The sequence below is a fragment of the Kitasatospora albolonga genome, from assembly GCF_039535905.1.
Lineage (GTDB): Bacteria > Actinomycetota > Actinomycetes > Streptomycetales > Streptomycetaceae > Kitasatospora > Kitasatospora albolonga.
In genome coordinates, this window is sequence record NZ_BAAAYB010000151.1 from 1 (window position 1) to 113,251 (window position 113,251).

The following is a 113,251-nucleotide window of genomic DNA, read 5'->3' on the forward strand; positions in this document are numbered from 1 at the left end:
AGGTGGCCCGGCTGACCGGGGCGACGTCGGACGCGGGCGAGCCGGTGCTGCTGGCGGGCGACTTCAACGCGACCCCGCAGGACGCCGGCCCTGGACGCGCTGTACAACCACTCCGGGCGGCAGCGGGAAGTACCAGGAGGCGGACGAGAACGACGCCGACTTCTGCGCGCTGCCGGGTGGCCCGCTGCGCACGGCGCGCCGACCGTGGAGCCGCTTCTGCTCGCCGAAGGCCACCACCGCGACGAAGGATCGACTACCTCTTCCTGAGCGCCCGGGACTTCCGCAACGTCAAGGGTGGACGCGGCGCCCTGCACCCGGCTGTCGGACCACCACCTGCTGCGCGGGGCGGCCGAGTTCGAGGGCTGAGCACCCCGGAGGGCGCTCAGTGCAGCCGGTCGCGGCCCCTCGGGCAGGCGGAGGACGCTTGCAGGGCGATGTAGAGCTCGCCGAGTCCAGCGGGCGCTCGAAGGAGCGTCCGCTGAGCTGCTCGATCCGGCGCAGGCGGTAGCGATGGTGTTGGGGTGGCGAAACAGCAGTTTGCCCGCCTTGTCGGCCGAGGCCGCCACCGCGAAGTAGGTGGACATGGTGGTGAGCAGCTGCTCGCGCTGGCTCTCCGGGAGGTCCATCAGCGGGCCGAGCACTGGTGCCGATCCGGGAGGCGGTGGAGGGGAGCTGACCACCAGCATCGGCAGCGGGGGAGGCGTCGAAGACCCGAGACGGTCTCGGAGCGGGGGGCCGCGCTGGCCAGCGCGACCTGGGCCAGTGGAGGGCCTGCGGGGTCTGGTCGAGTCTGGAGTAGCAGGGGCTCACCCGGCCCGACGACCGTCTGGAGCCGTAGCGTCTCACCAGTTGCTCCATCGCCGCGCCGTCCTGCATGGGACGATGCACCGACTGTGGGCGTCGGGTGTGAGGCGCTCTAGGCGGAGCCATCTGGTGCTGCGCAGGCGGTTCGAGTGTCCGGCAAGGGCCTGCCGGGCCAGGCGGGGGCGGGGTGCGACGACCACACGGCGTCAGAGGTGCGCGTCGTAGGGCAGGGTGAGCATGTCGGCGGGCTCCACGACCCGCCCGGGTTGCCATGCCGCCGCGCAGCACCACGTCCAACCAGGGCCGAAGCGCTCCTGGATCCCACTGTGCATCTTGAGGCGGCGGTGCGCTCGTTTGAAGCGTCCCCATGGCGCCCGAACCACTCACTGTCGTTGTACCCAGACCTCGCTGGCCATCGTGCGACCAGGTCGGCGCTGCTGGCCGCGCCTGACCGCGTCGCGCCTCGGCGACCATCCGCTCCCACAGGCAGCGGAAGCCCAGCCGGTAGGCGGTCTGGCACACATGGCCAGCGGCACGCCCTGCTCGGCCCGGCGGCGCCCGGTGACCCGGGGGGCCTCCAGGGTGATCTCCTCGCCGGTGAGGCCGCGCAGGGAGTAGGCCAGGTTGTCCCGGACCGCCTCGTGCAGCTGGCCGGACGGCAGCGGGCCGGCGTCCTGGTAGACCTTCAGCTCCTCGCGGATCCGGCGGACCGTCTCCTCGGTCAGCTCCGGCAGAGGCCGTCGAGCAGGATCCGGGCCAGCCGCTGGTCGATTCCCCCAGCACCGTGGTCGGTTGAGCGTCCATAGCGGTCAGGGTAGGAAGCGGCGGCCCGGCCGCTCCGGGGCCGTTCGTGCCCGGCCGGGCGCGGCCGCACGGTGGGGTGGCGGGACGGGTGGGGCGGACGGCGGGCGTTCGGGGGGTGAGGCGGTGTCGCGGAGTTGACGCGGTGTCATCCGGAAGGCTGTCCGGCGCTTTTGTCGCCACCGACAGAACCGGCCGGGCCACCGCTGTTTGCCCCTACAGGGTTGCGGATCCGCGGGTACCGACCCGTTCCGGCGTCGTTCTCAGTGCGCCGGACCGGGACGAGCGGAGGAGAGCGCGAGATGGGAGAGCCGCGAGATGGAGAGCACCGTGCTGGAGCGCGACCTGACCATGGACCTGTTGGTGTCGCCCCAGGACAGCATCCCGGTCCGGGCCGGCTGGGCTACCGGGCCGACGACCGTACGCCCGTGCACGTCACCTTCCACGTCCACTCGGCCTCCCCGGTCAGCTGGTACTTCGCCGGGAGCTGCTGGCCGAGGGCGTCTACCGGGCCACGGGCAGCGGGGACGTGCGGATCTGGCCGAGCACCGTCGGCGGCCGCGGCCTGCTCACCGTGATGCTCCGCTCGCTGGAGGGGCGACGTGCTGCTCCAGGCCGACGCCTCCACCGTGGCGGAGTGGGTCCGCCGCACCGAGGAGCTGGTGCCGCCCGGCACCGAGCTCGTGCACCACCAGGTCGACCGGGTGCTGCGCGAGCTGCTGGCGGACGGCTCGACCCCCGGGGGCCTGAGCGCCGGCGGCGGCGGGTACCGTTCCTGGGTGAGCACGCACATCGTCTGGGACTGGAACGGCACCCTGCTGCACGACATGGCGGCCGTGGTGGCCTCCAGCAACGCGGCCTTCGCCACGCTCGGCATGGCGCCGATCACGCTGGAGCAGTACCGGGAGCTGTACACCTTCCCGATCCCGAAGTTTCTACGAGCTGCTGCTCGGCCGCGAGCCCAGCCGGGACGAGTGGACGGTGCTGGACGCCGCCTTCCAGGACCGCTACCAGGAGCTCAGCGACGCCTGCGGCTGACCGAGGGGCGCGGCCGGGCTGCTGGCCGGCTGGCGGGCGGCCGGGCGCAGCCAGTCGCTGCTGTCGATGCACGAGCACCACCGGCTGGTGCCGCAGGTGCGGGCCCGCGGGATCGAGGAGCACTTCGTCCGGGTGGACGGCCGGGTCGGCGAGTCGTACGGGACGGGCAAGCGCGACTACCTGAAGCGGCACCTGGAGCGGCTCGGCCAGGACCCGGCGCGCACCGTGGTGATCGGGGACGCGGCGGACGACGCGGCGGCCGCCCACTGGATGGCGCGCGTGCGGTGCTGTACACCGGGGGTTCGCACACCCGGGAGAAGCTGGCGGGGCTCGGGGCCCCGGTGGTGGACTCGCTGGCGGAGGCGGTCGAACTGGTCCTGGCCGACGAGGTCTGACCGGCGCGTCATGTGACCGGCCGGTTTGGACAACGTGTCCAGGACGGTGTGATCTTCGTCCGGCTTTCTGCCTCCATGTCCCCTGACACCCTGCTGGGCTTTGGTTAGGGGTGAGTGACGTCGTCGGGTGCCGAATCCGTCACCATTACCCGGACGAAGGTCGCTTCATGCGTGCCATGGGCCACTTTCCTCCGGTGCTGGTGGAGGATTGCGGGTAGACCCGGCGGTGTACCCGGACCCATCACCGAGTCACGCAACGGCGCGCGACAGGAGCCATACAGCCATGCAGACCAAGCTGGACGCAGCCAAGGCCGAGCTGCTCACCAAGGCAGCGGCAGCCGCTGAGAACAGCCAGGTGGGGGGAGCGGCACCCGGGGAGGGCCTGAGCAACGGTGCTCTTGCCTCGTACCTGCGGTACTACTACCTCCACACCGCCCCCGAGGACCTCGTCGACCGCGACCCGGTGGACGTCTACGGCGCGGCGGCCTCGCACTACCGCCTCGGCCTGAAGCGCCCGCAGGGCACCGCCGAGGTCCGGGTGTACACCCCCACGGTGGAGGAGAACGGCTGGTCCTGCGGCCACACCGTGGTCGAGGGTCGTCACCGACGACATGCCCTTCCTGGTCGACTCGGTCACCAACGAGCTGACCCGCCAGGACCGCGGCATCCACGTGGTGATCCACCCCCAGCTGGTGGTGCGCCGTGACCTGACCGGCAAGCTGCTGGAGATCCTCGACCTGGACGCCTGCTCGCGCAGCCAGGCGGCCGGCACCGAGTGGCCCGCCGACGCCACGGTCGAGTCCTGGATGCACATCGAGATCGACCGCGCAGACCGACCGCGAGGACCTGCACGCGATCGAGCCAACCTGCGCCGGGTGCTCGGCGACGTCCGCGAGGTCGTCGAGGACTGGGGCAAGATGCGCGACTCCGCGCTGCGCCTGGCCGACGAGCTGGCCGAGGAGCCCCCGGCCCACCATGGCTCGAGCAGGAGGTCGGCGAGGCCTGGGAGCTGATGCGCTGGCCTGGCCGACGACCACTTCACCTTCCTCGGCTACCGCGAGTACGACCTGGCCGAGCACGAGGGCGAGGAGGTGCTGCGGGCCGTCCCCGGCACCGCCTCGGCATCCTGCGCTCCGACCCGCTCAGCCACGACACCGACCACCACCCGGTCTCCGAGGCCTTCGGCCGGATGTCCGCCCCGGTCCGGGCCAAGGCGCACGAGAAGAAGCTGCTGGTCCTCACCAAGGCCAACAGCAAGTCCACCGTGCACCGCCCGGCCTACCTGGACTACGTCGGCGTGAAGCGCTTCGACGCCCAGGGCACGTGATCGGCGAGCGCCGCTTCCTCGGCCTGTTCTCCTCGGCCGCGTACACCGAGTCGGTCACCCGGATCCCGGTGGTCCGCCGCAAGGTGGCAGGAGGTGCTGGCCGGCTCCGGCTTCGCCAACGAGAGCACGACGCGGCCGCGACCTGCTCCAGATCCTGGAGACCTTCCCCCGGGACGAGATCTTCCAGACCCCGGCCGAGCAGCCTGCCTCTCCCATCGCCACCAGCGTGCTCTACCTGCAGGAGCGCCGCCGGCTGCGCTGTTCCTCCGTCAGGACGAGTACGGGCGCTACTTCTCCGCGCTGATCTACCTGCCGCGCGACCGCTACAACCACGCGGATCCGGCTGCGCCTGATGGACCTGCTGCTGCAGGGAGCTGAACGGCGAGAACATCGAGTACACCGTACTGGTCCACCGAGTCGGTGCTGACCCGACTGCACTTCGTCGTCCGGGTCGCCAAGGGCAGCGAGCTGCCCTCGCTGACCGACGCCGAGGTGGAGCGGATCGAGGCCAAGCTGGCGAGGCCGCGCGCTTCTGGATGGACGGCTTCCACGACCAGCTGCACGTCGAGCTGGGCGAGGAGCGCGCCGCCGAACTCGGCATCGCACGCTACGCCAACGCTTCCCGACGGCCTACCCGCGCCGACTTCCCCGCCGCGCACCGCCGTGGGCCGACCTCAAGCAGATCCGAGGCGCTGAGCGGCGAGGGCGACTTCCGGGCTCAACCTCTACCAGCCGGTCGGCGCGGGCGACGACGAGCGCCGCTTCAAAGATGCTACCGGGTCGGCGGCCCGATCTCGCTGACCCGAGGTCCTGCCGGTGCTCCAGCGCCTGGGCGTCGAGGTGCTCGACGAGCGCCCGTACGCGCTCACCCGCGAGGACGGCTCCAAGGCCTGGGTCTACGACTTCGGCCTGCGCCTGCGCGTAGGCCTCCGCCCTCACCGACGAGGCGCGCGAGCGCTTCCAGGACGCCTTCTCGGCGACCTGGACCGGCGAAGGCGGAGAACGACGCTTCAACGAGCTGGTCCCTCACCGCCGGTCTGACCTGGCGTCAGGCCGTGGTGCTGCGCGCCTACGCCAAGTACCTCGCCAGCGGGAGCACCTTCTCCCAGGACTACATGGAGGACGCGCTCCGCAAAACATCACACCACCCGGTTGCTGGTGACCTCTTCGAGGCCCGGCTCAGCCCCGGCCACCAGCAGGGTGCGTCCGAGCTGACCGAGGGCATCTGGAGGAGCTCTCGGGCGCCCTGGACGAGGTCGTCTCGCTGGACGAGGACCGCATCCTGCGCTCCTTCTGCAACCTCATCAAGGCACCCTGCGGACCAACTTCTTCCAGCACGCCTCGGACGGCGAGCGGCACTCCTACGTGTCGATGAAGTTCGACCCCAAGGCCATCCCGGACCTGCACGGCCCGCCGCCCGGCCTTCGAGATCTGCGGTCTACTCGCCCCGGGTCGAGGGCGTGCACCTGCGCTTCGGCAAGGTCGCCGCGGCGGTCTGCGCTGGTCCGACCGGCGCGAGGACTTCCGCACCGAGATCCTCGGCCTGGTCAAGGCCCAGATGGTCAAGAACACCGTCATCGTCCCGGTCGGCGCCAAGGGCGGCTTCGTCGCCAAGCAGCTGCCGGACCCGTCGGTGGACCGCGACGCCTGGCTGGCCGAGGGCATCGCCTCGTACAAGACCTTCATCTCGGCGCTGCTGGACATCACCGACAACCTGGTGGCCGGCGAGGTCGTGCAACCGTCCGAGGTGGTCCGCCACGACGAGGACGACACCTACCTGGTGGTCGCCGCCGACAAGGGCACCGCGACCTTCTCGGACATCGCCAACGGCGTGGCCGAGAGCTACGGCTTCTGGCTGGGCGACGCCTTCGCCTCCGGCGGCTCCGCCGGGTACGACCACAAGGGCATGGGCATCACGGCGCGCGGCGCCTGGGAGTCCGTCAAGCGCAACTTCCGCGAGCTGGGCCACGACACCCAGACCGAGGACTTCACCGTGGTCGGCATCGGCGACATGTCCGGTGACGTGTTCGGCAACGGCATGCTGCTCAGCGAGCACATCCGGCTGGTGGCCGCCTTCGACCACCGCCACATCTTCCTGGACCCGAACCCGGACGCGACGGTCTCCTTCGCCGAGCGGCGCCGGCTCTTCGACGTCCCGCGCAGCTCCTGGGACGACTACGACAAGAGCCTGATCTCGGCCGGCGGCGGCGTCTTCCCGCGCTCCGCCAAGTCGATCCAGCTCTCCGCCCAGGTGCGCGAGCGGCTCGGATCGAGGAGTCCAAGCTCACCCGGCCGAGCTGATGAAGGCGATCCTGCAGTCCCCGTGGACCTGTTCTGGAACGGCGGCATCGGCACCTACATCAAGTCCTCCGCCGAGACCAACGCCGAGGTGGGCGACAAGTCCAACGACGCGATCCGGGTCAACGGCGGCCAGGTCCGGGCCCGGGTGGTCGGCGAGGGCGGCAACCTCGGCTGCACCCAGCTCGGCCGCATCGAGTACGCCTCGACCGCGGCCCCGAGGGCACCGGCGGCTGGATCAACACCGACGCCATCGACAACTCGGCCGGGCCGTGGACACCTCGGACCACGAGGTCAACATCAAGATCCTGCTCAACCAGGTCGTCGCCGACGGCGACATGACGGTCAAGCAGCGCACAAGCTGCTCGCCGAGATGACCGACGAGGTCGGCCACCTGGTGCTGCGCAACAACTACGCGCAGAACGTGGTGCTGGCCAACGCCGTCGCCCAGGCCCTCTCGATGGTCGACGTGCACGCCCGCATGATCAACCGCCTGGAGGGCAACGGCCAGCTGGACCGGGCCATCGAGTTCCTGCCGACGGACCGTCAGATCAAGGAGCGGGCGGCCGGCGGGCGCGGGCTCTCCCAGCCCGAGCTCTCGGTGCTGCTCGCCTACACCAAGATCACCCTGGCCGACGAGCTGCTCGCCACCGAGCTCCCCGACGACCCGTACTTCCGCACCGCGCTGCACGAGTACTTCCCGAGCGCGCTGCGGGCCCGGTTCGCCGAGGCGATCGACCAGCACCCGCTGCGCCGCGAGATCATCACCACCCTGATCGTCAACGACACGATCAACCGCGGCGGCTGCACCTTCGCCTTCCGGCTCCGCGAGGAGACCGGCGCCACCATGGAGGAGATCGCCCGCACCCACGCGGCGGCGCGCGCGGTCTTCGGCCTGGAGCGGATCTGGTCGGACGTCCGAGGGCCTCGACAACGCCGTCCCGGCGCGGGTGCAGACCAAGATGCGCCTGCACACCCGCCGGCTGGTCGAGCGGGCCACCCGCTGGATGCTCAACAACCGGCGCCAGCCGCTGGACATCCAGGGCACCATCGAGTTCTTCCAGTCCCGGGTCGACCAGGTCTGGGACAGCCTGCCCAAGCCGCTGCGCGGCGAGGACCTCACCTGGTTCGAGGGCGTCCACCGGGAGCTGGCCGAGGCCGGCGTGCCGGAGGAGCTGGCGCTGCGGATCGCGGGTCTGTCCTCCGCCTTCCCGACCCTGGACATCGTCGGCGTCGCGGACCGCAGCGGCAGCGAGGGTGACCGACGTCGCCGAGCTCTACTACGACCTGGCCGACCGCCTGCAGATCACCCACCTGCTGGACCGGATCATCGAGCTGCCGCGCGACGACCGCTGGTCCTCGATGGCCCGCGCGCGATCCGCGAGGACTGTTCGCCGCGCACTCCGCGCTCACCGCGGACATCCTGTCCTGCGGCACCGAGGGCTCCACGCCCGAGGAGCGGTACGCGGCCTGGCCGAGCTCAACTCGACCCTGCTGAGCCGGGCCAAGACCACCCTCGACGACATAAGGGGTTCGGACAACTACGAGCTGTCCAGCCTCTCGGTCGCCATGCGGGTGATCCGCACCCTGCTCCGCACGGGCGTCTGACGGTCCGACAGTTCACCGCGAGGGCGGTACCGGCTTCCCTGCCGGTACCGCCCTCGCGGCATCCTGGTCGGAACCGGGGGCGCGAGCGGACAGGTAGGGGCGTGGAACTGTCACTACGGGCCCGGCTGCGCGCCGGGGACCAGAGCGCCTTCGGGCAGCTCTCGACGAACACGCACAGGGGGTGTACGGGTATGCCGTACGGACGCTGGGGGACTGGGCCGCCGCCGAGGACGCCGTCTCGCTGACCTTCCTGGAGGCCTGGCGGCTGCGCGGGAAGCTGGAGGAGGACGGCGGGTCGGTGCGGCCCTGGCTGTTCGGCATCGCCACCAACGTGCTGCGCAACACCACCCGGGCCGTCCGCCGCCACCGGGCCGCGCTGGCCCGGCTGCCCGGACCGGAGGTGGTGCCCGACTTCGCCGACGAGCTGGTCGGCCGATGGACGACGGCGCCCGGCTGCCGCCGCCAAGCGCGCGCTGGAGCGGCTGCGCCGCCGCGAGCGCGAGGTCTTCCAGCTCTGCGTGCTGGCCGGGCTGGACTACGCCTCGGCCGCCGAGCGCTCGGCGTGCCGGTCGGGCACCGTCCGCTCCCGGCTCTCCCGGGCCCGGGCCCGGCTGCGCGACCTGGCGGCGGAGGAACTGACGGAACCTCACCGCGGCCGCGGACAGGTAGGGAGTGACCGCGTCGAAGCGGTCCGGTCAGAGGGGAAGAACTGATGAACCACGAGCACGAGCCGGTTCTCCCCGCCGACCGCCACCAGCTGTTGAGCGGGACACCTGATGAGCGAGATCAGCCGGAAGCCCAGGAGCACCACCCGCCGTTACGGATGGGCCGCAGTGCCTGTGCTGGCGGGCGCGCTGGCGCTGACGTGGTGCTGAACACCGGGGGCGCCGCCCCGACCGCCTCGGCGGCCTCGGTGGTGCTGGACCGGGCGGCCGCGGCGGCGGCGGCCAAGCCGCGGCAGGAGGTGAAGGACAGTCAGTACGTCTACGTGCAGCGGCAGGACCCGGAGGTGAAGGCGAGCTCTGGCTGCCGGTGGACGGCAAGCGGCCGCCCTGCTGGACGACAGTCGGTACGGGCGGCGGGAGCTGACCCCGCTGGACGAGCCGGCCAGCGTCAACACCCGAACTACCGCTACGTGGCCACCCTGCCGACCGACCCGGCGGCGCTGCTCGCGCTGATCAAGGCTCAGACCGCAGGGGCAGGGCCAGAGCCCCGAGCACGCCGCCTTCAAGGCGATCAACCGGCTGGTCGCCGAGCAGATCGCGACACCGGAGGTGAGCGCGGCGCTGTTCCGGGCGGCCGGGCTGATCCCCGGGGCGGTGGTGCACGAGGACGTCACGGACGGGCTCGGCCGGCACGGTGTCGGGGTGGCGCTGCGGACGGCAAGGCCACCGTGGAGTGGGTCTTCGACCGCGACAGCTACGAGTACCTCGGCGCCCGCTGGGGCCAGGCGCGACGCGGTGGCCGCCGCGGTCGTCGACAAGGGCGGCGACCGCCTGAGACACCGTCAGGACCCGGCCCACAGGAGGGTGGCGGGCCGCTGGACGGCTGCTGGCCAGCAGGTGCGAGGTGCGGTCGTCGGCCGGTGCTTTTTGCCGCAGCTCGCGGACTGCGTGCGAAGCGGGTCGGCGCGCGCCGAGGCTGGGCCGGGTCGGACGGCAGACCACGGTGGGGCGCAGGTGCGGTGCGGGCGGATGCGGCCGACGGACCATTGGCGGCGGGAGGCCCAGTCTCCCGCGAGTCGGGAGGCGCAGGTAGCGCGGCCCGGGTGTGCCCATCGAGGGAGGGCGGCCGGGGTCGTCGTCGTGGGTGGATACAGCAGGTCGAGTCGACCAGCGTCGGCGGTCGCGCCATGACGATCCGCAGCTGAGGCGTTCTCGTCCAGCGCGGCACCGCCAGCTCGGGCGCCCCGGCTTGGCTGGCCACCAGTGGACGCCGAGCCGGCCGCCGCGCTCGGCCACGGCGGACAGCGCCCGGCTGAGCGGGCGGCCGGCCGGGGAGGTGGGGGAGAGCAGCGCGTCCAGGTCGTCCACCCACCACGACCAGCCGCAGGCGCCGGGTGAGCACGTCGGCGGCTTGCGCTGCTTGGCGACCCGGTGGGCGCCGTCGTCGGGGCAGGTGCCGCCGCCGGCTCCGTCACCAGGGCGCGGCGCGGGCTGCACGGCGGCCGGGCGTGACTGTGCCAGGCGTGTGAACGAGCGGCCGTCGAGAACAGCGACCTCGCGCCGTGGGCGTAGTTCGCTCCAGCAGGGTCTCGGCTGGCGAGCCGCGCGCGGCGACGGGTCCTTGACCCACGGCGTCCACGTGCTCGGTGACGCTGCGGCCGGTCCGTGGGCAGTCGGCCAGCCCGGCGGGAGCCTCGGGAGTCTTTGCTAGTGCCGCCGCCGCGAGCCGTCGACCACCGTGATCACGCGCAGCCAGCCGGGCTGCTCGGAGACGCGCGAGGAGGCGAACAGCGTGCGCAGCAGCTACGAGTCTTGCGGTGACCGCGGCAGCGCCAGATTCAGCAGGTGCGAGTACGCACACGTTGGGCTCGTCCGGGTCCTGGCGAGGCCGTCACGCTCGACCAGCAGGGGATCTCGTCACTGGGCCTGGATGCCGAGCAGGGCAAGGTGGCTTGGTGCCGGGCCGCGGGCAGCGTCTGGACCAGCGGGCGGCCAGCTTATGGCGTTGACAGTGATTTCGTGTCGAGGCTGCGAGAGCAGGTCCAGCCGCGCAGCTCGCTCGGGCAGCGGGCCGCGAGCGAGACCGCGGGACAGCGCTCGCGCAGCGGGGCCAGCACCCGGGCCAGCGGCTCGGCCCAGGCGGGAGACGGCGTCCAGGGCCAGGTCGCGGACCAGTTCGCGCGCGCCGCCGCCCAGCGGGCGGTCCAGGGTGAGCTGGGTGGCGACCTCGCCGGTGACCACGGCGGTGGCGCCGAGACCGGCGGGCAGCGCCTGCGGGGTCTCGGCCAGGCAGACCGGGAAGACGCCGAGGGCCGGGCCCTGCTCCAGCAGGACGGCGAGCGCCTCGCGGGCGGGCGCGGTGGTGGGGGCGCCGTCGAGCAGCAGCACGTGGTGCCGGACGGTCCGTCAGCCGCGCCGGCCCGCCCGCGCAGGCCGGCCTCCGCGCGCAGGCCCGCACCGGCGGCCAGCTCGGTGAGCCGGGCCTCGGTCTGCTCGGGGCCGAACCCACCAGCAGGCGGCAGTCCTGACGTGCCGTCGGCTCCAGGTGCGGCACAGAAGGCCCAGGACCAGTCGGCGGAGTGGGCTCGTCGGCCGCGGCCCACCAGGTGAGCGAGCTCGGCGGGTGCAGCACGGCGAGCTGGGCGAGCACCGCGCGGGCCAGGCCGGCCAGCCGGGGGCCCGCCCGGAGCGGCGAGCCCCAAGGCTGCGGCGGTCTGCAGGTCCACGGTGACGGGACGGCGGGCAGCACGGTGCCGGGGCGGTGCCGGGGCCGCCGGGAGGTCGGCGGTGCCGAGCCGGAGGGTGAGCGCGTCCGGGTGGTGCGGGCCGCGCTCACAGAGCCGGGGGCCGGCGCCGAGCGCGGTGAGCAGCAGGGCGGCCGGGTCGGGCCAGCAGAAGCGCTCGCGCTGGGCGGCGTGCCGGCATGGCGGACTGCGGACGGCGGCGTGCTGCTGGCGGGCGCGCTGGAGCCCGGCGGGCTCGGCCGGGCGTCCGCGGGGATGAGACAGCGAGCGGCGGCCGCCGACCGCTCGGTGGGCGGGCGGTTCGGCCGCGGGCGCGCGGCCGGGGCACGGACGGTGGCGACGGCGCGTGGCGCCAGCTGGAGCCGCCGAGGCCGTCGGGCGTGGTGCGGTTGCGTCCCTGGTCTCGGGGCGGGTGACCAGCAGGGTGGACTCGCCGATCCGGACCAGGCCGTCCTCGGCCAGCTCGCCGCTCGTCGGCAGGAAGCGGCCGTCCAGCACGGTGCCGTGGTGGAGGCCAGGGTCCCGGACGGTCACGGCTGCCGTCGGGGGAAGAGTGGAGCGAAGAGGTGCAGCGGAGACGTCCGGGTCGTCCAGCGGGACGTCGGCGGCGCTGGAGCGGCCGATGGTGACCCGGTCCCCGTGCAGGCGGTGCACGCCGCCCGCGTCGGGCGCCGACCGGTGACGCGCAGCTCGGCCGGGCCCCCAGGGCGTCGTCCTGGTCGGCGTCCGGGTCGGGCTCGTGAGCGAGGCACGCGCCGTCGAGCAGCGGGGGGTGCGAGCGGAGGTCTGCTCGCGATCCGACGATTCCCGGCGTACAGGTGCCACATGGGTCGCGGAGCGGGGCGCAGCAACGCCCACCGCACCGGCGAGCGCCCCCGCGACCGCCGCCGAGCGCCGTACCGACCGGGCCGTGACCAGGACGTCACGGTGGCCGTTCGGCGGCTGCCGCAGTCGTGCGCGCTCGGAGGACAGTGAGCCGCGATCTGCATCGCCCCCGCAACCCCTTCAGTGACGCCGTTGGGCCACAAGAGTGGTGCCTGTCACTTCCTGCCACTACGATCACGGCGCGCTCGCAGGCACACAGAATCGGACGATCTGCGATCGATACGACATGGTGGAGCCGACGCCCCTGTCAGGTCAATCCCGACGCAGGGACGCGGTCCGTCGACGCCTCAGCGACAACTGGACGAGCGCCGTTATGAGGTGCCGAAACCACGCAGCGCATATCAGTACCGCCAGTAGTCACGAGGAGACAGCGTAACCTCCCAGTTGCGGCCAGTCAGGTGCCAGCAAGTACGCTGCTGACGGATGGCACCTCGCGACGCGTGCCTACCGGCACTCGTCTGGCGTGCACCGGGCGTGCGCGAGGACGTGGAAGTCGGCACGGGGCATCACGAGCCGCCAGGCAGGCCGGGGGTGGCGATCAAGATACTGCGCGTCAGGAGCTTGGCCGCCGACCCGGACGTGTGCATGCGCCTTCCTGCGCTGGAGCGCTCCGTCCTGACTCCGGCCTGACACACTCCGCAACATCGTCCCTGGTGTCCGCTGTACACTGGTGGTGCGACGCGACGAGTATGCTGGCTCCTGGTGATGGCACCTGTGTTGCAGGGCTCGACTCCTGTTACACTACCTGCGCGCGGATACGCGGTCCGTTCAGCCCGATCAGCCTTGGCACGCCTGCTGCATGGCCCAGATTCACGACGCGGCTGGCGGCTAGCACGCCACAGCCGACGAGCGGGGTGCGCACCGCGACCTCAAGCCATGTCGCACACGTGACTGCTCGCCTACCATCGCACGTGGGACGGTGGCGTACCGAGCAGAGCACCGCATGCTCACCGAACTCTCGGCATCACGACCCGGCTCGCCGCGACTCAACCCTGGGCCATACCACCCGCATTCAGCCTTACGAGTTCGCCGGCAACTGCCTACGTCGCACACCGAGCCGAGTCCCTCGCCGACGGCCGCCCGGCGATCCATCCTGGTCCGGGTGGTGGACGGAAAGTCTCACGGCGACGGGCAGCACGACGCTGTACGAGCTGACCACCGCCGCGCCCCGTTCCAGGGACGACACACCGGCTGCGATAGACCCTCACAGTGCGCACCCCATGCGCCCAGGACCACTCTGAGCGCCGCCGCACCATTCGCTCCGAGCCGCTCTGGACGGTGATCGAGCGCTAGCTCTGCGCAGAGATCGGCCCCGAGCCGGCAGCGCACGTGGCGCTCGAAACATGAGCGATCGAATTCACACGCTGCGGGTGCGTGGCCGCGGGATCGCATCGGCAGTGCACGCCTCGCCCGGACCAGCCGAGGCTCAGCACACCTTCTGCGGCGGGCGGACAGACGTCTGCTCACGAACACAGCGTACACCGCAAGCGCCCACCCCGGCCACCGGCCGCGCCCCGACCGAGACCCGGCTGTCGGTGTGCGGACCCACAGTCCTTTCCCGCCGACTCTAACTCACGTGACGACCAGACCTTCGGCTGTAGCAGACCAGGTGCTACGACCTCGGGGCAGTCTACGACGCTCGCGCCGACCCGCACCGCTGATGAGCCTCAGGGCGCCGGCGCCCGCGTCGCATCGGCGGCCCAGCCGACCGTCACCGACCGCTGATGCCCGCAGACCCCGGAGCGATGCCGCCGGCTGCACGGCGCCCCGGCCGCGCCCGCCGGCGCCGCCCTGTGCGAACAGCAGCACCTCACGTGTCCGCGCCAGACCACAGCTCCGGGCTCGCCCCGGGACACGCAACAGCAGACCGAGGTCTTCGCCCAACCGGCGACGTACGGCGCCAGGACGACTGGCCCGCCCCGCGCAGCAGTGGACGCGCCTGCACCAGCCCTACCAGTCCCACCACGCAGCCGCCCCGGCCCCCGCAGGGCTACCAGCCGCCGCAGCCGTACTTCGCCGTACCGCCCGGACCAGCCGCAGCCCCACCAGCCGCAGCCCCACCGGCAGCCGGGGCCCGCCGCAGGGCGGCCCCCGCCCCGCAGCCGCCCGGTGGCTACAACCAGCGCCCGCCGGTTGGCCCCGCCGCCGTACCAGGACGCCAGCAGCCCCAGCCGGGGTACGGGTACCCGCAGCAGCAGGCGCAGCCCGGTTACGGCCACCCCCAGCAGCAGCCCCAGCCGCCCGCCCTACCAGCAGGCGCCGCCGCCCGCCCCGGCCCCCGGTCCGCCGCCCGAGCCTGGCCCCGCCGCGCCGCCAGGAGCCCCCGGCCCCGCAGCAGCGCGAGCCCGAGCCCCCGCGCGGAGCGGGGAGCGCGAGCCGCGCCGGCGCAGCCGGAACCGGATGTACATCCCGGGCCTGGGCTGCCTGAAGGGCTGTCTGATGGTCATCGTGGTGCTGGCCCTGGCCGCCGTGGCGCTGTGGAACTTCACCGACCTGCCCGTCTGGTGGGAGAACGTGAAGGGCTGGTTCGCCGACGCGAGCGACTGGGTCAGCAGCCTGACGAGCAGTTAGCCGCCGGGCCGTCAGCCCGGAGGCCGTGATGGCGACTTGTCGACAATTCACGATTTTTCCTGCCCCCTGAGGGCTGTTCCGGGCCGATCGGCGTCCCCCGAACGGCCCTCGGGCGCGTAGGTTGGGTGGCTGAAGCACCGACCTACCGAGCGCGCAGAAGGGCAGCGCGCTCCCGCCGCCTACGGAGCAGCAGCATTGGCACGCAAGATCGGCAGCCGGTACACCGTCCAGCAGGTGATCGGCCGGGGGTCCGCCGGGACCGTGTGGCTCGGTGAGGGCCCGGACGGACCGGTGGCAGTCAAGCTGCTGCGCGAGGACCTGGCATCCGATCAGGTGCTGGTCGGCCGCTTCGTCCAGGAGCGCGCCGCGCTGACCAGCCTCGACCACCCCAACGTGCGTCGAGGTCCGCGACATGGTGGTGGACGGCGACGACCTCGCCCTGGTGATGGAGCTGGTCCAGGGCACCGACCTGCGCTCCCGGCTGGAGCGCGAGGGCGCGCTGGCCCCTGCCGTCGCCGTCTCGGTGATCGCCGACGTGGCCGACGGCCTGGCCGCCGCGCACGCCGCCGGGATCGTCCACCGCGACGTCAAGCCGGAGAACGTGCTGCTGGGACCTGGCCGCTCCCGGCCGGCCCCGGCGGCGCCCCGCGCGCCAAGCTCACCGACTTCGGCATCGCCCGCCCTGGTGGACGCCCCCCGGCGCACCCGGGCCACCCGGATCATCGGCACCCCCGACTACCTCGCCCCCGAGATCATCGAGGGCCTGGAGCCGCGCGCCGCGCGGTCGACATCTACGCCCTGGCCACCGTGCTCTACGAGCTGCTCACCGGCTTCACCCCGTTCGGCGGCGGCCACACCGGGCGCGGTGCTCCGACGGCACGTCCACCGAGCAGGTGCCGGCCGTCCCCGGCCTGCCCGAGGGCCTGTCCCGGATCATCACCGAGTGCCTGGCCAAGGCCCCGGCCTCCCGGCTGCGCGCGGCCGAGCTGGCCACCCGGCTGCGCGAGCAGCTCCCGTACCTGGTCGGCCTGCCCCCGCAGCTGCCCCCCGAGCGCGCCGAGGCCGAGCCCCCGCTCACCCCGGGCGAGGCGGTCTACACCGAAGTGGACGCCGGCCCCGGCACCCACCGCCGCCGGCGCGGCCCGGCCGTCCCGCTGGTCCAGGCCCCGCTGGCCGGACTCCACCCGCGACACCCACACCAGCCTGCGCCGCCCCTCCGACCGCGAACTCGCCTCCTACGCCGCCGAATCGCAGGCCCAGCGCCGCGAGGCCGCTCCGGCCGGACACCGCAAGGGCCGCCGGGCGCTGGTGCGCCGCCGCCGGCTCTACGCGGTGCTGATCGCGGCGGTGCTGCTGCTGGCCGGCGCGGCCGCCGCGTACTCCGCCTTCGCCCGGGAACGGCACACCTCCGGCGCCCGACCGGCGGGAATCCACTGGGTGACGGATACCCATGCGCAGCCGGGCCCGCCGAACCATTAGTCTGGTGGCGTGGCAGCCGTCGATCCTTCCGAAGAGCTCAAGTCCCTCGAAACGACCATGGGGTCGATCGAGGCCGTCCTCGACCTGGACAAGATCCGGGCCGACATCGCCGTTCTGGAGGAGGAGGGCAGCCGCCCCGGCCCTCTGGGACGACGTCGCGAACGCCCAGAAGGTGACCAGCCGGCTCTCCTTCCTCCAGGGCGAGGTCCGCAAGTTCGAGACCCTGCGCGGCCGGGTCGAGGACCTCGGCGTGCTGTTCGAGCTCGCCGAGGCCGAGGACGACGCGGACACCCGCGCCGAGGCCGAGGCAGAGCTGACGTCGGTGCAGAAGGCGGTCGAGGAGCTCGAGGTCCGCACCCTGCTCTCGGGCGAGTACGACGCCCGCGAGGCCCTGGTCAACATCCGGGCCGAGGCCGGCGGCGTGGACGCCGCCGACTTCGCCGAGCAGCTGATGCGCATGTACCTGCGCTGGGCCGAGCGGCACGGCTACCCGACCGAGGTCTACGACACCTCGTACGCCGAAGAGGCCGGCATCAAGTCCGCGACCTTCACCGTCAAGGCGCCCTACGCCTACGGCACCCTCTCGGTCGAGCAGGGCACCCACCGCCTGGTCCGCATCTCGCCCTTCGACAACCAGGGCCGCCGGCAGACCTCCTTCGCCGGCGTCGAGGTGCTCCCGGTCGTCGAGACCTCCGACCACGTCGACATCGACGAGGGCGAGCTGCGCGTCGACGTCTACCGCGCCTCCGGCCCCGGCGGCCAGGGCGTCAACACCACCGACTCCGCGGTCCGGATCACCCACCTGCCGACCGGCATCGTGGTCTCCTGCCAGAACGAGCGCTCGCAGATCCAGAACAAGGCCTCGGCGATGAACGTCCTCCAGGCCAAGCTGCTGGAGCGGCGCCGTCAGGAGGAGCGCGCCGCGATGGACGCGCTCAAGGACGGCGGCTCGTCCTGGGGCAACCAGATGCGGTCGTACGTGCTGCACCCGTACCAGATGGTCAAGGACCTGCGGACGGAGTTCGAGGTCGGCAACCCGCAGTCGGTGCTGGACGGCGACATCGACGGGTTCATCGAGGCCGGCATCCGCTGGCGGAAGCAGCGCGAAGCCGCCGCGTGATCGGAAGGATGCCGGCCTCGATGAAGATCAAGCACAGCATCGAGGCCGGCATCCGCTGGCGGAAGCAGCGCGAGGCCGCCGCGTAAGGACGCACCGAAAAGGGCCCCGGGAGTTCCCGGGGCCCTTTCGCGTGCGGGGTCGGTCAGGCCAGGGCCTGACGGGCGATCAGCGCCACCGCCAGCAGGCCGACGATCAGCGCGAGCAGCGCCGTGGGCGACAGCGCGGCGAACGGGCCCTGCTGGTCCTGCAGCCGGGCCCGGTTGGCGCGGCAGACCGGGCAGCGGCCGTCACTCACGCGGCCGTTGCAGTTGGCGCACACCAGATGGTCGCAAGTCATGCGATCTCCTCCTTGCTGGTTACTGCAACGCGCCGGACGGGCCTCCGGTTCCTCGGACGGCCCTGGACGGGCGCTCTCAGCTACCACTGTGCCAGGTTCCGCCCGTTCCGGCCCGTCCTCCCCGTTCGCCGACCGCTCAACCGCATGCCGGGCTGTGACATGGGTCGCACTTATCCGGGCAGAACGGGATATTTCTCGCCAAATCCCAGGTGAACCCCCGGACAGTGCCTGCGGGCCCGGAGGGGCTTCGCGTAGGGTCCGAGTCCTGACCCACCTAGGATGGCCCCCGTGATGCAGCCGTGATCAGATTCGACAACGTCTCCAAGACCTATCCCAAGCAGAACCGTCCGGCCCTGGACAACGTCTCGCTGGAGATCGAGAAGGGCGAGTTCGTCTTCCTGGTCGGTTCGTCCGGCTCCGGCAAGTCGACCTTCCTGAGGCTCTGCCTGCGCGAGGAGCGCCCGAGCACCGGCGCGGTCCACGTGCTGGGCAAGGACCTCGGCAAGCTGTCCAACTGGAAGGTGCCGCACATGCGGCGTCAGCTGGGCACCGTCTTCCAGGACTTCCGCCTGCTGCCGAACAAGACCGTCGCGCAGAACGTCGCGTTCGCGCTGGAGGTCATCGGCAAGCCGAAGAGCGCCATCAACAAGGTGGTGCCCGAGGTGCTCGACCTGGTCGGCCTCGGCGGCAAGGAGGACCGGATGCCCGGTGAGCTCTCCGGTGGTGAGCAGCAGCGCGTGGCGATCGCCCGGGCCTTCGTGAACCGGCCGATGCTGCTGATCGCGGACGAGCCCACCGGAAACCTCGACCCGCAGAACTCGGTCGGCATCATGAAGCTGCTCGACCGGATCAACCGCACCGGTACCACGGTCCTGATGGCCACGCACGACCAGGCCATCGTCGACCAGATGCGCAAGCGGGTGATCGAGCTCGACAAGGGGCTGCTGGTCCGCGACCAGGCCCGCGGCGTCTACGGCTACCAGAACTGAGCCACCCGACGCCCCGTCCGCCTGCCCGTTCCACCTGCCTGCCCCTGGAGTAACGCCATGCGCGCCCAGTTCGTCCTGTCGGAGATCGGCGTCGGTCTCCGCCGCAACCTGACCATGACCATCGCGGTCGTGGTCAGCGTCGCGCTATCGCTCGCCCTCGCCGGCGCCTCGCTGCTCGTCCGCGACCAGGTCAACTCCATGAAGGGGTACTGGTACGACAAGGTCGAGGTGAGCATCTACTTCTGCACCAAGTCGGACGCCAAGACCTCCGCCCAGTGCTCGGCGGGTGCCGCCACCGACCAGCAGATCGCCGAGGTCAAGGGGCCAGCTGGACAAGATGACCCAGCTGGTGCAGAGCTCCACCTTCGAGAGCTCGCAGGACGCGTACAAGCGCTGGAAGGAGACAACCCGGACAACCCGCTGCTCGCCGCGGTGGGTGCGGAGGCGATGCCGCAGTCCTGGCGGGTCAAGCTGAACGACCCGACCAAGTACGACGTGGTGGCAGAGCGCCTTCGCCGGAAGCCGGGCGTCAAGTCGGTCGAGGACCAGCGGAAGATCCTGGAGAACCTGTTCGGCCTGCTGAACGGGTCTGCAGACCGCCGCGTTCGTGATCATGGTGCTGATGCTCTTCGTCGCCCTGCTGCTGATCGTGAACACCGTCCGGGTGTCCGCGTTCAGCCGACGGCGCGAGACCGGATCATGCGCCTGGTCGGTGCCTCGAACTTCTACGTGCAGATGCCGTTCATCGCGGAGGCGGCCTTCGCCGCGCTGCTCGGTGCGGTGCTGGCCTCCGGGCTGCTGCTCGGCGGGCACTTCTTCGTGCAGGAGTTCCTGGCCCAGCGGGTGCAGTTCATCCACTTCATCGGGCTCTCCTCGGTGCTCACCGTCATCCCGCTGCTGGTCGTGGTCGGCATGGGGATGGCCGGCATCGCGGCGTTTCATCACCCTCCGGAAGTACCTGAAGGGTCTGACGCCCCCTCAGGCAGTGCGCCTAGACTCCCTTGCCATGCCGGTGACTCTGCGTGCGGGAGTGCGCCAGGGAGCTGTGCTCTCCCTGGCGTTCGGCGCCGTGCTGTTCACCGGGGCGGTCACCGGGGCCTGGAGCGGGGCTCCGGCCGACGGGCGCCCGCCCACGCTCCTCCTCCCGATGCCCTGGCCGGGCGTGACCTGGCCGGGGCGTCGCTGTCCCGGCAGCAGGCCGAGCGGCTGGTCGCCGAGGGGGGCGACCCGTGGGCCGCGTACTACACGCCCGAGGAGTACACCGACCTGACCAAGGGGCGCTACCGCGGCGTCGGGCTCTCGGTGCGGCGGGCGGCGGACGGGGCCACCACGGTGGACCGGGTGCACCCCGACGGGCCCGCCCGGCAGGCCGGGATCGCGGCCGGGGACGTGCTGCTCGGCATCGACGGCACCCCGGCCGACCGGCTCCCGGTCACCGAGGTGGTGGCCGGGCTGCGCGGCGAGGTCGGCACGGCGGTGGAGCTGACGGTCCGCCGACCGGGCGGGCCGGCCCGTGAGCTGACGCTGCGCCGGGCCGAGCTGGCCGCCCGGGACGTGACGGTGGGAGCAGCTGCGGCCCGGGGTGGTGAAGGTCGCGGTGCGCGGCTTCACGGCCGGTGTGGCCGCCGAGGTGGCGCAGGCCGTCCGGGGCGCCCGGGGTGTCCTGCTGGACCTGCGGGGCAACTCCGGCGGGCTGGTGGACCAGGCCGTGGGGACCGCCTCGCTCTTCCTGGACGGCGGCCCGGTGGCCTCGTACCAGGAGCGCGGCGAGCGGCGCGAGCTGACCGCAGCGCGCGGCGGAGACACCACCGTGCCCCTGGTGGTGCTGGTGGACGGCGGCACCATGAGCGCCGCCGAACTGCTCGCCGGGGCGCTCCAGGACCGCAGCCGCGCCGTCCTGGTCGGCTCCCGCACCTTCGGCAAGGGCACCGTCCAGCAGCCCAGCCGCCTCGCCGACGGCGCCGTCCTGGAACTCACCGTCGGCCGCTACGCCACCCCGGCCGGCCGCTCGCCGGACGGCACCGGCCTCACCCCGGACGTCCCCCAGCCGCCGGGCGGCGACCCGGAGGCGGTGACCCGGCTCGCCGACACCGTGCTCTCCGGGCTGGGCCGCGGCCAAATGGGCTGACCACCGGGCGGGCGAGGTGCGAGAATGGCCGGTGCTATGGCTAAGGAAACGGGAAAGAAGCTGATCGCGCAGAACAAGAAGGCGCGACACGAGTACACCATCCTCGACACGTACGAATGCGGCATGGTGCTGACCGGCACGGAGGTGAAGTCGCTCCGCGAGGGGCGGGCCAACCTGGTGGACGGTTACGCCTACGTGCAGGGCCACGAAGCGTGGGTCGACAACGTGTTCATCCCCGAGTACACCCAGGGGACCTGGACGAACCACGCCTCGCGGCGCAAGCGCAAGCTGCTGCTGCACAAGCTCGAGATCCGCAAGATCGAGTCGAAGGTCAAGGAGACCGGCCACACCCTGGTGCCGCTCTCCCTGTACTTCAAGGACGGCCGGGTGAAGCTGGAGCTGGCGCTCGCGGTCGGCAAGAAGCTGTACGACAAGCGGCAGACCCTGCGCGAGAAGCAGGACCGCCGCGAGTCCGACCGGGCCGTCGCGGCGGCACGGAAGCGCCAGCGGGGTTAATCGCTTGGCCCTGGCCGGTGCCTGCGCGTACTATGGCCCGAGCAACATCACCGGAGGGCCCGCCCGCCGGAGCTGTTTGTCAATTCAACATGGGGATGATCGGTTTCGACAGGGGACGTCGAAACAGGAGAAGCGAGCCGAGGAACGCGCAATGATCTCGTTAACCATCTGTCGCAAAAAAATAATCGCCAACTCTAAGCGCGATTCCCAGCAGTTCGCTCTCGCTGCCTAAGCAAGAGTGAATGGGTGTCAGCCCGGGGAGTTCCCGACCCGGATCCTGGCATAATCTAGGGAACTCATCCGCCACCCCGGCCACGGGGGTCGGCGGAAAAATAAAACAGTGGCTGGGCCTGTTGGCGGCTTGTCCGCGTGACTGCCAGGGCCGAGAAACTCACAGCGGACTGCGCTCGGAGAAGTCCTGAATCCACTCCACTGGACCCGGGTTCGATTCCCGGCATCTCCACAGACCCATGTCGCTCGAAGGCCGCACTCCGCGAGGAGGCGGCCTTCTTGCGTTTCGGCGGTCTCACACCGCGCCGGGCGGCCCGGTGAGAGGACCGTACCGGCGGGTTCACAACCCACAACTCCCCGGAAATCCCGGCCCGTTAGGGTCGTCCAGGTCAGGGCGCCGAACTTGCACAAGGGGAGTTGCGATGAGTGGAGACACGGCGGTGCGACGGGGCTGGATCCAGGAGTGGGATCCGGAGGACCGGGCGTTCTGGGAGCGGACCGGGCGCCGGACCGCCAACCGCAACCTGGTCTTCTCGGTGCTCTCGGAGCACATCGGCTTCTCGATCTGGAGCCTCTGGTCGGTGATGGTCCTCTTCATGGGGCCCAAGTACGGGATCGACCCGGCCGGTAAGTTCTTCCTGGTCGCGATGCCCACCCTGGTCGGCGCCTTCGTCCGGATCCCCTACACCGTGGCGGTGGCCCGCTTCGGCGGGCGGAAACTGGACGGTGGTCTCGGCGCTGCTCCTGCTGCTGCCCGCACTGGCCGCCGCGTACGTGATGGAGCCGGGGACCTCCTACACCACCTTCATGGTGGTCGCCGCGCTCACCGGGCTCGGCGGGGGGAACTTCGCCTCCTCGATGACCAACATCAACGCCTTCTTCCCGCAGCACCGCAAGGGCTGGGCGCTCGGGCTGAACGCCGGCGGCGGCAACATCGGGGGTGCCGGTGATCCAGCTGGTCGCGCTCGCGGTGATCACCTGGGCCGGGGCCACCTCACCCCGGCTGGTGCTCGGCATCTACCTGCCGCTGATCGTGATCGCGGCCACCCTCGCCGCGCTCTTCATGGACAACCTGGCGCCGATGAAGAACGACACCGGCGCGCTGGCCGAGGTGCTGAGGGAGCGTCACACCTGGCTGATGTCGGTGCTCTACATCGGCACCTTCGGCTCCTTCATCGGCTTCAGCTTCGCCTTCGGCCTGGTGCTGCAGACCCAGTTCGGCCGCACCCCGCTGCAGGCCGCCCAGCTCACCTTCGTCGGCCCGCTGCTCGGCTCGCTGATCCGCCCGGTCGGCGGCTGGCTGGCCGACCGCTGGGGCGGCGCCCGGATCACCCTGTGGAACTTCGCCGGGATGGCCGCCGCCACCCTGGTGGTGCTGTACGCCTCCTCGGAGCGCTCGCTGCCGGTCTTCCTGGCCGGGTTCACCACGCTCTTCGTGCTGGCCGGGCTGGGCAACGGCTCCACCTACAAGATGATCCCGGTGATCTTCGAGGCCAAGGCGCAGAACCGGATCGCCGAGCTCGGCGCCACCGCCGAGCAGGCCGCCGCCTGGTCCCGCCGGATGTCCGGCGCGGCCGTCGGGGTGATCGGCGCGGTCGGCGCGCTCGGCGGCCTCTTCATCAACCTGGCCTTCCGGCAGTCCTTCCTGGTCGCCAAGACCGGGACCCCCGCCTTCGCCTCCTTCCTGGCGGCGTACGCCGTCTGCGCCGCCCTCACCTGGGCCGTCTACCTGCGCCGCCCCCACCGGCAGCGCGGTGACCGCCCCGGTGAAGGAGCGGGTCGCGGCCTGACCCCGGGGCCGGACCGGCCGTCCATCCCCTGGACGGCCGGTCCGGCCCGTGGAAACACCCCGGAAATCCGGCCGACCCCGCAGCGACACCGCCCCGGGGGAGGATGCCCGTCCACCCACCCTCCCGGCCCGCCGCAGCCGGGGTGCGCACCACCGAAGGACCCACAGCCATGGACGAACTGACGGCCCCTCACGCCGCCGAGCCGGTGCCTCCGCTGGCCGGATTCACCGTCGGCATCACCGCCGCCCGCCGCTCCGAGGAGCTGGCCACGCTGCTCCAACGCCGGGGCGCCGCCGTGCAGCGGGCCGCCGCACTGCGGATCGTGCCGCTGCCCGACGACACACCGAACTCCTCGCCGCCACCCGGGCGCTGGTGGCCGGGCCGCCGGACGTCGCGGTGGCCACCACCGGGACTCGGCTTCCGGGGCTGGATCGAGGCCGCCGAGGGCTGGGGCCTCGGCGACGAGCTGATCGAACGGCTCGGCAAGGCCTCCGTGCTGGCCCGCGGCCCCAAGGCCAAGGGCGCCATCCGGGCCGCCGGGCTGCGGGAGGAGTGGTCGGCGAGGTCGGAGTCCTCGGTGGAGGTGCTGGAGAAGCTGCTGGAGGACGGCGTCGAGGGCAAGCGGATCGCCGTCCAGCTGCACGGCGCCCCGCAGCGCGACTTCGTCGACTCGCTCACACGCGGCGGGCGCCGAGGTGGTCGAGGTGCCGGTCTACCGCTGGCTGCCGCCCGCCGACATCGCCCCGCTGGACCGGCTGCTGGACGCCTGCTGCACCGGCGCGCTGGACGCGATCACCTTCACCTCCGCCCCGGCGGTGCTCAGCCTGCTCGACCGGGCAGCGGAGCGCGGCCTGACCGACCAGCTGCTGCACGCGCTGCGCCGCGACGTCCTGCCGGTCTGCGTCGGGCCCGTGACGGCCGCCCCGCTGGAGGAACTGGACATCGCCACCGTCTGGCCCGAACGGATGCGGCTGGGCGCGATGGTGCAGCTGCTCACCGCCCGGCTCCCCGAGCGCGGGCGGCGGCTCTCGGTGGCCGGGCACCAGCTGGAGCTGCGCGGCCAGGCCGCCCTGGTGGACGGCGAGCTGCGGCCCGTCCCGCCCGCCGGGATGGCCCTGCTGCGCGCCCTGGCCCGCCGCCCCGGCTGGGTGGTGGCCCGCGCCGAGCTGCTCCGCGCCCTGCCCGGCAGCGGGCAACGACGAGCACGCCGTGGAGACCGCGATGGCCCGCCTGCGCGCGGCCCTCGGCACGCCGAACCTGGTCGCCACCGTGGTCAAGCGCGGCTACCGCCTGGCGGTCGACCCGACGGCGGAGCCGGGGGAGAAGTACGGCGCCGTCTGACGGGCCGCCCCGGGCCGAAGGCCCCAGGGGCGCGGGGAACTGCGCGAGTACGGAAGGCGGACCGGTGTGAGGTCGGGGCAGTCGAGCCAGTTGCAGGTGCTGCCGTTCCCCCGCGCGCAGTTCCTCGCGCCCCCGGGGTGACCACTACGAGTGGTGGTGCGGTGCAGGTGATGTGTGCGGGTGTCTGCCGCTGGGCGGGGTCCTGGGCGTAGGATCTTCCGTCCGTCTCTTTTTTCCCGCAGGTTCACAGCCGCCACTGAACGAGGCCATGCACAGCAGCACAGACTCAGACACCGTCCGAGACCGCGAGATCGCCGAGGAGCAGCGCCACCTCGACACCGTCTACCGCCGGTTGGAGGAGAAGCTCGCCGAGGCCGAGTACATCCTCGAGGACGCCGCCAAGCGCGTCCACGTGGGCACGCCCGGCGCGCTCGCGGAGCGGGACGCCCAGGTGTACCGCGCCGGGGCGCACCTGCACCGGCTGAACACCGAGGTTCGAGGACTTCCTGTTCGGCCGGATCGACCTCCAGCAGGCCGACGCCCCGGAGGAGCACGGGATCCCGTCGCAGACCCCGCTCGACCCGGCCGACCCGGCCGTGGCCGAGACCCTGCACATCGGCCGGCTCGGCGTGCTGGACGCCGAGTTCGGTCCGCTGGTGATCGACTGGCGGGCCCCGGCCGCCGCGCCGTTCTACCGCTCGACCCCGGTCGAGCCGGGCCCGGGTGATCCGGCGCCGGGTGATCCGGTCCAAGGGCCGCCGGGTGATCGGCGTCGAGGACGACCTGCTCCGTCCGGACCTGACGCCGACCCTGGGCGGTCAGGAGCTGGCGGTGGTCGGCGACGGCGCGCTGATGGCGACGCTGGGCCGGGCCCGCAGCCACCACCATGCGCGACATCGTCTCCTCGATCCAGAAGGAGCAGGACGAGGTGATCCGGGCCCCCGCGCCCGGGTGCCACCCTGGTCACCGGCGGCCCGGGCACCGGCAAGACCGCCGTCGCGCTGCACCGCGCCGCCTTCCTGCTCTACCAGGACCGCCGCCGGTACGCGGGCGGCATCCTGGTGGTCAGCCCGACCGCGCTGCTGGTCTCGTACACCGAGGGCGTGCTGCCCGCGCTGGGCGAGGAGGGCCAGGTGGCGATCCGCGCGGTCGGCAGCCTGGTCGACGGCATCGAGGCGGGCCGGTACGACACCCCGGAGACCGCCCACGTGAAGGGCTCGGCCCGGATGGTGACGCTGCTGCGCCGGGCGGCCAAGGCCGCCCTGGAGCTGGGTGCCCCGACCGAGCTGAAGGTCTTCGCCCGCGGCGAGGCGCTGCGCCTGGACGCCGGCCGCCTGAAGGCGGTGCGCGGCAACGTGATCGGCAGCGGCGGCACCCCGCTCAACCTGCTCCGCCCGCGGGCCCGCCGGCTGCTGCTGGACGCGCTCTGGCAGCAGGCCACCCGGCACCTGCCGCGCCCCGCCGACCACTACGCGCGCGAGCAGCGCCAGGAGGAGAAGGAGGCCTTCGACGAGTACGTCTCGGACGAGGCGGCGTTCCTGGACTTCCTGGAGGCCTGGTGGCCCGCGCTGACGCCCCGTCGGGTGCTGGCGACCCTCAAGCAGTCCCGGCACACCAACCGGATCGCCCGACGCGCCGTCACCCCGGAGGAGGCCCGGCTGCTGGCCGACTCCTGGCGGCACCTGACGTCCCGCGGGGAGGGCGAGCTGTCGGCGCACGACGTGGCGCTGGTGGACGAGCTGCAGTTGCTGCTCGGCGAGGCGGCGGTCCGCAAGGTCCGTGAGGTGGACGCGGTCGACATGCTGACCGGCCTGGACGAGGTGACCACCTACGCCGACCGGATGTCCCGCCAGCGGGAGCGCGTCCCGGTGGAGCGCACCGAGTACGCCCACGTGATCGTGGACGAGGCGCAGGACCTGACGCCGATGCAGTGGCGGATGGTCGGCCGCCGGGCCCGGATGGCGACCTGGACCATCGTCGGCGACCCGGCGCAGTCCTCCTGGCCGTTCCCGCAGGAGGCGCAGGCCGCGATGGACGAGGTGCTGGCCGGCAAGCCGCGCCGTCGGCACACCCTGACCGTCAACTACCGCAACCCCTCGGAGATCGCGGAGGTGGCGGCCAAGGTGCTGGAGCTGGCCGCTCCCGGCACCCCTTCGCCGACCGCCGTCCGCTCCACCGGCCTGGAGCCCCGCTTCGCGGCGGTCGGCTCGACCGAGCCGGCCGCGGTCGCGGCGGCGGCCCGGGCCGAGCTGGAGCGGCTGCTGGCCGAGGTGGACGGCACCGTCGCGGTGGTGGTCCCGATGGACCGCCGGGCCGAGGCGGCCGGCTGGGTGGCCGGGCTGGGCGAGCGGGCGGTCGCGCTGGGCTCGCTGGAGGCCAAGGGCCTGGAGTACGACGCCACGGTGGTGGCCGACCCGGTCGGCATCGCGGGCGAGTCCGAGGCGGGCCTGCGGGTGCTGTACGTGGCTCTGACCCGGGCCACCCAGCGGCTCACCGTGCTCTCCGGCCCGGACGACCTGCCGGACGCGGACGGGGTGCCGGCGCTGCTGCGCTGACGGACCGCCAGCTGACGCGGGGACAGCGGAAGGCCCCCTCACCGGACTTGGTGAGGGGGCCTTCGAAGCTGTGACACCGACCCGCCATGCTCGCCTCGCGGCAAGTGGTCCCTCTAAGGGACGAAGGTTGGGCCCGGGGGCTTGGATCGAGCCGGTGCCTTGTCCAATGTAACGCATCGTCCGCCGAGGGCAAGAAGCCTTGTCGACTCCGCACACTCAATGAACGTTATTTCTATCGAACCCTTGGTGAGTGCGACGATCGAGGTCTAGCATGCCGACTGCGCAGGCATTCAACAAAGTGTTGATTTCAGGAAGAAGGACGTCGATGGCGACGGTGCCCAGTGTCTCGAACTCGATCACGGTCCGGTTGGAGGTGCCCGCCACCGGCAACGCGGTGAGCTCGATCACCACCGCCGTCGAGTCCTCCGGCGGCTCGGTCACCGGCCTGGACGTCACCGCCTCCGGCCTCGAGGCGCTGCGGATCGACGTCACCGTGGCCGCCGCCTCGGTCGCCCACGGCGAGGAGATCGTCGAGAAGCTCCGCGCGATCGACGGCGTGGCGATCGGCAAGGTCTCGGACCGCACCTTCCTGATGCACCTCGGCGGCAAGATCGAGATGTCCTCGAAGCTGCCGATCCGCAACCGCGACGACCTCTCGATGATCTACACCCCCGGCGTGGCCCGGGTCTGCATGGCGATCGCGGAGAACCCCGAGGACGCCCGCCGCCTGACCATCAAGCGCAACAGCGTCGCCGTGGTCACCGACGGCTCGGCCGTGCTGGGCCTGGGCAACATCGGCCCGAAGGCCGCCCTGCCGGTGATGGAGGGCAAGGCCGCGCTGTTCAAGCGCTTCGCCGGCATCGACGCCTGGCCGATCTGCCTGGACACCCAGGACGCCGACGAGATCGTCGCCATCGTCAAGGCGATCGCCCCCGGCTTCGCCGGCATCAACCTGGAGGACATCTCCGCGCCGCGCTGCTTCGAGATCGAGGCCCGGCTGCGCGAGGCCCTGGACATCCCGGTCTTCCACGACGACCAGCACGGCACCGCGATCGTGGTGCTGGCCGCGCTCACCAACGCGCTCAAGGTGGTCGGCAAGCCCATCGACGAGATCCGCGTGGTGATGTCCGGCGCGGGCGCGGCCGGCACCGCGATCCTCAAGCTGCTGCTGGCGGCCGGCGTGCGGCACGCCACCGTGGCGGACGTGCGCGGCGTGGTCCACGAGGGCCGCGACGACCTGAACGACAGCCTGCGCTGGATCGCCGAGCACACCAACCGCTCGGGCCGCACCGGCAGCCTCAAGGAGGCGGTGGCCGGGGCCGACGTCTTCATCGGCGTCTCCGCCCCGAACGTGCTGGACGGCGACGACCTGGCCACCATGGCCGAGAACGCGATCGTCTTCGCGCTGGCCAACCCGGACCCGGAGGTGGACCCGGCGGTGGCCCGCCAGACCGCCGCCGTGGTGGCGACCGGCCGCAGCGACTTCCCGAACCAGATCAACAACGTGCTGGTCTTCCCCGGCGTCTTCCGCGGCCTGCTGGACGCCCAGAGCCGCACCGTCAACACCGAGATGATGCTGGCCGCCGCCCGGGCGCTGGCCACCACCGTGGCCGACGACCAGCTGAACCCGAACTACATCATCCCCAGCGTCTTCCACCCCGACGTGGCCAAGACCGTCGCGGCCGCCGTCCGGGAGGCCGCGCTGGCCGCCCGCGGCGAGACCGAGCCGGCCCCGGCCCCGCCCACCCCGGGCATCGTCGGCACCCTGGACACCACGTCGTTCCCGGCCGTTCAGCTCTGATCCAGCCGCAGCTCGGGCGGGGTGGCGGGCCCGGTCCGGACCTCCCGCGCGGAGGGTCCGGCGGTCGGCCGGCCACCCTACCCGAGCCCGCTCGCCCCGAACCCTTGCGACACAAGGGGAAGGGGCGTGTTTGGGCTTGTCGGTGGCAGGGCGTACGGTAGCCCTGCACGGGGCAGGCGTGTCCGACAAGTACGGAACGTCCCCCTGGGCCCTCGGCGTGTCGTCCCGGCCCGCCGCCCGCCCCGGTCCACCGGAGCGGACGGAGCGTCACAACTCCGTCCGGCGGGCGCTGTTCGGGTCAACCGCGGCGGGGACCGATTGGCTTTCTCAGTGCCGGTCGGGGCAGGATTCGTACCCAGGCAGTGCGGTTTGAGGCGCTTCGGGGTGCAAGCCCGACCCCTGACCAACCCTCGCCTGAACGAGCACAGTGTGCGGACCAGCGGCCCTGCCGTCGCCAGTGATGGCGGCCCGGCGGGACGACCGACGGGCCCCGCACACCGCAACGCGAACAGACCACAGGAGTACACATGAACCGCAGTGAGCTGGTGGCCGCTCTGTCGGAGCGCGCCGAGGTGACCCGCAAGGACGCCGACGCCGTTCTGGCCGCCTTCGCCGAGGTCGTCGGCGAGGTCGTCGCCAAGGGTGACGAGAAGGTCACCATCCCCGGCTTCCTGACCTTCGAGCGCACCCACCGTGCCGCCCGCACCGCTCGTAACCCGCAGACCGGCGACCCGATCCAGATCCCGGCCGGCTACAGCGCCAAGGTCAGCGCCGGTTCGAAGCTGAAGGAGGCCGCCAAGGGCAAGTGACGCCCCTGGTAGCCCCTACGACCGTGGCCGGTCTCCCCTCGGGGAGACCGGCCACGGTCGTTTCGCGTGCCGTCCGGATCAGACGGCGACCAGCTCCTCGTCGGCCGGCTCCTCGTTCTTCAGCTCGACCTGGGCGCCCAGGTCGCGGAGCTTCTCCATGAAGTTCTCGTAGCCGCGGTTGATCAGGTCGATGCCGTGCACCGTGGAGGTGCCCTCGGCCGCCAGCGCCGCGATCAGGTACGAGAAGCCGCCGCGCAGGTCCGGGATGACCAGCTCGGCGCCGATCAGCTTGGACGGGCCGGAGACCACCGCGGAGTGCTGGAAGTTGCGCGCGCCGAAGCGGCAGGGGGTGCCGCCGAGGCACTCGCTGTAGAGCTGGATGTGGGCGCCCATCTGGTTCAGCGCGCCGGTGAAGCCGAGCCGGGACTCGTACACCGTCTCGTGGACGATGGAGAGGCCGTCGGCCTGGGTCAGGGCGACCACCAGCGGCTGCTGCCAGTCGGTCTGGAAGCCGGGGTGCACGTCGGTCTCCAGGGCGATCGCCTTGAGCTCGCCGCCCGGGTGCCAGAACCGGATGCCCTCGTCGTCGATCTCGAAGGCGCCGCCGACCTTCCGGAAGGTGTTCAGGAAGGTCATCATCGGGATCTGGTCCGCGCCGCGGACGTAGATGTCGCCCTTGGTGGCCAGCGCCGCGCAGGCCCAGGAGGCCGCCTCCAGGCGGTCCGGCAGGGCGCGGTGGTTGTAGCCCGAGAGCTCCTCCACGCCGGTGATCAGGATGGTGCGGTCGGTGCCCATCGAGATGATCGCGCCCATCTTCTGCAGGACGCAGATCAGGTCGACGATCTCCGGCTCGACGGCCGCGTTGCGCAGCTCCGTGACGCCCTCGGCGAGCACCGCGGTGAGCAGCACCTGCTCGGTCGCGCCGACCGAGGGGTAGGGCAGCTCGATCTTGGTGCCCTGGAGCCGCTGCTGGGCCACCAGGTAGGTGCCCTGCGGGTGCTTCTCGATGGTGGCGCCGAACTGGCGGAGCACCTCGAAGTGGAAGTCCACCGGCCGGCCGCCGATGTCGCAGCCGCCCAGGCCCGGGATGAAGGCGTGGCCGAGGCGGTGCAGCAGCGGGCCGCAGAACAGGATCGGGATCCGGGAGGAGCCCGCGTGCGCGTCGATGTCGGCGACGTTGGCGCTCTCCACGTGCGAGGGGTCGAGGATCAGCTCGCCCTCCTCGTCGCCGGTGCGCACGGTCACGCCGTGCAGCTGCAGCAGGCCGCGCACGACCTTGACGTCGCGGATGTCCGGGACGTTGCGCAGTCTGCTGGGGCCCGTGCCGAGCAGGGCGGCGACCATGGCCTTGGGGACCAGGTTCTTCGCACCACGGACGCGGATCTCGCCTTCGAGCGGGTTTCCGCCGTGGACCAGCAGGACGTCGTCGGTCATCGTTCTCGCAATCCGGGGTGACTGGGGGAGGAAGCGGCTGCGGAGCAGGGCAAACGCGAGTGGAAGGAACTTCCGCCGTTCGGCGAATGCCCTTCCACCACCTGTAGATGGTAATGGGCGGGCGGGTGGTTCCCTTGCGCCCTACTGGTGATGGTCGCCTCCCCGGAACCTCCACGGCGGCGACACGGCGGTGCGGTACGGCCGTACGGGTGTTCGCCCACGGCGTGTCGGGGCATCCCGTGTTGTCCGCCCCGGGCGGGCCGGACTGGGGGATCATGTGGGCATGACCCCGGCCTCCTCGCACACCGGCCGACTGCTGGTCGCGACACCGCTGCTCACCGACCCGAACTTCTCCCGGGCGGTGGTGCTGCTGCTGGACCACGACGCCCAGGGCGCGCTCGGCGTGGTGCTCAACCACCCCACCCCGATCGAGGTCGCCGCCGTGCTGGACGGCTGGTCCGCGCTGGCCGGGGCGATGCCGGTGGTCTTCCAGGGCGGCCCGGTCGGCCTGGACTCGGCGCTCGCGGTGGCCGTCGTCCCCGGCGAACCGGGCTCGGTCGAGCCGCTCGGCTGGCGGCGGGTGCACGGCGCGATCGGCCTGGTCGACCTGGAGGCCCCGCCCGAGGTGCTGGCCGGGGAGCTCGGCGGCCTGCGGGTCTTCGCCGGCTACGCGGGCTGGTCGCCCGGCCAGCTGGAGTCCGAACTCGCCGAGGGCGCCTGGTACCTGGTCGACTGCGAGCCCGGCGACATCTTCTCCCCGGAGCCCGAACGCCTCTGGCGCTCCGTCCTGCGCCGTCAGCGGGGCCCGCTGGCGGTGCTGGCGACGTACCCGGACGACCCGACGCTGAACTGAGGCGGCCCCGGCGGCGCGGGCTGCGGGCGTGTGCCTTCTGTTCGGTTCGGCGGGCCCATAGACTTGAGCGTCATGAGCACTCTTGAGCCCGAGCGCGGCCTCGGTACCGGCACCCTGGTCGAGCCCGTCCCCCAGGTCTCCAACGGGGACGGCGACCACGAGCGCTTCGCGCACTACGTCCAGAAGGACAAGATCATGGAGAGCGCGCTCTCCGGATCCCCCGTGGTCGCGCTCTGCGGCAAGGTCTGGGTGCCCGGGCGGGACCCGAAGAAGTACCCGGTCTGCCCGATGTGCAAGGAGATCTACGACGGCATCGGCGGCCCGCAGGGCGGCGGGGACGACGACAAGAAGTAGCGCGTCGCGCTCTGCAGAACACTTCCCGATTGGTCTATGCCACTCGGGCCCCGGCGGGGCAGGATGCAGGTCATGGACCTCATCCCTGCCCCGCTGAGTGTCATCTCCCCCGAGACTTCCGGCACCTACCCCCTCGACGCGAGCACCGGACTGACCGCCGACCCCGCGCTCGCCCCGGTCGCCGACTGGCTGCGCGTCACGCTCGGCGCCTCCACCGGACTCCCGTTTCCCGCCGCCCCCGGCGGCATCGAGCTGCGGCTCGACGAGGCCGCCGCCCCCGAGGCGTACCGGCTCGCCGTCGGCCCCGAGGGCGTGCTGCTCTCCGCGAGCACCACGGCCGGCGCCTTCGCCGGCGCCCAGACGCTCCGTCAGCTGCTCGGCGCCGACGCCTTCCGCACCGCCCCGCTGCGCCGCGCCGGCTGGGAGCTGCCGTACGCGGAGATCGAGGACGCGCCGCGGTTCGGCTGGCGCGGCGTGCTGCTGGACGTCTCGCGGCACTTCATGCCGAAGGCGGGCGTGTTCCGCTTCATCGACCTGATGGCGGCGCACAAGCTGAACGTCCTGCACTTCCACCTGACCGACGACCAGGGCTGGCGGATCGAGATCAAGCGCTACCCGCGCCTGACCGAGACCGCGTCCTGGCGGGAGCGGTCGATGGTCGGCTTCCGGGCGGCGGACCGCCGGGACGACCGGCCGCACGGCGGCTTCTACACCCAGGACGACCTGCGCGAGATCGTCGCGTACGCCGACGCCCGGCAGATCACCGTGGTGCCGGAGATCGACCTGCCCGGCCACTCGCAGGCCGCCATCACCGCCTACCCGGAGCTGGGCAACACCGACGTGGTGGACACCGCCGCGCTCGGGGTCTGGACGGACTGGGGCGTCAGCGAGAACGTGCTGAACGTCTCCGAGGCCACCCTGCGGTTCTTCGAGGGCGTGCTGGAGGAGGTGCTGGAGATCTTCCCGTCGCAGTTCGTGCACCTGGGCGGGGACGAGTGCGACAAGGACCAGTGGCGGAAGAGCCCGGCCGCGCAGGAGCGGATCCGCGAGCTGGGGCTGGCCGACGAGGACGAGCTGCAGAGCTTCTTCATCCGGCACTTCGACAGCTGGCTCGCCGAGCGCGGCCGCCGGCTGATCGGCTGGGACGAGATCCTGGAGGGCGGGCTGGCGCCCGGCGCCGCGGTCTCCTCCTGGCGGGGCTTCGAGGCCGGGATCGCCGCCGCCACCGCCGGGCACGACGTGGTGATGTGCCCGGAGACGTACGTCTACCTGGACCACCGGCAGGGGGCGGGGGAGGAGGAGCCGATCCCGGTCGGCTTCGTCCGCACCCTGGAGGACGTGTACCGCTTCGAGCCCGTCCCGGCCGAGCTGGACGAGGAGGCCGCGGCGCACGTGCTCGGCACCCAGGCCAACATCTGGACCGAGTTCATGGACGACGCCCGGGACGTGGACTTCCGGGCCTTCCCGCGGCTGGCCGCCTTCGCCGAGGTGGCCTGGTCGGCGCTGCCCGCGCCGGCCGAGCGGGACTGGGAGGGATTCGAGCGGAGGATGACGGCGCACTACGCGCGCCTCGACGCGCTCGGCGTGGAGTACCGCCCCCCGGGCGGTCCGCACCCCTGGCAGAAGCGCCCCGGCGTGCTCGGGCGTCCACTCGACGGGCCGAAGGACTCCTGACGGAGTGTCGGAAGCCTCCGGGAACTCCTGGTGGAGGCCCGGACGTCAACAACAGATGAAGATCCGATCCGGTGGCCGCCGGATCGGATCGTTCTGTGCCTGGATTCGTCCGGGATTGACACAGCTTGTTCGCGGGCCAGGAAATGATCACCAAGCTTTGTGTGCCAGAGTTGCCCAACCCGCACCGATCGCCCGTACCCTACGGGCCAGGCCACACACCGCCGGGGGACGGCGGGGCAGTTGATGAGCAAGTGGAGCACGGTGGATTCCTGGTGAACCGGACGATCATGCTGCCGGCCTCGCTCGACGAGGCCGTCGAGGCGCTCGCCGCCACACCCGGCGCGGTGCCGGTGGCCGGGGCCACCGACCTGATGGAGGCGGTCAACGCCGGACGGCTCCGCCCGGCCGCGCTGATCGGCCTCGGCCGGATCACCGAACTCCGGGGCTGGCGCTACGAGGACGGCGGCACCGCCGTCCTGGGCGCGGGCCTCACCTTCGCCCGGATGGACCGGCCCGACTTCGCCGCGCTGATTCCCGCGCTGGCCGACGCGGCCCGCACCGCCGGGCCCCCGCAGATCCGCAACGTCGGCACCCTGGGCGGCAACGTCGCCACCGCCGCCCCCGGCGGCGACACCCTGCCGGTGCTCGCCGCGCTGGAGGCCGCCGTCACCCTGGCCCGCCCCGGCGGCAGCCGCGAGGTGCCCGTCAGCCACCTGCTCACCGGCCTGGACCCGGTCCGCCCGGGCGAGCTGCTCACCTGGGTGCGCGTCCCGCTGCTGCACGCCCCCCAGGTCTTCCTCAAGGCCACCGGCCGCAGCGGCCCGTCCCGCGCCAGCGCCTCCGTCGCCCTGGTGCTCGACCCGGCCCGCCGGGCCGTCCGCTGCGCCGTCGGCGCCGTCGCCCCCGTACCGCTGCGCCCGCTGGAGGCCGAGGCCTGGGTGGCCGGCTGCATCGACTGGGACGCCCGCGGCGACCAGGCCGCCGACGCCATCGGCCCGGCCGCCGCGGCCGCCTTCGGCGAGTACGTGGCCGCCGCCTGCGTCCCCGACGGGGCGCTGGAGGGGGAGGGGGCCCCGGCCGCCGCCGCCCGGCTGCGGCGTACGGTATCCGTGCTGGCCCGACGGGCGCTGGGAAGGGCACTGAAGTGACGGATCTGGTGAGCGACGGCCTCGGCGCCGCGGTCGGCGGTGCGGCGGCCGGCGGTGCGCTCGGCGGAGATGCGGTCGGAGACGCGGCCGGCGGCCCACTCGGCGGTGACCTGCGCCCGACCGCCTCGTACACGCTGCGGGTCAACGGCTTCGACCGGCCCGTGGCCGACGCCTGGATCGGCGAGAGCCTGCTCTACGTGCTGCGCGAGCGGCTCGGCCTGGCCGGGGCCAAGGACGGCTGCGAGCAGGGCGAGTGCGGGGCCTGCTCGGTGCAGGTGGACGGCCAGTTGGTGGCCGGCTGCCTGGTGCCCGCGGCGCTCGCCTCGGAGAGCGAGATCGCCACCGTCGAAGGACTGAGCGCGGACGGCTCCGCCAGCGACGTGCAGCAGGCGCTGGCCGACTCGGGCGCGGTGCAGTGCGGCTACTGCACCCCCGGCATGGCGATGGCCGTGCACGACCTGCTCCAGCGCAACCACCGGCCCAGCGAGGTCGAGGCGCGGCAGGCGCTCTGCGGCAACCTCTGCCGCTGCACCGGCTACCAGGGCGTGCTGGCCGCCGTACAGACCGTGGCGGAGGCGCGCGGGCTGGCCGAGGAGGAGGCGCTGGCCGCCGCCGAGGCGGCCGCGACGGGGGCGTCGGCCGCCGGGACCGCTGCCGGGACCGCCGACGCCGGGACCGCCGACGTCGCCGGGGCTGCTGCCGAGGGCGGCGCCGCCGCGGTGGCCGCGGCCGTCGCGGACCTGCCCCCGGTCGGTGAACTCCCGCTCTACGCCGACTCCGACGCCTGGGTCGAGGCCGAGCCGGCCCTCACCGAGTACGGCCTGACCACCCATCAGACCGGCGTCTACGAGCCGGGCTTCCCGGCCGGCGCCTCCTACGGAGCCAGCTTCGACCCGGCCCCGTACGACCCGGGCCACGACGCCGTCTACGAGCCGGTGCAGGGCGAGGCCACCCCCGCGCACGGCACCGCCTACGACGGCCCGGCCGCCACCGGCACCCCCGCGCACGGCACCCCGTACGTGCCGACCCCGGCGCACGGCACCGCGTACGACCCCGGCTACGCCCCGGGCCCGGCGCCCGCCCCGGCCCCTGCCCCTGCCCCGGGCTTCGGTCAGGGTCCGGACCACGGCCTCGATCACGGCACGGTCTACGAGGGCGGTTACGAGCAGACCTACCAGGCCTTCGAGGGCGGCTACCAGACCGGTTACGACCCGGCCGCCGCCCAGGCCCAGGCCCACGACGGCAGCACCCCGCCGCACGGCATCCGGCACCCCGAGGACGATCGCGCATGAGCTCGCCCACCGACCTCACCGCCCCGGCGGCGCCCACCGCCTCGGAGGCCGAACTCCCCGACGGCGCGGAGCCGTTCGGCCTCGGCACCTCCGCCCGGCGCAGCGACGCGCTGCCCAAGGCGCTCGGCATCTACCCCTACGCCTCCGACCTCTGGGCCGAGGGCCTGCTCTGGGGCGCCGTGCTGCGCTCGCCGCACCCGCACGCCCGGATCGTCTCGGTCGACACCAGCGCCGCCCTGGCCGTCCCCGGCGTGCACGCCGTGGTGACCGCCGCCGACCTGCCGTCCGCCTCCGTCGAGGGCCTGACCGACCGCCGGGGCGTCGCCGACCGCCCGGTGCTCGCCGACGGCCTGGTCCGCCACCACGGCGAACCCGTGGCCGCCGTCGCCGCCGACCACCCCGACACCGCCCGGCTGGCCGCCGCCTCGATCGTGGTCGAGTACGAGCTCCTGGAGCCCGTCACCGACCCCGAGCAGTCCTTCACCTGCCCGCCGCTGCACCCCGACGGCAACCTGTTCCGCCACCTCCCGCTGCGCACCGGCGACCCGGAGGCGGTCGGCGAGGTCGTGGTCGAGGGCCTCTACCAGGTCGGCCGCCAGGACCCGGCCCCGATCGGCGCCGAGGCGGGCCTGGCCGTGCCCCGCCCCGACGGCGGCGTCGAACTCCACCTCTCCTCCACCGACCCGCACGGCGACCGCGACCGCACCGCCGCCTGCCTCGGCCTGGAGCCCGACCGGGTCCGCCTGGTCGCCACCGGCGTGCCCGGCGCCACCGCCGACCGCGAGGACCTCTCCTTCCAGGTCGTGCTGGCCCTGCTCGCGCTGCGCACCGGCCGCCCGGTGAAGATGACCCTCACCCGCGAGGAGTCCTTCCACAGCCACACCAGCCGGCACCCCGCTCTGCTGCGCTACCGCCACCACGCCGACGCCGAGGGCCGGTTGGTCAAGGTCGAGGCGCAGATCCTGCTGGACGGCGGCGCCTACGCCGAGGTGTCGGCCGAGGCGCTGGCCGCCGCCACCGCCTTCTCGGTCGGCCCCTACACATGCCCCAACGTCTTCGTCGACGCCTGGGCCGTGCGCACCAACAACCCGCCCGCGGGCCGGATGCGCGGCGAGGGCGCCCTGCAGACCTGCTTCGCGTACGAGTCCCAGCTCGACCGGCTCGCGGCCCTCGTCGGCGTCGACCCCGTGGAGATCCGGCGGCGCAACGCGATGACCACCGGCGACCCGCTGCCCACCGGACAGGCCGTCACCTGCCCCGCCCCGGTGGCCGCCCTGCTCGACGCCGTCTCCACCGCCCCGCTGCCCGCACTGCCGGTCGACGACCCCGACAGCGAGTGGCTGCTCCCCGGCGGCCCGGGCGGCGCCGGCGACCCGGCCGCCGTCCGGCGCGGCATCGGCTACGCCCTCGGCATGGTCCACATGCTCGGCGCCGAGGGCGAGGACGAGGTCTCCACCGCCACGGTCCGGGTCAGCGGCGACCACGCCACCGTCATCTGCGCCGCCGTCGACGTCGGCCAGGGCTTCGCCACCCTCGCCCGGCAGATCGTCCAGTCCGTGCTCGGCGTTTCCGAGGTCTACATCGCGCCGGTCGACAGCGACCAGTCGGTGGCCGGCCCGTCGGCGCGCGGGCGGCACACCTGGGTCAGCGGCGGTGCGGTGGAGCGGGCCGCGGTGATGGTCCGTCACCAGCTGCTCCAGCCGATCGCCGCCAACTTCGGCATGTCGGTGGAGCTCCTCACCATCGCCGACGGCAAGATCTCCTCCTACGACGGTGTGCTCGGCATGCCGGTCACCGAAGCCCTGGAGGGCAAGGAGCTCTGGGCCACCGCCCAGTGCCGCCCGCACCCCACCGAGCCGCTGGACGAGAACGGGCAGGGGGACGCCTTCGTCTCCATCGCCTTCTGCGCGATGCGGGCCGTCGTGGACGTGGACATCGAGCTCGGCGCGGTGCGGGTGGTCGACGTGACCGTCGCCCAGGACGTCGGCCGGGCCCTGAACCCGCGTCAGATCGAGGAGCGCATCGAGGCGGGCGTCGCCCAGGGCGTCGGCCTGGCCCTGCTGGAGGACCTGCGCACCGAGGGCGGCCGCCTCCTCAACCCCTCCCTCACCGGCTACCGCCTCCCCACCGCCCTCGACACCCCCGAGGTCCGCATCGCCGCTCTCCTCGAGGAGCGCGACGTGGTCGCCACCTTCGGCGCCAAGGCCGTCAGCGCCGTCCCCGCCGTCGCCGCCCCCGCCGCCGTCGCCGCAGCCGTCCGCGCCGCCACCGGCCTCCCCGTCGCCCGCCTCCCCATCCTCCCCGAGGACGCCATCACCGCCTGACGCAACCGCGCCCGCTAGGGTGACGTCCCGTAGACAGTCAGTCAGTCAGTACCGGCCGGGGGGCTCCGTGGTTCGCGCGCGCCCCGCGCCCGCCGGACCGAACGGAACGAGGACCGAACCCATGCCCCGACCCACCGCCGCCCTCGCGGCTGTTGCCGCCCTGTCGCTGGCCCTGACGGGCTGTTCGATGCTGAACGGGAAGGAATCGGCCTCGTCCGAGGTGGCCGTGAAGCCGCCGGTGGTGGACGAGACGCCCGACCCGGGGAACGGCCCGCCGGTGACCCAGCAGAAGAAGACCAAGTCGGTGGAGATCTGCACCCTCTTCAACGCCTCGGACGTCAACCAGGCCACCAACGACGAGATGGAGGGAACGCTGGCCGGCGGCGGCAGCTACTGCGTGGTCTCCACGAAGAAGTCCCAGCTCGCCGTCGACGTCATGGAGATCCGCTACGAGCAGGGCCTCCAGGACCAGGGCGGTGACGGCACCAAGCTCCGGATCGGCGGCAACCGGGCCTCCCAGAAGCTGGGCAAGGCGAAGGACGGGCGCGCCGAGTGCTACATCGTCGTGCAGCTGAACAGCATCAACGAGTTCGGCCCCAACGCGGTGCGGATCGAGATCGTCGACTACACCAAGGGCGCCAAGGGCCCCAAGTCGGACCTCTGCGGAGTCGCCCGGAGCGTCACGGAGATGGTCTTCAACAAGATCCCGGCGGCGACCGGACGTCCCGGCACCGGCGGCGTCAGTGCGGAATTCGTGTAGCCGTGCGGCCTCCTGCCCGGGGCAGGTTGTCGGGCGATACGATCGAGCGGTCCGTGCCCTGACGGTGCGGCCGTGGTGTCCAACTGACGGGGTACGGGGTAGGGATGACGCTCAATAGGACTTGGCGCGCGCTCGGTGCCACGGCATTGGCGAGTGGGCTGGTACTGGCCGGTGCGCCGTTGGCCTCGGCGGATGCGGTGCGGGACGGTCAGTGGCCGATCCAGCAGCTCGACCTCCAGAAGGCGTGGTCGGTGACCAAGGGCGACGGCGTCGTCGTCGCGGTGATCGACGACGGCGTCGACGTCAACCATCCGGATTTGGTGGGGCAGACGCTCCCAGGGTTCGACCCGGGAAACCTGGGCCGGGAGAAGGTCCAGACGGCGTCCGGTCACGGGACCTCGATGGCCGCGATCATCGCGGCGAAGGGACACGGCAGCAACGAGGGCGTGATCGGTGTGGCGCCCGGCGCCAAGATCGTGCCGATCTACAAGAACACCGCCGACAACCTCGACGGTATCCCCGAGGGCATCCGCTGGGCGGCTGACCGCGGAGCAAAGGTCATCAACCTCTCGCAGGGGAGCAATCTGCCCGCTGCCGAGAAGCTCAAGGATGCTGTTGCGTACGCCGTGTCGAAGGACGCATTGGTCGTCGTCGGCTCCGGCAATGACGGGAGTACCCCTCTCGGTGGACTTGCCACCACGGCCGGTGTGCTCACCGTCGGCGCCACCGGCAAGGACGGGAAGATCTGGGCGAAGTCCAACTACGGCCCCGAGGTCCTGCTTGCCGCTCCCGGCGAGGAGATCGTTTCGGCTGGGACCTGCGGGAGTAGCAAGTACTGCCTGGGCAACGGTACTTCTCCCGCGACTGCATTCGTCTCAGGCACCGCGGCGCTGCTCCGCGCCAAGTACCCGCAGTTGACGGCCGGTCAGATCGCCAACAGGTTGGTCAAGTCGGCGAAGGCGCCGGCGGGCGTCACGGTGCCGGATCAGCACTACGGCTACGGTGTCGTCCGTCCGTACGAGGCGCTGACCCAGGACATCCCGGCGGGCCCGGCTCAGGGGCCGCTCAAGGGGGATACCGGGTCGGCGGCGTCGAACCGCCCCTCCGGTGCGGCCTCGCCCGCTCCCACTCTGGGCGGAGGCGGGACCTCCGATACCACTGGCGGCTCGTCTGCCGATGTGAAGGGTTCGGAGAGCTTCTCCTTCCTGGGCAAGGGGCTGGCCATTGGCGGCGCCGTGCTCCTGGGTCTGCTGCTGGTGTTCATCCTGATCGTGGTGTTGATCGTGCGGGCGTCGAAGCGCCGCCGTTCCGCGGCTGCGCCGCAGTTCACGCCGCCGCCCGGCCAGGCGCCGTACGGTTACCCGCCCGCCCAGCCGCCGTACCCGAACCAGCCGTACGGGCAGCAGCCTCCGCCGCCCGGCTACCCGCAGCAGGGAAACCAGCCGCCGTACCAGAATCCTTATGGATCCGGTGGCAACCAGTGACGCTGAGGGTGTGTCAGGCCCCTCCGTGCAAGCGATACGATCGAACGTCCTGACCGCGTGACAACAACCGGTCGACCGGGCGACAGCAGCGCCCGTGCCAGCACTAACGGGGAAGCAGATACTCCAGGGGGAGGAGCCGGATGTCGGACGGATACCGGGTCAACACCGATGAGTTGGAGGCGGTGGTCAGGCGACTGCGCACGCTCCAGCAGAACCTCGGCCAGACCGCCAACAGCACCAAGTACAACACCGTGGTCGAGCCGGGCGACTTCGGCGGCGCGGGCTTCAAGGAGGCCAAGGCGCTCGCCGATTCGCACGGCAACATGCAGGCGTTCCTCACCCGGACCATCGCGCAGCTGAACTCGCTGATCAACGAGTTCGGTGACAAGACCCAGACGGTCAACGAGAACTACCGCGGGACCGAGTACGACCAGAAGTCCGTGATGAACTCCCAGAAGGCAGAGTGACATGGGAAGCCGTTCGTACTTCGAGGACCACGCGCTGATCCCGCTCCAGCGGATGCTGAGCGGCTCAAACCCGGGGCGCCTCAAGGAGGTCTCCGACCACTGGAAGAACGTCGACGCCGAACTCCGTGCTGCTGCGGACGACCTGCAGAAGGCCGTCCAGCACGCACTGCAGAGCTGGGAAGGCAAGGCGTCCGAGGGGTTCACCCAGGCAGCCACCCGCATCCAGACCAGCCTGACCAACACCGCGACCTACGCCGTCCGCACGTCCAGCGCGATGGACTTCGCCGGAAAGGTGCTGGAGCAGAGCAAGTCCAAGATGGAGGACATCGAGGTCCCCAGCCGCCTCGAGAGTGGACTCAAGCTGGTCGGTGACCTCGGCCAGCGCTCCGACGCCCAGTTCAAGGCGGACCTTGCGTCCAACATGGATCGGGCTGCCGCCGTCAACAAGAACTATGACGAGCTGTCGGCCACGGAGATCGCCCACCAGCGTGCGATCGTGGTGATGGAGCACCTGGCGCCGCAGTATCAGAGCGCAGTGGACTACCTGGGGTCGCCGCCTCAGGACAACTTCGGTGAGGACCCCCGGCAAGCCCTTCCCGCCGGAGCCGCGCGAGAAGCTGACGCCTCCGCCGGTGAAGCCGCAGCCGCACATCGCCCCGCCCACCCCGAACAACCCGGGCGGCAACGACAAGCCCGGTTGGACGCCGCCCGGCGGCACGCCTGGCATGCCGAAGCCGGACGGGCCGACCTCGCCGACCCTCCCGACGGGCCCGACCGGGCCCGGGGTGCCGGATGGTCGGGTGCCGACGCCGGTGCACCCGTTGCCGGGTGGGCCGCGGCTGGACAGTGTGGTTCCGCCGGTGTCGACCTTGCCGGCGCCGGGGCACAACGTGCCGACGGTGCCGACGGGGCCGGGGCTCGGCGGTGGTGGCGGTGGTGGTGGCGGTGGGCTGCCGCCGATGGGGCTGCCGGGTATCGGTGGTGGCGGCGGTGGCCGTGGTGTCGGTGGCGGTGGTGCCGGTGGTGGTCGTGGGATCGCCGGTGGTGCGGGCCGTGGTGGCGCCGGGGCCGGTGCAGGTGGTGCGGGCCGCGGCGGTGCCGGGGCCGGTGCGGGTGCCGGGGCCGGTGGTGCTGGTTCGGGCCGTACGGGTCAGCCCGGGATGGGTGGCATGCCGGGGGCCGGTGCCGGTGGTGGCGCCGGTGGCAAGGCCGGTGGCGGCAAGCCGAGTCTGGTCCGCAAGGAGGGCGGGACGGTCGGCGGTGCCAAGGCCGGCGGGGCCAGTGGGCGTTCGTTCACTCAGGGCGGTTCGGGCCTCGGCCAGGGCGGTCAGGGGCGCGGTGGCGCGGCCGGTGCGGGTGGCATGCCCGGGATGGGTGCTGCCGGCGGCAAGAAGAAGGACAAGAACGGCAACCGTCCGGACTACCTGGTCGAGGACGAGGACACCTGGCGTACCGGCGGGAAGGCCAACCCGCCGGTGATCGACTGACCGGCGGTACGCCGAACGACGACCGGGGCCCGGCCGCAGGGGAGATCCTGCGGCCGGGCCCCGGCGTTTTCGGGGTTACCGGAAATGCGGTACGCGGAAAAGCGGAAACGCGGAAAAGGGCATGCCGAATTCACCCTCCCGCATCGGGAGGGTGAATTCGGCATTCGGAGGCCATGACGGGAATCGAACCCGTGTACACCGCTTTGCAGGCGGTTCCCTCAACCACTCGGGCACACGGCCAAGAAGGGGTGACGGCAGGTCAGCGACGGCTGCCGGCAAGGGGGAGAGAGGTCAGCGACAGGAGCGACAACAGGGAGCGGCACAGGTGCGGGGCGCTGCGATCGCCACCGTCTTCCTGCTCATGGCCTGCTCCTGTCGTCCGGCCCCGGAATCCCCGGGGGCGCTGTGTGAATTCATGGTGGCGGATAAACCGAGCCCGCGTCAATCCCCGAACGTGAATTCCGTGTGTCGCGGCCCGGAGGGTCGGAACGCGGCCGCGTGCTAGCCTCGGGGCAGGTGAGTGATCACCCCGGACGAGGCGCGTCGTACCCGGAACGACAAGACGGCGCAGTAGTGAAGTCGAGACCTACTGCGAGGAGTGCCCGTCATGGCTTGGGTCGTGTTGATCGTTGCCGGTGTGCTGGAGACGGTGTGGGCGGTGGCCCTGGAGGCGTCGAAGGGGTTCTCCCGGCTGGTGCCGAGCGTGGTGTTCGGGGTGGCCCTGCTGCTGAGCATGGGCGGGCTGGCGTACGCGATGAAGAGCATCCCGTTGGGGACGGGCTACGCGGTCTGGGTCGGGATCGGGGCGATCGGGACGGCGCTGTACGGGATGGCCGTGATGGGGGACGCGGTGACGGCGGCCCGGGTGACCTGTCTGGTGCTGATCCTCGGCGGTGTGGTGGGGCTGAAGGTACTGCACTGACCGCGACCGGGAGGGCCGGCCGGGCCTAGGACCTGCGGGGTAGCGAGAACGGGCCTGCAGGTCAGGGGTCATTTCGACGGACGGCACTTACGATGTCGGGCATGACCACAGCAGCCGGCAGCGCCACCCAGACCGTGCACGAACCGCCCTCCGAGGGAGAGGGCGGTGTGCTCAGCGGCCCGTACCGGGCGTTGACGCTGGGGATCGTCTCGGTGGTGCTGCTGCTGGCCTTCGAGGCGACGGCGGTGAACACCGCGATGCCGGTGGCGGCGGAGCACCTGCACGGGCTGGGGCTGTACGCCTTCGCGTTCTCGGGGTACTTCACCTCGACGCTGTTCGCGCTGGTGATATCCGGGCAGTGGGCGGACCGGCGGGGGCCGATCGGGCCGCTGTTCGCGGGGATCGCGGTGTTCGGGGCGGGGCTGGTGCTGGCCGGGGCGGCCGTGAACATGTGGATGTTCGTGGCGGGCCGGGCGGTGCAGGGGCTCGGCGGCGGGCTGGTGATCGTGGCGCTCTACGTGGTGGTGGGGCGGGCGTTCCCGGAGCGGCTGCGGCCGTCGGTGTTCGCGGCCTTCTCGGCGGCCTGGGTGCTGCCCTCGATCGTCGGGCCGGTGGTCTCGGGGGCGGTGACCGAGCACCTGGGCTGGCGCTGGGTGTTCCTGGCGGTGCCGGTGCTGATCCTGTTGCCGCTGGCGGTGATGGGCCCGGCGCTGCGGCGCTCCGAGCGGGCCCAACCGCCCGCCGAGGCCAAGGAGTTCGACCGGGCCAGGACGCTGCGGGCGGCGATGGCAGCGCTCGGTGCGGGGCTGCTCCAGTACGCGGGCCAGCGGCTCGACCTGCTCGGGCTGCTGCCTGCCGCGGCGGGCGTGGCCCTGCTGGGGCCGGCGGTGGTGCGGCTGCTGCCGGCGGGGGCGCTGCGGGCGGCCCGGGGGCTGCCGACGGTGATCCTGCTGCGCGGGATCGCGGCGGGGGCGTTCTTCGCCGCCGAGGCCTTCATCCCGCTGATGATGGTGACCCAGCGCGGGCTGTCGCCGACGATGGCCGGGCTGACCCTGACCAGCGGCGGGCTCTCCTGGGCGCTGGGCTCCTTCCTGCAGGGGCTGCCGGCGGCGCAGGCGCACCGGGAGACGATGATCCGGGCCGGGTTCCTGCTGACGGCGGTGTCGATCGCGGGGGCGGCGCTGGTGCTCGTACCGGCGGTGCCGGTCTGGGTGGCGGCCGCGGCCTGGGCGGTCGGCGGGGTCGGGATGGGGCTGGCGGTGGCCAGCATCAGCGTGCTGATGATGAAGCTCTCGGCGCCGGAGGAGGCCGGGGTGAACTCCTCCTCGCTCCAGCTCAGCGACGCGCTGGGCAACGTGCTGCTGATCGGCCTGGCCGGAGTCCTGTTCGCGGGCCTGGGCGGCGGTTCGTTGGCGGCGGCGGAAGGGGCGGCCTCGGTGCCGGTGGCCCCGTTCACGGCGATCTTCCTGGTGATGACGGGCGTGGCGCTGGTCGGCGCCCTGCTCTCCGGCCGGGTCCGGCCGACCGCGGACCGGCCGGCTGAGAACCGGGCGGCCGAGGACCGGGCGGCGCGGCCGGCCGGAGAGCTGACGGCGCGTTAGGGGGTGCCGAGGAAGGTCTCCCAGCCGCCGGTGGGGGCCTGGCCGGGGGTGAGGGTCTGGAGCTTGCGCAGCACGGCGGGGTCCTGGACCTCCAGCCACTCCACCAGCTGACGGAACGACACCATCCGGACCTCGGGCTTGGCGGCGATGGTCCTGATGGTCTGTTCGACGGCGTCCATGTAGATGCCGCCGTTCCACTGCTCGAAGTGGTTGCCGATGTAGAGCGGGGCCCGGTTGCTGGTGTAGGCGCGTTCGAAGCCGGCCAGCAGGGAGCCGGTGGCCTGGGTGCGCCAGGCGTCGTACGAGCCCGGGTTGCCCTTGGTGTTGTTGCCGGACTGGTTGTACATGATGTTGTAGTCCATCGAGAGCACCTGGAAGCTGTGCCCGGGGAAGGGGACGGACTGCAGCGGCATGTCCCACAGCGCGCCGCCCTGGAACTTCTGCGGCCAGACCTGGGTACCGCCGGGGCCGCTGGAGTCGTACTTCCAGTTCCGCTTGACGGCGGTGGGCAGCAGGCCGCGCTGGCCCTCCAGGCAGGGGGTGCGGGCGCCGATCAGCTCCTTGCGGTAGTCGAAGGGCAGCGCGGGCAGGTCGGTGAAGCCGGTGTTGGTCTTCCAGTTCATCACGAAGTCCATCGCCTGCTGGATCTCGCTGTCCCACTCCTCGGGGGACCAGCGGCCGCCGCCGTTGGAGCCGCAGAAGTGGCCGTTGAAGTGGGTGCCGATCTCGTGGCCCTCAAGCCAGGCGGCGCCCAACTGCTCGATGGTGTCGTGGATGTGCTGGTCCGACAGGTAGCCGATGTCGCTGGCGCCGACCCGGTGCTGGGGCGGGTGGTAGAGGTCCTTCTTGCCCTCGGGCAGCAGGTAGATGCCGGAGAGGAAGAAGGTCATCGAGGCCTTGTGCTCCTTGGCGAGGGCACGGAAGCGGGTGAAGAGGCGGTTGTCCAGCTCGCCGGCGCCGTCCCAGGAGAAGACCACGAACTGCGGGGGCCGCTCGCCGGGCTTGAGCTTCTCGGGGGTGGGCTGGTTGGGCTGGGGGCCGGTGTCCGAGGTGGAGCCGTCGCCGATCGAGACGGCGGGGGGTTTGGCGGGGGCGGCCTGTTCGCCGGGGCCGGCGGGCGCGTTGGCGGGTGGGGCGGCCTGTTCGCCCTCGTTGGTGATGCCGCTGCCGCAGCCTGCCGCCAGGGTGGCGGCGGTGGCTGCTCCGGCGGCCAGCAGGCTGCGGCGGGAGATTGCGTCCATGGGCACGTCCGTTCCGGTGGCTCGTCGGAGCAGGAGCAGCGTGGGCTGTTTGTCCGATAAGTGCATGGATGTCGGTGATCGGGCCAAAGCTTCCCATGCGGACCGGCGCGAAACGGGGAAGGCGGGGCGGGCACCACGGGTGATCCTGCGGGCGTGCACGGCGTGCTCACCCGCGCGGAGTACCCGGGTGGCGCGCCCCGCTGACCGGCCGTCAGATGGGGGTGACCCCGCCCGGCCGGAGGGAGGAGCAGCAGCCGATGTGGCAGTCGCTGCTCGACGCCTACCGGGAGCGGATCGTCGACACCGGCCGGGAGCCGCTCTTCCTGCTGCTGCTCGGTCTGATCGGCTCGTTCCTGTTCATCCGGTTCAGCGTCCGCATGATCCGCCGGGGCACCAGCTGGTGGCCCGGCAACGTCACGCCCGGCGGCCTGCACATCCACCACGTGGTCTTCGGCCAGGGCCTGATGGTGGTCTGCGGGGTCGGCGCCTTCGCGGTCCGCGGCGACGGCGGTCAGCTGTGGAACGTGCTCGCGGTCGGCTTCGGGATCGGCTGCGGACTGGTGCTCGACGAGTTCGCGCTGGTCCTCCACCTCCAGGACGTGTACTGGAGCGAGCAGGGCCGGGCCTCGGTGGACGCGGTGATCCTGGTGGTCTCGCTGATCGGGCTGCTGCTGCTCGGCGAGCTGCCGCTCGGCGGCTTCTCCGGGAAGCTGACCGTCGGTCAGGTCGGGGTGGCCGGGCTGCTGCTGGTGCCGGTGCTGGTCTGCCTGTTCAAGGGGAAGATCTGGACCGGCCTGATCGGGGTGATGGTGCCGCCACTGGCGGTGGTCGGGATGCTCCGGCTGGCCCGCCCGGCCAGCCCGTGGGCACGCTGGCGCTACCACGCCAGGCCGCGGCGGCTGGCCCGGGCGGAGCGGCGGGAGGAGCGCTTCCACCGCCGGGTGGTGGCGGCCAAGACCTCCTTCTACGACGTGCTGGCGGGCGCTCCGGACCCCAGCCCGGCGGTGACGGAGGTCGCAGCCGTGCCCGCGCCCGCCCCCGGACCGCCGTCCCCCGCAGCGGAGGTGACGGCCCGTGAGCCGGTGTCCCGGCCGCTGCCCCGGCCGCTGCCCCGCTGGCGGCGGCGCTGCGCGACCGCCGTCGAGTGGTACCTGCGGGTGGCCACCCTGCTGAACCTGGTGGCCGGCCTGATCGCCCCGTTCCGGGACCGGGTCCAGCGGGCCAACAGCGGTGAGTACTTCACCCCGGTGCTGCTGACCGCCGGCTTCACCGCCGCGCTCTTCGCCGGCCTGCTCGCGGTGATGGTCCGCCGCCGCAAGCGGGCCGCCTGGCTGGTCACCACCGTGGTGGTGGCCGGGTACGCGGCCCTCTGCGCGCTGGCCCTGGCCGCGCTGCCGGAGGACCGCGCCCACCCCTTCAACTGGGTCTCGGCCGGTCTCACCACCGCCCTGCTGCTCGCTCTGCTGGCCGCCCGCCCGGCCTTCCGGGCCCGGGGCGACCGGGGCAACCTGGCCGCCGGGCTCACCGTGCTGCTCGGCGGCGGCGCCCTGATGACGGGCCTGGGCACGGTGCTGCTGCGGCTGGCGGACGAGGGCGAGCACCCCGGCTGGGGCGACTGCGCCCAGTACGTCGCGCTGCGGCTGGTCACCATGGCCGGGCTGGTCGAGTACACCGACCTGACCGTGCCCGGCTGGCTGGACCTGCTGCTCAACGTGCTCGGCGCCGGTGTGCTGCTGTTCGCGGTGCGGATGCTGTTCCGCTCCCCGCGCGGCACCGAGCGGCTGGAGCCGCCGGACGAGGAGCGGCTGCGCGCCCTGCTGGCCCGGTACGGGGAGCGGGACCCGCTCGGCTACCTGGCGCTCCGTCGGGACCGCGCCGTCTGCTGGGCGCCGGACGGGCGGGCCGCGGTGGTCCACCGGGTGCTCAACGGGGTCTCCTTCGCCGCCGGGGATCCGGTCGGCGACCCCGGGGCCTGGGGCGGGGCGGTGTCGGCCTGGCGTGAACGGGTCCGGGAGGCCGGCTGGGTGCCCGCCGTGATCGGGCCGGGCGGGCGGGGGAGCGAGGCGTACCGGGCGGAGGGGCTGCGGGCCCTGGAGTACGGCGACGAGGGCGTGGTCACGGCGGCCGGCTTCGCGCCCGGGCCCGAGCTGCGGGCGGTCCGGGCCCGGGTCACCGCCGCCGGGTACCGGGCGGTGATCCGGCGTCACCGGGACGTCCCCGAGGAGGAGGTGGCCGAACTGGTGCGGCTGGCCGACGCCTGGCGGCACGGCCGGGACGTCCGGGACTTCGTGCTGACCCTCGGGCGGTTCGGCGACCCGGCGGACGGGGACTGCCTGCTGGCCCAGGCGCTGGACGAGCGGGGGCGGGTCTGCGCGCTGGTCAGCCTGGTGCCCTGGGGCGCGGACGGGCTGGCGCTGGACCTGATCCGCCGCGACCGCGAGTCGGACGACGGGCTGGTCTCCCACCTGCTCACCGAAGTGCTGCTGCGGGCCGGTGAGTTCGGCCTGCGGCGGCTCTCGCTGAACTTCACCATGGCCCCGGGGGCCCGGTTGGCGGTGCTCCGCCTGCTCGGCCGCTGGTGGCGCCTGGACGAGCGGCACCGGGCCGCCGCGCGCTTCCGGCCCGCCCGGCGGGCGCGCTTCCTGCTGTACGAGAAGTCCTCCGAACTCCCCGCGATCCTGGCCGCCGGCCTGGCCGGGGAGGGCCTGCTGACCCGCCGTCGCCTCCGGGGCGCCCGGGCCGGTGGACGCGGCCGAACGTGACGCCGGGGCGCGCAGAACGTGACCCTGGGGCGCGCAGAACGTGACGCCGGGGCGCGCGGAACGTACGGGGTGATGCCGGGGGCGCGAGGAACTGCGCGGGTCGGAAGGCGGCTCACCTGCAACTGAATCACCGTCAGCCAGTTGCAGGTGCTGCCGTTCCCCTGCGCGCAGTTCCTCGCGCCCCTGCGGGGCGCAGCCCCCTGCGGAGCGTCGCGCGGTCACCCGTTCAGTAGCTCACAGCGGGTGGGCGGGGCGGATGGCCGGTTGACTGGCGGGGTCGTGAGTCGGGCGGAGCGAGGGAGTGCGGGTGGCGCGCCAGCTGGTGTCGGGACCGTGGCCCGGGGCGGTGGCGGCCGGGGGTGCGCTGGTGGTGGGGGCGTGGCTGCTGGGCGGCGGGGGGATCGTGCTGCCGCCGGCTCCGGGGGCGGCGCAGGCGATGGACGGGGCGACCTCGGCCGCGCTGCTGGTGCCGCCGAGGGAGCGCGCGGTGCCGACCCGGATCAGGATCCCGGCGATCGGCGTGGACGCCCCGGTGACCGGGCTGGGACTGGACGGCGGCGGAAGGCTGGAGCCCCCGGCGGAGAAGGAACGGAACCTCGCGGGCTGGTACCGCGAGGGAATCACCCCAGGTCAGCGCGGAACCGCCATCGTGGCCGGGCACGTCGACACTGCGGAGGGCCCGGCGGTCTTCTACCGGCTCGGCTCGCTGCACAAGGGCGACCAGGTCGCGGTGGACGGCGAGGACCGCGGCACCGGCTGGTTCGTGGTGGACGCGGTGGAGAGCTTCGCGAAGCGGGACTTCCCGGACACCCGGGTGTACGGCCAGGGCAGGGACTCCCAGCTGCGCCTGATCACCTGCGGGGGCGACTACTCGGCGGCCCGCGGCTGGGAGGCCAACGTGGTGGTCTTCGCCCACCTGGTGCGCAGCGCGCGCGGAGCCGCCGCCTGACCGCGCGTCAGCCGGCGGGCCACCGAGGGACGGAAGGACGGAGGAGAAGAGCGGCATGACGATCGCGGCCTGGAACCCGCTGGACTGGAGCCTGACCACGGGGGTGATCCCCTACCTGGTGCTGGTGGCGGGGTGCGCCGCGCTGCTCGGACTGGCGGTGTCGCGGGGCCGCGGCTGGTGGACCCGGCGCTTCCCGTGCGCGGTGGTGACCGCCGCCGCCCTGACGGTGCTGCTGAAGTACGTGGTGGACGACTGGTGGCAGCCGCTGCCGGACGGCCTGCCGCGGCCGACGCTGGTCTGGACCGGGGTGGGGATCCTGGGCGTCTGCCTGGCCCTGTTCCGGATGCCGCCGTTGCGCTGGCGCGGACGGGCGGTGGCCGCGCTGGCCGCGGCCCTGGTGGTGCTGATGTCCTCCTCGCAGATCAACCGGGAGTTCGACCAGTACCCGACCCTGCGGGTGCTGCTGGCGCCGTGGATCGGCAAGACCGACGCACTGACCACCGGCAGGGTCCGGACCGTGCAGGTGCCACCGGGCAAGGTGCTCTCCGAGGTCTGGCACGCCCCGGCCGGGCTGCCGGCCAAGGGCACCGTCTCCACCGCGCCGGTGCCCGGCACCAAGTCCGGCTTCAAGGGCCGGGACGCGTACGTCTACCTGCCGCCCGCCTACCAGGCCGACCCGCGGCCGCTGCTGCCGGTGCTGGTGCTGATGGCCGGTCAGCCCGGTTCGCCGGGGGACTGGGTGAACTCCGGTCAGCTGCCCGAGCAGATGGACGCCTTCGCCGCCGCGCACCAGGGCCTGGCCCCGATCGTGGTGGTGGTGGACCAGATCGGCTCCCAGTGGGCCAACACGCTCTGCATGAACTCCCGGATCGCCCAGTCCCAGACCTACCTCGCCGAGGACGTTCCGGACTGGATCCACGCGCACCTGCAGACCGCCACCGGCCGCACCGCCACCTCGATCGGCGGGCTCTCGCTGGGCGGCACCTGCGCGCTCCAGCTGGCGGTCAACGCACCCCAGGTCTACGGCTCCTTCCTGGACATCTCGGGCCAGCAGGAGCCGACCCTGGGCAGCCACGACAAGACCGTGGAGGAGGCCTTCGGCGGTGACGAGGCGGCCTTCGACGCGGTCGACCCGCTGCACGTGATGGCCCGTCAGCGCTTCCCCGACACCGACGCCGCCTTCGTGGTCGGCGAGGGCGACGGGGAGTACGGGCCGCAGCAGAAGGTGGTGTACCAGGCGGCGGTCGCGGCCGGGATGCGGGCGCACTTCCAGACCGTCCCGGGCGGCCACGACTGGAACACCTTCCGGGCCGGGCTCGGCGACAACCTGACCTGGCTGGCCCGGACGACGGGACTGATCCGATGACCGATGCGACGACCGATCCCCCGCCCGCCGCCGGGGCGCCCACCACCCCGGCCCCCGAGCGGCACCGCCGGCTGCGGATGGCGGCCGTGCTGGCGGCCCGGGTGCGCACCGCCCCGCTGACCCTGGTGCTGTTCATCGCGCTGTGGGTGGTCGGCGCGGCCACCGGCAGCCTCGGCGCCGGGCCGGACCAGCCGCTGCTGGAGCGGGTCGGGGTCGGCCTGCCGACCCTGGAGGCCGGGCGCTGGTGGACCCCGCTGAGCTCGCTGCTGTGGATGCCGGGCATCGGCGCGTACGTGGTGACCACCCTCGTCCTGCTGCTGGTCGGCCCGGTCGCGGAGCAGCGCCTCGGCGCGGCGCGCAGCGCACTGGCGCTGACGGTCTGCCAGGTGCTGGGCTCGCTGCTCGGGGTGGCCCTGGTGCGGCTCGGGGTGGCGGCGGACCTGAACTGGACGCAGGCGGTCCAGGACCAGATCGCGGTCGGCCCGGCGCCCGGGCTGCTCGGCCTGGCGGCGGTGCTCAGCTACCGGCTGACCGCGCTCTGGCGGCGCCGGCTGCGGCTGCTGGTGGTGCTGATGCCGGTGGTCACCATGCTCTACATCGGGCACCTGGAGGGCGTGCGCCGGGTGGCGGCGGTGCTGGTCGGTCTGCTGCTGGGGGCGCTGCTGTTCCACCGGGGCCCGGCCCGCCCGCGCGGGGTCTCGCACACCGAGGCCCGGGTGCTGGTCGCGCTCTGCCTGGTGGCCACCGCGGTCGGCCCGCTGGTGGCCTCGCTGTACAAGGACGCGATCGGGCCGTTCAACACCATGAGCGAGCTCTACTTCTCGCACGTGCCCTCGGCCGAGGAGGTGGCCGACGCCTGTGACGAGTCGGCCCGGGCCTGCGCCGCCGCGCACTCCACCCTGCGGTTCTTCGACTCGCCCGGGCGCCTGATGGCGGCCCTGGTCCCGGCCCTGCTGCTGGTGCTGGCGGAGGGGCTGCGCCGGGGACTGCGGCTGGCCTGGTGGCTGACGGTGGTGACCGAGCTGGCCTGGGCCGGCCTGCTGGTCTGGCTGCTGGTGGACAACTACGACGAGTTCGCGCGGACCGGCGGCGCGGGCTTCCTGATCCAGCTGATGGGCGAGGCGATGCTGCTCCCGGTGCTGGTCCTGGTACTGCTGCTGATCACCCGTCAGCGCTTCGACCAGCTGCTGCCGGGCCGGGTGGTGCGCCGGCTGGGGGCGGTGGTCGGCGCGACGCTGCTGCTCAGCTGCGGCGCGTACGTCGGGATCGGCTGGCTGGTGCGGGACCAGTACGAGCCGGACGCCACCTTCGGGCAGCTGGTGGCCGGCCTGCCCTCGGAGCTGCTGCCGCCGGCCTACAACGCGCTGGTGCCGGACTACCCGATCGCGGCGGGCGGGACGGCGCAGGCCACCCAGATCTGGTGCGGGGTGCTGTTCTGGGCGGTGGCGCTGACGGCGCTGCTGCTGGCCTTCCGCCGCCCGGTGGTGCACGTGGACGCCGAGGACGCGGCCCGGGCCCGGGAGCTGCTGACCAGGTACGGCGGTTCGACGCTGTCCTTCATCACCACCTGGGACGGCAACCACTACTGGTTCGACGAGCGGGGCGAGGCGGCGGTGGCGTACCGGGTGCTGGCCACCGTGGCGCTGACCACGGGCGACCCGTTCGGGGAGCCGGCGGCCCGGGAGCGGGCGGTGGCCGGGTTCGCCCGGTACTGCGACGAGCGCGGCTGGACCCCGTGCTTCTACAGCGTCACCCCGCAGGTCCAGCAGGAGGCCGAGCGGCTCGGCTGGCGCTCGCTCCAGGTGGCCGAGGACACCGTGGTGCCGCTGCCCGACCTGGCCTTCACCGGCAAGAAGTGGCAGGACATCAGGACCTCGCTGAACAAGGCCGCCAAACAGGGCATCACCGCCGAGTGGTGGAGCTGGGCGGACGCCCCGATCGCGGTGAAGGACCAGATCCGCTCGATCTCCGAGGAGTGGGTCTCGGACAAGGGCCTGCCCGAGATGGGCTTCACCCTCGGCGGGCTGGACGAGCTGGCCGACCCGGCGGTGCGGATCCTGGTCGCGGTGGACGGGGACCGCACCGTGCACGGGCTCACCAGCTGGATGCCGGTGTACCGGGACGGCGTGCCGGTCGGCTGGACGCTGGACTTCATGCGCCGCCGCTCGGAGGGCTTCCGGGGCGTGATGGAGTTCCTGATCGCCTCGGCCGCGCTGGGCTTCAAGGAGGAGGGCGCCGAGTGGCTCAGCCTGTCCGGCGCCCCGCTGGCCCGGGTCGAGCGGGGCGGGCAGCCGACGGCGCTGGACCGGCTGATGGACTGGCTGGGCCGGTCGATGGAGCCGGTGTACGGCTTCCGCTCGCTGCTGGCCTTCAAGGCGAAGTTCCAGCCCGAGTACCGCCCGATGTACATGGTGTACCCCGACCCGGCGGCGCTGGCCAGCATCAGCCGGGCGATCGGCAAGGCGTACCTGCCGCACCTGACGCCCGCTCAGGGGGTGCGCCTGATGCGCAAGCTCTCCTCCTGAGGCCCCGCCGGATCACCGGAGCAGCTCGGCCAGCGCCCGGTCGGCGTCCAGGTGGAGGTGCTCCTGGCCGGCCGCCACCAGGGCGTGGCTGCGCCACAGGAAGCGGCGCAGCTCCGGGGCGGGGAAGCGGACCAGTGCGGTGCCCTCGGGGGAGCGCAGCTCCACCAGGGTGTGCCGGGGGGAGGAGGGGCGGACGTGCACGTCGCCCTGGCCGCAGGGCTGGTCCACCCCGCCCGCGAGCAGCTCCCGGGCGAACACCCAGGTGATCTCCGGGACGCCGTCCGGGACGGGCTCGCCGTCCAGGGCGAACTCGGCGGGGAAGCCCATCCGCACGGCCAGCGGGTCGCAGGCCCGGTAGCGCAGGGTGACCCGGAGCGGGGCCGAGCGGTGCGCGCTGACGATGAGGTGGGCCTGGACGACCTGCTCGACGACGGACATGGGTGCCTCCCGGTGGCGGTGCGTGCGGACCCGTTCGTTCGGGGCCACACCGGTGAGACGGGTGGGGCGCCCGGGGCTTACGCGACTCGGGTGGGGGAAACGGGTGATCCGCGTCACAGGGCGGGGCTCCCCGGGAGGCCCCGGAAGGGGCCCGCGGAAGCCGCTGACCAGGGCCCCGGGGGCACCCGCGCGGCGCCCGTGTCGGGCCGCCCTCCCGGCCGGGCCCCGGTAGGCTAGGCGGGTTGTCCGACCGCCGTCCCACCGTGGATCGGGCCTGCCACAACGGCCCTGACCTGCGACGATCCCCCCTCGGAGACCGTGAGTACTGCCGCCAGCTCCGCCATGACCCCGCTCTTCTCGGACGCCCAGCCGCACACCGCGGCGAAGGCCGCCCACGCGGGCTCGCACCACCTGTCCCCGGCCTTCCCCAGCCGTGCCGCCTACGGCACCGCGGGCAAGCTCCGGGCCTGGCAGCAGGGTGCGCTGGACAAGTACGTCGAGAACCAGCCGCGGGACTTCCTCGCGGTCGCCACCCCCGGCGCCGGCAAGACCACCTTCGCCCTGACCCTGGCCTCGTACCTGCTGCACAACCACCTGGTGCAGCAGATCACCGTGGTCGCGCCGACCGAGCACCTGAAGAAGCAGTGGGCGGAGGCGGCCGGGCGGATAGGGATCAAGCTCGACCCGGCGTACTCCTCTGGCCCGCTGTCGAAGGAGTACCACGGCATCGTGGTCACCTACGCGGGCGTGGGCGTCAACCCGATGCTGCACCGCAACCGGACCGAGGCCCGCAAGACCCTGGTCATCATGGACGAGATCCACCACGCCGGTGACTCCAAGTCCTGGGGCGAGGCCTGCTTCGAGGCCTTCGAACCGGCCACCCGGCGCCTCGCGCTGACCGGGACGCCGTTCCGCTCCGACACCAACCCGATCCCCTTCGTCCAGTACGGCGTGGACACCGACGGCCTGCGCAAGTCGGTGGCCGACTACACCTACGGCTACGGGCACGCGCTGGCCGACCACGTCGTCCGCCCGGTGATCTTCCTGTCCTACAGCGGCAACATGCGCTGGCGGACCAAGTCCGGCGACGAGCTGGAGGCGCGGCTCGGCGAGCCGATGACCAAGGACCTGATCGCCCAGGCCTGGCGGACCGCGCTGGCCCCGCAGGGCGAGTGGATCCCGAGCGTGCTGCAGGCCGCCGACAAGCGCCTCAGCGAGGTCCGCAAGGCCATCCCGGACGCCGGCGGCCTGGTGATCGCCACCGACCAGAACGTGGCCCGGGCCTACGCAAAGATCCTGCGCGAGATCAGCGGGGAGAAGGTCACCCTGGTGCTCTCGGACGAGACCGAGGCCTCCCAGCGGATCTCCGACTACGCGGCCGGCACCTCGCGCTGGATGGTCGCGGTCCGGATGGTGTCCGAGGGCGTCGACGTGCCCCGGCTCTGCGTGGGGGTGTACGCCACCTCGATCTCCACCCCGCTGTTCTTCGCCCAGGCCGTCGGCCGCTTCGTGCGCGCCCGCAAGCGCGGCGAGACCGCCTCGGTCTTCCTCCCCACCGTGCCCACCCTGCTCGGCTTCGCCAACGAGATGGAGCTCCAGCGCGACCACGTGCTGGACCGTCCGAAGAAGGAGGGCGAGGGCCTCTTCGACGAGGAGGACCGGCTGCTCGCCGAGGCCGAGCGGGCCGACGACGGCCCGGACGGCGCGGGCGGCGACGAGTTCAGCTACGAGGCGATCGGCTCGGACGCGGTCTTCGACCGGGTGCTCTACAACTCCATGGAGTTCGGGATGCAGGCGCACCCGGGCAGCGAGGAGGAGGAGGACTACCTCGGCATCCCGGGCCTGCTGGAGCCGGACCAGGTGCAGATGCTGCTGCAGAAGCGCCAGACCCGGCAGATCCAGCGCTCCAAGGGCAAGCCGGCCGAGGAAGCCGACCTGCTCGAACTCCCGGCCGAGCAGCGTCCGGTGGTGACCCATCAGGAGCTGCGCGACCTGCGCAAGGAGCTGAACGGCCTGGTGGCCGCCTGGCACCACCGGACCAACCAGCCGCACGGCACCATCCACAACGAGCTGCGCCGCCAGTGCGGCGGTCCGCTCACCGCCCAGGCCACCGCCAACCAGCTGAAGGCCCGGATCGCCAAGGTCAAGGAGTGGGCCAACTGACGGCCCCCGTCCGGAGTCCGTTCACACCGTCCGTTCACACCGCCCGTGTCCGGACTCCGGAATTCCTTCGAACGCACGACTGATTTGCCCTTGGGAAATGGGCTTGATGTCCGCTTTTGGCGCGCGTTCGATAACGGATGTTGACCGAATTTTGGACAAGGCCTTCCGCTGTGCGGTCTCCGTTCACTACTTTCTCCCCACGCTCTCTCGAACGACCACCCGCGGTCGGGACGGGCGCACCGCAAGGCTGTGCGTTCGTCGAAGGAGCCGACGCACCGCCTCAGCGCGGAAAACCCCCACCTGCGCGCGACACCCCGGTCTCCGGCTCCGGTTCCCCCTGCCCGGAGCCAGGTGACCGCCGCAGAAAGGAATGCGCGTCGTGACTGCCGAGACCTCCCAGACCCTGGACCGTGGTGTCCGGGTCCTCAAGCTGCTCGCCGACTCCGAACGCGGCCTGACCGTGACCGAGTTGGCGGCACGGCTGGCCGTCAACCGGACCGTCGTCTACCGCCTGCTGGCCACCCTGGAGCAGCACGGACTGGTCCGTCGCGACATCGGCGGCCGGGCACGGGTCGGCCTCGGCGTGCTCCGGCTCGCGCACCGGGTCCACCCGCTGCTGCGCGAGGCCGCGCTGCCCGCGCTGCGCAGCCTGGCCGAGGACCTCGGCGCCACCGCCCACCTGACCCTGGTGGACGGCGCGGAGGCGCTCGCGGTCGCCGTGGTCGAGCCCAGCTGGACCGACTTCCACGTCGCCTACCGCACCGGCCTGCGCCACCCGCTGGACGAGAGCGCGGCCGGCCGCGCCATCCTGGAGGCCCGCAACTTCCCCGGCCAGCGCCGCCCCGACCAGGGCTTCGTGATCACCCGCGCCGAGGAGCAGTCCGGCGCCAGCGGCGCCGCCGCCGCGCTGATCGGCCTCAGCGGCATCGAGGGCAGCGTCGGCGTGGTGATGCTCAACGGCCTGGTGCCCGAGCGGGTCGGCCCGCGGGTGGTGGAGGCCGCCACCGAGGTGGCCGACGCCCTGCGCTGAACGCCCTGCGCCGACGGCCCGCCGCCGCTCGCGCCGCCCTGACGCCCCGCCACCGCACGTGCCGCCCTGACACCCCGCCGCCGAACGCCCGGCGGTGGGCCCGGCGGCGGAGGCGACCCCGTACGATCACGGTGTGTCCGATCTCGGTGTGCCCGACCAGAACCCGTCCCCGGCCCCCCGCGCCCGCCGGCTGCCCGGGCCGCGGGCCCGTGCGCTGACCCTGTGCGGGGTGCTGGTCGCGGCGCTGTTCGGGACGGCCGCCTTCGTGCCGCTGCCCTACACGCTCACCATGCCCGGCGACACCGCGGACGTGCTCGGCTCCTACCAGGACCGGCCGGTGCTGACCGTCACCGGGGCGCCGGTGCGGACCACCAGCGGGCAGCTGCGGATGGTGACCATCTCGGCCACCAACCCCGGCGAGCGGCTCAGCCTGGCCGAGGCGCTGAGCGCCTGGCTCGACCCGGACGAGGCCGTGCTGCCCTCCGAGGCCGTCTACCCGGACACGGACCCGGAGAAGGCCGAGCAGGTGACGGCCGAACAGATGACGGACTCCCAGGACAGCGCCACCACCGCCGCCCTGAACTACCTCAAGCTCTCGCCGGCCCAGGTCAAGGTGAAGGTCGACCTGGGCGCGGTCGGCGGGCCGAGCGCCGGGCAGCTGATCGCGCTCGGCATCGTGGACAAGCTGGCCGGTGACGGCAAGGGCGGTGACCTGACCGGGGGCCGCGTGGTCGCCGGCACCGGGACCATCGACGACCAGGGCAACGTCGGCGCGGTCGGCGGGGTGCCGCTGAAGACCCAGGCCGCGGCCCGGGACGGGGCGACCGTCTTCCTGGTCCCCAGGAGCGAGTGCTCCGAGGCCAAGGTGAACCTGCCGGCCGGGCTGCGGCTGGTGCCGGTGGAGACCCTGGCCGGATCCGTCGCCGCGCTCACCGCGCTGAACGAGGGCGGTGCGGTGCCCGCCTGCTGACGCGGGCACCCGTGGGTCCGCCCCGTGGTGTGGTGGAGGGCGGTTCCCGGGGAGGTCTTTTCCCGGGGGCGTCAGAGTCCGAAGGCCGCCGCCGCGAGGTCGTCCGTCAGGCGGGACCGCAGCTGGGCCGCGATCTGCGGTAAACGGTGCGCCTGGGCCATCGGCAGGGTGACGGAGAAGGCGGCCAGCCCGCTGCCCATCACGATCGGCACCGCCGCCCCGGCCGCCCCCAGGGCGAACTCCTGGTACTGCGTGATCGGCGCCGCCCGCTGCGGACCCTGCCGGGGCAGCAGCGGCAGCCGGGACGGGTCGCGCAGCGTGTACGGGGTGAACGGCACCATCGGGTACCGGGCCAGGTGGGCCCGCCGCTCCTCGGCCGACATCAGCGCCAGCAGCGTCTTGCCCGCCGAGGTGGCGTGCGCGCCCGCCCGGAACCCGGAGAGGTCCACCGTCGGCGCCCCGGGCGCGGCGTGCGAGGCGACCAGCACCACCTCGCCGCGCAGGTGGCGGGAGAGGTAGACGGCCGCGCCCAGTTCGTCGCTCAGGCGGCGCAGCATCCGCTCCAGGCGCCGTCGCCCGGCCGCCGGGCCCTCCTCCCGGCAGAGCCCGGCCACCGCGGGGCCGGTCAGGTACCGGCCCTCCAGGCGCTCCAGGTAGCGGTCGTGCACCAGCGTGCGGAGCAGGTGGTACGCGGTGCCGAGGGCCAGCCCGGTGTCCCGGGCCAGCTGCTTGGCGGTGGCGCCGCGCGGGTAGCGGGCCACCGCCTCCAGCAGGCGCAGCGCCCGCTGCGCGGAGGCGATCAGGGTCGGCGGCGGTTGGCGCTCCGGCGAGGAGCGCTCCGGCGACGGGCGGCCGGGCGGCGGGCGGTCGAATGACGGGGCGTCAAGTGACGGCAGGTCAGGTGACGGAAGGTCAGGGTTGCGGCGCTCAGGCGCCGGTGCGGGTGTCATGGAGTCGATCTTGACTCGCCTGCTCCCGGGCGGCCTGCTCGCGGGCGGTCTGTTCGCGTGCCGCCTGGTCGACCAGCGGCAGCACCCGGAACGGTACGGGATTCTCCAGCGCGATCGCGGTGGAGGCCCGGACGATCCCGTCGAAGCCCACCACCCGGTCGATCACCCGTTGGAGGTCGGCGTTCGAGCGGGCCACGATCCGCACCAGCATGTCGCCCTGCCCGGTGATGGTGTGCAGCTCCAGCACCTCCGGGACCGAGGTCAGGTGCGCCCGCACGTCCACCCCCTGGCCCTGGGAGATCTCCAGGGTGGCGAAGGCCGTCACCGGATAGCCGATCGCCGCCGGGTCCACCTGCGGGCCGAAGCCGCCGATCACGCCCCGGGACTGCAGGCGGTCGAGCCGGGCCTGCACGGTGCCGCGGGCCACCTGGAGGCGGCGGGAGCACTCCAGCACCCCGATCCTCGGCTCCTCGCTGAGGAGCCTGATCAGCTTGCCGTCGAGCTGGTCGATGGCGTCGTTCGGCGTCTGCACGGCTGCTGCTCCGTCCGTGGGTGGGGGTGGTGGGGCGGTGCCCGTGGGGGTGGGCAAACTGTCCAGCGGTGACCGCCATTCTCCGGCCCGGGGCGGCAGCTTGCCCAGGACCGGGAGCACCGGTTGCGTAACGTCGCCGCGGACGGGACGCTCCCTGCACCGCCCCGCGGAACGGGCCCCCACACCGGGCCGCGGGGCTCGGACCGGCCCACCGGGGAGGTACTCGTTGACCGACGTCTCCACCGCACCGCACGTCCTCCACCCGGACGGGCCCGGGCCGCTCGCGGCGCTGCGCACCGACGCCGTCTACGCCGTCCGGGACGCCCGCCTCGCCGCCCGCCACTACGCCGTCTCGCTCGCCATGCGCTGCACCGCGTGGGCCGGTCCGGACACCGGCTGCCCCTCGGTGCTCTCCTACGTCCTGGAGTCCGGACCGACCCGGCTGGTCGTCAGCTCCGCGCTGGCACCGGGGAGTTCGCACGCCCGGCGGATCGCCGAGCACGTCGAGCGGCACGGGGACTCGCTGCTGGACCTGGTGATCGAAGTGCCGGACGCCTACGCCGCGTACGACTACGCGGTGGACCGGGGCGCCCGCTCGGTCACCGAGCCGTTCGAACTCGGCGACCGCTACGGCACCGCCGTCCTCGCCGTGCTCGGCACCCCCGGCCCGGCCCGCCACCTGCTCGCCGACCGCACCGCCTACCCGGGCCCGTACCTGCCGGGCTACCGCCCCGCCCCGGCGCACCTGCTGCAGCACTAGCCGACGCGCCGCCCAGGCCGCCCGGAGCGCAGCCAGGGGCGCGAGGAACTGCGCGAATCGGAAGGCACCGACCCGTGTGCCGGGTACGGAGAACCACCTGCAAGTGGGTGCCCGTACCCGGCACACGGGTGTCCTGCTTCCGCCGCGCGCAGTTCCCCGCGCCCCTGGCCGGAGGCCGGCTCAGCGGCGGCGGCGCGCCGGGCGGGGGACGGTCGGCCTGGTCTCCAGGCGCAGGCGCAGTTCGGCTCCGCCGAGGCCGGCCGAGCGGCCCAGCGCCAGATCGCCCCCGGTGGTCTCGGCCAGCTTGCGGACGATGTCCAGTCCGAGCCCGGTCGAGCCCTCGCCGCCCTGCCCCTCGCCGCGGCGCAGCGCCGCCTCCGGGTCGGCGAAGCCGACCCCCGCGTCGCCGACCAGCACGATCACCGAGCCCTCGGTGACCAGCACGTCCACCGAGAAGGCGGTTCCCATCGGGGTGTGCCGGAAGACGTTGCCGAGCAGGGCGTCCACCGCCGCCGCCAGGTCGCCGCGCTGCACCGGCACCGGTGCGGCGCCCTCCGCTCCGGCCAGCTGCCAGCGGCGCCCCTCGTCCTCGGCCAGCGCGGACCAGAAGCCGACCCGTTCGCGGATCACCTCGGCCGCGTCGCAGCCGATCGCCACCTGCGGCACGTCCTCGGGGGAGCGCCGGGCGGCCCGGATGATCTGGTCCACCTCGCGCTCCAGCTGGGCCACCGCGTGCCGGGCCGCGTCCGCCGCGTCGCCGCTGCCCAGCGACGCGGTGTTCAGCCGGAGCACGGTCAGCGGGGTGCGCAGCCGGTGCGACAGGTCGGCCGCCAACTCCCTTTCGGCGGCGAGCAGATGGACCACCCGGTCGGCCATCGCGTTGAACGCGTGGGCCGCCTCCCGGAGCTCGTTCGGCAGGCCCTCGGACTCCCGGCCGTCCACCGGCACCCGGACGGCCAGGTTGCCGCTCCCGAGCGAACGGGCGGCGGCCGCCAGCCGACGGGAGGAGCCGACGATCCGGGAGCCCATCCGGTCCGCCACCAGCACCGAGATCGCCACCAGGCCGACCGCCACCCCCGAGAGCACCAGCCAGGCGGTGACCACCCCGTGCCCGAGCTCCTCCTCGGCCACGAACACCTCGACCACCGCGACCCGACTGCCGCTCACCGCCACCGACTTGAGCAGCACGAAGCCGCCCGGAGCCGCGGCCACGAAGGACCGGCCCTGCCCGGAGCGGCCCTGGCCGGCCGCCTCCGCCACCGAGGACTGCGCGGCCCGGCTGTGGCCGACCACCGTGCCCGGGCCGAACCCGGTGACCGGCAGGTGCACCGCGACCCGCTCCTGGGTGGCCGAGTCGGTGGAGGCCAACGCCCTTGCGATGGCGTCCTGTTCGGTGGTGATGGCCAGGGCCGGGCCGAGCGCGGCGGCCTGCCGCTCGGCGGCGGCGAAGGCGCGGTCCCGCGCGGTCTGCTGGACCATCAGGCCCAGCGGGATCAGGAAGGCCAGCGCGACCATGGTGGTCCCGGCCACCGCTGCCCTGACGAGTGCCCAGCGCAGCGAGTGGCCGCCCCCGCCGACCCGGTCGCGCCGCCTCACGTCGCTTCCCCGCCGTCCGGCGCCGGAGCGGCGGGCGCCTCCAGGCGGACCCCGACGCCGCGCACCGTGTGCAGGTAGCGCGGCTTGGAGGCGGTCTCGCCGAGCTTGCGGCGCAGCCAGGACAGGTGCACGTCGATGGTCTGGTCCCCGCCGTAGGTCTGGCGCCAGACCTCGGCCAGGATCTCCTTGCGCGGCACCACCACCCCGGGCCTGGCCGCCAGGAAGGCCAGCAGGTCGAACTCACGCCGGGTCAGGTCCAGCGGCCGGGCGTCCAGCAGGGCCTCCCGGCGCTGCACGTCGATCGCCAGTCCGCCGACCCGCAGCACCCGCCCGGCCGGGGCGCTGCCACCGCCGAAGCGGCGCAGCACCGCCGCCATCCGGGCCGTCAGGTGCTCGACGGAGAAAGGTTTCACCAGGTAGTCGTCGGCGCCGTCGTTGAGCAGCCGGACGATCTCCGCCTCGTCGTCCCGGGCGGTGGAGATGATCACCGGGACGTCGGTCAGCCCTCTGATCATCTTCAGCGCCTCGGAGCCGTCCAGGTCCGGCAGACCGAGGTCCAGGATCACCAGGTCGCACCCGACCTGGGCCACCTCGCGGAGCGCCTCCAGCGCGGTGCCGACGCTCCTGACCGCGTGGCCGGAATCGGCCAGGTGCCGGATCAGGGCGGAGCGTACGAAGGGGTCGTCCTCGACCACGAGCACTGTTGCCATGGGGCCGCAGGCTAGTCCATCCCGGAGCAGTGGTCTGTACCTCGGTCGGTCTGGCAGGAGTGCCGGACGGCCGCTCCCTGCCACCTCGGTGTCATTTGTGCAACTTCCCTGCCGATTCCCTGACCTGCACGCCAGCCGGTCGCGGCGGTACGGCAGGATGTGGACGCGATGCGGAACGGACTCGTACAACTCGGCGCCTGGACGGCTGCCACCGGGGCGGCGGTGGCGCTGTCCTGGTTCGGCGTGCACGCGGTGCTGGCCGAGACGGCCTTCGAACAGCCCTCCGCCCTCCAGCTCCCCACCTCGGCCGCCCACCCCTCGTCCGACGCACCGTCAACCCCCGCCCCGCCCACCGCCGTCGAACCGTCCCCGAGCGCCTCGCCGACCCCCTCCGCCACCCCGCTCGCCCCCACCAGCCCGGCCCCCGGCCGCACCCCGGCGAAGAAGCCCGCCGCCCCCGGCAGCGCCGCCGCGTCGGCCCCCGGCAGCGCGGCCGCGGTCTCCTCGGTCAAGAGCTACCGCGTCCCCGGCGGCCGGGTCGCGCTCGACATGCAGCCCACCACCGCCGAACTGGTCTCGGCCACACCGGACCAGGACTGGCAGATGCAGATCTGGCAGGGCGACAAGTGGCTCCGCGTCGACTTCACCAAGGACGGCGCCACCAACTCCGTCTTCGCCACCTGGAACGGCCACCACCCGGACGTCCAGACCGTCGTCCGCTGACCCCCTGCCGGGGGCGCGTGCACGGTTCGGCGCGTGGCGTCGGCCGGGGTGATTGCACCAGGGGCGCGGGGAACGCAGGTGGTGATCCCGGGGGCGCGAGGAACTGCGCGAGTCGGAAGGCGGACCAGTGCCAGGTCGGGGCAGGCGAGCCAGTTGCACGTGGTGCCGTTCCCCCGCGCGCAGTTCCTCGCGCCCCCGGGGTGACCACTTTCGCCGCGCCCCCACCGCTCTTCCTTAACGGCGCCGTAAGGGAGGTGTTCGGCTGGCTGAGGGACGGCTTCCGGCCGGTCCGGCCGGGCTAGCGTCTGGCGGGTCCGGAGGCGTGGGGCTTCCGGTGACGCCGGAGGTAGCGAGCAGATGAGCCAGCCCACCCGCCGTTCGGGACACCGCCGCCGCAGCCGCAAGGGGCCGGTGGCCTTCGCGGCCGCCCTGGCCACCGTGCTCGCCGCCGGAGCCGCCGTCACCTTCGCCACCTCGGCCGGCGCGGCCAGCCTCGGCGCCGTCTACAGCCGGACCAGCACCTGGGAGTCCGGTTACACCGGCCAGTACCTGGTGACCAACCCGGGCAGTGCGGCGATCGACGACTGGACGCTCGGCTTCGACCTCCCCGACGGGGCCCGGATCGACTCGCTGTGGAACGCCACCTTCAGCGCCACCGGCCGGCACGTCACCGTGAAGGCCCAGTCCTGGAACAAGCGGATCGAGCCGGGGAAGACCGTCGAGGTCGGCTTCGTGGTCCAGGGCAGCGGCGGGGCCCAGGCCGAGCCGGCCAACTGCACCGTCAACGACTCCCCGTGCAAGGGCGGCAGCACCCCGCCGCCCACCCCCTCCGGCCGCCCGAGCACCACGCCGACCGCCTCCACCTCTCCGTCCGCGTCCGCCTCTGCCTCCGCGTCCGCGTCCGCGACGGCCACGGTCAAGCCGACCCCGACCGTGACGCCCAGTCAGACCCCGTCCCCGACCGGCACCACCGCCCCGCCGGTGACGACGGCTCACTTCGCCCCGTACGTGGACACCTCCCTCTGGCCCCCGTTCGACCTGGTGGCCACCGCCAAGGCCGGCGGCGTGAAGGACTTCAACCTCGCCTTCGTCGTCTCCGGCGGCGGCTGCACCCCCAAGTGGGGCGGCGTCAGTGACCTCGCCGCTGACCCGGTGGCGGCCCAGATCGGTGCGCTGCGCGCGATCGGCGGCGACGTCCGGGCCTCCTTCGGCGGCGCCAACGGCAGTGAGCTCGCCACCGCCTGCACCTCGGTGGCGGACCTCACCGCCGCCTACCAGAAGACCGTGGACGCCTACGCCCTCACCAAGGTCGACTTCGACGTGGAGGGCGGTGCGCTCGGTGACACCGCGGCCAACACCCGCCGTGCCCAGGCCATCGCCCAGCTCCAGAAGAACGCCGCCGCCAAGGGCCGCCCGCTGGACGTCTCCTTCACCCTCCCGGTGCTGCCCAGCGGTCTCACCCAGGACGGCGTGAACCTGGTCGCCAACGCCAAGGCCGCCGGGGTGGCGATCGGCGCGGTGAACGTGATGGCGATGGACTACGGCGCCGGCGCGGCCCCGAACCCGCAGGGCCGGATGGGCAAGTACGCGATCGACGCCGCCACCGCGACCCAGGCCCAGCTGAAGTCGGTGCTCGGCCTGTCCGACGCGGCGGCCTGGTCCAAGGTCGCGGTCACCCCGATGATCGGTGTGAACGACGTCTCCACCGAGGTCTTCACCGTGGCCGACGCCACCGAGCTGGCCGCGTTCGCCAAGGGCAAGCACCTGGCCTGGCTCTCGATGTGGTCCGGCACCCGCGACAAGGCCTGCCCGGGCGGGCCGAAGCAGGCCGCCGACGCGACCTGCAGCAGCATCGCCCAGCAGCCGCTGGACTTCACCCGGGCCCTCGGCGCCTACACCGGCTGACGCTCCGTCCGTCCCGCGCGGCCGGGGGCTCCTGACCTCACGGGGGGTCAGGAGCCCCCGGCCGTGCTCGACGGCCCCGGCCGCTCGCCGGGCCGCCTGCCCGACCGCCTGCCCAACGTCTGCCCGGCCGCTCGCCGGGCCGTGGCCGCGGACCGTCGGGTAAGGTCGCAAGCTGGTCGACCGGCGGACGGAGCGGAACGTGACAACGGCGCAGGAACAGCGCGAGGCCCCGGAACGGGCGCCTTCCCCGTCACCCGCCCGTACCCTCCGGGCCACCCCGCAGGCCGTCCGGGAGGCGGTCAAGGAAGCACCCAGGCGGCTCATGGTGACCGCTTCGGTGGTCGCCGTCCTCTCCCTGCTGGTCTACGCGGTGCTGCGGCACTTCGTCGGCACCTCGATGGTGGACATGATCGTCTACCGGGCCGAGGGGGCCGCCGTGGCCAACGGCACCGACCTCTACGCCCTGCGGGTGACGGAGTGGAACCTGCCGGCCACCTACCCGCCGTTCGCCGCGATGCTCTTCGTGCCGACCACCTGGTTCGGCGTCCCGTTCCTCCGAGTGGCGATCACCCTCGGGAACGTCGCGCTGCTCGGCCTGCTGGCCCACCTCTCCTTCAAGCTGGTCGGCTGGCCGCGCAAGGAGCTGCGCCCGGTCGGCGTGGTGCTGGTGGCCGGGCTCGGCGTCTGGCTGGAGCCGGTCTTCACCACCCTGCGGTACGGCCAGATCAACCTGGCCCTGGCCTGCCTGATCCTCTGGGACCTCACCCGGCCCGACGGCCACCGCTCCAAGGGCCTGGCCATCGGCATCGCCGCCGGGATCAAGCTCACCCCCGGCCTGTTCGCGGTCTACCTGCTGATCACCGGCCGGATCAGGGCCGCCTTCGTGGCGGGCTTCACCTTCCTCGGCACCTTCCTGATCGGCGCCCTGGTGCTGCCGGACGCCACCTGGGGCTTCTGGACCAAGTACCTCTACGACTCCTCCCGGGTCGGCAAGACCGAGATCGTCGACAACCAGTCCGTGCGCGGCGCCGTCGCCCGCCTGCTGCACACCGCCGAACCGGGCACCGTGGCCACCCTGGCCGGGGCCGTGGTCGCGGTGGCGGGTCTGGCCACCGCGGCCTGGGCCTACCGCAGCGCGCGCTGGGCCCCCCGGGCCGAGGCCTGGGGCGTCTGCTGCGCCGCCGTCACGGCCGTGCTGATCTCGCCGATCAGCTGGACCCACCACTGGGTCTGGTGCGTCCCGGTGCTGGTGCTGCTGGCCGCCGAGGCCGCGCACGAGCGCTCCCGCCCGGCCCTGGTCCGGCGGCTGCGGTGGCGGCCGATCTTCGGCGCCACCCTGCTCGCCTTCGTGTCCTTCGGCATGTGGCTCGTCCCGCACAAGGGCGACCTCGACCTGCACCTGTCGCCGATCGCCCAGCTCCCGGCAGCGGTCTACCCGCTGGTCGGCCTCTGCTTCCTGCTGACCGCCGCACTCCGGGTCCGCTCCCGGCGCCGCTTCGCCGGGGCGCCGCTGGTCAGCCTGCCGACCCAGCGCAGGGCACCCGAAGGGGCCGGCGCACCGCGACGGTGAGCTGACGCTCCCTCATCCGGGGGTGGGGGCGGCGCGCTCCGCTGACGGAGCGTCGGCCGGCCCCCACGCCCGGCCGCATGCTCCCCGGCGTGCACCACGAAGGCCCACGCCGCACCACCGGACGCGCGCCCGTGCCCGCGCCCGTTTCTGCTTCCAGCTCTGCTCCTGCTCCTGCTCGGGCTCCCGCCTCCGCCGAGCGGGGGTCCTCCGCCGTCCGGCGGCGTCACGCGAGCAGCTCGGCCAGCGAGTGGTCCAGGTCCAGTGCCGCCAGCTCCGCGCCCGGCGGCACCAGCCGGTGGGCGCGCTCCAGCCAGGCCGCGACGGCCGGCAGCGGCGCCTCCAGCAGCGCGTCCCCGGCCGGGGAGCTGAGCGCCATGCAGAGCACGCTGCGCCGCCCGGAGCGGGTCGGCCAGATCCGCACGTCCCCCTGCCCGCACGGCCTGAACGTGCCCTCCACCAGCAGCTCCCGGGCGAACACCCAGGTCACCGGCGTGCCGGTGTCCAGGTGGAAGGTGATGTGGACGGCGTACGGGTCGTGGCTGCCGTACGACAGCCGGGCCGGGACGGGGACGCTGCGCTCGGGGGAGAGCACCAGGTTCAGTTCGAGCTCGTGCTCGACCACGCTCGTGGACCGTTCCATGACGGGTTCCTCTCGGTGTCCGCGGGGTCCGCTCTCGAACCCCTCCACCGGAGGAGAGCGGGGCGCGGCGAAGGTCTTACACACATTCGGCGCACGTTCCGGGATTCACCAACTGCCCGCCGCGACGGCGCCGAGGCACTACCCTTTGTGACTGCTCGACGACTGTCCGACCGCGACCGGCTGGTGACGGTGCGTCGCCCCACGGTGCTGCCAGGAGAGAAGACCCCATGACGGAACGCCCCTTCGCAACTCACCAGGGCGAACCGGGGGCGCTGGCCGCAGCCGCGCCCGCCCCGCTGCCGGGCTACTACCCGGACCCCTCCGTCCCCGGCTTCGTCCGCTACTGGGGCGGTGCCTCCTGGGTGCCCGGCACCAGCCGTCCGGCCCCGGTGGCCGGCGAACACCTGGCGCCGCCCCGCGGCGTCGCCCAGCGGCCCGCCAACCTGGCCGCCGCCGCCCCGCCGCCACCGGTCCTGCCCTCGCCCTCTCCCGCCCCGGCTCCCGGTTTCGGCGGCGCCTTCGCGGGGGGCGCTCCGCCGGTGCGGGCGGACGAGACCGGCCCGGTGTTCTTCGACGAGACCTCGGGCGGCGCGTCCTTCGTGATGGCGCCGTTCGCCGCCGAGGCCGTCGCACCGCCGGTCCGGCCGCTCCCCCCGACCCCGTCTCCGGCAGTGGCCGCGAACCCCGCCCCGGCCCCGGTGGCGGCCGGGTGGAAGGCCACCCAGTCGCGGCCGGCCGAGCGGATCTCCTGGGGCGCCCCGGCGGTCACCACCCCCGAACCGGTGCCGACCGCGTCCGCCACCGTCGTGACACCCGCGCCCGTGCCCGTGCCCGCACCTGTGCCCGCGCCCGTGCCCGTGTCGGCTCCCGCGCCGGAGCCCGTGGCCCCGGGAGCGGGGGTCGCGGCCCGAGCGGACGGCGGTCGCGGAGCCCGTCGCCCCGAAGGCGGGGGGCGCCGTCCCCGCCGCCCGGCGGAAGCCGGTCACGTCCGCCTCCGGGTCCGCCTCCGGGTCCGCCACCGGGTCCGCCTCCGGATCCACGTCCGGGTCCACCTCCGGCCCCTCGCCCGCCGCTGCCGCCGCGCGCCGCCGGGGCCCGGCAGCCGCCCGCAGGCCCGCCGCGCCCGTCCCGGCCGGTCTCGGCCGCCGCCTGACGGCCCGTCTGGTCGACGGCCTGGTGCTCGTGCTGGTGGCCGTGGCGGCCGGGGTGCCGATGGTCCGCTCGATCTCCGTCCACCTGGACCAGAAGCTCGGCGAGGCCGCGCAGGCCAGCCGGGCCAACAGCGGTGCCCAGGTGCAGGTCTGGCTGGTCGACGGCACCGTGCTCGGCCGGGCCGGGGTGCTGCTGGGCGTGGTGCTGCTGGCCGCACTGCTCTACGAGGTGCTCCCGGTGGCCCGCACCGGCCAGACCTTCGGCAAGCGGCTGGCCGGGATCAGGGTGGTCGACGCGGAACGTCCCGGTGCCGCGCCCTCCTTCGGTCGTTCGGCACTGCGCTGGGTGGTGCGGCAGGCGGCGCTGCTCTCGGTGTTCGGCCTGCTGGCCCCGGTCCTGGACCGGAAGGGCCGACGGGCCTGGCAGGACCGGGCGGCCGGTACCCGGGTGGTCCGGTCCTGACCCTGACCACTCGTCAGGTAGGCAAAACGGACCAAATATCCCAACGCTGCCGTAATCAGGGTGTTCTACTCGGGTCATGAGCACCCATGACCCCTCGTCAGGATCCGAACCGGAGGGGGGCGACCGGCCCTCCTTCGACAAGCAACCCCCGCCGTCCGGTACGCCGTCCGGTGCGCCGGCCGACCCGTACGGCAGCCCGCCGCCCCCGGCCGACCCCTACGGCAGCGGCAGCCCGTACAACGGGGCGCCCGGCGCCCACGGTTCGCCCTACGGGGCGGCGCCGCCCCCGCCGCCGCCCGGCTACGGCCAGGACCCGTACGGCCAGTCCCCGTACGGTCAGGCCCCCTACGGTGGTCAGTACGGTGTGGGCGCCGGCCCGGTGCCCGGGATGCCGCCGCTCGGCGGCTGGGGCGCCCGGATCGGTGCGCGGGTGATCGACTACCTGATCGTCCAGGTGGTGGCCGTGGTGATCGCCGCCCCGTTCGCCGACCTCGGCTCGCGCAACGGCTGGCTCAGCACCTTCTGGGTCACCTACGTCCTCTACCTGATCTACGAGGGCGTCATGCTCAGCCGGGACGGCCAGACCGTCGGGAAGAAGGTGACCAAGGTCCGGGTCGCGATGCTCGTCGACGGCAGCCCCCCGACCGCCGCCGCGGCCTGGAGCCGGGCGGCCACCTTCGCCGCCCCCGCACTGATCTGCTGCGGCCAGCTGTGGTGGGTGGTCGACGGCCTGTTCGGCGTCTTCGACAAGCCCTACCGCCAGGCGATCCACGACAAGGCGGCCAAGACCGTGGTGGTCAGCACCGCCTGACGCACCCTCGGACCCGCACGCTCGGACCCGCGCGCTCGGACCCGCCCCGTACGGCCGCCGCTCCCGCGGCCCTGCCGTACGGGGCGTCCGTACGTCCGGCCCGGATCAGCGGTGGGCGGCGTACTCCCGGGCCGGCGCGCTCTGCGGCGCCCCGACCGACGCGATCCGGCGCCGCCGATCGGCCCCGGTCACCAGCAGAGCGGTCGTCAGGGTGCCGAGCGCGACGGCGAACCCGACCAGCACCGCGATCTCGAACACCCCCCTCGACCCGGAGACGGCGAGCAGGACGGCGGCCGCGACCACCACGGTCAGGACGCCGGTGCTGAGGTGAGCCAGGGTGGGACGAGACATGACGGACCGTCCTTCGCGTACGGGGGAGGGGAGGGTGCGGAGCGGGGGAAGCCTTGCCTTACCTGTCCAAGGTCTACCCACCCCCGGTCCCGGACAAGTACCTTTCCCGTCCCCTTCCCTCCGGGGCCCCGCAGGCTGGATACGGTGGCACCCGACCGCTCGAACACCCCGGGGGAACCGTGCCCGTGCCACCGTCCTCGTCCCACCCGTCCACCACCCCCGAGGGCTGGCCGCGCACCGAGGAGGAGGCCGTCGCGGAACAGCTGCGACTGCGCCCGCTGATCGACCCGACCGGCCCCGAACCGGCCCCCGACGCCCTGGTCGCCGGCGTGGACGTCGCCTACGACGACGAACGCGACCTGGTGGTCGCCGCCGCCGTCCTGCTCTCCCTCCCCACCCTCACCGTGGTCGAGGAGACCACCGCCACCGGCCGGATCTCCTTCCCCTACGTCCCCGGCCTGCTCGCCTTCCGCGAACTCCCCACCGTCCTCGACGCCCTGGCCTCCCTCCGCACCCGCCCCGACCTCGTCGTCTGCGACGGCTACGGCCTCGCCCACCCCCGCCGCCTCGGCCTCGCCACCCACCTCGGCCTCCTCACCGACCTCCCCACCCTCGGCGTCGCCAAGACCCCCTTCACCTTCACCCACACCCCACCCGCCCCCACCCGAGGCGCCACCACCCCTCTCCTCGACCCCACCACCGGCGAACAGGTCGGCGCCGCCCTCCGCACCCGCCCCGACGTCAAACCCGTCTTCGTCTCCACCGGCCACCGCATCGGCCTCCCCGAATCCCTCGCCACCGTCGTCCGCCTCACCCCCACCTACCGCCTCCCCGAAACGACCCGCCGCGCCGACTCCCTCTGCCGCCGCGCCCTCTCCACCGCCCTCGCCCGCCCCGTGTACTGATTCCGTCCCAATCCCCGACGGTGCGTCACGTCACCCTCCGGCCCGGGCATCCCATGTGTTAGACATGAGGGTTGAGGGGGCGGTCGCCACGGACCCGTCGCCCACGAAACACCTGACATCGAGTCACACAAACCAGTCCCAGCACTGGCTCCACGGGGGAGGACAGTCGTGAGTACGGGCAAGGGCTACCGCGTCGAAGTGGACAGCCTGCGGGCCTTCGCTACCCAGGTACGCGGCCTACTGGACGAGTTCCAATCACGAGCGGACGGCACCCGCACCCACGGCCAGACCGGCGTGGCCAACAGTGCGTTCGGCAGCTTCGCCGAGGCGAACGCGCTGCGCGAGAAGTACGAAGCCACGCGTGATGGGTTGCGGGACGTCCTGGGTTTGCTCCAGGACGCCATCGACGATGCGCAGCGCAAGGCGGACCTCACGGCTTCGAACTACGAGGAGCAGGAGTCGGAGACCGCGCGCCATCTGAAGGTGAACTCCGACGGATGGTCGGTCGGTTCGGGCTCCACGACACGGCCTGCGAGCTATCACTCCCCGCAGAGCCCGTCCTCTGGTCCGACGCCGAGGGCGCAGGCTCCTGGGGCGACCCCGACTGGAAGTGGAGGACCCCAGTCGACATGGTGACGAATTCGAAGCTCCGGGGCAGTGATCACCAGCCGACAGGGGGTACCGGCTCATGAACGAACACACCAATTTCGACGGCTACAGCCACTCCGAACTTCGTCGCATGGTTGGCTCCATGGACTCGGGCGGTGTGATGGCCGCGGCAGATCCGTGGCGCCGGGCCACCGTGGCGCTGAAGCAGATCCACAATGCCCTCGTCACCTCGACGGGTGACGCCACCACCTCGTGGGAGGGTGAAACCAGTACCGCCTTCGAGGCCAAGATGACGACGCTGGCCAATCAGGTCAGGTACGTCGCGGCCTACACCAACGATGCCGCCCTCACGCTCGAGATGATGTCCGAGGCAATCGCCGAGGCGAAGAGCACGATGCCGGAGGAGCCGAGCTTCTGGTCCAAGGCGGCTGACGCTGTCGGTGACACCGCTTCCGCTGCGATGGGCAGCGACGACGAGGACACCAAGACCGCCGTTACGGACGAGAAGAAGGCTCAAGCGGTGGCGGTGATGAATCTGCTGGCCACTCGCTATCGGGCCGCCACCAATTACCTCAAGCCGCCTCCCGCGCGTATCGACGACATGGTCGAGACGGTCTCGTCCGACTCGATGGGTACGGCTGCCTTCAGCGCCATGATCATGGGTGGCGGTGTGGGCTTCGCGAGTGGCAAGAGCTCGGGCTCTACCGTGCTCGGGGCCAGGTCCGGCGCACCCGCCACCGGTCAGGCAGGGGTCAAGTCGCCGAAGAGCGTCCAGCCCAGCCGTCCGACTGATCCGGGGATCAAGGGCGGGACCGCGAATCCGATCCCCAAGTCACCGTCTCCCACTCCGTACGGTCCGGGCACCGGAATTGACGGTGTGACGACTGCTCCCAAGCCGGGTACTTCGAGCCCCAGCAGTCCGGTCATCTCAGGGACCGGTACCGGTGGTAGCGGTACCGGCGCCTCGTCCTCCTCCGGGCCCGGTGGTGGCAGCACCCTTGGTGGCGCTCACATTGGTGGCACAAAGAGCGGTGGCGGCCAGTTCGGTGATTCCGCTCGTGGTGTCGGCGGTGGTCTCGGTCGTGGAGCCGGTGGCGCCAGCCGTGGGGGCAGTGCCTTTGGCGCGGGTGGAATGCAGGGCGGAGGCGGGTCTGCCGGCGGCCTGGGTGGCGGCTCCGGTCTCGGCGGCGGACGGGCCGGCCGAGCCGGAGCTGGTGCCGGCCGGATGGGTGGCGGCACGGTCGGCGGTGCGGCAGGCAGCGGTGCCGGTGGCCGTGGCGCGTTCACCGAGGGCGGGTCCGGCCTCGGCCGGAGTCGTGGCGGTCAGGCTGGTGGCCAGGGCGCAGCGGGTCAAGGCGGCGGCGCCGTGCACGGTGCAAACCAGGCGGCCAAGAAGAAGGACCAGAAGGACAAGAGGCGCCCGGACTACCTCGTCGAGGACGAGGAGACATGGGCCACCGGCAAACCGTCCAATCCCAACGTGGTGGACTGACGGAGTTTCACGGGCGGGCGTCATCAGCTTGACGCCCGCCGCGAAGCGCGGCACGGACGATTTCAGCGAGCGGAGTGGCGAGTCTTGAGGTTCAGTCGGAAGGTTCGAGGAGCAGCTGCGCTCGTTGCCGGATCCGTGCTCTGGGGTGCTGCCACGATTCCGGCGGCCGCGGACAACATTCGCGAGGCTCAGTGGCCCATCCTGAAGTTCGGAGCCGCCGACAAGGTGTGGCCGATCAGCCAGGGGGAGAACGTCGTCGTCGCCGTCATCGACACCGGTGTCCTGCCGGATCATGCGGATCTGGTTGGCCAAGTGCTTCCCGGCGCCGACTTCACGGGTAAGCAGGGGGATGGCCGGATCGATGTCGACGGTCACGGCACGGGCATGGCCAGTTTGATCGCGGGCCATGGGCACGGCAATCAGGACGGCATCATCGGCTTGGCTCCGAAGGCGAAGATCCTGCCGGTCAGGATCAACCTGAGCGGTGGCGATCAACTTGTCACGGCGCAGAACGATGAGGTGGCGAAGGCCATCCGATACGCGGTGGACAACGGGGCTAAGGTCATCAACATGTCCTTCACCAGCGCTGCCGGGGAGGAAGGCCGCGAGGCCATCAAGTACGCCATCGACAAGGATGTTGTCCTGGTTGCGGGCAGCGGGAACGCCGGTAACCACGGCGGGACCGTGAGCCAGCCGGCTTCGATTCCAGGAGTCGTGGCGGTGGGTGCGGTGGACCAGGACGGGAACGTCTGGGAGAAGTCCAACCGGGGCCCCGAGCTCACGCTGGTTGCGCCAGGTGTCGACATTTACTCGGCCGGGCCGAAGGCAAAGGCACCCGGTGACTACCGTCGGGCGAACGGTACGTCGGACTCAACTGCCTTCGTGTCGGCCATCGCCGCACTGGTGCGCTCCAAGTACCCGAACCTGTCGGCGGGGCAGGTCATCAATCGGATGATCAAGTCCGCAGTTGTCCCGGACGGTCAGAAGCTCCCGAACGACAGCTACGGGTACGGGATCGCTTCACCGCAGAGGGCTCTTGCCCCTAACCCCGAGGTGGACAACGGGCCGAAGGAGAATCCGCTCCTCGCTCGAGGTAGCGCGAACTCCACCGCAGTCCCCTCGACACCTGCCTCCGCGCCCGCCACCGGTGGGGCGAAGGAGGGCCAGACGGCGGCTCCGGTGGGGGAGAAGAAGGACGACGGTGGGATCCCGGTGTTCGTGTGGGGGGTCGTCGGGGTGTTGGCCGTGGTGGTGGTCGGTGGGGTGATCGTGCTGGCTCGCCGTCGTGGTGGTGGCGGCGGTGGGGGGCAGCCGCCGCAGCCTCCGTACGGGGGTGGGCAGCAGTATCCGCAGCAGTACCCGCCGCAGCAGCAGTACCAGCAGTATCCGCAGCCGCCGCAGCCGGGCCAGGGCTACCCGCCCCCGCCCCCGCCGCAGCAGGGTGGCGGCGGCAACCCGTACCGCTGACACGCCCACGAACGGCGCACAATCCGAGCACGGCGAACGGCCCTTCGGGTACTGATGACCAGTCAAGTCGTCAGTAGACCGAAGGGCCGTTCCATGTTCCGGGTGTTCGCCAGTTCCTCCTCCGCCCCCGCCTCGCGCCGCCGGCTCCCCGCCGTGCTGCTCGCCGCTGGCCTGGCGGCCGCCACCTTCGGGGGTGCCGCCGCCGCGTCCGCGTCGGAGAACCACGGCCCGGCCAACGCCGAGGAGGCGAAGGTCTGTTCGGACCTGTTGGGCTGGGCGCAGGGGATCGTGGGGCTGCCGGCGACTTCGGTGGATGCCAGCTGTACCGTCCGTCAGGGCTGAGCGGCGGAGGGGGTGGTGGCCGCCCGCCATTCGGGGGCGAGGGCGGCCATCAGCAGGATGTCGTGGCGGGTGCCGTCCCAGACGTGGGCGTCGCGGAGGCGGCCTTCGGGGAGGAAGCCGGCCTTGAGGTAGGCGGCCCGGGCGCGGGGGTTGTAGGAGAAGACCTCCAGGTGGACGCGGTGCAGGCCGATGGCGTCGAAGGCGTGGGAGAGCAGGAGCCGGGTGGCTTCGGTGCCGAGGCCGCGGCCGGCGACGGCGGGGTCGAGGGCGATCCGGTAGGAGGCGGATTCGGTGGGGCGGTCGAGTTCGTTGAGGGCGAGTTCGCCGAGGTAGGCGCCGGTGCGGAGGTCTTCGACGGCCAGGTCGAGGCGGTCGGGCTGGTCGGCGCGGGTGGCGCACCAGTCGTCGATCTCGGCGCGGGTGAACTGCTTGGTGGTGCCGGTGAGCCGGAGCAGTTCCGGGTCCTGGAAGGTGCGCCAGGCGTCGTCGGCGTGGGCGGGGGAGAGCGGCACCAGGCGGACGCGTTCGCCGGTGAGGGTGGGCTTGTGGCGGAGGGCCTCGTCGTTGATCACCTCTCAGTTGTAGTCAGCGGGGCCGGGCCCCGCCACGGGATTCCGTCCGCGCGCCGTCGGAGGCCGGTGCCAGGAGGAAAACCGGTGGTCGGGTCCGAACGGCCGGGGCAGACTGGCGGGATGATCATTCGTGAGGCGACGGCCGCGGACTGGCCGGCCATCTGGCGGTTCCTGCACCGGATCGTGGCGGCGGGCGACACCTTCACCTGGCCGCGGGACATCGGCGAGGAGGACGCCCGGGCGATCTGGATGAAGCGGGCCCCTGGCCGGACGGTGGTCGCGGTGGACGGGGACGGCACCGTGCTCGGCAGCGCCGAGACGCACCCCAACCAGATGGGCCCCGGCTCGCACATCGCCAATGCCGGTTTCATGGTCGCCCCGGAGCATGCCGGCAAGGGCGTCGGACGGGCGCTGGCGGAGCACGTGATCGAGCAGGCCGGGGCGGACGGGTACCGGGCGATGCAGTACAACGCCGTGGTGGCCACCAACACCCGGGCGGTGGAGCTGTGGAAGTCGCTCGGCTTCGCGGTGATCGGCACCGTCCCGGAGGGCTTCCGGCACGCCGAGCTCGGTTATGTGGACCTGCTGGTGATGTACCGTCCGCTCGTCTGACCGGCGTTGGGGGCCGTTGGCGGCGTTGGCAGGATCTTGGCGGGTGCTGGCGTCGTGGCCACTGGCCGGGCCCGGGCGGTCCGCGCCATGCTGGAGCCATGATCACGCCTGACACCAAGGACTGGACCTGGGTCCTGGAACGCGCCTGCCCCGACTGCGGCTTCGACACCCCGGAGGTGGACGCCGAGCGGGTCGCCGACCTGGTCCGGGCCAACGCCGCCGCCTGGGTGGCGCTGCTCGCGGAGCGGCCGGAGGCGGCGCTGCGGAGCCGTCCCGTACCGGAGGTCTGGTCGGACCTGGAGTACGCCTGCCACGTGCGGGACGTGTTCCGGCTGTTCCGTGTCCGGCTGGGGCTGATGCTGGACGAGCAGGACCCGCTGTTCGCCAACTGGGACCAGGACGAGACCGCCGTCGCCGAGCGCTACGGCGAGCAGGACCCGGCCCGGGTCTCAGCCGAACTCGCCGAGGCGGCCGAGGAGTTGGCCGCCGCCTTCGACCGGGTCGAGGGCGGGCAGTGGCAGCGGCCGGGGCGTCGCAGCGACGGTGCCCGTTTCACGGTGGCCTCCTTCGCCCGGTACCTGATCCACGACCCGGTGCACCACCTGTACGACGTCACCGAGGGACGCCCCCACGATCTGACCGGTCCGCCGCTCAGCCGGTCCGCCGGTCGCAGCCCCGCAACCCCGCAGCCGAACCGGCCCGTCAGGCGAGGGGCCAGGCCGGAAGGCCGTGCGGGACCGCCTCGGCGAGCACGGACTCGGCGGCCGGCCCGGTGCGGACGGTGAGCAGGAAGCGGTGCTCGCGCCAGTCCGGGGTGCGGCGCGGCTCGAAGGAGACGTGGGCGAACGGGGCCGCAGGGGTGGACTCGGCCGCCAGGCGGTCCAACTCGGCCTCCACCAGCGCCCATTCGGCGGCCGGGACGTACTGGCGCATCACCGAGTGCCAGACGACGGTGAGGGCGCCCTCCGCGAGCGAGACCCCGCGGAGGAACTCGGCCGCACCCACGGGCTCGACGGTGGTGGGCAGCCGTTCCGCCAGCTGGAGGGCTCCGGTGAGCCGGGCGGCCCGCTCGGGCTGGTCGGCCCAGACGTAGGAGCGCAGCGCGAGGGCGCCCTCGGGGGAACGCGGGTCGATGGGGTCGAGGTCGCAGCCGCGCCGTTCGGCGAAGCGCAGCGGCGGGAGTTCCGCCGCCGCGCCGAGCGGGGACGGCGGGGTGCCCCGCCAGGCGTCGGCCAGCAGGACGGGGGAGTCGGCGGGGCCGAAGGCTCCGCTCGCGGAAGCGGCAGTCGCTCCGGCCTCGGGACCGGAAGGAGTGGACCAGGCGCAGCGGAAGTGGTCGGCGAGCAGGTTGAGCCCGGCGCTGGAACCGAGTTCGAACAGCCGGACCGGCAGGTCGGCGCCGTCGAGGGCGTGCAGGACGCCGGCGATCAGCAGGTTGGCCCGGCCGGTCTCGTTGGTCTGCGGGGGCCTGGTCAGCCAGTCCTTCAGCCAGTCGGGGTGGTCCGCCACGGTGGCCCGGAAGTCCTCCCAGACGGCTTCCGGGACGGGGGACGGACAGCTTCCGCCGGCGCTCGGGTAGTGGGCGGCGAGGGCGGGGGCCCGTCCGCTGAGCACCAGGGCGTGCACCCCGCCCATCAGTCGGAGTGCGATGGCGTCGGGTCCGGGGGCGTCCTCGTGACCGCTGACCGCAGCCGCGCACGGGCCGTTCTCCAGCAGGTCCCGCGCGGCCCGGCGGATCAGGAAGGCGTACAGCGGCGAGCCGAGTTCGTCGCAGGCGTCGGCCTGCCGGTCGAACATCGCGGCGGTTCGGGCGAGGGACACTGGCGCCTCCCTGGAGCTCTGCGGTGGGGCTGACCACCCGTCAGTCGGGCGGCCCTCCACATCATTCGCCCGCGAAGCCCGGCCTGAGAAGGACCCGCCGGGGTGATCGTGATCACCGAGCCGCACGCACCCCACCGCACGCACTTCACCGCACGCACCGCACACCGTGCCGAGTTCCGTGCCGCACGCGCCCCCGGTGCCGCGCGGGCCCGGTCACCAGTCGGCGGCCGCGCGCAGGGCGTGGCGGAGCTGGCTGGCCACGTTGGCGTGGTCGGCGCCGACCACGTCGGCGATCTCCGGGGTGGCCAGGCCGACCACGTAGTGGAGGATGGCGAGATCCTCGTCCGGCGTCGCGGTCGGCCGCTGCGGTGGCACCCGGGCCTCGTCGCCGCGTTCGGCCACGGTGGCGCGCAGGATGCGCCAGGCGTCGGCGGTCGGGTTGGGGCTGCCGAGCAGTTCGGGCCAGGCGGCGGCGAGGGCGCCGAAGGCCTCCTCGACCACTGCGGCGGCCTGCGCGGCGTCCCGGAACCAGACCCGGGCGTAGCTCAGGTACCGCGGATGGTGCAGCTCCCGGAAGGCGGCGAACTCCACCGAGGAGACCGGGTCATGACGGTTGGTCACATCAGCCTCTCGATCCGGGTGCGACGACGGGTTCGGCGACGGGGTGGCCGTCCTTCACTCTAGGGCCTCGGATGACTGCTCTGTGTGACAAGTCCCATCAGATACCCGTGCGAGGGATGCGATTGAGCCGTTGTGTGACGGGGTGTCAGTTCCCTTGGTGCGGGCGGCGATCGGTGCGCCGGCGGGCCGGCCGGCAGGGGCGCCGGCGCCGCCGCGCCGGGGACCTCGGCCGTAGGCCGGTCGCACTGGGCCGTACGAGGGGCGCAGGGGCCGCACAGGGGCCGCAGGGGGCCACAGAGGGGGCCGCGCGGCGGTCTCGGGGGCTCGGAGCGGGGCGCTGCGGGTGCCGGTGCGGGGCCGCATGAGGGCACGTGGAGCAGTGCGGGGGCCCGGAGGTGGTGCCGACGTGCGTGGTGGGCGCGCGCGTGCCGGTGGCAGCGCGCCCCGGACCGGTCGCGCTGCTCGGCGGCGCCGGTCCGGCCGCACGGGCGGCAGCCGTGAGGGCCCGGGCCCGGGGCCGGTCGGGGTGCGGTGCCGATCCGGGCGGGGGCCGGACCCCGAGGGAGGGGTTCAGCAGGTGCGGTTGGGTTCGTCGGGTTTGCGGCGGGCCCGCTTGGCAGCGGCTGTGGCGGCCGTTGCTGCGGCGGCTGCGGCGGAGGGAGCGGCGGCGCGGCGGTTCTGCTGCTCGGGGACGCCGGCTGCTTCGAGCGCCTCCCGTGCGGCCAGGTAGGCGTGCACGGCGGCGATGCCGTACACCGGCTGGATCAGCTGGTTGCCCTTGAAGAACGGTCGCGCAGGGGCGAAGCCGGCCGCGACCACCAGGTCGCGGATCTCCGCTATCTCCTCCTCGGTCCGCGCGGTGAAGCGGACCTCCCACCCCTTCTTGTACAAGTGGCCCTCCTCGCCGCTGCGGCGGGCCAGGTCCGGCTGTCGGACGTAGCCGGGCAGTCGGCCTAGGCGCAGCTGGGCAGCGCGCAGGGAGGCGGTTTCGTCACGTGGCATGAGTGTGATGTTAGGCAATCCTGCGCGGGCGGTGTGACCCCCGAGCGGCGGGGATGCGTATGGCGCTCGTCACTCTCGGTCAGGCACCGCAGGTCGCGGCGGGTGCCGGGGCGTCGCGCCGATGGCCGAAACGGTGTGCGAAATGCGGATGGTACAGGCCAACTGCGGTCGATACCGGCAGTCCGATGAACGTCCTTTGGGCCGAATGGGTGAGGGTATGGGGACTTTAGTGCGGGCTAGTCCCGGTTTCGCGACGGTTGGGTAACGGTGCGTCAGGTCGTGGATGCGGAGCGGGGGGTGTTGGGGAGGGTAGGCGGCATGAGCAGCTACCAGATTCCTTCGCCCTCGCCCTCCCTCGAGGAGCTGGCCCGCCGCCAGCAGAACGTGATCACCGCGAACCAGCTCCGGTCCCGCGGCGTGCCCACCCGGCTGGTCAGCGAGCGCTGCCGCCGGGGCGGCCCCTGGCAGCGGCTGCTGCCCAAGGTCTACCTGCTCCAGGGCGGCGAGCCGACCCCGGAGCAGCGGATGTGGGCCGCACTGCTGTACGCCGCCCAGGACGGCCGCGAGGAGGGCCGCCGCGAGGGTGCGGTGATCACCGGTGCGGCCGCGCTGGCGCTGTACGGCTTCGCCTCCGCGCCCCGGCTGCCCGCCGTCACCGGGGTGGAGGTGCTGGTGCCCCGTCAGCGTCGCCTCAAGGACGCGGGTGAGGTCCGGATCCGGCGTACGGAGAGGGAGTTGGAGGCCCGCTCGGTGCACGGCCTGGCCTGTGCCCCGGTCGCCCGGGCGGTCGCCGACACGCTGCGGGAGTGGACCGACTCGGCCGCGTTCGACACGGGGGAGGTGCACCCGGCGCAGCTGCGGGCGGTGCTGCGCGAGTCCGTCTCCCGCGGCGAGACCGGTTGCACGGTGCGGGACTTGCTGGCCGAGCTGGCCGAGGCCGGGCTGCTCACCGAGCCCCGGGTGCGGGCCGCGGTGGACGAACTCCTGGCCGCCGGGCGGGAGTCGGCGCTGGAGCGGCTGAACGAGCTGGTGGACGAGTGGCTGCTGCCGGTGCCGTTGGCCGGACCCGAGCTCCGGATGAAGGGCGGCACCTTCGTGGCCGTGCCGGACCTGTACTGGCCGGGAGCGGCGGTCGCGGTGGAGGTGGACTCGGAGCTGCGCTGCGTCAGCGAGGGCGAGGCGGCCTGGGTCCGGGGCGGGCAGCACCGGATGGAGTACCTCGGGGTCCGGGTGGTCTACGTCTCCACCGACCGCCTGGAGGCCGAACCCGACGTGGTGGGCGGCGAGTTGCGCGAGGCCTTCCTGGCCGGTGGCGAGGACGTGGTCGAGCTGGTGGTCACCTGAACGGGACGTGTGGCGCCCCCTGCGGCGCCCTGCGACGACCGAACCGTGGTGACCGGCCTGCGGAGGCGGGCCCGCCAGGCGCACCACCTCCGCCGCACCAGCCGCACCAGTCGCGCCGCACCCGCCGCTCCTCGACCCTCCGGCCCCGCTCCGGGGCTGCCGCCCCGCGCCGCGCCGGACGTCAGGAACGGACGATCGGCGCTCCGGTCAACTCCACGCCCGCAGCGGTGAGTTCGGCCAGTGCGGCCTCGGTGGTGGGGCCCGAGACCCCGGCCGTCAGATCGAGCAGTACCCGGGTGGTGAAGCCCGCCCGGCGCGCGTCCAGGGCGGTCGCCCGGACGCAGTGGTCGGTGGCGATCCCGACCACGTCCACCTCCGTCACCCCGCGCTCGCGCAGCCACTCGGCCAGCCCCGCGCCGTTCTCGTCCGCGCCCTCGAAGCCGCTGTAGGCGGCCGAGTACGCGCCCTTGTCGAAGACCGCCTCGATCGCGCCGGAGAGCACCACCGGCGACAGGTTGGGGTGGAAGCCCACGCCCTCCGTGCCGGCCAGGCAGTGCACCGGCCAGGAGTCCCGGTAGTCCGGCTCGGCGGAGAAGTGCGCGCCCGGGTCGATGTGGTGGTCCCGGGTGGCGCAGATGTGCGCGTAGCCGGGGGTGGAACCGGCGATCAGGTCGGTGATCGCGGCGGCCACCTCGGCGCCGCCGGCGACGGCCAGGCTGCCGCCCTCGCAGAAGTCGTTCTGCACGTCCACGACGATCAGTGCCCGCTGCATGGCGTTGCTTCCTTCTCCCCCGACGGGGGCGGTGTGGTGGGCCCGGACGTTCGCCACTGTAGGGAGTGACGCGCGTAGGCGAAAGGGGAACGGCCGCCGGCTCAGCGGCCGAGCAGCAGCTCGGTGGGCAGCACCGGCTCGCCGCGCGAGAGCTGGGTGGCGGAGAGCGGCAGGCCGGCCCGCGCCCGTACGTGGCGTTCGCGCGCGGCGGCCAGCGGCTCGCGGCCGACCACCTCGCCGGCCTTGACGAGCGGGACCTGGAGCAGATGCGGCTCCAGCGCGTCCGGGACGGCCCCGGTGCCGGTCACCTCGGCCTCCGCGACGCCCTCCGCGTCGGGCCGCCGGGCGGCCCACTTCCGGCCGCCGACACTGGACTTGGCGCCGGCCGAGCGCTTGGCCACCGAGACCAGCGGGCCCTCGGGGCCGGCCGCCCTGGCGACCAGCTTGTAGACCATCGCGCAGGTCGGGTGGCCACTGCCGGTGACCAGGCTGGTGCCGACCCCGTAGCCGTCCACCGGGGCGGCGGCCAGCGCGGCGATCGCGTACTCGTCCAGGTCGGAGGTGACGATGATCCGGGTGGCGGTGGCGCCGAGCTCGTCCAGTTGGCGGCGGACCCGGTGGGCCAGCAGGGTGAGGTCGCCGGAGTCGATCCGGACGGCGCCGAGCTCGGGACCGGCGACCTCCACGGCGGTGCGGACCGCCTCCTTGAGGTCGTAGGTGTCGACCAGCAGGGTGGTGCCCCGGCCCATCGAGTCGATCTGCGCGGTGAAGGCGTCCCGCTCGCTGTCGTGCAGCAGGGTGAAGGCGTGCGCGGCGGTGCCGGTGGTCGGGATGCCGTAGGTGAAGCCGGCCTCCAGGTCGGAGGTGGCCTTGAACCCGGCGACGTAGGCGGCCCGGGCGGCGGCCACGGCGGCCCGCTCGTGGGCCCGGCGGGCGCCCATCTCGATGCAGGGGCGGTCGCCCGCGGCACTGGTCATCCGGGAGGCGGCGGCGGCCACGGCCGAGTCGAAGTTGAGGATCGACAGGATCAGGGTCTCCAGGATCACCGCCTCGGCGAAGCTGCCCTCGACGGTCATCACGGGGGAGCCGGGGAAGTAGACCTCGCCCTCGGGGTAGCCGTGGATGTCGCCGGTGAAGCGGTAGTCGGCGAGGAAGCGCAGGGTCCGCTCGTCCACCACGCCCTGGTCCGAGAGCCAGTCCAGCTGCGGGGTGGTGAAGCGGAAGTCCTCGACCGCGTCCAGCACCCGGCCGACCCCGGCCAGCACGCCGTAGCGGCGGCCGTCGGGGAGCCGGCGGGTGAACACCTCGAAGACCGAGCGCCGGTGGGCGGCGCCGCTGCGCAGGGCTGCCTGCAGCATGGTCAGTTCGTACCGGTCGGTGAGCAGCGCCGTGGAGTGGCGCGCGGTGGTGGCGTCCATGGGAACGATGCTAGCGGACTTAGCGTCACTTTGACGATTTCTCGTTCGAGTGGGACCGGATTCGCTCGCGGGTCCCCCGGATGGAAGCATGAGCAGTGGAGAACCGAGCCCCGACGAGGAGTGTCAGCCGTGAGTGTCGCGCCCGTGGAGATCGAGCGCCCGGAGGTCGAAGGCATTCCGGCACTGGAGCCGGACACCCCCTGGGTCACCATCGTCCACAACGACCCGGTCAACCTGATGAGTTACGTCCAGTACGTGTTCCAGGCCTACTTCGGCTATCCGAAGGAGAAGGCCAGGACGCTGATGATGGAGGTGCACCAGAAGGGCCGGGCGGTGGTCTCCAGCGGCACCCGCGAGGAGATGGAGCGGGACTGCCAGGCGATGCACGGCTACGGCCTGTGGGCCACCCTCCAGCACGACTGAGCGGGCCGAGGGCCCGGCGGACCATCAACCACCCCACGACGTAGACGGGCTGACGAGGAATCATGGCTGGGCTGTTCGAGAGTGCCGGTGACGGCGGTGCGGCGATCGCGCTGGAGGAGGTCGAGGCGTCCATCCTGCGCTCCTTCGAGGTGCAGATGCTGGAGCTGATCGGCCCCGGCCCGGGCGGCGAGAGCGACGACCCGCTGGCCGCACTGTTCGCCGAGGGCCCCTCCAGCCCGCCCGCCGACCCGGCGCTGGCCCGGCTCTTCCCCGACGCCTACGGCGGTCCTGACGGCCCGTCGGGCCCGGAGGAGGTGGCCGCCGCCGGGGAGTTCCGCCGCTACACCGAGCTGGACCTGCGGGCCCGCAAGCGGGACGACGCGCTCGCGGTGATCCGCTCGCTGGACGGCCTGGGCGGCGTCGGCGGCGTGCTCAAGGCCGATGCCGAGGAGTGCCGGCACTGGCTCGGCGGCCTCAACGACCTGCGGCTCACCCTCGGCACCCGGCTGGAGGTCAGCGAGGACGACGACGAGGGCCTCTACGAGCTGGACGACGAGGACCCGCGCAAGCCGCTGGTGATGGCCTACCTCTGGTTCGGCATGCTCCAGGAGTCGCTGCTGGAGGCGATGGCGGGCTAGCGGTCGACCTGCCCGACGCGCCGCGCCGGAGCCCCGTCCCAGGTGTTGGGACGGGGCTCCCGGCATTCCGGGCAGATCCCACCGAACAGGGACGCTCCATGCTCAAATATCGCTCAGATACGCACCGGTATCCGGGCGTGCCGTGGTACGACTGCCACTCCCCACGAGCAAGGACGGTGGCCCATGGCCCAGCAGCAGTACGACGAGGTGACGGATCCGGTCCCCGACGAGGAGGGCTACGAGCGGGGTCTGGGCAGCCGTCAGATCCAGATGATCGCGATCGGCGGGGCGATCGGCACCGGGCTGTTCCTGGGCGCGGGCACCGCCATCTCCAAGGCCGGGCCGAGCCTGATCCTCAGCTACGCGGTGGCCGGCCTGGTGATCTTCGCGATCATGCGGGCGCTGGGGGAGCTGCTGACGTACCGTCCGGTCTCCGGCAGTTTCGCCGAGTACGCCCGTGAGTTCCTCGGCCCGTTCGCGGGCTACGTGACCGGCTGGACGTACTGGCTGTTCTGGGTGGTCACCGGCATGGCCGAGACCACCGCCGCCGCCGTCTACGTGAAGTTCTGGGCGCCGTCCATCCCCCAGTGGATCTCCGCCCTGGTCTTCCTGGTCATCCTCTACGGCGCCAACCTGATCTCGGTGAAGCTCTTCGGCGAGATCGAGTTCTGGTTCTCGATGATCAAGGTGACCGCGATCATCGGCATGATCCTGATCGGCATCGGGGTGCTCACCCTCGGCTTCAGCGACGCCGGCGACACCGCGGCCATCTCCAACCTCTGGTCGGACGGCGGCTTCTTCCCCAAGGGCATCGGCTCGACGGTGATGACCCTGCAGATCGTCATGTTCGCCTACCTCGGCGTCGAGCTGGTCGGCGTCACGGCCGGCGAGAGCGAGGACCCGGCGAAGACCCTGCCGCGCGCGATCAACACCCTGCCGTGGCGGATCGCGCTGTTCTACGTCGGCGCCCTGGTGGTCATCCTGGCCGTGGTGCCGTGGCGCGAATTCGCCCCCGGGGTCAGCCCGTTCGTGGCCGCCTTCGAGAAGATGGGCATCCCCGCCGCGGCCGGCATCGTGAACTTCGTGGTGCTCACCGCCGCGCTCTCCTCCTGCAACTCCGGGATGTACTCCACCGGCCGGATGCTGCGCGACCTGGCGCTGCGCGGCCAGGCCCCCGGGAAGCTCACCGACCTCAACGCCCGCAAGACCCCGGCGCTGGCGATCACCGTCTCCTGCCTGCTGATGGGCCTCGGCGTGGTGCTCAACTACCTGGCCCCGGCCAAGGCCTTCGAGTACATCACCTCCGTCGCCACCGTCTGCGGCCTCTGGACCTGGGCGATGATCCTGATCTGCCAGATCCGCTACCGCGCCGCCTGGAAGGCCGGCCACCTGCCGCCGCCCACCTTCAAGGCGCCCGGCGGGGTGATCGCCAGCTGGGCCTCGCTGGCCTTCCTGGTGCTGGTCGTGGTGCTCATCGCGATCGACGAGGACAGCCGCATCTCGCTCTACGTCTTCCCGGTCTGGGCCCTCCTGCTGGTCCTCGGCTACCAGGCCCTCAAGCGGCGCAACCCCGGGGCCACCACCGGGCACGACCACGACCACGTCCACGCGAGGTCCGGCGACTGAGACGGACGGCGGGCGCGGGCGGGGGCCGTGGCTATCCTGACCGGATGCTGACCATCACCCGAGAGCTGCACGACGCGATCGTCGCCCACTCCCGCGCGGACCACCCGGACGAGGCGTGCGGCGTGGTCGCCGGCCCGGCCGGCACCGACCGCCCGGAGCGGTTCGTCCCGATGCTCAACGCCGCCCGCTCGCCCACCTTCTACGAGTTCGACTCCGGCGACCTGCTCAAGCTCTACCGGGAGATGGACGACCGGGACGAGGAGCCGGTGGTGGTCTACCACTCCCACACCGCCACCGAGGCCTACCCCTCCCGCACCGACGTGAGCTACGCCTCCGAGCCGAACGCCCACTACGTGCTGGTCTCCACCGCCGAGGGCACCGAGCCGGGCGACCCGTTCCAGTTCCGTTCCTTCCGGATCGTCGACGGGGTCATCACCGAGGAGCCCGTGGAGCTCGTCGAGGCCTACTGAGCAGGGCCGAAGGGCCCGCCGCACCACCCCCCGGTGGAGCGGCGGGCCCTCGGCGCGTCCCGGGATGTGACACACATTCATCCGGATGGCGAGACGTGGATGTCGGAGCGGGGCGGGGAATCTATACGATGAGCCCATGCGTTCCGTCGATGTGAGCAACCAGGCCCAGGGCACCCGCCTTGTCGCGCGCCTGCACGTCGACCTGTGCCGGCTCGCCAGCGCGATCTGTCCCGGCCCCGCCGCCGCTCGCTGAGCCCGGCCAACCGCCTTGCCCCGTACGGGGATCGCACCGCCCTGCCGCGCCCCTGCGGCCCACCCCGAACCCACCTCCACAGGAGCGCAGTCATGGCCATCGAGGTCCGCATCCCGACCATCCTCCGCACCTACACCGACGGCGCCAAGTCCGTCGAGGGTGCCGGTGCCAGCCTCGGCGAGCTCTTCGCCGACCTGGACGTCCGCCACCCGGGCATCGCCGCCCGCCTGCTGGACAACGGCGAGCTGCGCCGCTTCGTGAACGTCTACCTGAACGACGAGGACGTCCGCTTCCTGGACGGCATCGAGACCGGCCTGAACGACGGCGACAGCGTCACCATCCTCCCCGCCGTGGCCGGTGGCTGAGGGGCCTCCGGCGATCGGGGGGCGGCGTCGCGGGCCCGGGGCACGCACCTCGCCGGCTTCTCCTCGGTCGCCGATGCTCCGCATGGACTCCCTCGTCGGCACCGCCGAGGCACGCACCCCAGCCCCGCTCCTTGCTCCACCCCCCGATCGCCGGAGGCCCCGGATCTGATGAAGTACGACAGCCCGCTCGAAGCCGTCGGCAACACCCCGTTGGTCCGCCTGCCCCGCATCTCCGCCGCCGTGCCCGGCAACGGGGAGGGGCAGGTGACCCTCTGGGCCAAGCTGGAGGACCGCAACCCGACCGGATCGATCAAGGACCGGCCGGCCCTGCACATGATCGAGCGGGCCGAGGCCGCGGGGCTGCTCACCCCCGGCTGCACCATCCTGGAGCCCACCAGCGGCAACACCGGCATCTCGCTCGCCATGGCGGCCAAGCTCAAGGGCTACCGGATGGTCTGCGTGATGCCGGAGAACACCAGCGAGGAGCGCCGCGAGCTGCTCCGGATGTGGGGCGCGGAGATCATCGCCTCCCCGGCGGCCGGCGGCTCCAACACCGCCGTCCGGATCGCCAAGGAGATCGCCGCCGAGCACCCCGACTGGGTGATGCTCTACCAGTACGGCAACCCGGACAACGCCGGTGCGCACTACGCCGGCACCGGCCCGGAGATCCTCGCCGACCTGCCGACCGTCACCCACTTCGTGGCGGGCCTGGGCACCACCGGAACCCTGATGGGCGTCGGCCGGTACCTGCGCGAGAAGGTCCCCGGCGTCCAGGTGGTGGCGGCCGAGCCGCGCTACGACGACCTGGTCTACGGGCTGCGCAACCTGGACGAGGGCTTCGTCCCGGAGCTGTACGACGCCGAGGTGCTCACCACCCGGTACTCGGTGACCTCCGAGGACGCGGTGCGCCGCACCCGGGAGCTGCTCCAGCAGGAGGGCATCTTCGCCGGCGTCTCCACCGGCGCCATCCTGCACGCCGCGATCGGCGTCGGCCGCAAGGCCGCCCAGGCCGGCGAGCGGGCGGACGTGGTGTTCGTGGTCGCCGACGGCGGCTGGAAGTACCTCTCCACCGGCATCTACACCGCCGAGACCACCGAGGCCGCGGTCGAGGCCCTGCAGGGCCAGCTCTGGGCCTGACGCCCGGTCGGACGCACCGCCGGAAGGCGCACTCCCCAGCGGGGGAGTGCGCCTTCCGCGGTTCTAGCGCAGGGCGCGCTGCACCCGGGACCAGGTCTGTCCGTCGACCTTGCCGACCCTGCGGCGGAAGGCGGCCACCGGCACCTCGCGGAGCTCGTCGGTCTCCAGCCAGCTGGCCCGGCCCTGGCGGTCGCCGACCGAGCCGGGCGGCAGCGGGAGCACACCGGGGCGGCCGGCGTGGTGCTTGCTGGTGATCTTCACGACCGTGGCGGTGCGGCGGTTCACGCCGAGCACCAGGCAGGGGCGGTCCTTGGCCCCGGGCCCGTCCTCGAACGGGACCTCGGCCCACCAGATCTCCTGCGGTGCCGGGCGGCCGGTGGTGCGGACCGGGCCGGAGGGCGTGCGGCGGGGTGCGGGCGCCGGGGTGGCGCGCCTGCGCAGCAGCCACAGCACGACCGCGAGCGCGGCCACCACCAGCAGTGTGATCAGCACCTTGTCCATCCGGAGACCGTACCCCGGAGGGCCCGGAGCGTCGTGACAGTCGGGGATTTATCCGTTCGGCGCTGCCGATTCGTCACGGAACGGCCACGGAGTCCGTTCCGCACTAAAGATCCTCGTTGGGCCGGAAAAGCTGACCACGGAAGATCAGCCGCACCTGAAGGTGGCCCAGATGTCCTTTTGCAGCCGCGAGTTGTGGTCCTACTCGGAGATCGCCCGGCACATCAACGTCCAGCCCGACACGGTCCGCAACTACCGCCGCCACGGCCTGCTGCCCGACCCGGACGTGGTGGACGGCAGCGGCCACCCGCGCTGGTTCGCGGAGACCATCCGGGCCTGGGCCCGCAACCGCCCGGGGAACCGGTGACGCCCCGTCCGCCGTCGGCGGCCCGTTCTGGTGACATCAGCCACAGCACGGCACGGGGACGGGGGCAAAGTGACGTCCGGCCCTTACTCTCGTCAGGCAGCCCGGCCACCGCCAGTCGGTGGGCGTCCGGGGCTCGGACCATGACCAGACGGGGTGGAGGGGCTCGGCATGAAACTGACCGTGGTGGGGTGCTCGGGGAGCTTCCCCTCGGCCGAGTCCCCCTGCTCCAGTTACCTGGTCGAGGCCGACGGCTACCGGGTCCTGCTGGACCTCGGCAACGGCGCGCTCGGCGCGCTGCAGAAGTACGCCGGGCTCTACGAGATCGACGCCATCCTGCTCAGCCACCTGCACGCCGATCACTGCATCGACCTCTGCGCCTACTGGGTGGCCCGCAACTACCGCATGGAGGGCTGCCCGGACCCGGTGCCGGTGTACGGCCCGACCGGCACCGCCGAGCGGCTGGCGCGCGCCTACGACATGCCCGAACAGCCGGGCATGACCGAGGTGTTCGACTTCCACACGCTCGCCGAGGGCAGCTTCGAGCTCGGCCCGCTGCGGATCACGGTGGCCCGGGTGAACCACCCGGTGGAGGCCTTCGCCTTCCGGATCGAGCACGAGGGCCGCAGCCTGGTCTACTCCGGGGACACCGGCGAGTGCCCGGAGCTGGTCGAACTCGCCCGGGGCACCGAGCTGTTCCTCTGCGAGGCGGCCTACACGGACGGCAAGGAGACCTTCGCGGCGGTCCACCTGAACGGCCGCGAGGCCGGGCAGCACGCGGCCGCCGCCGGGGTCGGCCGGCTGGTGCTCACCCACATCCCGCCGTGGACCGACCCCGAGGTCAACCGCCGGGACGCCCAGGCCGCCTTCGCCGGACCGGTCGAGGTGGCCCGCCCCGGCGCCGTCTACCAGCTCTGACGGCGCCGGGCGCCCGGCGGGGGTCAGGGGCTGCCGGTCAGCCGCTCCCGCAGCGTCCCCACCGGATACTCGGTGCGGTGCACGCCGCGCCGCTGGAGCAGCGGCACCACGTGCTCGACGAAGTCGTCCAGCCCGCCCGGCGTCAGGTGCGGGATCAGGATGAAGCCGTCCGCCGCGTCGCGCTGGACGTGCTCGTCCAGGGCGGCGGCCACCGACTCGGGCGTGCCGACGAAGGAGTGGCGGCCGCTCAGCTCGATCACCACCTCGCGCGAGCTGAGCCCCTTCTCGGTGGCCAGCTTCCGGTAACGGGCCGCGAGTTCGAGGGGGTCGCCGAGCCGGGTGCGGCCCTGGACCAGGGCGGAGCCGACCACCGGGTCGGCGGCCGGGAGCGGGCCGTCCGGATCGTGGTCGGAGAGGTCGAGGCCCCAGATCTGCTCCAGGTGGGCCAGCGCGGTGCGCGGGCCGACCTGCTGACGGCGGATCAGCGCCGAGCGCTCGGCGGCCTCCGCCTCGGTGGAGCCGAGCACGAAGGTCACCCCCGGCATGATCTTCAGCTGCTCCGGCCGCCTCCCGTACGCCGCCAGCCGCCGCTTCACGTCGGCGTGGAAGGCCCGGCCGGCCTCCGGGGTGGAGTGCCGGCTGAACACCACGTCGGCGTGGGCGGCGGCGAACTCCCGCCCCTCGTCCGAGTCCCCGGCCTGGATGATCACCGGCCGTCCCTGCGGCGAGGGCGGCAGCGGCCCTGCGCCCTCGACGGTGAACTGCGGCCTGGAGTGGAGCACCACCCTGCCGTCCGAGGCCCAGAACTCCGAGGCCAGCTGGACGAACTCCTCGGCCCGGCGGTACCGGTCGGAGTGGTCCAGGTAGCCGCCCCGGCGGAAGTTCGCGCCGGTGAAGGCGTCGTTGGAGGTGACCACGTTCCAGGCCGCCCGGCCGTCCGAGAGGAAGTCCAGGGAGGCCAGCCGGCGGGCGAGTTCGTACGGCTCGTTGAAGGTGGCGCTGACCGTGGCGGCCAGACCGAGGTGGGTGGTGACGGCGGCCAGCGCGTTCAGCACGGTGATCGACTCGGGGCGGCCGAGCACGTCCAGGTCGTGGATGCGGCCGTTCACCTCGCGCAGCCGCAGGCCCTCGGCGAGGAAGAAGAAGTCGAACAGGCCGCGCTCGGCGGTGCGGGCCAGCTCGCGGAAGGAGCTGAACTCGATCTGGCTCCGGGAGGCCGGATCGGCCCAGACGGTGGTGTTGTTGACGCCGGGGAAGTGCGCGGCGAGGTGCACCTGCTTCTTCTGGCGCGCACTCATCGGGCCACCCCCGCGGTGGCGGCGTAACGGGAGACCGGACGGGCCAGGCCGAGCCGGTCCCGCAGGGTCCCGCGGCGGCCGCTGCCGGCCGCCGTGGCGTCGATGAACTCCCGCAGGTCGGCGGGCAGATGACGCGGCACCAGGTGGAGGCCGTCCACCGCGCCGGCCCAGTCGGCCGGGCGGACGCCGGGGGAGACCCGGGCCAGCACCAGCAGGTCGCGCCCGGCGGCGGTGCGCAGCGCGGCCCGGGCGGTGGCGGCGGTCTGCGGGGAGGGCGCGTCCAGCAGCACCAGGTCGGCCTGGTGGAGCGCCAACTCCCGTCGGGCGCCGGTCTCCTGGTGGTCGAGCCGGACCGCCACCACCGGACGGCCCTGCGGCGGGCGCGGGGTGATCGAGGGGCCCTTGACCGAGAACCACCGGCCCTCGAAGTCCGCGTAGTGCAGCTTCTCCCGGTCGACGAAGCGGCCGGTGGCCAGGTCGCGGATCTCCGCGTCGTCCTCCCAGCTGTCCCAGAGCCGGGCGGCCACCTCGACGGCGTCGGCGGCCTCCTGCCAGAGCTCCTCGACGGGCAGCACCGCCCGGCGGCCGAAGGCCCTGGCCTCCTCCTCGGTGGCCGAGACGTCGACCAGCCAGCCGGCCCGGCCCTCGCTCACCCAGTCCAGGGTGTTCACCGCGAGCGAGGTGTGGAAGGGCTCGGTGTGGGTGGTGGTGACGGTCGGGACGAGCCCGATCCGCGAGGTGGCGGGGGCGACCCGGGCGAACACCGCGAGGGCGTCCAGCAGGTTGGAGCCGGGGGCGAGCGAGTCGTCCAGGGTGACGAAGTCCAGCCCGCCGCGCTCGGCGAGCAGGGCGAGTTCGGTGTAGTGCGCGGCGGTCAGCGGCCCGGGGCCGTCCAGACCGGAGGAGAGCAGCAGGGAGTGGGGCACGGCGGGGCCTCGGCCTTCCGGAGGTGGTGTCGTGTCTGGGCTGGGATCAACCGCAGCGACGACACGCCGCCGACCACACGCGACCGAAGTCGATGTGGTCGCGGGTCACCAGGAAGCACGAGGCGCGCATGCCCCCAGTGGACCAGCGGTCCTGGCGGCCCGTCAACCTCCGTCCACAACGCACCGACCCCGACCGGCAGTTGCCGGTCGGGGTCGGTGGGGTGGAGCGGGGGCCGGATCAGGCCTTGGTGATGTCCTCGATCTCGGCGTCGTCCTCGCGACCGGGGGTCTTGAGGTCGAACTTCACGATCGCCCAGCGGAACAGGACGTAGTAGAGGGCCGCGAAGACCAGGCCGATCGGGATGATCAGCAGCGGCGAGCTGGCCTTGGAGTAGGCCAGGCCGAAGTCGATCAGACCGGCGGAGAAGGTGAAGCCGACCTTCACGCCGAGCGCCCAGGTGACGGCCATCGAGACGGCGGTCAGCACCGCGTGGATCACGTACAGCGCGGGGGCGATGAAGACGAAGGCGAACTCGATCGGCTCGGTCACACCGGTGACGAAGGAGGTCAGCGCGAGCGACATCATCATGCCCATCACGGCGGCGCGGCGCTCGGGCTTGGCGGCGTGCGCGATGGCCAGCGCGGCGGCGGGCAGCGCGAACATCATGATGGGGAAGAAGCCGGAGGTGAACTGACCGGCCGTCGGGTCGCCGGCGAAGAAGCGGGTGATGTCACCGTGCACGACGGTGCCGTCGGCCTTGGTGTAGTCACCGGTCTGGAACCAGGCGTACGAGTTGACGAACTGGTGCATGCCGACCGGCAGCAGACCGCGGTTGATCAGACCGAAGGCGCCGGCGCCGAGCGCGCCCGCACCGATCAGGGTGTCGTTCAGGCTGGCGATCGCGTCGCCGATCGGGCCCCAGCAGAGCGCGAAGAACACGCCGACGGCGGTGCCGACGAAGGCCATGATGATCGGGACCAGGCGGCGGCCGTTGAAGAAGCCGAGCCAGTCGACCAGCTTGGTGCGGTGGTACTTCTGCCACAGGATCGCGCTCAGCAGGCCGATCACGATGCCGCCGAGCACGCCCGGGTTCTGGTAGGTGGGGGCGACCCACTTGCCGTCGGCGATGTGGCCCTCGGTGATCGGGAACGCGGTGAGCACGTTCTTGTAGACCAGGAAGCCGACCAGCGCGGCGAGCGCGGTGGAGCCGTCGGCCTTCTTCGCGAAGCCGATCGCGATGCCCACCGCGAAGAGCAGCGGCAGGTTGGCGAAGACGGCGTCACCGGCGGTCAGGAAGACGGCGGCGACCTTGCCCCAGCCGAGGCCGTCCTTGCCGAACACGTCGTCCTGGCCGAGGCGGAGCAGCAGACCCGCGGCCGGGAGGACGGCGATCGGGAGCTGGAGGCTGCGGCCGATCTTCTGCAGGCCCTGGAGCAGGCTCTGCCCGGCCTTCTTGGCCGGGGACGGCGCCGTTGCTGTCGTGGTCATGGGGGTGGTTCCTCAACGTCAGGGCGGGTCGGTCGGGGGCGGTGCATCGGGGGCCGAACCGCGAACTGGTCTACACCACTAGTGGTGTAGACCAGTTTTCTAGCACGGGCGGAGGAGCCTCGGTACCCCCGGGTGCCGCGCAGGTGGGAAGCGCTATGAAATCGAAACCTTCTTTTGGATTGGTGATCATGGTTACCCGCCGTAATCGCGATTTTGGCGAGTTGCGCAACAAAAAGGCCCGCTCCGGGTGGGGGTTCCACCGGGAGCGGGCCGCGGGCTGAGGGGGTGTCAGTCCTTGGTGATGTCCTCGATCTCGTCCTCGGGCTCGCGGCCCGGGGTGGTGAGGTTGAACTTGGTGATCGCGAAGCGGAAGAGCCGTAGTAGAGCGCCGCGAAGCAGAGTCCGATCGGGATGATCATCCAGGGCTTGGTGGCGAGGTTCCAGTTCAGCGCGTAGTCGATCAGGCCGGCCGAGAAGCTGAAGCCGTCGTGCACCCCGAGTGCCCAGGTGAGCGCCATCGAGAGGCCGGTGAGCAGTGCGTGGATCACGTACAGCACCGGGGCGATGAACATGAAGGAGAACTCGATCGGCTCGGTGACGCCGGTGATGAAGCTGGTCAGCGCGACCGAGACCATCATCCCCATCACGGCCTTGCGGCGTTCCGGACGGGCGCAGTGCGCGATGGCGATGGCGGCGGCCGGGAGGCCGAACATCATGATCGGGAAGAAGCCGGACATGAACTGACCCGCCGTCGGGTCACCGTGGAAGAAGCGCGGGATGTCGCCGACCCAGGTGTGGCCGGAGGCGTCGGTGAAGCTGCCCACCTGCTGCTGGAAGAAGGTGTTGAGGAACTGGTGCATGCCGATCGGGATCAGCATCCGGTTGGCCACGCCGTAGATTCCGGCGCCCGCCGAGCCGAGGCCGACCAGCCAGTCGCTCGCGTTGGTCAGGCCGGTGCCGATCGGGCCCCAGGCCAGGCCGACCACCACGCCGACCAGGGTGCCGACGAAGGCCATGATGATCGGGACCAGTCGGCGGCCGTTGAAGAAGCCGAGCCAGTCGACCAGCTTGGTGCGGTGGTACTTCTGCCACAGGATCGCGCTCAGCAGGCCGATCACGATGCCGCCGAACACCCCGGGGTTCTGTGGTGACCCCTTGGGCAGTGCCTCGGTGACGGTGCCGGCCATCGGAAAGGCCGTCAGGACGTTGTGGAACACCAGGTAGCCGACCAGGGCGGCGAGTGCGGTGGAGCCGTCCGCCTTCTTGGCGTAGCCGATCGCCACGCCGACGCAGAACAGCAGCGGCAGGTTGGCGAAGACGGCGTCGCCCGCGGTCGCGAAGACCGTGGCCACCTTGCCCCAGCCGAGGCCGTCCTTGCCGAAGACGTCGTCCTGGCCGAGGCGGAGCAGGATGCCGGCGGCCGGCAGTACGGCGACCGGGAGCTGGAGGCTGCGTCCGATCTTCTGGAGACCTTGCAGGAGGCCGGCTCCGGGCCTCTTCGCCGGTGCGGCGGCGGTCGTGCTCATGGGCTGTCCTTCGGGCGGTGGGCGGCGTTGCGCACCGATCGGTGATCGGCCGATTGGTCTACACCAGTGGGGTGCGAAAACTTTTCTAACACGCCGTTTAAGTCCGGAGGAAATAACTGCGACACTTCTGGTTTTGCCAATTCCGGCGTGAATTCCGCCAGGGCACTTGGTCCCTTCTCCGGCATGCCGAAAGGCCCCCGGACCGGTGGGTCCGAGGGCCTTTCGGGCGGATTGACGGAGGGTCAGGCCTTGGTGACGTCCTCGACCTCGTCCTCGTCCTCGCGCCCGGGGGTCTTGAGGTCGAACTTGATGATGACGAAGCGGAAGACCACGTAGTAGACCACCGCGAAGCAGAGCCCGATCGGGATGATCATCCAGGGCTTGGTGGCCAGGCTCCAGTTGATGACGTAGTCGATCAGGCCGGCCGAGAAGGAGAAGCCGTCGTGCACGCCGAGGCCCCAGGTGACCGCCATCGAGACGCCGGTGAGGATCGCGTGCAGCGCGTACAGCGCCGCGGGCGATGTAGGCGAAGGAGTACTCCAGCGGCTCGGTGACGCCGGTGACGAAGGAGGTCAGGCCGACCGAGAGCATCAGGCCGGTGATCTCCTTGCGGCGGTGCGGCTTGGCGCAGTGCGCGATGGCCAGGGCGGCTGCCGGGAGGGCGAACATCATGATCGGAAGAAGCCGGAGGTGAACTGACCGGCCGTCGGGTCGCCCGCCAGGAAGCGGTTGATGTCGCCGTTCACCACGGTGCCGTCCGGCTTGGTGAAGGAGCCGAACTGGAACCAGAGGAAGGTGTTCAGCAGCTGGTGCATGCCGATCAGCAGCAGGGCGCGGTTGGCGAGGCCGAAGATGCCGGAGCCCACCGCGTCCAGGTCGAGAGCCACTCGGAGAAGGAGTTGAGCGCGTCGCCGATCGGCGGCCAGACCCAGAGGCAGAGGCAGGCGAAGGCCAGGCCATCACGGCGGTGATCATCGGGACCAGGCGGCGGCCGTTGAAGAAGCCGAGCCAGTCGACCAGCTTGACCCGGTGGTAGCGGACCCAGAGCCAGGCCGACATCAGCCCGATCGCGATGCCGCCCAGCACGCCGGGGTTCTGGTAGACCGCGTTGGACGACTTCTGGGCGGCGTAGTCCACGCACTGGTTGCCGACCAGCTTGGCCGCGCCGGTGCAGTCCTCGGGGAAGGCGGCGAGGACGTTGAAGTAGACCAGGAAGCCGACCACCGCGGCCAGCGCGGTGGAACCGTCGGCCTTCTTCGCCATGCCGATCGCCACGCCGATGCAGAACAGCAGCGGCAGGCCGAGGGTGGAGCTGAGCAGCGCGCCGCCGGCGGACGCGAAGACCTTGGCCACGTTGTCCCAGCCGAGGCCGTCGGCGCCGAACACGTCGGGCTGGCCGATCCGGTTGAGCAGGCCGGCGGCGGGGAGCACGGCCACCGGGAGCTGGAGGCTGCGGCCCATCTTCTGGAGGCCGCCGTACAGGCCGTGCCACCACTGTCTCTGCGGAACTGCCGCGCCTGCCGAACTCATCATCGTCCTCCGAGTGCCGAACCGGTCCGGGCAGGAACACCGGAGGGCGTCGGCGCGTTGTCCGAAGTGCACCTAATATTGGTGTAGACCACTTCTGGCACTGCGGGTCCGACGGGTCCGAGTTCCCACTGATCGTCATCCTCGGGTGATCATCGGCGGCGCGCGCGTCGTGCTCGGCCAAAAGTGGACTAACGTGACAAGTCGGTCGGAATCGGGCGATGCTGTCCGGGTGCCGTCATGGGCGCGGCATCTGAGCCCGCGTCACTTTCCGGCCACTGCCACCAGCACCGAGCGGTACGGCTCCGGGCACAGCCGCCGGGGGCCGAGACAGAGGGAGAAGGACATGGCCAGCAAGGCTGAGAAGATCGTCGCCGGTCTCGGCGGGATCGACAACATCGAAGAGGTCGAGGGCTGCATCACCCGCCTCCGCACCGAGGTCAAGGACTCCTCCCTGGTCGACGAGGCCGCGCTGAAGGCAGCCGGCGCCCACGGCGTCGTCAAGATGGGCACCGCGATCCAGGTCGTCATCGGCACCGACGCCGACCCGATCGCCGCCGACATCGAGGACATGATGTGAGCTGAGACCCCCTCAGGTCTCCGATCACCGCTCCGGCCCGTCACCCCGTCAGGGGGTCGACGGGCCTCAGCGTTTCCGGGTGGGGCGCCCGCAGCGGATAGGCTCGGGACCATGTCTCGCATCGACGGCCGCACGCCCGATCAGCTCCGCCCGGTCACCATCGAACGCGGATGGAGCAAGCACGCCGAAGGCTCCGTCCTGGTCTCCTACGGGGACACCAAGGTGCTCTGCACCGCCAGCGTCACCGAGGGCGTGCCGCGCTGGCGCAAGGGCAGCGGCGAGGGCTGGGTCACCGCCGAGTACGCCATGCTGCCCCGGGCCACCAACACCCGCGGCGACCGCGAGTCGGTCCGCGGCAAGATCGGCGGCCGCACCCACGAGATCAGCCGGCTGATCGGCCGTTCGCTGCGCGCCGTGATCGACCACCGCGCGCTGGCCGAGAACACCATCGTGCTCGACTGCGACGTGCTCCAGGCCGACGGCGGCACCCGCACCGCCGCCATCACCGGGGCCTACGTCGCCCTGGTGGACGCCGTCTCCTGGGCCCGCGAGAAGAAGCTGCTGCGCGCCAAGGGCCAGCCGATCACCGGCGGCGTCAGCGCCGTCAGCGTCGGCATCATCGACGGCGTCCCGATGCTCGACCTCCGCTACGAGGAGGACGTCCGGGCCGAGACCGACATGAACATCGTCTGCACCTCCGACGGCCGCTTCGTCGAGGTCCAGGGCACCGCCGAGGGCGCGCCCTTCGACCGCGCGCTGCTGGACCAGCTGCTCGACCTGGGCACCCTGGGCTGCGCCGAGCTGGACGAGGTCCAGAAGAAGGCGCTGGAGTCGCTCCAGGCCTGACCGTGCGTCGGGACCCGCGGAGCGGACCGGTCCGGGAACCGGGGAGGGCCGTCACTCGTCCTCCCCGGTGCCCGCCCACCCGACCGGAGGACCCGATGCCGTTCAGCACCCACCGCTCCACCGTCCTGTCCGTCGCCGCGCTCGCCCTGCTGCTGCCGCTCGCGGTGGGCTGCTCGGCCGCGCAGAAGGCGCTGGACTGCGGCAACACCGCGGTGACCGTCAGCACCGACATCGCCAACGTGAGCAGCGCCTTCGGGAACGCCCAGAACGACCCGCAGGCGGCCGGCCAGGCGCTGCAGAAGCTCAAGACGGACCTGGACCAGCTGGGCCGCAACTCCAGCGACACCGACGTGGCCAAGGCGGTCACCGACCTCCAGACCCAGGTCGAGAAGCTCCAGCAGGCGGCGAACGGCAAGCAGGTCCCCGACCTCAAGCCGCTCGGCGACGCCGCCGCCAACCTCACCAAGGTCTGCACCGGCTGACGCTCCGTCGAGGACGGGTCGGCGGGCCCCGGGGTCCCTCCCAGACCCTAGGCTGGCCGCATGACTACCCGACGACTCGTCCTCGCCACCCGGAACCGGCACAAGGTGACCGAGCTGCGCGACATCCTCGGTGCGGCCGGCCTCGACGTGGAGCTGGTCGGGGCCGACGCCTACCCGGAGGTCCCGGACGTCCGGGAGACCGGCGTGACCTTCGCGGAGAACGCCCTGCTGAAGGCGCACGCGCTGGCGCGCGCCACCGGCCTGCCCGCCGTCGCCGACGACTCCGGGCTCTGCGTGGACGTGCTGAACGGCGCGCCCGGGATCTTCTCGGCCCGCTGGGCCGGGAAGCACGGCGACGACCGGGCCAACCTCGACCTGCTGCTGGCCCAGCTCTCCGACATCGCCGAGCCGCACCGCGGCGCGCACTTCGCCTGCGCGGCGGCGCTGGCCCTGCCGGACGGCACCGAGCGGGTGGTGGAGGGCCGGCTGCTCGGCACGCTGCGCACCGAGCCGGCCGGCAGCGGCGGCTTCGGCTACGACCCGGTGCTCCAGCCGCTGGGCGAGACCCGGACCTGCGCCGAGCTCACCCCGGACGAGAAGAACGCCATCAGCCACCGGGGCCAGGCCTTCCGCGGGCTCGCGCCGGTGGTCCGGGAGCTGCTCGGCTGAAGCGCCGTCAGGCCCGCGCCGCCCTCTGACGCGACGTGAGAAGGCCCCCGCCTCCGAGTGGTTCGGAGGCGGGGGCCTTCCCCGTTGTGCGGCCTGAGGGATTCGAACCCTCACGAGGTCTCCCTCACGGGCACCTAAAGCCAGCGCGTCTGCCGTTCCGCCAAGGCCGCAGGGTGCTTCGCCGCCATGCTACTTGGCCGGTCGGCCGCCCGGCACCCGCCTTACGGCCGGTACCCGCCGGGCGTGCGCCGGGGCGGCCCGTCGGCGCTGCCGGATCCGGCCACGGCGGCACCCCGGGGCCCGGCCGGGTCACCGTGATCGTCTCGATGCCGCAGCGGTGGCGCGGCGGGCCCGGAACGCCACCGGATGCGAAGCACCACTGGGGCCAAGGGGCCGCGCGCATACGGAAGATGAACGGGTGATGAGGATCACCTGACGGTTCAGGTCTCGGTTCTTCGTCGATTGGTACAGACCTATTGACCTGTGTGGTTCAGACCACATAGCTTCTCGGCAATTCCCCCACAGCGTGCGTTCCCACAGCGCGCGCCGGCACTCTCCCCCTGGAGGAACGAGTGTTGATCCGATCCACGACGGAGCAGCGTCCCACCGCTGCGGGCCGTCGGACGTCCGGCAAGCGCGTGGCCTTCGCCACCTCTGCCGCCGCCGCCATGGCCGGTCTGCTCGTCGCCACGCTCGGCACCGCGCCCTCGCAGGCCGCCGCCGCCGTCGACAACCAGTCCTGTCGCCCCGACGGGATGTACACCACGCCCGGCGTGGACGTCCCGTACTGCAGCGTCTACGACACCGAGGGCCGCGAGAAGATGGGCGCGGACCACCAGCGCCGCATCATCGGCTACTTCACCGGCTGGCGCACCGGCAAGGACGGCACGCCCGCCTACCTGGTGAACAACGTCCCGTGGGACAAGGTCACCCACATCAACTACGCCTTCGGCCACATCGACGGCAGCAACAAGCTCTCGGTCGGTGACGACACCCCGACCAACGAGGCGACCGGCATCACCTTCCCCGGCGTGGCCGGCGCGGAGATGGACCCGACGCTTCCGTACAAGGGTCACTTCAACCTGCTGACCAAGTACAAGAAGCAGTACCCGAACGTCAAGACCCTGATCTCGGTGGGTGGTTGGGCCGAGACCGGCGGCTACTTCGGTGCCGACGGCAAGCGCGTCAACTCGGGCGGCTTCTACTCGACCACGGTCAACGCGGACGGCTCGGTCAACCAGGCCGGCATCAACACCTTCGCGGACTCCTCGGTCGACTTCATCAAGAAGTACGGCTTCAACGGCGTCGACATCGACTACGAGTACGCCACCTCGATGAAGGACGCGGGCAACCCGCTCGACTGGACCACCGCGAACGCCAAGCGCGGCTCGCTGGTCAAGGCCTTCGACGCCCTGCTGAAGACCATGCGCGAGAAGCTGGACCGGGCCGGCGCCGCCGACGGCAAGCACTACATGCTGACCGTCGCCGCTCCGTCCTCCGGGTACCTGCTCCGCGGCATGGAGACGTACCAGATGGCGAAGTACCTGGACTACGTCAACATCATGTCGTACGACCTGCACGGCGCCTGGAACAAGTACGTCGGCCCGAACGCCTCGCTGTTCGACGACGGCAAGGACGCCGAGCTGGCCGCCGCCAACGTGTACGGCACCTCGCAGTACGGCGGCATCGGCTACCTCAACACCGACTGGGCGTACCACTACTTCCGCGGTGCGATGACGGCCGGCCGGATCAACGTCGGCCTCCCGTACTACACCCGCGGCTTCAAGAACGTCACCGGCGGCACCAACGGCCTCTGGGGCACCGCCTCGACCAACACCTGCCCGGCGGGCTCCGGCCTGACCACCTGTGGTGACGGCGCGGTCGGCATCGACAACCTCTGGAACGACAAGGACACCAACGGGGTCGAGTCCCCGGCGGGCTCCAACCCGATGTGGCACGCCAAGAACCTGGAGAAGGGCATCCTGCCCGACTACCTCTCCAAGTACGGCCTGACCGACACCGCGCTCCAGGGCACCTACACCCGCAACTACGACTCGACCCTGGTCGCGCCGTGGCTGTGGAACGCGCAGAAGAAGGTCTTCCTCTCCACCGAGGACGAGCAGTCGGTCGGCGCCAAGGCCGACTACGTCGTGAACAACGGCATCGGCGGCGCGATGATCTGGGAGCTCGCGGGCGACTACAAGTGGGACGCCGCGAAGAACCAGTACGTCCCGGGCTCGACCCTGACCTCGCTGATGTACGACAAGTTCAAGGCCGCCTCCGGCTACGGCGCGACCCGCTCCACCATCGCGCTGCCGAAGCAGACCCTGCCGATCGACATCCAGTTCAACAACTTCGCGCTGGGCGACTCGAACTACCCGATCAGCCCGAAGCTGCAGATCACCAACAACTCCACGGTGACCCTGCCGGGCGGTACCGAGTTCCAGTTCGACTACTCGAGCTCGGCCCCGGGCAACGCCAAGGACTCCTCGGGCTTCGGCCTCACCACGATCCGTCAGGACCACACCGGCAACAACGTCGGCGGCCTGAAGGGCATCTACAACCGGGCCTCGGTCAAGCTGCCGTCCTGGCAGTCGCTGGCCCCGGGTGCCTCGCTCACCATGGACTTCACCTACTACCTGCCGGTCTCGACCCCCGGCAACTGGACCGTGAACGTCGGCGGCACCCTCTACGGCCTGGCCGTGGACCTGACCCGCGGCAGCGGCGGCGCGACCACCTCGCCCTCGCCGAGCACCTCGGCCTCGCCGTCCGCCTCGGCCTCCCCGAGCGCGTCGGCCTCGGCCAGCCCGAGCGCCTCGGCCTCCCCGTCGGCCTCGGCCAGCCCCTCGGCCAGCCAGACCGGCGGCACCTGCACCGCGCCGAGCTGGAGCGCCGGCGCCGTGTACGCCACCACCACCAAGGTGTCCTGGAAGGGTCGCAACTACCAGAACAAGTGGTGGACGACCAACGAGGACCCCTCGACCACCGGTCAGTGGGGCGTGTGGACCGACCTCGGCCCCTGCTGAACTGAGGCGCTGAGGTAACAGACGGCGGTGGCGGTGCACCCGGTCGGGGGGTGCACCGCCACCGCTCCTTCGCGTTCCTGACGGACGGTCAGGCGGTCTCGATCTTCAGGTCGCGCAGCAGCTTGGCGACGTGGCCGGTGGCCTTGACGTTGTAGAGGGCGCGCTCGACCTTGCCCTCCTCGTCGACGATCACGGTGGACCGGATGACGCCCTGGTAGGTGCGGCCGTAGTTGACCTTCTCGCCGTAGGCGGCGTAGGCCTCCAGGACGGCGTGGTCCTCGTCGGCGAGCAGGGTGACCTTGAGGTTCTCGGCCTCGCGGAACTTGCCGAGCTTGGCCGGCTTGTCCGGGGAGATGCCGATCACGTCGTAGCCGGAGCCGGCGAAGACCTCCAGGTTGTCGGTGAAGTCGCAGGCCTGCTTGGTGCAGCCGGGGGTGAGGGCGGCCGGGTAGAAGTAGACGATCACCTTGCGGCCGAGGTGGTCGGCGAGGGAGACCTGGTTGCCGTCGGCGTCCGGCAGGGTGAAGGCGGGGGCGGTGTCGCCGGCCTGAAGGCGCTCGCTCATGGTGGGGCTTCTCCTCGTGCTCGCTCGTGGGTCGTGCCTCGGCCAACCTACCTCCGTTGGTGGGTGGCACTGCGCGGCCCGGGCGGGGAGCTGACAGACTGACACCTGACGTAGCGCAAGACCGAGTGAGAAGGGGTGGCCCGAGTGGGCAAGGCCGGAGCACAGCAGAACGCGGGGCGGTCCACCGCACAGATCGAGGCGGACATCGCGCGCACCCGCACCCAGCTCGCGGCGACCCTGGACGAGCTGGCGGTCCGGGTGCACCCGAGCACCATCGCCGCCCAGACCAAGGCCAAGGTGGCGGGCGCGGTCGAGGAGAAGGCCGGCCGGGCGTACGTGGCCGCCAGTGGTGCGGTGGAGCAGCTCAAGGCGCGGTTCACCGACGAGAAGGGACAGCCGCGCCCGGACCGGATCGTCCCGGCGGCGCTGGTCGGCGTCGGCGTGGTGCTGCTGGTCGCCGCGGTGCGGCGGCGGGGTCGCGGACGCGACTGAGTACGCGGAGCAGGCGGACGGGGTCGGGCCGATCGGGCCCGGCCCCGTCTCCGTGTGCCGGTCCGGCGTCACGCCGGCGCGGGTGTCCGGGTACCGTCGGGGGCGTGAACGAAGAGCTGAACGAGCAGCGGGAACAGACCAGGCACGAGCGTCTGGGCGAGAAGCTGCCGATCAAGATGCTGCACGACCGGGTGCTGGTGAAGACCGAGGGCAGCGAGGGGGAGCGCCGCTCCACCGGCGGCATCCTCATCCCGGCCACCGCCGAGCTGTCCAAGCGCTGCACCTGGGCCGAGGCGGCCGCGGTCGGCCAGAGCGTGCGCTCGGTGGAGCCGGGCGACCGGGTGCTGTACGACCCGGAGGACAAGCTGGAGGTGGAGGTGGGCGGCGCCACCTACGTGCTGCTGCGCGAGCGCGACCTGCACGCGGTGGCGGCCGTCCGTTTCGGTGACGCGGAGGGCTCGACCGGGCTCTACCTCTGAGGGCCTGACGGGGACTCGGGAGCGCGGGCCGCGGCGGCCTCCTGGTCCGCCGGGCCCGGTGCCCGGCTGGTGCCCTGCGCGGGGAGCCGGCTGGGCGGTGCGGCCGGGCCGGTCGCCGTGGCGGAGCCGCTGCCGGACGGCGTGCCGGTGGGGGAGCGGTCCGGGCGCCGGGACGGGGAGAGCGGGGACGAGGGGGAGAGCGGGGCCACCGGGGTCCGGCTCGGGGCCGTCGTGGAGGCCGTCGGCGAGATGGTGGGCGGGGCGGTGGCCGAGGCCGTCGCGGAGGCCGTCGGCGAGGCCGGTTCGGACGGCTGCGCGTTGCCCCGGCTGGGCTGGAGGTCGAACTGCCGCACGGGGGAGCCGCGCAGCGCCCCGGTCATGTAGGCGGTCCAGATCTGGGTGGGGAAGGCCCCGCCGTTGATCCGGCTGTAGCCGGCCGTGCCGGCCAGCGACTCCTTGGCGTGGGTGTCCGGGTTCTCCCTGAACAGGCCGACCACGGTGGCCAGTTCGGGCGTGTACCCGGCGAACCAGGCGGACCGGTTGCTGTCGGTGGTGCCGGTCTTGCCGGCCGCCGGGCGGCGCAGCCCGAGGGCCCGGGCGCCGGTGCCGCCGGGGGCGACGACGTCCTGGAGCACGTCGGTGACGGCGTCGGCGGTGCCCCGGCCGACCGCCTCCCGTGCGGTGTGGGCGGGGAGTTCGGGCAGGTCGGTGTAGCCGCTGGAGCGCTCCAGCTTCAGCACCGCCCACGGGGCGTACGCCTGGCCGTGGTTGGCGAGCGCGGCGTAGGCGGCGGCCAGGTCCACCGCGCTCGGGGTGGCGGTGCCCAGCGTCATCGAGGAGTTGGCCGGGTCCATGCCGGGGGTGGCCGCGGGCAGTCCGAGCCGGACGGCGGTGTCCCGGACCTTCGCCAGCCCGGCGTCCACGCCCTCCTGGGCGTAGACCGAGTTCACCGACTTCACCATGGCGTACCGCAGGGTGATCGAGCCGTAGTCGACGTCGTCCTCGTTGGGCGGGGCGTAGGCGGTCGGGCCGCCGACCACCGGTCGGCGGGTGGAGCCGTCGTAGAGGGCCTGGGTGGTGATCGGCCGCCCGTCCTGGGTGCGGCCGCCCTCCAGCCCGGCCGCCAGGTCGAAGGGCTTGAAGGTGGAGCCGACCTGGTTGTCCTGCCGGAGCGCGTCGTTGTACTGCTGTTTGGCGTAGTCCGGCCCGCCGTACGCGGCCACCAGCTTCCCGGTGGCCGGCTCCACCGAGGCCCCGGCGACCCGGACGTCGGTGTCGGTGCCGGGGCGCGCGGCCGGGTCCAGCTCGCTGGTCAGCTCGTCCTTCACCGCCTGGACGAAGGCGTCCTGCCGGGCCTTGTCGAAGGTGGTGGTGATCCGCCAGCCGCCGGCCTTGAGGGTGGCGGCGTCCAGCACGTCGTTGCCGGTGAGGTAGGAGTCGGCGATCTCCACCAGGTACCCGGCCTGGCCACCGAGGCCGGTGACCGGCTGCGGGTCCAGCGGTTCGGGGAAGGCGGTGGCGGCCCGGGCGGCGGCGTCCAGGAAGCCGAGCGAGACCATGCCGTCCAGCACGTAGTTCCACCGGGCCAGGGCGCGGTCGCGGTTGACCGGGGTGGCGGTCTTCACGTCGTAGGCGCTGGGGGCCTGCAACAGGGCGGCCAGGTAGGCGCCCTGACCGACGCTCAGCCGGGAGACGTCCACCCCGTAGTAGGCCTTGGCGGCGGTCTGGATGCCGTAGGCGTTGCGGCCGAAGTAGCTGGTGTTGAGGTAGCCCTGGAGGATCTCGTCCTTGCTCTGCCGCTGGTCGACCTTGAGCGCGATGAAGAGCTCCCTGACCTTGCGGGAGAGGGTCTGGTCCTGGGTCAGGTAGTAGTTCTTGACGTACTGCTGGGTGATGGTGGAGCCGCCCTGGGTGCCCTTGCCGGTGGCGGTGTTCCACGCCGCCCGCGCCATCCCGCGCAGGTCGACGCCCTTGTTCCGGTAGAAGCTGCGGTCCTCGGCGGAGACCACCGCGTGCTGGGTGTCCAGCGGGATCTGACGGATCGGCACGTCCTGGCGGTTCACCGAGCCGGTGCGGGCCAGTTCGGTGGTGCCGTCGGCGTAGAAGTAGACGTTGCTCTGGGCCACCGCCCGGGTGTTCGGGTCCGGGACGGGGACGATCAGGTAGAGCGTCACGAAGCCGGCCAGGCCGAGCAGCAGCAGGGTGAGCAGGGTGGCGACCACCATCCGCCAGGTGGGCACCAGCCGACGCCACCAGGGCAGGGCCCGGCGGCGCGTCCTGCGGGCCGTGCGCCGGGCGCGACGGCGGTCACGCCGGGAGCCCTCGGCCCGGTCCTCCGACTCCAGGCTGTCGGGGGCCGGTCCGTCGGCGTCTCGGCGCTCCGGCTGCTGGTCCATGGGGGAAGTATGGGCGATTTGACGCTGAATCAGGTGGTTTGACGGGGCGGGCGGGAAGGGGCGGGGCGAGCGGAGCGACGGGTGGAGCGGTGGGCGGCGTGGCGGTCCGGCGGTAAATCGGCTGCGCGGTGCGGGCGTCGGCGGTACGTTGAAAGGTGACAACCCCATAGCGCAGCAGGTCCCAGCGCAGACCACCAGCTCCGCCCGCGACTCCCGGCACCCCCGGGGGCCAGCCGGTCGGAGCCGCTCCGGTCTGCCCCCGGGTGCGTTCCTGCCGCGCACTTCGCCATGCCTCCGCGCGCCCCCGCGCGGACAGAAAAGTCGACAAGGAGACACATGATGCTGCTCGCACAGCGGCTCCGCCCTCCGGATCGGTCGGGCACCGCCCGGCTCTACCTCGGGGTGGCGGCCGGGGCGTTCCGCCGCTACTCGACCTACCGGGCGGCCACCCTGGCCGGGGTCTTCACCAACACCGTCTTCGGCTTCGTCCTCGCCTACACCTTCCTGGCCCTCTGGCAGGCCCGCCCCGGGCTCGGCGGCTACGACGCCGACCGGGCGGTGGCCTACATCTGGGTCAGCCAGTCGCTGCTGATGACCGTCGCGGTCTGGGGCGGCGGTTTCCAGGACGACGTCCAGCAGCGCTTCCGCACCGGCGACATCGCGGTCGACCTCTACCGGCCGGTGGACTTCATGGGCTGGTGGCTGGCGACCGACCTCGGCCGGGCCGGTTTCCAACTGCTCGGCCGGGGCCTGGCGCCCACCGCGATCGGCGCGCTGGCCTTCGGCTTCGCCCTCCCCGTCAGCCCGCTGGTCTGGGCCGCCTTCCTGCTCTCGGTGCTGCTCGCGGTGGTGGTCAGCTTCGGGCTGCGCTTCCTGGTCGCGCTCACCGGCTTCTGGCTGCACGACTCGGAGGGCATCCGCTCGGTGATGGTGGTGGTCGCGATGTTCTTCTCCGGCGCGCTGCTCCCGGTGGTGGTCTACCCCGGCTGGCTGGGCACCCTGGCGACCGTGCTGCCCTGGTCCGGCATGGTGCAGATCCCCACCGACGTCATCCTGGAACGGCGCACCGGCGCCGCCCTGTTCACCGGCCTGGCCTTCCAGCTCGCCTGGGCCGTCGGCCTGCTGGCCCTCGGCAGGGGTGTCCAGCTGCTGGCCACCCGCAAGGTGGTGGTCCAGGGTGGCTGAACTCCTGCTCCCCCGCCAGGGCTTCGCCGCCAAGGCCGCCTGGGCGCTGCGCTCCTGGTGGCTGGTGGCCGCCATGTGGAACCGGGCCAGCATGGCCTACCGGGCCTCCTTCACCATGATGCTGGTGGCCAGCACCGTGATCACCGCGCTGGACTTCGTGGTGATCCTGCTGATGTTCCAGCACACCGAGCAGCTCGGCGGCTGGTCGCTGGCCGAACTCGCCTTCCTGTACGGCACCTCCGGCTTCGCCCTGGGCACGGCCAACCTGCTGGTCGGCTGCGTGGACGCGCTCGGCGACCGGATCCGCACCGGCACCCTGGACACCATGCTGATCAGGCCCGCCGCCGTGCTGGCCCAGCTCTGCGCCGAGCGCTTCACCCTGCGCCGGGTCGGCCGTCCGATCCAGGCCGCCGCGGTGCTGGGCTGGGCGATCGGGCGGCTGGACGTGCGGTGGACGGCGGACAAGGTACTGCTGCTCGCGGTGATGCTCGTCTGCGGCAGCGTCATCTTCTGCACCGTCTTCATCGGCTTCGCCACCGTGCAGTTCTGGTGGGGCGAGGCCGGCGAGTTCCAGAACGCCTTCACCTACGGCGGCGGCACCCTGCTGCAGTACCCGCCGACCGTCTTCGCCAAGGAGGTGGTGGCGGGCACCGTCTTCGGCCTGCCGCTGGCCTTCGTCAACTGGCTGCCCGCGCTGCACGTCCTGGGCAAGCCGGACCCGCTCGGCCTGCCCGAGGCCTTCCGCTTCGCCTCGCCGGTGGCCGCCCTGCTCTGCGTGCTGGCCGCCGGGCTGGCCTGGCGGGCCGGGCTGCGGGCCTACCGCGGCACCGGCAACTGACCACTCTCGCGTACGGAGGTACGGACACATGTCTCTGATCGAACTCGACGACGTCAGCCGGGAGTTCACCGTGCGGGCGAAGGCCGGCCGGTTCCGCCGGGAGAAGCGGACGGTCCGCGCGGTGGACGGGCTGAGCTTCCGGGTGGAGGCCGGCGAGTGCGTCGGCTACATCGGGCCGAACGGCGCCGGGAAGTCCACCACCATCAAGATGCTCACCGGCATCCTGGTGCCCACGGCCGGCCGGCTGCGGGTGGCCGGGGTCGAGCCCGCCCGGGAGCGGGTGCAGCTGGCCCGCCGGATCGGGGTGGTGTTCGGCCAGCGCACCACCCTCTGGTGGGACCTGCCGCTGCGCGACTCCTACGAGCTGGCCCGGCGGATCTACCGCATCCCCGACGCCCGGTACCGGGAGAACCTCGGTCGCTGCGTCGAACTGCTGGACCTGGGAAGCCTGTTGGACACCCCGGTGCGCCAGCTCTCGCTCGGCCAGCGGATGCGAGGCGACCTGGCGGCGGCCCTGCTGCACGACCCGCAGGTGCTCTACCTGGACGAGCCCACCATCGGGCTGGACGTGGTGAGCAAGGCCCGGGTCCGGGAGTTCCTGCGCGAGGTCAACCGGGACCGGGGCACCACGGTCCTGCTCACCACCCACGACCTGACCGACATCGAGCAGCTGTGCGGCCGGGTGATGGTGATCGACCACGGGCGGGTGGTCTACGACGGCGGCCTGGACGGGCTGCACGCGGCGGCGGAGAGCGAGCGCACCCTGGTGGTCGACCTGGCCGAGGAGGGGCCGGAGATCGCGGTGCCCGGAGCCCGGGTGGTGAAGGTCGAGGGGCCGCGGCAGTGGCTGGCCTTCCCGGCCGAGCAGAGCGCCGCCCCGCTGGTGGCGGCGGTCGCGGAGCGGTACCCGCTGGTCGACCTCTCGGTGCGCGAGCCGGCCATCGAGGACGTGATCGCGCGGATGTACGCCGAGGTGGCGATCGGCTGACCCGGTGATCAGGTGTGCGGTGCGTTCACTCGTGAGGGTGGATTCCGTGACTCCGGGGTGTCGCTGCTCGTTGACATCCCGGAGTACCGCACGGGCACGAGGAGTTGGGCGGGGATGGCGGGGCAGACCGGCAGCACGGAGGGGCCGGTGCCGGTGGCGCGGCCGGTGATCGGGGACGAGGAGATCGCGGCGGCGGTGCGCGTGCTGCGCTCCGGCTCGGTGGTCCAGGGGCCCGAAGTCGCGGCCTTCGAGCGGGAGTTCGCCGAGCTGGTGGACGGCCGGGAGTGCGTGGCCGTCAACTCGGGCACCTCCGCCCTCCACCTGGCCCTGCTGGCCCTCGGCATCGGGCCGGGCGACGAGGTGGTGGTGCCCTCGTTCTCCTTCGCCGCCACCGCCAACGCCGTCCGGCTGGCCGGGGCCGAGCCGGTCTTCGCCGACATCGAGCCCGGGAGCTTCGGCCTGGACCCGGCCGCCGCGGCCGCCGCCGTCGGCCCCCGTACGGCAGCGCTGCTCCCCGTCCACCTGTACGGGCACCCCGCCGCCATGGGCGGGTTGGGGAGGCTGGCGGAGCGGCACGGACTGGCCGTGGTGGAGGACGCCTGCCAGGCGCACGGCGCCGCCCTGGGCGCCACCGCGGCCGGCGCCTTCGGGGCGGCGGGCTGCTTCAGCTTCTACCCGACCAAGAACATGCACGCCCTGGAGGGCGGCATGGTGACGGTGGCCGACCCGGCGGTGGCCCGGAAGCTGCGGCTGCTGCGCAACCAGGGCATGGAGCAGCGCTACCGGAACGAGATCGTCGGGGCCAACCTGCGGATGACGGACGTCTCCGCGGCCGTCGGCCGGGTCCAGCTGCGGCGGCTGCCGGCCGCCAACGAGCGGCGACGCGCCCATGCGGCCCTGCTGGACCGCGAGTTGGCCGGTCTCGACGCGGCCGGGCTGGTCACCCCGGCGGTGGCGGCCGGGGCCCGACACGTCTACCACCAGTACACCGTGCGCGTCCTCGGCGCCCGACGGGACCGGCTGCGCGGCGAGTTGGCGGCGGCGGGGGTGGGCAGCGAGGTGTACTACCCGGTGCCGATCCACCGGCTGCCGCCCTTCCGGGGCCGGTGGGAGCTGCCGGAGACGGACCTGGCGGCGGCCGAGGTGCTCTCGCTCCCGGTGCACCCCTCGCTGACGGAGCGGGAGGTGGCGCGGGTGGCGGAGGCGGTCCGCGGCGCCCTGGGCGCGGTCGGACCGGTCGACCGGGCCGACCCGGCCGTACGTCGTGGGGACGGGGCGGTGTCGAGTGCGGTCGCCTGAGAGCGGGAGCCGGCCCGGACTGGTCAGGGCCGAGCAGCGGACCCGTTCCGTGGGGCGGCAGCGCAGCGGTGCCCCGCTGCGGGCCGGGCTGATCGGCTTCGGGGCGATGGGGCGCAACCACGCCCGGGTGCTCGGCGGTCTCCCCGGTGTCGAACTGGCCGGTGTGGTGGACCCGTTGGGGGGAGCGGGCCCGTGCGGGGTGCCGGTGCTGCGCAAGCTCGAACGGCTGCTCGCCCTCGGCATCGACTACGCGGTGGTGGCCTGCCCCACCGCCGAGCACGAGGCCGTCGGACTCCGGCTCGCGGAGGCGGGCGTGCCCGCGCTGATCGAGAAGCCGCTGGCCCCGGACTCCCGGGCGGCCGGCCGCCTGGTGGCCGCCTTCGACGGGCTGGTCGCCGGGGTGGGCCAGGTGGAGCGGTACAACCCGGCGCTCCAGCAGCTGCGCACCCGGCTCGCGGCGGGCGAGCTGGGCGAGGTCTACCAGGTGTCGACCCGCCGTCAGGGCCCCTTCCCGCAGCGGATCGCCGACGTCGGGGTGGTGCAGGACCTGGCCACCCACGACATCGACCTGACCGGCTGGATCACCGGCCAGGCCTACGCCTCGGTGGCGGCCAGGACGGTGCGCAAGAGCGGCCGTCCGCACGAGGACATGGTCGCGGTGGTGGGCACCCTCGCCGACGGCACCATGGTCAGCCACCTGGTGAACTGGCTCAGCCCGCAGAAGGAGCGCCAGGTCGCGGTCACCGGGGAGCGCGGCTGCCTGGTCGCCGACACCCTGACCGGTGACCTCACCCTGCACGCCAACGGCGCGGTGGCCACCGAGTGGGAGCTGGTCCGGGCCTTCCGCGGGGTGACCGAGGGCGACGTGGTCCGGTACGCCTTCCCCAAGCGGGAGCCGCTGCTCAGCGAGCACGAGCAGTTCCGGGAGGCGGTGGCCGGGCGCCCCGCCACCATCGTCCCGCTGGCCGAGGGCCTGCGCACCGTCACGGTCGCCGAGTCCGTCCTGGCCGCCGCCGGGCGGCCCGTACCCCTGGAGGTGGCCGGATGAGCGCCGGTTGGAGGTGGCCGGATGAGCGCCGGTGAGGGGCGGGTGCCCGACGTCACCGTGGTGGTCGCGGTCTACGACACCATGCCGTACCTGACGGTCTGTCTGAGCTCCCTGGTGCGGCAGACCCTGGGCCCCGGACGCCTGGAGGTGGTCGCCGTGGACGACGGTTCCACCGACGGCAGCGGGGCCGAGCTGGACCGCTTCGCCGCCGCGCACCCCGGCCTGTTCCGGGTGGTCCACCAGCCCAACTCGGGCGGCCCCGCCGCCCCCAGCAACCGCGCCACC

The 113,251-nt window shown here is 72.7% G+C and carries 99 protein-coding genes, 2 tRNA genes, 1 other RNA gene, 17 pseudogenes and 1 riboswitch (1 of these 120 cut by a window edge); of the genes and pseudogenes, 87 read left to right on the forward strand and 32 right to left on the reverse strand.

Translation table 11 applies throughout. The features are described from left to right. Positions 1-2: 2 nt before the first annotated feature. Entirely contained in the window at positions 3-440 is a 438-nt protein-coding gene (locus ABD946_RS43210) for an endonuclease/exonuclease/phosphatase family protein (protein ID WP_425558807.1), read from the forward strand. A 570-nt stretch (positions 441-1,010) separates the two neighbouring features. Here the strand turns inward: ABD946_RS43210 and ABD946_RS38235 are convergent. Next, on the reverse strand, positions 1,011-1,136 hold the full coding sequence (locus ABD946_RS38235) for a hypothetical protein (RefSeq protein WP_345290366.1): 126 nt from the start codon (positions 1,134-1,136) through the stop codon (positions 1,011-1,013). A 51-nt stretch (positions 1,137-1,187) separates the two neighbouring features. Next, complete coding sequence (locus ABD946_RS43335) at positions 1,188-1,538, reverse strand: RsbRD N-terminal domain-containing protein (RefSeq protein ID WP_486334149.1); 351 nt, start codon at positions 1,536-1,538, stop codon at positions 1,188-1,190. Positions 1,539-2,095: 557 nt separating this feature from the next. On the opposite strand from ABD946_RS43335, the pseudogene ABD946_RS38240 reads away from it, so the two are divergent. The 16 genes and pseudogenes from ABD946_RS38240 to ABD946_RS43215 all read left to right on the forward strand — a co-directional run. Next, positions 2,096-2,146 (forward strand): annotated as a pseudogene (locus tag ABD946_RS38240) (hypothetical protein); the annotation flags it as partial. 286 nt (positions 2,147-2,432) lie between these two features. Then, a pseudogene (locus ABD946_RS38245) lies at positions 2,433-3,038 on the forward strand (HAD family hydrolase). Positions 3,039-3,321: 283 nt separating this feature from the next. Further along, entirely contained in the window at positions 3,322-3,744 is a 423-nt protein-coding gene (locus tag ABD946_RS38250; RefSeq protein WP_345290367.1) for a hypothetical protein, read from the forward strand. Beyond that, positions 3,650-4,051 carry a hypothetical protein gene (locus tag ABD946_RS38255; RefSeq protein ID WP_345290368.1) on the forward strand — a complete coding sequence of 134 codons (402 nt, stop codon included), beginning with the start codon at positions 3,650-3,652 and terminating at the stop codon, positions 4,049-4,051. The genes ABD946_RS38250 and ABD946_RS38255 overlap by 95 nt, the downstream gene beginning before the upstream one ends. Further along, entirely contained in the window at positions 4,051-4,365 is a 315-nt protein-coding gene (locus ABD946_RS38260; RefSeq protein ID WP_345290369.1) for a hypothetical protein, read from the forward strand. Before ABD946_RS38255 ends, ABD946_RS38260 begins: the two co-directional genes overlap by 1 nt. Before the next feature lie 178 nt (positions 4,366-4,543). Next, entirely contained in the window at positions 4,544-4,669 is a 126-nt protein-coding gene (locus ABD946_RS38265) for a hypothetical protein (protein WP_345290452.1), read from the forward strand. Beyond that, a complete protein-coding gene (locus tag ABD946_RS38270) occupies positions 4,624-4,743 on the forward strand; it encodes a hypothetical protein (protein ID WP_345290453.1) in 120 nt (39 codons plus the stop codon). The genes ABD946_RS38265 and ABD946_RS38270 overlap by 46 nt, the downstream gene beginning before the upstream one ends. 438 nt (positions 4,744-5,181) lie before the next feature. Next, the gene (locus ABD946_RS38275; protein WP_345290370.1) at positions 5,182-5,406 is read left to right on the forward strand and encodes a hypothetical protein; all 225 of its coding nucleotides are present in this window, start codon (positions 5,182-5,184) and stop codon (positions 5,404-5,406) included. 14 nt (positions 5,407-5,420) lie between these two features. Next, positions 5,421-5,492 (forward strand): annotated as a pseudogene (locus ABD946_RS38280) (hypothetical protein); the annotation flags it as partial. A gap of 187 nt (positions 5,493-5,679) precedes the next feature. Further along, a pseudogene (locus ABD946_RS38285) lies at positions 5,680-5,730 on the forward strand (hypothetical protein); the annotation flags it as partial. 130 nt (positions 5,731-5,860) lie between these two features. Continuing rightward, positions 5,861-6,814, forward strand: a pseudogene (locus tag ABD946_RS38290) (NAD-glutamate dehydrogenase domain-containing protein); the annotation flags it as partial. 121 nt (positions 6,815-6,935) lie between these two features. Then, on the forward strand, positions 6,936-7,040 hold the full coding sequence (locus tag ABD946_RS38295) for an NAD-glutamate dehydrogenase domain-containing protein (protein WP_345290454.1): 105 nt from the start codon (positions 6,936-6,938) through the stop codon (positions 7,038-7,040). A 104-nt stretch (positions 7,041-7,144) separates the two neighbouring features. Further along, positions 7,145-7,522, forward strand: a pseudogene (locus tag ABD946_RS38300) (hypothetical protein); the annotation flags it as partial. 103 nt (positions 7,523-7,625) lie between these two features. Continuing rightward, a pseudogene (locus ABD946_RS38305) lies at positions 7,626-7,847 on the forward strand (hypothetical protein); the annotation flags it as partial. Positions 7,848-7,920: 73 nt separating this feature from the next. Further along, positions 7,921-8,271 (forward strand): hypothetical protein, encoded by a 351-nt coding sequence (locus ABD946_RS38310; protein WP_345290371.1) that lies wholly within the window; start codon positions 7,921-7,923, stop codon positions 8,269-8,271. Positions 8,272-8,372: 101 nt separating this feature from the next. After that, positions 8,373-8,984, forward strand: a pseudogene (locus tag ABD946_RS43215) (RNA polymerase sigma factor). Between the two features lie 1,869 nt (positions 8,985-10,853). Here the strand turns inward: ABD946_RS43215 and ABD946_RS38325 are convergent. Beyond that, the gene (locus ABD946_RS38325) at positions 10,854-11,324 is read right to left on the reverse strand and encodes a hypothetical protein (protein ID WP_345290373.1); all 471 of its coding nucleotides are present in this window, start codon (positions 11,322-11,324) and stop codon (positions 10,854-10,856) included. Between the two features lie 3,641 nt (positions 11,325-14,965). Between ABD946_RS38325 and ABD946_RS38330 the strand changes: the two genes are divergently transcribed. The 3 genes and pseudogenes from ABD946_RS38330 to prfB all read left to right on the forward strand — a co-directional run bounded on the left by ABD946_RS38330 (position 14,966) and on the right by prfB (position 17,735). After that, positions 14,966-15,136: a hypothetical protein gene (locus ABD946_RS38330; protein ID WP_345290374.1), complete on the forward strand. Its 171-nt coding sequence runs from the start codon at positions 14,966-14,968 to the stop codon at positions 15,134-15,136. Positions 15,137-15,331: 195 nt separating this feature from the next. After that, positions 15,332-16,615: pseudogene (locus ABD946_RS38335) on the forward strand (serine/threonine-protein kinase). A gap of 9 nt (positions 16,616-16,624) precedes the next feature. Beyond that, a protein-coding gene (prfB, locus tag ABD946_RS38340) for a peptide chain release factor 2 (RefSeq protein WP_345281351.1) occupies positions 16,625-17,735 on the forward strand; the annotation gives its coding sequence in 2 pieces (ribosomal slippage) (positions 16,625-16,741 and positions 16,743-17,735; 1,110 coding nt in all). 142 nt (positions 17,736-17,877) lie between these two features. Here the strand turns inward: prfB and ABD946_RS38345 are convergent. Continuing rightward, a complete protein-coding gene (locus tag ABD946_RS38345; protein ID WP_345281353.1) occupies positions 17,878-18,072 on the reverse strand; it encodes a hypothetical protein in 195 nt (64 codons plus the stop codon). 299 nt (positions 18,073-18,371) lie between these two features. Here ABD946_RS38345 and ftsE point away from each other — a divergent pair, with 299 nt between their 5' ends. The 7 genes and pseudogenes from ftsE (at position 18,372) to ABD946_RS38385 (ending at position 25,067) form a co-directional block, all read left to right on the forward strand. Continuing rightward, positions 18,372-19,061: a cell division ATP-binding protein FtsE gene (ftsE, locus tag ABD946_RS38350; protein ID WP_345281355.1), complete on the forward strand. Its 690-nt coding sequence runs from the start codon at positions 18,372-18,374 to the stop codon at positions 19,059-19,061. A gap of 114 nt (positions 19,062-19,175) precedes the next feature. Further along, positions 19,176-20,504, forward strand: a pseudogene (locus ABD946_RS43220) (permease-like cell division protein FtsX); the annotation flags it as partial. A gap of 139 nt (positions 20,505-20,643) precedes the next feature. Further along, entirely contained in the window at positions 20,644-21,189 is a 546-nt protein-coding gene (locus tag ABD946_RS38365) for a S41 family peptidase (protein WP_345290375.1), read from the forward strand. 36 nt (positions 21,190-21,225) lie between these two features. After that, the gene (gene smpB, locus ABD946_RS38370; protein WP_345290376.1) at positions 21,226-21,705 is read left to right on the forward strand and encodes an SsrA-binding protein SmpB; all 480 of its coding nucleotides are present in this window, start codon (positions 21,226-21,228) and stop codon (positions 21,703-21,705) included. 91 nt (positions 21,706-21,796) lie between these two features. Beyond that, positions 21,797-22,171: a transfer-messenger RNA gene (gene ssrA / locus ABD946_RS38375) on the forward strand. A 187-nt stretch (positions 22,172-22,358) separates the two neighbouring features. Beyond that, positions 22,359-23,689 (forward strand): annotated as a pseudogene (locus tag ABD946_RS38380) (nitrate/nitrite transporter); the annotation flags it as partial. A 206-nt stretch (positions 23,690-23,895) separates the two neighbouring features. Beyond that, a pseudogene (locus ABD946_RS38385) lies at positions 23,896-25,067 on the forward strand (uroporphyrinogen-III synthase). A 286-nt stretch (positions 25,068-25,353) separates the two neighbouring features. Here the strand turns inward: ABD946_RS38385 and ABD946_RS38390 are convergent. Continuing rightward, positions 25,354-25,545, reverse strand: coding sequence for a hypothetical protein (locus ABD946_RS38390; RefSeq protein ID WP_345290462.1), 192 nt, complete (start codon positions 25,543-25,545; stop codon positions 25,354-25,356). Here ABD946_RS38390 and ABD946_RS38395 point away from each other — a divergent pair. Continuing rightward, positions 25,450-27,622: pseudogene (locus ABD946_RS38395) on the forward strand (HelD family protein). The gene ABD946_RS38390 and the pseudogene ABD946_RS38395 sit on opposite strands and share 96 nt — an antisense overlap. A gap of 216 nt (positions 27,623-27,838) precedes the next feature. Here ABD946_RS38395 and ABD946_RS38400 read toward each other — a convergent pair. Beyond that, positions 27,839-28,033, reverse strand: coding sequence for a hypothetical protein (locus ABD946_RS38400; protein ID WP_345290463.1), 195 nt, complete (start codon positions 28,031-28,033; stop codon positions 27,839-27,841). On the opposite strand from ABD946_RS38400, the gene ABD946_RS38405 reads away from it, so the two are divergent. Together ABD946_RS38405 and ABD946_RS38410 are read left to right on the forward strand one after the other, a co-directional pair. After that, complete coding sequence (locus tag ABD946_RS38405) at positions 27,948-29,423, forward strand: NAD-dependent malic enzyme (RefSeq protein WP_345290377.1); 1,476 nt, start codon at positions 27,948-27,950, stop codon at positions 29,421-29,423. The two genes, ABD946_RS38400 and ABD946_RS38405, sit on opposite strands and share 86 nt — an antisense overlap. A 527-nt stretch (positions 29,424-29,950) precedes the next feature. Continuing rightward, positions 29,951-30,232 (forward strand): HU family DNA-binding protein, encoded by a 282-nt coding sequence (locus ABD946_RS38410; protein ID WP_104816345.1) that lies wholly within the window; start codon positions 29,951-29,953, stop codon positions 30,230-30,232. A 78-nt stretch (positions 30,233-30,310) separates the two neighbouring features. Here ABD946_RS38410 and murA read toward each other — a convergent pair whose 3' ends face one another. After that, positions 30,311-31,666, reverse strand: a complete 1,356-nt coding sequence (gene murA / locus ABD946_RS38415) for a UDP-N-acetylglucosamine 1-carboxyvinyltransferase (protein ID WP_345290378.1) — start codon at positions 31,664-31,666, stop codon at positions 30,311-30,313. 283 nt (positions 31,667-31,949) lie between these two features. Between murA and ABD946_RS38420 the strand changes: the two genes are divergently transcribed. The 11 genes and pseudogenes from ABD946_RS38420 to ABD946_RS38470 all read left to right on the forward strand — a co-directional run bounded on the left by ABD946_RS38420 (position 31,950) and on the right by ABD946_RS38470 (position 43,509). Then, entirely contained in the window at positions 31,950-32,519 is a 570-nt protein-coding gene (locus tag ABD946_RS38420) for a YqgE/AlgH family protein (protein WP_345290379.1), read from the forward strand. Positions 32,520-32,591: 72 nt separating this feature from the next. Continuing rightward, positions 32,592-32,873 (forward strand): DUF3039 domain-containing protein, encoded by a 282-nt coding sequence (locus ABD946_RS38425; protein ID WP_345290380.1) that lies wholly within the window; start codon positions 32,592-32,594, stop codon positions 32,871-32,873. Positions 32,874-32,945: 72 nt separating this feature from the next. Continuing rightward, the gene (locus ABD946_RS38430) at positions 32,946-34,547 is read left to right on the forward strand and encodes a beta-N-acetylhexosaminidase (protein WP_345290381.1); all 1,602 of its coding nucleotides are present in this window, start codon (positions 32,946-32,948) and stop codon (positions 34,545-34,547) included. A 287-nt stretch (positions 34,548-34,834) separates the two neighbouring features. Next, entirely contained in the window at positions 34,835-35,695 is an 861-nt protein-coding gene (locus ABD946_RS38435; protein ID WP_345290455.1) for an FAD binding domain-containing protein, read from the forward strand. Beyond that, positions 35,692-36,987, forward strand: a complete 1,296-nt coding sequence (locus tag ABD946_RS43225) for a (2Fe-2S)-binding protein (protein ID WP_380149627.1) — start codon at positions 35,692-35,694, stop codon at positions 36,985-36,987. Before ABD946_RS38435 ends, ABD946_RS43225 begins: the two co-directional genes overlap by 4 nt. Continuing rightward, positions 36,984-39,311, forward strand: a complete 2,328-nt coding sequence (locus tag ABD946_RS38445) for a xanthine dehydrogenase family protein molybdopterin-binding subunit (protein ID WP_345290382.1) — start codon at positions 36,984-36,986, stop codon at positions 39,309-39,311. The genes ABD946_RS43225 and ABD946_RS38445 overlap by 4 nt, the downstream gene beginning before the upstream one ends. Before the next feature lie 121 nt (positions 39,312-39,432). Beyond that, positions 39,433-40,071 (forward strand): hypothetical protein, encoded by a 639-nt coding sequence (locus ABD946_RS38450; protein WP_345290383.1) that lies wholly within the window; start codon positions 39,433-39,435, stop codon positions 40,069-40,071. 104 nt (positions 40,072-40,175) lie between these two features. Continuing rightward, positions 40,176-41,555: a S8 family serine peptidase gene (locus tag ABD946_RS38455; protein WP_345290384.1), complete on the forward strand. Its 1,380-nt coding sequence runs from the start codon at positions 40,176-40,178 to the stop codon at positions 41,553-41,555. Positions 41,556-41,695: 140 nt separating this feature from the next. Further along, positions 41,696-42,022 (forward strand): hypothetical protein, encoded by a 327-nt coding sequence (locus tag ABD946_RS38460; RefSeq protein ID WP_345290385.1) that lies wholly within the window; start codon positions 41,696-41,698, stop codon positions 42,020-42,022. Positions 42,023-42,074: 52 nt separating this feature from the next. Then, positions 42,075-42,281, forward strand: a pseudogene (locus ABD946_RS43230) (WXG100 family type VII secretion target); the annotation flags it as partial. Positions 42,282-42,594: 313 nt separating this feature from the next. Then, a complete protein-coding gene (locus ABD946_RS38470) occupies positions 42,595-43,509 on the forward strand; it encodes a hypothetical protein (RefSeq protein WP_345290387.1) in 915 nt (304 codons plus the stop codon). 168 nt (positions 43,510-43,677) lie between these two features. Here ABD946_RS38470 and ABD946_RS38475 read toward each other — a convergent pair. Next, positions 43,678-43,749, reverse strand: a tRNA-Cys gene (locus tag ABD946_RS38475). A gap of 270 nt (positions 43,750-44,019) precedes the next feature. Then, a riboswitch (guanidine-III (ykkC-III) riboswitch) is annotated at positions 44,020-44,081 on the forward strand. 35 nt (positions 44,082-44,116) lie between these two features. Between ABD946_RS38475 and ABD946_RS38480 the strand changes: the two genes are divergently transcribed. Further along, positions 44,117-44,431, forward strand: coding sequence for a DMT family transporter (locus ABD946_RS38480; protein ID WP_345290388.1), 315 nt, complete (start codon positions 44,117-44,119; stop codon positions 44,429-44,431). Positions 44,432-44,532: 101 nt separating this feature from the next. Beyond that, positions 44,533-46,032 (forward strand): MFS transporter, encoded by a 1,500-nt coding sequence (locus ABD946_RS38485; RefSeq protein WP_345290389.1) that lies wholly within the window; start codon positions 44,533-44,535, stop codon positions 46,030-46,032. Here ABD946_RS38485 and ABD946_RS38490 read toward each other — a convergent pair. After that, positions 46,029-47,273, reverse strand: coding sequence for a polysaccharide deacetylase family protein (locus tag ABD946_RS38490; RefSeq protein ID WP_345290390.1), 1,245 nt, complete (start codon positions 47,271-47,273; stop codon positions 46,029-46,031). The genes ABD946_RS38485 and ABD946_RS38490 overlap by 4 nt on opposite strands. A gap of 215 nt (positions 47,274-47,488) precedes the next feature. Here ABD946_RS38490 and ABD946_RS38495 point away from each other — a divergent pair, with 215 nt between their 5' ends. From ABD946_RS38495 to ABD946_RS38510, 4 genes are all read left to right on the forward strand, one after another. Further along, entirely contained in the window at positions 47,489-50,035 is a 2,547-nt protein-coding gene (locus tag ABD946_RS38495) for a phosphatidylglycerol lysyltransferase domain-containing protein (protein WP_345290391.1), read from the forward strand. Between the two features lie 307 nt (positions 50,036-50,342). Beyond that, complete coding sequence (locus ABD946_RS38500; RefSeq protein ID WP_345290392.1) at positions 50,343-50,984, forward strand: class F sortase; 642 nt, start codon at positions 50,343-50,345, stop codon at positions 50,982-50,984. A 55-nt stretch (positions 50,985-51,039) separates the two neighbouring features. Next, positions 51,040-52,350, forward strand: coding sequence for an alpha/beta hydrolase (locus ABD946_RS38505; protein WP_345290393.1), 1,311 nt, complete (start codon positions 51,040-51,042; stop codon positions 52,348-52,350). Continuing rightward, complete coding sequence (locus ABD946_RS38510; RefSeq protein ID WP_345290394.1) at positions 52,347-54,875, forward strand: bifunctional lysylphosphatidylglycerol flippase/synthetase MprF; 2,529 nt, start codon at positions 52,347-52,349, stop codon at positions 54,873-54,875. The genes ABD946_RS38505 and ABD946_RS38510 overlap by 4 nt, the downstream gene beginning before the upstream one ends. A gap of 12 nt (positions 54,876-54,887) precedes the next feature. Here the strand turns inward: ABD946_RS38510 and ABD946_RS38515 are convergent, their stop codons facing one another. After that, positions 54,888-55,313, reverse strand: coding sequence for an SsgA family sporulation/cell division regulator (locus ABD946_RS38515; RefSeq protein ID WP_345290395.1), 426 nt, complete (start codon positions 55,311-55,313; stop codon positions 54,888-54,890). 342 nt (positions 55,314-55,655) lie between these two features. Here ABD946_RS38515 and ABD946_RS38520 point away from each other — a divergent pair, with 342 nt between their 5' ends. From ABD946_RS38520 to ABD946_RS38530, 3 genes are all read left to right on the forward strand, one after another. Continuing rightward, a complete protein-coding gene (locus tag ABD946_RS38520; RefSeq protein ID WP_345290456.1) occupies positions 55,656-57,476 on the forward strand; it encodes a DEAD/DEAH box helicase in 1,821 nt (606 codons plus the stop codon). Between the two features lie 379 nt (positions 57,477-57,855). Next, positions 57,856-58,506, forward strand: a complete 651-nt coding sequence (locus ABD946_RS38525) for an IclR family transcriptional regulator (RefSeq protein WP_345290396.1) — start codon at positions 57,856-57,858, stop codon at positions 58,504-58,506. Positions 58,507-58,696: 190 nt separating this feature from the next. Then, positions 58,697-59,476, forward strand: coding sequence for a S16 family serine protease (locus tag ABD946_RS38530; protein WP_345290457.1), 780 nt, complete (start codon positions 58,697-58,699; stop codon positions 59,474-59,476). A 71-nt stretch (positions 59,477-59,547) separates the two neighbouring features. On the opposite strand, the gene ABD946_RS38535 is transcribed toward ABD946_RS38530, so the two are convergent. Both ABD946_RS38535 and ABD946_RS38540 read right to left on the reverse strand, forming a co-directional pair. Beyond that, positions 59,548-60,426, reverse strand: coding sequence for an IclR family transcriptional regulator (locus ABD946_RS38535; RefSeq protein ID WP_345290397.1), 879 nt, complete (start codon positions 60,424-60,426; stop codon positions 59,548-59,550). Further along, positions 60,404-60,958 (reverse strand): Lrp/AsnC family transcriptional regulator, encoded by a 555-nt coding sequence (locus tag ABD946_RS38540; RefSeq protein WP_345290398.1) that lies wholly within the window; start codon positions 60,956-60,958, stop codon positions 60,404-60,406. Before ABD946_RS38540 ends, ABD946_RS38535 begins: the two co-directional genes overlap by 23 nt. A gap of 226 nt (positions 60,959-61,184) precedes the next feature. Here ABD946_RS38540 and ABD946_RS38545 point away from each other — a divergent pair, with 226 nt between their 5' ends. Next, complete coding sequence (locus tag ABD946_RS38545; protein ID WP_345290399.1) at positions 61,185-61,718, forward strand: VOC family protein; 534 nt, start codon at positions 61,185-61,187, stop codon at positions 61,716-61,718. A gap of 180 nt (positions 61,719-61,898) precedes the next feature. Here ABD946_RS38545 and ABD946_RS38550 read toward each other — a convergent pair whose 3' ends face one another. Further along, the gene (locus ABD946_RS38550; RefSeq protein WP_345290458.1) at positions 61,899-63,275 is read right to left on the reverse strand and encodes an ATP-binding protein; all 1,377 of its coding nucleotides are present in this window, start codon (positions 63,273-63,275) and stop codon (positions 61,899-61,901) included. A gap of 35 nt (positions 63,276-63,310) precedes the next feature. Then, positions 63,311-64,024: a response regulator transcription factor gene (locus tag ABD946_RS38555; protein ID WP_345290400.1), complete on the reverse strand. Its 714-nt coding sequence runs from the start codon at positions 64,022-64,024 to the stop codon at positions 63,311-63,313. 168 nt (positions 64,025-64,192) lie between these two features. Between ABD946_RS38555 and ABD946_RS38560 the strand changes: the two genes are divergently transcribed. The 3 genes from ABD946_RS38560 (at position 64,193) to ABD946_RS38570 (ending at position 68,222) form a co-directional block, all read left to right on the forward strand. Then, entirely contained in the window at positions 64,193-64,747 is a 555-nt protein-coding gene (locus ABD946_RS38560; protein ID WP_345290401.1) for a hypothetical protein, read from the forward strand. Positions 64,748-65,104: 357 nt separating this feature from the next. Then, positions 65,105-66,652, forward strand: a complete 1,548-nt coding sequence (locus ABD946_RS38565) for a cellulose binding domain-containing protein (protein ID WP_345290402.1) — start codon at positions 65,105-65,107, stop codon at positions 66,650-66,652. A gap of 199 nt (positions 66,653-66,851) precedes the next feature. Continuing rightward, positions 66,852-68,222, forward strand: a complete 1,371-nt coding sequence (locus tag ABD946_RS38570; RefSeq protein WP_345290403.1) for a glycosyltransferase 87 family protein — start codon at positions 66,852-66,854, stop codon at positions 68,220-68,222. Between the two features lie 223 nt (positions 68,223-68,445). On the opposite strand, the gene ABD946_RS38575 is transcribed toward ABD946_RS38570, so the two are convergent. After that, on the reverse strand, positions 68,446-68,862 hold the full coding sequence (locus tag ABD946_RS38575; protein WP_345290404.1) for an SsgA family sporulation/cell division regulator: 417 nt from the start codon (positions 68,860-68,862) through the stop codon (positions 68,446-68,448). 227 nt (positions 68,863-69,089) lie between these two features. On the opposite strand from ABD946_RS38575, the pseudogene ABD946_RS43235 reads away from it, so the two are divergent. Then, positions 69,090-69,212: pseudogene (locus ABD946_RS43235) on the forward strand (hypothetical protein); the annotation flags it as partial. Here ABD946_RS43235 and ABD946_RS38580 read toward each other — a convergent pair. Beyond that, positions 69,203-69,664, reverse strand: coding sequence for a hypothetical protein (locus tag ABD946_RS38580; RefSeq protein WP_345290405.1), 462 nt, complete (start codon positions 69,662-69,664; stop codon positions 69,203-69,205). The pseudogene ABD946_RS43235 and the gene ABD946_RS38580 sit on opposite strands and share 10 nt — an antisense overlap. A 35-nt stretch (positions 69,665-69,699) precedes the next feature. Here ABD946_RS38580 and ABD946_RS38585 point away from each other — a divergent pair, with 35 nt between their 5' ends. Together ABD946_RS38585 and ABD946_RS38590 are read left to right on the forward strand one after the other, a co-directional pair. Continuing rightward, the gene (locus ABD946_RS38585; RefSeq protein WP_345290459.1) at positions 69,700-70,476 is read left to right on the forward strand and encodes an RDD family protein; all 777 of its coding nucleotides are present in this window, start codon (positions 69,700-69,702) and stop codon (positions 70,474-70,476) included. A 76-nt stretch (positions 70,477-70,552) separates the two neighbouring features. Beyond that, positions 70,553-71,287 carry an RDD family protein gene (locus ABD946_RS38590; protein ID WP_345290406.1) on the forward strand — a complete coding sequence of 245 codons (735 nt, stop codon included), beginning with the start codon at positions 70,553-70,555 and terminating at the stop codon, positions 71,285-71,287. Positions 71,288-71,392: 105 nt separating this feature from the next. On the opposite strand, the gene ABD946_RS38595 is transcribed toward ABD946_RS38590, so the two are convergent. After that, positions 71,393-71,638 carry a hypothetical protein gene (locus ABD946_RS38595; protein WP_345290407.1) on the reverse strand — a complete coding sequence of 82 codons (246 nt, stop codon included), beginning with the start codon at positions 71,636-71,638 and terminating at the stop codon, positions 71,393-71,395. Positions 71,639-71,823: 185 nt separating this feature from the next. On the opposite strand from ABD946_RS38595, the gene ABD946_RS38600 reads away from it, so the two are divergent. The 5 genes from ABD946_RS38600 to ABD946_RS38620 all read left to right on the forward strand — a co-directional run bounded on the left by ABD946_RS38600 (position 71,824) and on the right by ABD946_RS38620 (position 76,453). Next, on the forward strand, positions 71,824-72,543 hold the full coding sequence (locus ABD946_RS38600; RefSeq protein ID WP_345290408.1) for an endonuclease V: 720 nt from the start codon (positions 71,824-71,826) through the stop codon (positions 72,541-72,543). Positions 72,544-72,711: 168 nt separating this feature from the next. Next, on the forward strand, positions 72,712-73,179 hold the full coding sequence (locus ABD946_RS38605) for a hypothetical protein (RefSeq protein WP_345290409.1): 468 nt from the start codon (positions 72,712-72,714) through the stop codon (positions 73,177-73,179). 52 nt (positions 73,180-73,231) lie between these two features. Continuing rightward, positions 73,232-74,644: a WXG100 family type VII secretion target gene (locus tag ABD946_RS38610; RefSeq protein ID WP_345290410.1), complete on the forward strand. Its 1,413-nt coding sequence runs from the start codon at positions 73,232-73,234 to the stop codon at positions 74,642-74,644. Positions 74,645-74,779: 135 nt separating this feature from the next. Further along, positions 74,780-76,111, forward strand: coding sequence for a type VII secretion-associated serine protease mycosin (gene mycP, locus ABD946_RS38615; protein ID WP_345290411.1), 1,332 nt, complete (start codon positions 74,780-74,782; stop codon positions 76,109-76,111). Between the two features lie 102 nt (positions 76,112-76,213). After that, the gene (locus ABD946_RS38620) at positions 76,214-76,453 is read left to right on the forward strand and encodes a hypothetical protein (protein WP_345290412.1); all 240 of its coding nucleotides are present in this window, start codon (positions 76,214-76,216) and stop codon (positions 76,451-76,453) included. Here the strand turns inward: ABD946_RS38620 and ABD946_RS38625 are convergent. Next, positions 76,444-77,025: a GNAT family N-acetyltransferase gene (locus ABD946_RS38625; RefSeq protein WP_345290413.1), complete on the reverse strand. Its 582-nt coding sequence runs from the start codon at positions 77,023-77,025 to the stop codon at positions 76,444-76,446. The two genes, ABD946_RS38620 and ABD946_RS38625, sit on opposite strands and share 10 nt — an antisense overlap. Positions 77,026-77,145: 120 nt before the next feature. Here ABD946_RS38625 and ABD946_RS38630 point away from each other — a divergent pair, with 120 nt between their 5' ends. Both ABD946_RS38630 and ABD946_RS38635 read left to right on the forward strand, forming a co-directional pair. Next, positions 77,146-77,637, forward strand: a complete 492-nt coding sequence (locus ABD946_RS38630; protein WP_345290414.1) for a GNAT family N-acetyltransferase — start codon at positions 77,146-77,148, stop codon at positions 77,635-77,637. A gap of 98 nt (positions 77,638-77,735) precedes the next feature. Continuing rightward, positions 77,736-78,422 (forward strand): DinB family protein, encoded by a 687-nt coding sequence (locus ABD946_RS38635; RefSeq protein WP_345290415.1) that lies wholly within the window; start codon positions 77,736-77,738, stop codon positions 78,420-78,422. Here the strand turns inward: ABD946_RS38635 and ABD946_RS38640 are convergent. The 3 genes from ABD946_RS38640 to ABD946_RS38650 form a co-directional block, all read right to left on the reverse strand. Further along, positions 78,340-79,458: a DUF2332 domain-containing protein gene (locus tag ABD946_RS38640; RefSeq protein WP_345290416.1), complete on the reverse strand. Its 1,119-nt coding sequence runs from the start codon at positions 79,456-79,458 to the stop codon at positions 78,340-78,342. The genes ABD946_RS38635 and ABD946_RS38640 overlap by 83 nt on opposite strands. Before the next feature lie 213 nt (positions 79,459-79,671). Next, positions 79,672-80,079, reverse strand: a complete 408-nt coding sequence (locus tag ABD946_RS38645) for a hypothetical protein (protein WP_345290417.1) — start codon at positions 80,077-80,079, stop codon at positions 79,672-79,674. A gap of 570 nt (positions 80,080-80,649) precedes the next feature. Further along, positions 80,650-81,081 carry a hypothetical protein gene (locus tag ABD946_RS38650; protein ID WP_345290418.1) on the reverse strand — a complete coding sequence of 144 codons (432 nt, stop codon included), beginning with the start codon at positions 81,079-81,081 and terminating at the stop codon, positions 80,650-80,652. A 318-nt stretch (positions 81,082-81,399) separates the two neighbouring features. Between ABD946_RS38650 and ABD946_RS38655 the strand changes: the two genes are divergently transcribed. After that, complete coding sequence (locus ABD946_RS38655; RefSeq protein WP_345290419.1) at positions 81,400-82,425, forward strand: type IV toxin-antitoxin system AbiEi family antitoxin domain-containing protein; 1,026 nt, start codon at positions 81,400-81,402, stop codon at positions 82,423-82,425. Between the two features lie 181 nt (positions 82,426-82,606). On the opposite strand, the gene ABD946_RS38660 is transcribed toward ABD946_RS38655, so the two are convergent. Further along, positions 82,607-83,197, reverse strand: coding sequence for an isochorismatase family protein (locus ABD946_RS38660; RefSeq protein ID WP_345290420.1), 591 nt, complete (start codon positions 83,195-83,197; stop codon positions 82,607-82,609). Positions 83,198-83,298: 101 nt separating this feature from the next. Continuing rightward, positions 83,299-84,615 (reverse strand): nicotinate phosphoribosyltransferase, encoded by a 1,317-nt coding sequence (locus tag ABD946_RS38665; RefSeq protein WP_345290421.1) that lies wholly within the window; start codon positions 84,613-84,615, stop codon positions 83,299-83,301. Positions 84,616-84,744: 129 nt separating this feature from the next. On the opposite strand from ABD946_RS38665, the gene clpS reads away from it, so the two are divergent. The 7 genes from clpS (at position 84,745) to ABD946_RS38700 (ending at position 89,527) form a co-directional block, all read left to right on the forward strand. Continuing rightward, positions 84,745-85,038, forward strand: coding sequence for an ATP-dependent Clp protease adapter ClpS (gene clpS, locus ABD946_RS38670; protein WP_345290422.1), 294 nt, complete (start codon positions 84,745-84,747; stop codon positions 85,036-85,038). A 62-nt stretch (positions 85,039-85,100) separates the two neighbouring features. After that, positions 85,101-85,676 carry a DUF2017 domain-containing protein gene (locus ABD946_RS38675; RefSeq protein ID WP_345290423.1) on the forward strand — a complete coding sequence of 192 codons (576 nt, stop codon included), beginning with the start codon at positions 85,101-85,103 and terminating at the stop codon, positions 85,674-85,676. Positions 85,677-85,859: 183 nt separating this feature from the next. Then, positions 85,860-87,302 (forward strand): amino acid permease, encoded by a 1,443-nt coding sequence (locus tag ABD946_RS38680; protein ID WP_345290424.1) that lies wholly within the window; start codon positions 85,860-85,862, stop codon positions 87,300-87,302. Positions 87,303-87,346: 44 nt separating this feature from the next. Continuing rightward, entirely contained in the window at positions 87,347-87,772 is a 426-nt protein-coding gene (locus ABD946_RS38685) for a M67 family metallopeptidase (protein WP_345290425.1), read from the forward strand. 136 nt (positions 87,773-87,908) lie between these two features. Further along, on the forward strand, positions 87,909-88,025 hold the full coding sequence (locus tag ABD946_RS38690) for a putative leader peptide (RefSeq protein ID WP_345290426.1): 117 nt from the start codon (positions 87,909-87,911) through the stop codon (positions 88,023-88,025). A gap of 92 nt (positions 88,026-88,117) precedes the next feature. Then, positions 88,118-88,390: a MoaD/ThiS family protein gene (locus tag ABD946_RS38695; RefSeq protein WP_345290427.1), complete on the forward strand. Its 273-nt coding sequence runs from the start codon at positions 88,118-88,120 to the stop codon at positions 88,388-88,390. Between the two features lie 168 nt (positions 88,391-88,558). Then, positions 88,559-89,527, forward strand: a complete 969-nt coding sequence (locus tag ABD946_RS38700; RefSeq protein ID WP_345290428.1) for a PLP-dependent cysteine synthase family protein — start codon at positions 88,559-88,561, stop codon at positions 89,525-89,527. Between the two features lie 63 nt (positions 89,528-89,590). Here the strand turns inward: ABD946_RS38700 and ABD946_RS38705 are convergent, their stop codons facing one another. Continuing rightward, positions 89,591-90,028, reverse strand: coding sequence for a type II toxin-antitoxin system PemK/MazF family toxin (locus tag ABD946_RS38705; RefSeq protein WP_345290429.1), 438 nt, complete (start codon positions 90,026-90,028; stop codon positions 89,591-89,593). 169 nt (positions 90,029-90,197) lie between these two features. On the opposite strand from ABD946_RS38705, the gene ABD946_RS38710 reads away from it, so the two are divergent. Then, positions 90,198-90,392, forward strand: coding sequence for a helix-turn-helix transcriptional regulator (locus ABD946_RS38710; RefSeq protein ID WP_345290430.1), 195 nt, complete (start codon positions 90,198-90,200; stop codon positions 90,390-90,392). 168 nt (positions 90,393-90,560) lie between these two features. Continuing rightward, a complete protein-coding gene (locus tag ABD946_RS38715; protein ID WP_345290431.1) occupies positions 90,561-91,307 on the forward strand; it encodes an MBL fold metallo-hydrolase in 747 nt (248 codons plus the stop codon). A 23-nt stretch (positions 91,308-91,330) separates the two neighbouring features. Here ABD946_RS38715 and ABD946_RS38720 read toward each other — a convergent pair whose 3' ends face one another. From ABD946_RS38720 to ABD946_RS38740, 5 genes and pseudogenes are all read right to left on the reverse strand, one after another. Next, complete coding sequence (locus ABD946_RS38720; RefSeq protein WP_345290432.1) at positions 91,331-92,605, reverse strand: LLM class flavin-dependent oxidoreductase; 1,275 nt, start codon at positions 92,603-92,605, stop codon at positions 91,331-91,333. After that, positions 92,602-93,531, reverse strand: coding sequence for an LLM class flavin-dependent oxidoreductase (locus ABD946_RS38725; protein WP_345290433.1), 930 nt, complete (start codon positions 93,529-93,531; stop codon positions 92,602-92,604). Before ABD946_RS38725 ends, ABD946_RS38720 begins: the two co-directional genes overlap by 4 nt. A gap of 238 nt (positions 93,532-93,769) precedes the next feature. After that, positions 93,770-95,020 carry a PTS transporter subunit EIIC gene (locus ABD946_RS38730; RefSeq protein WP_345290434.1) on the reverse strand — a complete coding sequence of 417 codons (1,251 nt, stop codon included), beginning with the start codon at positions 95,018-95,020 and terminating at the stop codon, positions 93,770-93,772. 288 nt (positions 95,021-95,308) lie between these two features. After that, positions 95,309-96,546 (reverse strand): annotated as a pseudogene (locus ABD946_RS38735) (PTS transporter subunit EIIC). Positions 96,547-96,788: 242 nt separating this feature from the next. Next, a pseudogene (locus ABD946_RS38740) lies at positions 96,789-98,076 on the reverse strand (PTS transporter subunit EIIC). Between the two features lie 343 nt (positions 98,077-98,419). Here ABD946_RS38740 and ABD946_RS38745 point away from each other — a divergent pair. From ABD946_RS38745 to rdgB, 4 genes are all read left to right on the forward strand, one after another. Beyond that, positions 98,420-98,653 carry a PTS sugar transporter subunit IIB gene (locus ABD946_RS38745; RefSeq protein ID WP_345290435.1) on the forward strand — a complete coding sequence of 78 codons (234 nt, stop codon included), beginning with the start codon at positions 98,420-98,422 and terminating at the stop codon, positions 98,651-98,653. A 111-nt stretch (positions 98,654-98,764) separates the two neighbouring features. After that, a complete protein-coding gene (gene rph, locus ABD946_RS38750; RefSeq protein WP_345290436.1) occupies positions 98,765-99,499 on the forward strand; it encodes a ribonuclease PH in 735 nt (244 codons plus the stop codon). A 95-nt stretch (positions 99,500-99,594) separates the two neighbouring features. Then, positions 99,595-99,981 carry a hypothetical protein gene (locus ABD946_RS38755; protein ID WP_345290437.1) on the forward strand — a complete coding sequence of 129 codons (387 nt, stop codon included), beginning with the start codon at positions 99,595-99,597 and terminating at the stop codon, positions 99,979-99,981. A 60-nt stretch (positions 99,982-100,041) separates the two neighbouring features. Further along, positions 100,042-100,650, forward strand: coding sequence for an RdgB/HAM1 family non-canonical purine NTP pyrophosphatase (gene rdgB / locus ABD946_RS38760; protein WP_345290438.1), 609 nt, complete (start codon positions 100,042-100,044; stop codon positions 100,648-100,650). 87 nt (positions 100,651-100,737) lie between these two features. Here the strand turns inward: rdgB and ABD946_RS38765 are convergent. Continuing rightward, positions 100,738-100,820, reverse strand: a tRNA-Leu gene (locus ABD946_RS38765). Positions 100,821-101,318: 498 nt separating this feature from the next. On the opposite strand from ABD946_RS38765, the gene ABD946_RS38770 reads away from it, so the two are divergent. Continuing rightward, on the forward strand, positions 101,319-103,676 hold the full coding sequence (locus ABD946_RS38770) for a chitinase C-terminal domain-containing protein (protein ID WP_345290460.1): 2,358 nt from the start codon (positions 101,319-101,321) through the stop codon (positions 103,674-103,676). An 88-nt stretch (positions 103,677-103,764) separates the two neighbouring features. On the opposite strand, the gene bcp is transcribed toward ABD946_RS38770, so the two are convergent. Then, positions 103,765-104,241 carry a thioredoxin-dependent thiol peroxidase gene (gene bcp / locus ABD946_RS38775; protein WP_345290439.1) on the reverse strand — a complete coding sequence of 159 codons (477 nt, stop codon included), beginning with the start codon at positions 104,239-104,241 and terminating at the stop codon, positions 103,765-103,767. Between the two features lie 144 nt (positions 104,242-104,385). On the opposite strand from bcp, the gene ABD946_RS38780 reads away from it, so the two are divergent. After that, positions 104,386-104,733, forward strand: coding sequence for a DUF3618 domain-containing protein (locus ABD946_RS38780; protein WP_345290440.1), 348 nt, complete (start codon positions 104,386-104,388; stop codon positions 104,731-104,733). 176 nt (positions 104,734-104,909) lie between these two features. Next, on the forward strand, positions 104,910-105,212 hold the full coding sequence (locus tag ABD946_RS38785) for a GroES family chaperonin (RefSeq protein WP_345290461.1): 303 nt from the start codon (positions 104,910-104,912) through the stop codon (positions 105,210-105,212). Here the strand turns inward: ABD946_RS38785 and ABD946_RS38790 are convergent. Further along, entirely contained in the window at positions 105,203-107,608 is a 2,406-nt protein-coding gene (locus ABD946_RS38790; RefSeq protein ID WP_345290441.1) for a transglycosylase domain-containing protein, read from the reverse strand. The genes ABD946_RS38785 and ABD946_RS38790 overlap by 10 nt on opposite strands. Before the next feature lie 336 nt (positions 107,609-107,944). On the opposite strand from ABD946_RS38790, the gene ABD946_RS38795 reads away from it, so the two are divergent. The 6 genes from ABD946_RS38795 to ABD946_RS38820 all read left to right on the forward strand — a co-directional run. Continuing rightward, positions 107,945-108,793, forward strand: coding sequence for an ABC transporter permease (locus tag ABD946_RS38795; RefSeq protein ID WP_345290442.1), 849 nt, complete (start codon positions 107,945-107,947; stop codon positions 108,791-108,793). A gap of 73 nt (positions 108,794-108,866) precedes the next feature. After that, entirely contained in the window at positions 108,867-109,631 is a 765-nt protein-coding gene (locus ABD946_RS38800) for an ABC transporter permease (RefSeq protein WP_380149643.1), read from the forward strand. Positions 109,632-109,659: 28 nt separating this feature from the next. Continuing rightward, the gene (locus ABD946_RS38805; RefSeq protein ID WP_345290444.1) at positions 109,660-110,619 is read left to right on the forward strand and encodes an ABC transporter ATP-binding protein; all 960 of its coding nucleotides are present in this window, start codon (positions 109,660-109,662) and stop codon (positions 110,617-110,619) included. Positions 110,620-110,733: 114 nt separating this feature from the next. Next, the gene (locus tag ABD946_RS38810) at positions 110,734-111,918 is read left to right on the forward strand and encodes a DegT/DnrJ/EryC1/StrS family aminotransferase (RefSeq protein ID WP_345290445.1); all 1,185 of its coding nucleotides are present in this window, start codon (positions 110,734-110,736) and stop codon (positions 111,916-111,918) included. Between the two features lie 49 nt (positions 111,919-111,967). Continuing rightward, entirely contained in the window at positions 111,968-112,966 is a 999-nt protein-coding gene (locus ABD946_RS38815) for a Gfo/Idh/MocA family protein (RefSeq protein ID WP_345290446.1), read from the forward strand. A gap of 21 nt (positions 112,967-112,987) precedes the next feature. Beyond that, on the forward strand, positions 112,988-113,251 hold the start of the coding sequence (locus tag ABD946_RS38820; protein ID WP_345290447.1) for a glycosyltransferase family 2 protein. It continues 861 nt past the right edge of the window; 264 of the gene's 1,125 nt are visible here — the first part of the coding sequence; it begins with the start codon at positions 112,988-112,990; its stop codon lies beyond the right edge, outside the window.

Coding starts and splice junctions, on each gene's coding strand:
- bcp (WP_345290439.1), bottom strand. CDS start 104,241: ATGAGCGAGCGCCTTCAGGCCGGCGACACCGCCCCCGCCTTCACCCTG.
- murA (WP_345290378.1), bottom strand. CDS start 31,666: ATGACCGACGACGTCCTGCTGGTCCACGGCGGAAACCCGCTCGAAGGC.
- ABD946_RS38660 (WP_345290420.1), bottom strand. CDS start 83,197: ATGCAGCGGGCACTGATCGTCGTGGACGTGCAGAACGACTTCTGCGAG.
- ABD946_RS38685 (WP_345290425.1), top strand. CDS start 87,347: ATGCTGACCATCACCCGAGAGCTGCACGACGCGATCGTCGCCCACTCC.
- ABD946_RS38430 (WP_345290381.1), top strand. CDS start 32,946: ATGGACCTCATCCCTGCCCCGCTGAGTGTCATCTCCCCCGAGACTTCC.
- ABD946_RS38480 (WP_345290388.1), top strand. CDS start 44,117: ATGGCTTGGGTCGTGTTGATCGTTGCCGGTGTGCTGGAGACGGTGTGG.
- ABD946_RS38330 (WP_345290374.1), top strand. CDS start 14,966: ATGTACATCCCGGGCCTGGGCTGCCTGAAGGGCTGTCTGATGGTCATC.
- ABD946_RS38610 (WP_345290410.1), top strand. CDS start 73,232: ATGAACGAACACACCAATTTCGACGGCTACAGCCACTCCGAACTTCGT.
- ABD946_RS38720 (WP_345290432.1), bottom strand. CDS start 92,605: ATGAGTGCGCGCCAGAAGAAGCAGGTGCACCTCGCCGCGCACTTCCCC.
- ABD946_RS38425 (WP_345290380.1), top strand. CDS start 32,592: ATGAGCACTCTTGAGCCCGAGCGCGGCCTCGGTACCGGCACCCTGGTC.
- ABD946_RS38800 (WP_380149643.1), top strand. CDS start 108,867: ATGTGGAACCGGGCCAGCATGGCCTACCGGGCCTCCTTCACCATGATG.
- ABD946_RS38435 (WP_345290455.1), top strand. CDS start 34,835: ATGCTGCCGGCCTCGCTCGACGAGGCCGTCGAGGCGCTCGCCGCCACA.
- ABD946_RS38485 (WP_345290389.1), top strand. CDS start 44,533: ATGACCACAGCAGCCGGCAGCGCCACCCAGACCGTGCACGAACCGCCC.
- ABD946_RS38250 (WP_345290367.1), top strand. CDS start 3,322: ATGCAGACCAAGCTGGACGCAGCCAAGGCCGAGCTGCTCACCAAGGCA.
- ABD946_RS38755 (WP_345290437.1), top strand. CDS start 99,595: ATGCCGTTCAGCACCCACCGCTCCACCGTCCTGTCCGTCGCCGCGCTC.
- ABD946_RS38590 (WP_345290406.1), top strand. CDS start 70,553: ATGAGCACCCATGACCCCTCGTCAGGATCCGAACCGGAGGGGGGCGAC.
- ABD946_RS38535 (WP_345290397.1), bottom strand. CDS start 60,426: ATGACACCCGCACCGGCGCCTGAGCGCCGCAACCCTGACCTTCCGTCA.
- ABD946_RS38445 (WP_345290382.1), top strand. CDS start 36,984: ATGAGCTCGCCCACCGACCTCACCGCCCCGGCGGCGCCCACCGCCTCG.
- rdgB (WP_345290438.1), top strand. CDS start 100,042: ATGACTACCCGACGACTCGTCCTCGCCACCCGGAACCGGCACAAGGTG.
- ABD946_RS38810 (WP_345290445.1), top strand. CDS start 110,734: ATGGCGGGGCAGACCGGCAGCACGGAGGGGCCGGTGCCGGTGGCGCGG.
- ABD946_RS38715 (WP_345290431.1), top strand. CDS start 90,561: ATGAAACTGACCGTGGTGGGGTGCTCGGGGAGCTTCCCCTCGGCCGAG.
- ABD946_RS38450 (WP_345290383.1), top strand. CDS start 39,433: ATGCCCCGACCCACCGCCGCCCTCGCGGCTGTTGCCGCCCTGTCGCTG.
- ABD946_RS38510 (WP_345290394.1), top strand. CDS start 52,347: ATGACCGATGCGACGACCGATCCCCCGCCCGCCGCCGGGGCGCCCACC.
- ABD946_RS38790 (WP_345290441.1), bottom strand. CDS start 107,608: ATGGACCAGCAGCCGGAGCGCCGAGACGCCGACGGACCGGCCCCCGAC.
- ABD946_RS38490 (WP_345290390.1), bottom strand. CDS start 47,273: ATGGACGCAATCTCCCGCCGCAGCCTGCTGGCCGCCGGAGCAGCCACC.
- ABD946_RS38260 (WP_345290369.1), top strand. CDS start 4,051: ATGCGCTGGCCTGGCCGACGACCACTTCACCTTCCTCGGCTACCGCGA.
- ABD946_RS38655 (WP_345290419.1), top strand. CDS start 81,400: ATGAGCAGCTACCAGATTCCTTCGCCCTCGCCCTCCCTCGAGGAGCTG.
- ABD946_RS38680 (WP_345290424.1), top strand. CDS start 85,860: ATGGCCCAGCAGCAGTACGACGAGGTGACGGATCCGGTCCCCGACGAG.
- ABD946_RS38630 (WP_345290414.1), top strand. CDS start 77,146: ATGATCATTCGTGAGGCGACGGCCGCGGACTGGCCGGCCATCTGGCGG.
- ABD946_RS38235 (WP_345290366.1), bottom strand. CDS start 1,136: ATGCACAGTGGGATCCAGGAGCGCTTCGGCCCTGGTTGGACGTGGTGC.
- ABD946_RS38520 (WP_345290456.1), top strand. CDS start 55,656: ATGACCCCGCTCTTCTCGGACGCCCAGCCGCACACCGCGGCGAAGGCC.
- ABD946_RS38635 (WP_345290415.1), top strand. CDS start 77,736: ATGATCACGCCTGACACCAAGGACTGGACCTGGGTCCTGGAACGCGCC.
- ABD946_RS38745 (WP_345290435.1), top strand. CDS start 98,420: ATGGCCAGCAAGGCTGAGAAGATCGTCGCCGGTCTCGGCGGGATCGAC.
- ABD946_RS38795 (WP_345290442.1), top strand. CDS start 107,945: ATGATGCTGCTCGCACAGCGGCTCCGCCCTCCGGATCGGTCGGGCACC.
- ABD946_RS38345 (WP_345281353.1), bottom strand. CDS start 18,072: ATGACTTGCGACCATCTGGTGTGCGCCAACTGCAACGGCCGCGTGAGT.
- ABD946_RS38700 (WP_345290428.1), top strand. CDS start 88,559: ATGAAGTACGACAGCCCGCTCGAAGCCGTCGGCAACACCCCGTTGGTC.
- ABD946_RS38730 (WP_345290434.1), bottom strand. CDS start 95,020: ATGACCACGACAGCAACGGCGCCGTCCCCGGCCAAGAAGGCCGGGCAG.
- ABD946_RS38405 (WP_345290377.1), top strand. CDS start 27,948: ATGGCGACGGTGCCCAGTGTCTCGAACTCGATCACGGTCCGGTTGGAG.
- ABD946_RS38770 (WP_345290460.1), top strand. CDS start 101,319: ATGGCCGGTCTGCTCGTCGCCACGCTCGGCACCGCGCCCTCGCAGGCC.
- ABD946_RS38460 (WP_345290385.1), top strand. CDS start 41,696: ATGTCGGACGGATACCGGGTCAACACCGATGAGTTGGAGGCGGTGGTC.
- smpB (WP_345290376.1), top strand. CDS start 21,226: ATGGCTAAGGAAACGGGAAAGAAGCTGATCGCGCAGAACAAGAAGGCG.
- ABD946_RS38710 (WP_345290430.1), top strand. CDS start 90,198: ATGTCCTTTTGCAGCCGCGAGTTGTGGTCCTACTCGGAGATCGCCCGG.
- ABD946_RS38555 (WP_345290400.1), bottom strand. CDS start 64,024: ATGGCAACAGTGCTCGTGGTCGAGGACGACCCCTTCGTACGCTCCGCC.
- ABD946_RS38560 (WP_345290401.1), top strand. CDS start 64,193: ATGCGGAACGGACTCGTACAACTCGGCGCCTGGACGGCTGCCACCGGG.
- ABD946_RS38255 (WP_345290368.1), top strand. CDS start 3,650: ATGCCCTTCCTGGTCGACTCGGTCACCAACGAGCTGACCCGCCAGGAC.
- ABD946_RS38695 (WP_345290427.1), top strand. CDS start 88,118: ATGGCCATCGAGGTCCGCATCCCGACCATCCTCCGCACCTACACCGAC.
- ABD946_RS38455 (WP_345290384.1), top strand. CDS start 40,176: ATGACGCTCAATAGGACTTGGCGCGCGCTCGGTGCCACGGCATTGGCG.
- rph (WP_345290436.1), top strand. CDS start 98,765: ATGTCTCGCATCGACGGCCGCACGCCCGATCAGCTCCGCCCGGTCACC.
- ABD946_RS38705 (WP_345290429.1), bottom strand. CDS start 90,028: ATGGACAAGGTGCTGATCACACTGCTGGTGGTGGCCGCGCTCGCGGTC.
- ABD946_RS38785 (WP_345290461.1), top strand. CDS start 104,910: ATGCTGCACGACCGGGTGCTGGTGAAGACCGAGGGCAGCGAGGGGGAG.
- ABD946_RS38595 (WP_345290407.1), bottom strand. CDS start 71,638: ATGTCTCGTCCCACCCTGGCTCACCTCAGCACCGGCGTCCTGACCGTG.
- ABD946_RS38565 (WP_345290402.1), top strand. CDS start 65,105: ATGAGCCAGCCCACCCGCCGTTCGGGACACCGCCGCCGCAGCCGCAAG.
- ABD946_RS38505 (WP_345290393.1), top strand. CDS start 51,040: ATGACGATCGCGGCCTGGAACCCGCTGGACTGGAGCCTGACCACGGGG.
- ABD946_RS38495 (WP_345290391.1), top strand. CDS start 47,489: ATGGGGGTGACCCCGCCCGGCCGGAGGGAGGAGCAGCAGCCGATGTGG.
- ABD946_RS38410 (WP_104816345.1), top strand. CDS start 29,951: ATGAACCGCAGTGAGCTGGTGGCCGCTCTGTCGGAGCGCGCCGAGGTG.
- ABD946_RS38650 (WP_345290418.1), bottom strand. CDS start 81,081: ATGCCACGTGACGAAACCGCCTCCCTGCGCGCTGCCCAGCTGCGCCTA.
- ABD946_RS38420 (WP_345290379.1), top strand. CDS start 31,950: ATGACCCCGGCCTCCTCGCACACCGGCCGACTGCTGGTCGCGACACCG.
- ABD946_RS38805 (WP_345290444.1), top strand. CDS start 109,660: ATGTCTCTGATCGAACTCGACGACGTCAGCCGGGAGTTCACCGTGCGG.
- ABD946_RS38515 (WP_345290395.1), bottom strand. CDS start 55,313: ATGTCCGTCGTCGAGCAGGTCGTCCAGGCCCACCTCATCGTCAGCGCG.
- ABD946_RS38665 (WP_345290421.1), bottom strand. CDS start 84,615: ATGGACGCCACCACCGCGCGCCACTCCACGGCGCTGCTCACCGACCGG.
- ABD946_RS38675 (WP_345290423.1), top strand. CDS start 85,101: ATGGCTGGGCTGTTCGAGAGTGCCGGTGACGGCGGTGCGGCGATCGCG.
- ABD946_RS38575 (WP_345290404.1), bottom strand. CDS start 68,862: ATGGAACGGTCCACGAGCGTGGTCGAGCACGAGCTCGAACTGAACCTG.
- ABD946_RS38690 (WP_345290426.1), top strand. CDS start 87,909: ATGCGTTCCGTCGATGTGAGCAACCAGGCCCAGGGCACCCGCCTTGTC.